This is a genomic window from Burkholderia sp. BCC0398 (genome assembly GCF_902833245.1).
Classification (GTDB): Bacteria; Pseudomonadota; Gammaproteobacteria; order Burkholderiales; family Burkholderiaceae; genus Burkholderia; species Burkholderia sola.
The window spans coordinates 168,004-283,346 of sequence record NZ_CADFEM010000002.1; the positions used below are offsets into that span (position 1 = coordinate 168,004).

96 protein-coding genes and 1 other RNA gene (1 of these 97 running past the window's edge) are annotated in these 115,343 nt (G+C 68.3%); 49 read left to right on the plus strand and 48 right to left on the minus strand.

Features of this window, described 5'->3' with window-relative positions:
• Together HWX76_RS04650 and recN are read left to right on the plus strand one after the other, a co-directional pair.
• A protein-coding gene (locus HWX76_RS04650) for an NAD kinase (RefSeq protein WP_050011770.1) crosses the window boundary here: on the plus strand, positions 1-284 show its end. Its footprint begins 619 nt before the window's first position; 284 of the gene's 903 nt are visible here — the last part of the coding sequence; its start codon lies off the left edge, out of view; its stop codon occupies positions 282-284.
• A gap of 19 nt (positions 285-303) precedes the next feature.
• The gene (recN, locus tag HWX76_RS04655) at positions 304-1,953 is read left to right on the plus strand and encodes a DNA repair protein RecN (protein WP_176015561.1); all 1,650 of its coding nucleotides are present in this window, start codon (positions 304-306) and stop codon (positions 1,951-1,953) included.
• Between the two features lie 163 nt (positions 1,954-2,116).
• Here the strand turns inward: recN and HWX76_RS04660 are convergent, their stop codons facing one another.
• Entirely contained in the window at positions 2,117-4,360 is a 2,244-nt protein-coding gene (locus HWX76_RS04660; RefSeq protein ID WP_235356143.1) for a carbohydrate-binding protein, read from the minus strand.
• Between the two features lie 180 nt (positions 4,361-4,540).
• Entirely contained in the window at positions 4,541-7,330 is a 2,790-nt protein-coding gene (gene glnE, locus HWX76_RS04665; protein ID WP_050011773.1) for a bifunctional [glutamate--ammonia ligase]-adenylyl-L-tyrosine phosphorylase/[glutamate--ammonia-ligase] adenylyltransferase, read from the minus strand.
• Between the two features lie 230 nt (positions 7,331-7,560).
• Between glnE and HWX76_RS04670 the strand changes: the two genes are divergently transcribed.
• From HWX76_RS04670 to HWX76_RS04690, 5 genes are all read left to right on the plus strand, one after another.
• Complete coding sequence (locus HWX76_RS04670; protein ID WP_050011774.1) at positions 7,561-11,760, plus strand: AsmA-like C-terminal region-containing protein; 4,200 nt, start codon at positions 7,561-7,563, stop codon at positions 11,758-11,760.
• A 60-nt stretch (positions 11,761-11,820) separates the two neighbouring features.
• Positions 11,821-12,648: a carbon-nitrogen hydrolase family protein gene (locus tag HWX76_RS04675; protein ID WP_050011775.1), complete on the plus strand. Its 828-nt coding sequence runs from the start codon at positions 11,821-11,823 to the stop codon at positions 12,646-12,648.
• 83 nt (positions 12,649-12,731) lie between these two features.
• Complete coding sequence (tldD, locus tag HWX76_RS04680; RefSeq protein WP_050011776.1) at positions 12,732-14,198, plus strand: metalloprotease TldD; 1,467 nt, start codon at positions 12,732-12,734, stop codon at positions 14,196-14,198.
• A gap of 398 nt (positions 14,199-14,596) precedes the next feature.
• Entirely contained in the window at positions 14,597-15,670 is a 1,074-nt protein-coding gene (gene aroG / locus HWX76_RS04685) for a 3-deoxy-7-phosphoheptulonate synthase AroG (protein ID WP_050011777.1), read from the plus strand.
• A 123-nt stretch (positions 15,671-15,793) separates the two neighbouring features.
• Positions 15,794-16,063 carry a type II toxin-antitoxin system Phd/YefM family antitoxin gene (locus HWX76_RS04690; RefSeq protein ID WP_050011778.1) on the plus strand — a complete coding sequence of 90 codons (270 nt, stop codon included), beginning with the start codon at positions 15,794-15,796 and terminating at the stop codon, positions 16,061-16,063.
• Positions 16,064-16,204: 141 nt separating this feature from the next.
• On the opposite strand, the gene hmpA is transcribed toward HWX76_RS04690, so the two are convergent.
• On the minus strand, positions 16,205-17,413 hold the full coding sequence (gene hmpA, locus HWX76_RS04695; RefSeq protein ID WP_089488178.1) for an NO-inducible flavohemoprotein: 1,209 nt from the start codon (positions 17,411-17,413) through the stop codon (positions 16,205-16,207).
• Between the two features lie 95 nt (positions 17,414-17,508).
• A complete protein-coding gene (locus tag HWX76_RS04700) occupies positions 17,509-18,060 on the minus strand; it encodes a cob(I)yrinic acid a,c-diamide adenosyltransferase (protein WP_050011780.1) in 552 nt (183 codons plus the stop codon).
• Positions 18,061-18,196: 136 nt separating this feature from the next.
• Here HWX76_RS04700 and HWX76_RS04705 point away from each other — a divergent pair, with 136 nt between their 5' ends.
• The 6 genes from HWX76_RS04705 (at position 18,197) to proC (ending at position 25,359) form a co-directional block, all read left to right on the plus strand.
• Positions 18,197-19,606, plus strand: coding sequence for an FAD-linked oxidase C-terminal domain-containing protein (locus tag HWX76_RS04705; RefSeq protein WP_050011781.1), 1,410 nt, complete (start codon positions 18,197-18,199; stop codon positions 19,604-19,606).
• A 38-nt stretch (positions 19,607-19,644) separates the two neighbouring features.
• A complete protein-coding gene (locus HWX76_RS04710) occupies positions 19,645-21,138 on the plus strand; it encodes an FAD-linked oxidase C-terminal domain-containing protein (RefSeq protein ID WP_050011782.1) in 1,494 nt (497 codons plus the stop codon).
• Positions 21,139-21,341: 203 nt separating this feature from the next.
• On the plus strand, positions 21,342-22,430 hold the full coding sequence (gene glcE, locus HWX76_RS04715; protein WP_050011783.1) for a glycolate oxidase subunit GlcE: 1,089 nt from the start codon (positions 21,342-21,344) through the stop codon (positions 22,428-22,430).
• Between the two features lie 7 nt (positions 22,431-22,437).
• Positions 22,438-23,664, plus strand: coding sequence for a glycolate oxidase subunit GlcF (gene glcF / locus HWX76_RS04720; protein WP_124593874.1), 1,227 nt, complete (start codon positions 22,438-22,440; stop codon positions 23,662-23,664).
• A gap of 130 nt (positions 23,665-23,794) precedes the next feature.
• Entirely contained in the window at positions 23,795-24,493 is a 699-nt protein-coding gene (locus tag HWX76_RS04725) for a YggS family pyridoxal phosphate-dependent enzyme (RefSeq protein ID WP_176015563.1), read from the plus strand.
• A gap of 53 nt (positions 24,494-24,546) precedes the next feature.
• Positions 24,547-25,359 carry a pyrroline-5-carboxylate reductase gene (proC, locus tag HWX76_RS04730; protein ID WP_176015564.1) on the plus strand — a complete coding sequence of 271 codons (813 nt, stop codon included), beginning with the start codon at positions 24,547-24,549 and terminating at the stop codon, positions 25,357-25,359.
• A 101-nt stretch (positions 25,360-25,460) separates the two neighbouring features.
• On the opposite strand, the gene ubiA is transcribed toward proC, so the two are convergent.
• The 7 genes from ubiA to recG all read right to left on the minus strand — a co-directional run bounded on the left by ubiA (position 25,461) and on the right by recG (position 33,604).
• Entirely contained in the window at positions 25,461-26,324 is an 864-nt protein-coding gene (gene ubiA, locus HWX76_RS04735; RefSeq protein ID WP_176015565.1) for a 4-hydroxybenzoate octaprenyltransferase, read from the minus strand.
• A 206-nt stretch (positions 26,325-26,530) separates the two neighbouring features.
• A complete protein-coding gene (gene dpsA / locus HWX76_RS04740; protein ID WP_050011787.1) occupies positions 26,531-27,019 on the minus strand; it encodes a non-specific DNA-binding protein DpsA in 489 nt (162 codons plus the stop codon).
• Between the two features lie 119 nt (positions 27,020-27,138).
• Positions 27,139-27,285, minus strand: coding sequence for a hypothetical protein (locus tag HWX76_RS04745; protein WP_162838113.1), 147 nt, complete (start codon positions 27,283-27,285; stop codon positions 27,139-27,141).
• A gap of 110 nt (positions 27,286-27,395) precedes the next feature.
• Complete coding sequence (katG, locus tag HWX76_RS04750) at positions 27,396-29,582, minus strand: catalase/peroxidase HPI (protein WP_176015566.1); 2,187 nt, start codon at positions 29,580-29,582, stop codon at positions 27,396-27,398.
• Between the two features lie 100 nt (positions 29,583-29,682).
• Positions 29,683-29,811, minus strand: coding sequence for a hypothetical protein (locus tag HWX76_RS36920; RefSeq protein WP_260432681.1), 129 nt, complete (start codon positions 29,809-29,811; stop codon positions 29,683-29,685).
• 393 nt (positions 29,812-30,204) lie between these two features.
• The gene (locus tag HWX76_RS04755; protein WP_006476864.1) at positions 30,205-31,164 is read right to left on the minus strand and encodes a LysR substrate-binding domain-containing protein; all 960 of its coding nucleotides are present in this window, start codon (positions 31,162-31,164) and stop codon (positions 30,205-30,207) included.
• A 127-nt stretch (positions 31,165-31,291) separates the two neighbouring features.
• Positions 31,292-33,604 carry an ATP-dependent DNA helicase RecG gene (recG, locus tag HWX76_RS04760; protein WP_050011789.1) on the minus strand — a complete coding sequence of 771 codons (2,313 nt, stop codon included), beginning with the start codon at positions 33,602-33,604 and terminating at the stop codon, positions 31,292-31,294.
• A gap of 167 nt (positions 33,605-33,771) precedes the next feature.
• Between recG and queA the strand changes: the two genes are divergently transcribed.
• The 6 genes from queA to HWX76_RS04790 all read left to right on the plus strand — a co-directional run bounded on the left by queA (position 33,772) and on the right by HWX76_RS04790 (position 41,684).
• Positions 33,772-34,839 carry a tRNA preQ1(34) S-adenosylmethionine ribosyltransferase-isomerase QueA gene (gene queA / locus HWX76_RS04765; RefSeq protein ID WP_089488177.1) on the plus strand — a complete coding sequence of 356 codons (1,068 nt, stop codon included), beginning with the start codon at positions 33,772-33,774 and terminating at the stop codon, positions 34,837-34,839.
• 227 nt (positions 34,840-35,066) lie between these two features.
• Positions 35,067-36,254, plus strand: a complete 1,188-nt coding sequence (gene tgt, locus HWX76_RS04770) for a tRNA guanosine(34) transglycosylase Tgt (protein ID WP_124630595.1) — start codon at positions 35,067-35,069, stop codon at positions 36,252-36,254.
• A gap of 245 nt (positions 36,255-36,499) precedes the next feature.
• Positions 36,500-36,823 carry a preprotein translocase subunit YajC gene (gene yajC, locus HWX76_RS04775; RefSeq protein WP_006476868.1) on the plus strand — a complete coding sequence of 108 codons (324 nt, stop codon included), beginning with the start codon at positions 36,500-36,502 and terminating at the stop codon, positions 36,821-36,823.
• A 106-nt stretch (positions 36,824-36,929) separates the two neighbouring features.
• Positions 36,930-38,951, plus strand: coding sequence for a protein translocase subunit SecD (gene secD, locus HWX76_RS04780; protein ID WP_050011792.1), 2,022 nt, complete (start codon positions 36,930-36,932; stop codon positions 38,949-38,951).
• An 18-nt stretch (positions 38,952-38,969) separates the two neighbouring features.
• Positions 38,970-39,920, plus strand: a complete 951-nt coding sequence (gene secF / locus HWX76_RS04785; protein WP_050011793.1) for a protein translocase subunit SecF — start codon at positions 38,970-38,972, stop codon at positions 39,918-39,920.
• A gap of 219 nt (positions 39,921-40,139) precedes the next feature.
• The gene (locus HWX76_RS04790; RefSeq protein ID WP_244137944.1) at positions 40,140-41,684 is read left to right on the plus strand and encodes a S41 family peptidase; all 1,545 of its coding nucleotides are present in this window, start codon (positions 40,140-40,142) and stop codon (positions 41,682-41,684) included.
• Between the two features lie 18 nt (positions 41,685-41,702).
• Here the strand turns inward: HWX76_RS04790 and HWX76_RS04795 are convergent, their stop codons facing one another.
• From HWX76_RS04795 to HWX76_RS04810, 4 genes are all read right to left on the minus strand, one after another.
• Positions 41,703-42,980 carry an MFS transporter gene (locus HWX76_RS04795; protein ID WP_176015567.1) on the minus strand — a complete coding sequence of 426 codons (1,278 nt, stop codon included), beginning with the start codon at positions 42,978-42,980 and terminating at the stop codon, positions 41,703-41,705.
• A 202-nt stretch (positions 42,981-43,182) separates the two neighbouring features.
• A complete protein-coding gene (locus tag HWX76_RS04800; RefSeq protein WP_006476873.1) occupies positions 43,183-43,764 on the minus strand; it encodes a YceI family protein in 582 nt (193 codons plus the stop codon).
• Positions 43,765-43,829: 65 nt separating this feature from the next.
• Complete coding sequence (locus HWX76_RS04805; RefSeq protein ID WP_006482463.1) at positions 43,830-44,390, minus strand: YceI family protein; 561 nt, start codon at positions 44,388-44,390, stop codon at positions 43,830-43,832.
• An 8-nt stretch (positions 44,391-44,398) separates the two neighbouring features.
• Positions 44,399-44,959, minus strand: a complete 561-nt coding sequence (locus HWX76_RS04810) for a cytochrome b (protein ID WP_124630593.1) — start codon at positions 44,957-44,959, stop codon at positions 44,399-44,401.
• A 259-nt stretch (positions 44,960-45,218) separates the two neighbouring features.
• On the opposite strand from HWX76_RS04810, the gene HWX76_RS04815 reads away from it, so the two are divergent.
• The 8 genes from HWX76_RS04815 (at position 45,219) to HWX76_RS04850 (ending at position 54,347) form a co-directional block, all read left to right on the plus strand.
• A complete protein-coding gene (locus tag HWX76_RS04815) occupies positions 45,219-45,884 on the plus strand; it encodes a paraquat-inducible protein A (protein ID WP_050011797.1) in 666 nt (221 codons plus the stop codon).
• Positions 45,881-46,516 carry a paraquat-inducible protein A gene (locus HWX76_RS04820; RefSeq protein WP_050011798.1) on the plus strand — a complete coding sequence of 212 codons (636 nt, stop codon included), beginning with the start codon at positions 45,881-45,883 and terminating at the stop codon, positions 46,514-46,516. Before HWX76_RS04815 ends, HWX76_RS04820 begins: the two co-directional genes overlap by 4 nt.
• Positions 46,509-48,128, plus strand: coding sequence for an MlaD family protein (locus HWX76_RS04825; protein WP_050011799.1), 1,620 nt, complete (start codon positions 46,509-46,511; stop codon positions 48,126-48,128). Before HWX76_RS04820 ends, HWX76_RS04825 begins: the two co-directional genes overlap by 8 nt.
• The gene (locus HWX76_RS04830) at positions 48,125-48,838 is read left to right on the plus strand and encodes a PqiC family protein (protein WP_050011800.1); all 714 of its coding nucleotides are present in this window, start codon (positions 48,125-48,127) and stop codon (positions 48,836-48,838) included. The genes HWX76_RS04825 and HWX76_RS04830 overlap by 4 nt, the downstream gene beginning before the upstream one ends.
• 483 nt (positions 48,839-49,321) lie before the next feature.
• On the plus strand, positions 49,322-51,451 hold the full coding sequence (locus HWX76_RS04835; protein WP_089488174.1) for a site-specific recombinase: 2,130 nt from the start codon (positions 49,322-49,324) through the stop codon (positions 51,449-51,451).
• A gap of 163 nt (positions 51,452-51,614) precedes the next feature.
• On the plus strand, positions 51,615-52,916 hold the full coding sequence (locus tag HWX76_RS04840; protein ID WP_050013791.1) for a class I SAM-dependent RNA methyltransferase: 1,302 nt from the start codon (positions 51,615-51,617) through the stop codon (positions 52,914-52,916).
• A 266-nt stretch (positions 52,917-53,182) separates the two neighbouring features.
• A complete protein-coding gene (locus HWX76_RS04845) occupies positions 53,183-53,587 on the plus strand; it encodes a hypothetical protein (RefSeq protein ID WP_006476880.1) in 405 nt (134 codons plus the stop codon).
• A gap of 73 nt (positions 53,588-53,660) precedes the next feature.
• Complete coding sequence (locus HWX76_RS04850) at positions 53,661-54,347, plus strand: YafY family protein (RefSeq protein ID WP_006497518.1); 687 nt, start codon at positions 53,661-53,663, stop codon at positions 54,345-54,347.
• 74 nt (positions 54,348-54,421) lie between these two features.
• Here HWX76_RS04850 and HWX76_RS04855 read toward each other — a convergent pair whose 3' ends face one another.
• Entirely contained in the window at positions 54,422-55,345 is a 924-nt protein-coding gene (locus HWX76_RS04855; RefSeq protein ID WP_176015568.1) for a carbon-nitrogen hydrolase family protein, read from the minus strand.
• Between the two features lie 80 nt (positions 55,346-55,425).
• On the opposite strand from HWX76_RS04855, the gene HWX76_RS04860 reads away from it, so the two are divergent.
• The gene (locus HWX76_RS04860; RefSeq protein WP_050013793.1) at positions 55,426-56,346 is read left to right on the plus strand and encodes a LysR family transcriptional regulator; all 921 of its coding nucleotides are present in this window, start codon (positions 55,426-55,428) and stop codon (positions 56,344-56,346) included.
• 87 nt (positions 56,347-56,433) lie between these two features.
• On the opposite strand, the gene HWX76_RS04865 is transcribed toward HWX76_RS04860, so the two are convergent.
• Genes HWX76_RS04865 through HWX76_RS04875 form a run of 3 tightly spaced genes read right to left on the minus strand, consistent with a single transcriptional unit; the run spans position 56,434 to position 59,362 of the window.
• A complete protein-coding gene (locus tag HWX76_RS04865; RefSeq protein WP_050013794.1) occupies positions 56,434-57,888 on the minus strand; it encodes an NAD(P)(+) transhydrogenase (Re/Si-specific) subunit beta in 1,455 nt (484 codons plus the stop codon).
• Positions 57,885-58,211: an NAD(P) transhydrogenase subunit alpha gene (locus HWX76_RS04870; protein WP_006476884.1), complete on the minus strand. Its 327-nt coding sequence runs from the start codon at positions 58,209-58,211 to the stop codon at positions 57,885-57,887. The genes HWX76_RS04865 and HWX76_RS04870 overlap by 4 nt, the downstream gene beginning before the upstream one ends.
• 11 nt (positions 58,212-58,222) lie before the next feature.
• Complete coding sequence (locus HWX76_RS04875) at positions 58,223-59,362, minus strand: Re/Si-specific NAD(P)(+) transhydrogenase subunit alpha (protein ID WP_124555638.1); 1,140 nt, start codon at positions 59,360-59,362, stop codon at positions 58,223-58,225.
• Between the two features lie 306 nt (positions 59,363-59,668).
• Here HWX76_RS04875 and HWX76_RS04880 point away from each other — a divergent pair, with 306 nt between their 5' ends.
• The 3 genes from HWX76_RS04880 to HWX76_RS04890 all read left to right on the plus strand — a co-directional run bounded on the left by HWX76_RS04880 (position 59,669) and on the right by HWX76_RS04890 (position 63,074).
• A complete protein-coding gene (locus HWX76_RS04880) occupies positions 59,669-60,178 on the plus strand; it encodes an NUDIX hydrolase (protein WP_050013796.1) in 510 nt (169 codons plus the stop codon).
• Positions 60,175-61,335, plus strand: coding sequence for a tRNA 2-thiouridine(34) synthase MnmA (gene mnmA / locus HWX76_RS04885; RefSeq protein ID WP_124630590.1), 1,161 nt, complete (start codon positions 60,175-60,177; stop codon positions 61,333-61,335). Before HWX76_RS04880 ends, mnmA begins: the two co-directional genes overlap by 4 nt.
• A 119-nt stretch (positions 61,336-61,454) precedes the next feature.
• Positions 61,455-63,074, plus strand: a complete 1,620-nt coding sequence (locus HWX76_RS04890; protein ID WP_050013798.1) for an FMN-binding glutamate synthase family protein — start codon at positions 61,455-61,457, stop codon at positions 63,072-63,074.
• Between the two features lie 110 nt (positions 63,075-63,184).
• Here the strand turns inward: HWX76_RS04890 and HWX76_RS04895 are convergent, their stop codons facing one another.
• Positions 63,185-63,796, minus strand: a complete 612-nt coding sequence (locus HWX76_RS04895; RefSeq protein ID WP_050013917.1) for a glutathione S-transferase N-terminal domain-containing protein — start codon at positions 63,794-63,796, stop codon at positions 63,185-63,187.
• A gap of 187 nt (positions 63,797-63,983) precedes the next feature.
• Here HWX76_RS04895 and HWX76_RS04900 point away from each other — a divergent pair, with 187 nt between their 5' ends.
• The 10 genes from HWX76_RS04900 (at position 63,984) to HWX76_RS04945 (ending at position 74,543) form a co-directional block, all read left to right on the plus strand.
• The gene (locus tag HWX76_RS04900; protein WP_124594287.1) at positions 63,984-65,369 is read left to right on the plus strand and encodes an aminopeptidase P N-terminal domain-containing protein; all 1,386 of its coding nucleotides are present in this window, start codon (positions 63,984-63,986) and stop codon (positions 65,367-65,369) included.
• 37 nt (positions 65,370-65,406) lie between these two features.
• Complete coding sequence (locus HWX76_RS04905; protein ID WP_089488170.1) at positions 65,407-66,594, plus strand: UbiH/UbiF/VisC/COQ6 family ubiquinone biosynthesis hydroxylase; 1,188 nt, start codon at positions 65,407-65,409, stop codon at positions 66,592-66,594.
• A 137-nt stretch (positions 66,595-66,731) separates the two neighbouring features.
• A complete protein-coding gene (gene dusB, locus HWX76_RS04910; RefSeq protein WP_069616741.1) occupies positions 66,732-67,799 on the plus strand; it encodes a tRNA dihydrouridine synthase DusB in 1,068 nt (355 codons plus the stop codon).
• The gene (locus tag HWX76_RS04915) at positions 67,796-68,029 is read left to right on the plus strand and encodes a Fis family transcriptional regulator (RefSeq protein WP_017333386.1); all 234 of its coding nucleotides are present in this window, start codon (positions 67,796-67,798) and stop codon (positions 68,027-68,029) included. Before dusB ends, HWX76_RS04915 begins: the two co-directional genes overlap by 4 nt.
• A gap of 44 nt (positions 68,030-68,073) precedes the next feature.
• Positions 68,074-69,639, plus strand: coding sequence for a bifunctional phosphoribosylaminoimidazolecarboxamide formyltransferase/IMP cyclohydrolase (gene purH, locus HWX76_RS04920; protein WP_050013802.1), 1,566 nt, complete (start codon positions 68,074-68,076; stop codon positions 69,637-69,639).
• Between the two features lie 154 nt (positions 69,640-69,793).
• The gene (gene ruvC / locus HWX76_RS04925) at positions 69,794-70,336 is read left to right on the plus strand and encodes a crossover junction endodeoxyribonuclease RuvC (RefSeq protein WP_069616742.1); all 543 of its coding nucleotides are present in this window, start codon (positions 69,794-69,796) and stop codon (positions 70,334-70,336) included.
• A gap of 183 nt (positions 70,337-70,519) precedes the next feature.
• The gene (gene ruvA, locus HWX76_RS04930) at positions 70,520-71,101 is read left to right on the plus strand and encodes a Holliday junction branch migration protein RuvA (RefSeq protein WP_031402135.1); all 582 of its coding nucleotides are present in this window, start codon (positions 70,520-70,522) and stop codon (positions 71,099-71,101) included.
• A gap of 108 nt (positions 71,102-71,209) precedes the next feature.
• Complete coding sequence (ruvB, locus tag HWX76_RS04935; protein WP_124651604.1) at positions 71,210-72,280, plus strand: Holliday junction branch migration DNA helicase RuvB; 1,071 nt, start codon at positions 71,210-71,212, stop codon at positions 72,278-72,280.
• A gap of 24 nt (positions 72,281-72,304) precedes the next feature.
• Positions 72,305-73,255, plus strand: a complete 951-nt coding sequence (locus HWX76_RS04940; protein ID WP_176015569.1) for an oxygenase MpaB family protein — start codon at positions 72,305-72,307, stop codon at positions 73,253-73,255.
• Positions 73,256-73,415: 160 nt separating this feature from the next.
• Positions 73,416-74,543 carry a ParB/Srx family N-terminal domain-containing protein gene (locus HWX76_RS04945; RefSeq protein WP_176015570.1) on the plus strand — a complete coding sequence of 376 codons (1,128 nt, stop codon included), beginning with the start codon at positions 73,416-73,418 and terminating at the stop codon, positions 74,541-74,543.
• Positions 74,544-74,606: 63 nt separating this feature from the next.
• Here the strand turns inward: HWX76_RS04945 and HWX76_RS04950 are convergent, their stop codons facing one another.
• From HWX76_RS04950 to tyrS, 3 genes are read right to left on the minus strand one after another with little or no spacing between them, the layout of a single operon-like run.
• On the minus strand, positions 74,607-75,272 hold the full coding sequence (locus HWX76_RS04950) for a histidine phosphatase family protein (protein ID WP_050013806.1): 666 nt from the start codon (positions 75,270-75,272) through the stop codon (positions 74,607-74,609).
• Between the two features lie 23 nt (positions 75,273-75,295).
• Positions 75,296-75,754: a D-aminoacyl-tRNA deacylase gene (dtd, locus tag HWX76_RS04955; RefSeq protein ID WP_006483442.1), complete on the minus strand. Its 459-nt coding sequence runs from the start codon at positions 75,752-75,754 to the stop codon at positions 75,296-75,298.
• Positions 75,751-76,992 carry a tyrosine--tRNA ligase gene (tyrS, locus tag HWX76_RS04960; RefSeq protein WP_176015571.1) on the minus strand — a complete coding sequence of 414 codons (1,242 nt, stop codon included), beginning with the start codon at positions 76,990-76,992 and terminating at the stop codon, positions 75,751-75,753. The genes dtd and tyrS overlap by 4 nt, the downstream gene beginning before the upstream one ends.
• 142 nt (positions 76,993-77,134) lie before the next feature.
• On the opposite strand from tyrS, the gene HWX76_RS04965 reads away from it, so the two are divergent.
• A complete protein-coding gene (locus HWX76_RS04965; protein WP_050013808.1) occupies positions 77,135-78,283 on the plus strand; it encodes an anhydro-N-acetylmuramic acid kinase in 1,149 nt (382 codons plus the stop codon).
• A 108-nt stretch (positions 78,284-78,391) separates the two neighbouring features.
• Here HWX76_RS04965 and erpA read toward each other — a convergent pair whose 3' ends face one another.
• The 3 genes from erpA to rplM all read right to left on the minus strand — a co-directional run bounded on the left by erpA (position 78,392) and on the right by rplM (position 79,811).
• Complete coding sequence (gene erpA, locus HWX76_RS04970) at positions 78,392-78,763, minus strand: iron-sulfur cluster insertion protein ErpA (protein ID WP_006759918.1); 372 nt, start codon at positions 78,761-78,763, stop codon at positions 78,392-78,394.
• A gap of 216 nt (positions 78,764-78,979) precedes the next feature.
• A complete protein-coding gene (gene rpsI / locus HWX76_RS04975; protein ID WP_006476904.1) occupies positions 78,980-79,372 on the minus strand; it encodes a 30S ribosomal protein S9 in 393 nt (130 codons plus the stop codon).
• Positions 79,373-79,382: 10 nt separating this feature from the next.
• Positions 79,383-79,811: a 50S ribosomal protein L13 gene (gene rplM, locus HWX76_RS04980; RefSeq protein ID WP_009687896.1), complete on the minus strand. Its 429-nt coding sequence runs from the start codon at positions 79,809-79,811 to the stop codon at positions 79,383-79,385.
• Between the two features lie 311 nt (positions 79,812-80,122).
• Here rplM and HWX76_RS04985 point away from each other — a divergent pair, with 311 nt between their 5' ends.
• Together HWX76_RS04985 and HWX76_RS04990 are read left to right on the plus strand one after the other, a co-directional pair.
• On the plus strand, positions 80,123-80,419 hold the full coding sequence (locus HWX76_RS04985; RefSeq protein ID WP_050013809.1) for a DUF1090 family protein: 297 nt from the start codon (positions 80,123-80,125) through the stop codon (positions 80,417-80,419).
• A gap of 410 nt (positions 80,420-80,829) precedes the next feature.
• Positions 80,830-81,294: an OsmC family protein gene (locus HWX76_RS04990; protein WP_074801272.1), complete on the plus strand. Its 465-nt coding sequence runs from the start codon at positions 80,830-80,832 to the stop codon at positions 81,292-81,294.
• A gap of 67 nt (positions 81,295-81,361) precedes the next feature.
• On the opposite strand, the gene rnpB is transcribed toward HWX76_RS04990, so the two are convergent.
• Both rnpB and pyrC read right to left on the minus strand, forming a co-directional pair.
• Positions 81,362-81,773: RNase P RNA component class A (gene rnpB / locus HWX76_RS04995), an RNA gene on the minus strand.
• Between the two features lie 107 nt (positions 81,774-81,880).
• Complete coding sequence (gene pyrC / locus HWX76_RS05000) at positions 81,881-82,945, minus strand: dihydroorotase (protein ID WP_176015572.1); 1,065 nt, start codon at positions 82,943-82,945, stop codon at positions 81,881-81,883.
• 204 nt (positions 82,946-83,149) lie between these two features.
• On the opposite strand from pyrC, the gene HWX76_RS05005 reads away from it, so the two are divergent.
• Together HWX76_RS05005 and HWX76_RS05010 are read left to right on the plus strand one after the other, a co-directional pair.
• Complete coding sequence (locus tag HWX76_RS05005; protein ID WP_176015573.1) at positions 83,150-84,064, plus strand: class II glutamine amidotransferase; 915 nt, start codon at positions 83,150-83,152, stop codon at positions 84,062-84,064.
• A gap of 606 nt (positions 84,065-84,670) precedes the next feature.
• Entirely contained in the window at positions 84,671-89,938 is a 5,268-nt protein-coding gene (locus HWX76_RS05010) for an autotransporter outer membrane beta-barrel domain-containing protein (RefSeq protein WP_176015574.1), read from the plus strand.
• Between the two features lie 82 nt (positions 89,939-90,020).
• Here HWX76_RS05010 and HWX76_RS05015 read toward each other — a convergent pair whose 3' ends face one another.
• The 6 genes from HWX76_RS05015 to HWX76_RS05040 all read right to left on the minus strand — a co-directional run bounded on the left by HWX76_RS05015 (position 90,021) and on the right by HWX76_RS05040 (position 95,928).
• A complete protein-coding gene (locus tag HWX76_RS05015; RefSeq protein ID WP_124594277.1) occupies positions 90,021-90,746 on the minus strand; it encodes an amino acid ABC transporter ATP-binding protein in 726 nt (241 codons plus the stop codon).
• Positions 90,743-91,420, minus strand: coding sequence for a glutamate/aspartate ABC transporter permease GltK (gene gltK / locus HWX76_RS05020; protein WP_050013813.1), 678 nt, complete (start codon positions 91,418-91,420; stop codon positions 90,743-90,745). Before gltK ends, HWX76_RS05015 begins: the two co-directional genes overlap by 4 nt.
• Positions 91,420-92,160, minus strand: a complete 741-nt coding sequence (locus tag HWX76_RS05025) for an amino acid ABC transporter permease (protein ID WP_050013814.1) — start codon at positions 92,158-92,160, stop codon at positions 91,420-91,422. The genes gltK and HWX76_RS05025 overlap by 1 nt, the downstream gene beginning before the upstream one ends.
• An 84-nt stretch (positions 92,161-92,244) precedes the next feature.
• Positions 92,245-93,138, minus strand: coding sequence for a glutamate/aspartate ABC transporter substrate-binding protein (locus HWX76_RS05030; RefSeq protein ID WP_050013815.1), 894 nt, complete (start codon positions 93,136-93,138; stop codon positions 92,245-92,247).
• Positions 93,139-93,399: 261 nt separating this feature from the next.
• Positions 93,400-94,686 (minus strand): Glu/Leu/Phe/Val dehydrogenase, encoded by a 1,287-nt coding sequence (locus tag HWX76_RS05035; RefSeq protein ID WP_050013816.1) that lies wholly within the window; start codon positions 94,684-94,686, stop codon positions 93,400-93,402.
• A gap of 276 nt (positions 94,687-94,962) precedes the next feature.
• On the minus strand, positions 94,963-95,928 hold the full coding sequence (locus tag HWX76_RS05040) for a LysR substrate-binding domain-containing protein (protein ID WP_050013817.1): 966 nt from the start codon (positions 95,926-95,928) through the stop codon (positions 94,963-94,965).
• A 255-nt stretch (positions 95,929-96,183) separates the two neighbouring features.
• Here HWX76_RS05040 and purB point away from each other — a divergent pair, with 255 nt between their 5' ends.
• Positions 96,184-97,572 (plus strand): adenylosuccinate lyase, encoded by a 1,389-nt coding sequence (gene purB, locus HWX76_RS05045; protein ID WP_050013818.1) that lies wholly within the window; start codon positions 96,184-96,186, stop codon positions 97,570-97,572.
• 77 nt (positions 97,573-97,649) lie between these two features.
• Here purB and HWX76_RS05050 read toward each other — a convergent pair whose 3' ends face one another.
• Entirely contained in the window at positions 97,650-99,071 is a 1,422-nt protein-coding gene (locus HWX76_RS05050; protein ID WP_124555625.1) for an FAD-dependent oxidoreductase, read from the minus strand.
• 283 nt (positions 99,072-99,354) lie between these two features.
• Here HWX76_RS05050 and HWX76_RS05055 point away from each other — a divergent pair, with 283 nt between their 5' ends.
• A complete protein-coding gene (locus HWX76_RS05055) occupies positions 99,355-100,002 on the plus strand; it encodes a TetR/AcrR family transcriptional regulator C-terminal domain-containing protein (RefSeq protein ID WP_050013820.1) in 648 nt (215 codons plus the stop codon).
• A 71-nt stretch (positions 100,003-100,073) separates the two neighbouring features.
• Here HWX76_RS05055 and HWX76_RS05060 read toward each other — a convergent pair whose 3' ends face one another.
• From HWX76_RS05060 to edd, 4 genes are all read right to left on the minus strand, one after another.
• On the minus strand, positions 100,074-100,577 hold the full coding sequence (locus HWX76_RS05060) for a gluconokinase (protein ID WP_050013821.1): 504 nt from the start codon (positions 100,575-100,577) through the stop codon (positions 100,074-100,076).
• Positions 100,578-100,590: 13 nt separating this feature from the next.
• On the minus strand, positions 100,591-101,952 hold the full coding sequence (locus HWX76_RS05065) for a GntP family permease (RefSeq protein WP_050013822.1): 1,362 nt from the start codon (positions 101,950-101,952) through the stop codon (positions 100,591-100,593).
• A 217-nt stretch (positions 101,953-102,169) separates the two neighbouring features.
• Positions 102,170-102,796 (minus strand): bifunctional 4-hydroxy-2-oxoglutarate aldolase/2-dehydro-3-deoxy-phosphogluconate aldolase, encoded by a 627-nt coding sequence (eda, locus tag HWX76_RS05070; protein WP_006483410.1) that lies wholly within the window; start codon positions 102,794-102,796, stop codon positions 102,170-102,172.
• Between the two features lie 19 nt (positions 102,797-102,815).
• Entirely contained in the window at positions 102,816-104,672 is a 1,857-nt protein-coding gene (gene edd, locus HWX76_RS05075) for a phosphogluconate dehydratase (RefSeq protein WP_050013823.1), read from the minus strand.
• A gap of 294 nt (positions 104,673-104,966) precedes the next feature.
• On the opposite strand from edd, the gene HWX76_RS05080 reads away from it, so the two are divergent.
• Positions 104,967-105,815, plus strand: a complete 849-nt coding sequence (locus tag HWX76_RS05080) for a MurR/RpiR family transcriptional regulator (protein WP_050013824.1) — start codon at positions 104,967-104,969, stop codon at positions 105,813-105,815.
• 93 nt (positions 105,816-105,908) lie between these two features.
• Here HWX76_RS05080 and HWX76_RS05085 read toward each other — a convergent pair whose 3' ends face one another.
• The 9 genes from HWX76_RS05085 to bamE form a co-directional block, all read right to left on the minus strand.
• Complete coding sequence (locus HWX76_RS05085) at positions 105,909-106,331, minus strand: CopD family protein (protein WP_089488167.1); 423 nt, start codon at positions 106,329-106,331, stop codon at positions 105,909-105,911.
• Positions 106,332-106,354: 23 nt separating this feature from the next.
• The gene (locus HWX76_RS05090; RefSeq protein WP_124555623.1) at positions 106,355-107,626 is read right to left on the minus strand and encodes a glutamate-5-semialdehyde dehydrogenase; all 1,272 of its coding nucleotides are present in this window, start codon (positions 107,624-107,626) and stop codon (positions 106,355-106,357) included.
• Between the two features lie 197 nt (positions 107,627-107,823).
• On the minus strand, positions 107,824-108,918 hold the full coding sequence (holA, locus tag HWX76_RS05095; protein ID WP_050013827.1) for a DNA polymerase III subunit delta: 1,095 nt from the start codon (positions 108,916-108,918) through the stop codon (positions 107,824-107,826).
• Between the two features lie 18 nt (positions 108,919-108,936).
• Positions 108,937-109,488, minus strand: a complete 552-nt coding sequence (gene lptE, locus HWX76_RS05100; protein WP_050013828.1) for an LPS assembly lipoprotein LptE — start codon at positions 109,486-109,488, stop codon at positions 108,937-108,939.
• Positions 109,489-109,526: 38 nt separating this feature from the next.
• Positions 109,527-112,121, minus strand: a complete 2,595-nt coding sequence (gene leuS, locus HWX76_RS05105) for a leucine--tRNA ligase (protein ID WP_089488166.1) — start codon at positions 112,119-112,121, stop codon at positions 109,527-109,529.
• Between the two features lie 254 nt (positions 112,122-112,375).
• Positions 112,376-112,834 (minus strand): biopolymer transporter ExbD, encoded by a 459-nt coding sequence (locus HWX76_RS05110; RefSeq protein WP_050013830.1) that lies wholly within the window; start codon positions 112,832-112,834, stop codon positions 112,376-112,378.
• A 24-nt stretch (positions 112,835-112,858) separates the two neighbouring features.
• The gene (locus HWX76_RS05115) at positions 112,859-113,527 is read right to left on the minus strand and encodes a MotA/TolQ/ExbB proton channel family protein (RefSeq protein WP_069616766.1); all 669 of its coding nucleotides are present in this window, start codon (positions 113,525-113,527) and stop codon (positions 112,859-112,861) included.
• Between the two features lie 17 nt (positions 113,528-113,544).
• Positions 113,545-114,342, minus strand: coding sequence for a 4-hydroxy-tetrahydrodipicolinate reductase (gene dapB, locus HWX76_RS05120; RefSeq protein WP_050013832.1), 798 nt, complete (start codon positions 114,340-114,342; stop codon positions 113,545-113,547).
• A gap of 64 nt (positions 114,343-114,406) precedes the next feature.
• Positions 114,407-115,204: an outer membrane protein assembly factor BamE gene (gene bamE / locus HWX76_RS05125; RefSeq protein ID WP_050013833.1), complete on the minus strand. Its 798-nt coding sequence runs from the start codon at positions 115,202-115,204 to the stop codon at positions 114,407-114,409.
• Between the last annotated feature and the right edge of the window lie 139 nt (positions 115,205-115,343).

Sequence of the window (115,343 nt, forward strand, 5' to 3'; positions counted from 1 at the left end):
GCATCGTGCTCGTGCCGATCGCGCCGCACGCGCTGTCGAACCGGCCGATCGTGCTGCCCGACGATTCGAAGATCGCGATCCAGATCGTCGGCGGCCGCGACGTCAACGTGAACTTCGACATGCAGTCGTTCACGTCGCTCGAACTGAACGACACGATCGAGGTGCGCCGCTCGAAGCACACGGTGCCGTTCCTGCACCCGATCGGCTATAGCTACTTCACGACGCTGCGCAAGAAGCTGCACTGGAACGAACACGCATCGAACGAAGACGACAAGGCGTCCTGACGCCGCTGCCCCCGACACCATGCTCCGCCACCTCTCGATCCGCGACTTCGTCATCGTCGCCGCGCTCGATCTCGAATTCGACAGCGGCTTTTCCGTCTTTTCCGGCGAAACCGGCGCCGGCAAATCGATCCTGATCGACGCGCTGGCCCTCGCGCTCGGCGAACGCGCCGACGCGAGCGTCGTGCGCACCGGCTGCGGCCGCGCCGACATCACCGCCGAATTCACGCCGCACGACCGCGTCGCGCGCTGGCTCGACGAACACGCGTTCGACGCCGAGGACACCGTGATGCTGCGCCGCGTGATCGACGCGAACGGCCGTTCGCGTGCCTTCATCAACGGCACCAGCGCGACGCTCGCGCAACTGCGCGAACTCGGCGAGATGCTCGTCGACATCCACGGCCAGCACGCGCACCAGCTGCTGATGCGGCCCGACGCGCAGCGCGAGCTGTTCGACACGCACGCGGGGCTCGTCGCCGATGCCGCGAACGTCGCGCGCGCGTGGCGCGTGTGGCGCGACGCGACGCAGGCGATCGACGCCGCGAAGGCGCACGAGCGCGAACTGCAGCTCGAACGCGAAAAGCTCGCGTGGCAGCTCGCCGAACTCGACAAGCTCGCGCCGCAAGCCGGCGAATGGGACGAAGTCAGCAACGAACACAAGCGCCTGTCGCATTCGGCGAACCTGATCGAAGGCGTGCGCGGCGCGCTCAACGCGCTGTCCGAATCCGACGACGCGATGCTCGCGCAGCTCGGCGCGATCGTGTCGAAACTGCGCAGCCTGGCCGACTACGACACCGCGCTCGGCGATGCGCTCGCGTCGCTGGAGCCGGCCGAGATCCAGTTGCAGGAAGCCGTCTATTCGCTGTCGCACTATGCGCAGCGCGTCGATCTCGACCCGGAGCGGCTCGCGCAGGTCGAAACCCGGCTCGACGCGCTGCACTCGACCGCCCGCAAGTTCCGGCTGCCGCCCGACACGCTTCATGAGGAGCATGCGGCCCGCCGCGCGCAGCTCGCCGCGCTCGACGCGGCCGCCGATCTCGGCGCGCTCGAAGCCGCGCAGGCGCAGGCGCGGGAAGCCTATCTCGCCGACGCCAAACGCCTGTCGAAGGCGCGCGCGCAGGCCGCCAAGGCGCTCGGCACGGCCGTCACGGCCGGCATGCAGGAACTGTCGATGGCGGGCGGCAGCTTCGAAGTCGCGCTCGTGCCGCTCGCCGACGGCGGCCCGCACGGGCTCGAGCAGGTCGAATTCCGCGTGGCCGGGCACCCGGGCGTGCCGCTGCGGCCGCTCGCGAAAGTCGCGTCGGGCGGCGAACTCGCACGGATCAGCCTCGCGCTCGCGGTGATCGCCAGCGCGGCGAGCCCGACGCCGACGCTGATCTTCGACGAAGTCGATACGGGGATCGGCGGCGGCGTCGCCGAAGTGGTCGGGCGCCTGCTGCACCAGCTCGGGCGCGAGCGGCAGGTGTTGTGCGTGACGCACCTGCCGCAGGTCGCCGCGCGCGGCGACCATCATTTCCAGGTGGCGAAGGGCGCCGACGAGCGCGGCGGCACCGTGTCGTCGGTCGTCCCGCTCGACAAGGCGAGCCGCGTCGAGGAAGTCGCGCGGATGCTCGGCGGGCTCGAAATCACGGCCACCACGCGCAAGCACGCGAAGGAAATGCTGGCGGCCTGACCGGCTCGCAAGCGTGCGGCCCGCCGAAGCGGCGCGCGGCGTCCGCGCGACGCCGCGCTGCTGCCCGTTGCCGCGGCAGGCGGCGCAGGGCGGCGTATGACAGCAAACCCCGCGGCTTCCACCGTCACGGCTACCCGCACCGCGGCCGCGGCCGCGGCCGCGCTTACGTGCTCTTGCACATCGCGTGCATGTTCGCGACACCCTTCTCGCGCCATGCCGCCCACTCGCCGCCCGTCCCCGGCACGTCGCCGAGCACCCACCAGCCGTTGAGCCAGGTCTTGCCCGCATGGCTGACCTCGTGGCACGGCGTCGCGTAAGTCTTCTTCGGATCCCACGCGGCTGCGCCCTCGCCCGCCGACGCGCGCACGGTCACGTCGTGCGCCGCGTTCGCGTGGCGGCCCTGTACATCGGTCACCACCAGCCTGAACGCGTAGCGACGCTCGTCGGCCGCCTTCGGCGCGGTAAACGTCGCGCTCGCGCCGTTCTGGACGATCGACACCCCGGCCGGCCCCGTCCACGCATACGTCAGCCCCTTGCCCGTCGACGACGCGCCGGACAGCGTGACGGTCGCGCCGCCGTCGACCGACGCCGGCCCGCTGATCGCCGCGCGCGGCGGCGCGACGATCTCCTGTGCCTTCACCTTGACGACGTGGGTGGCCCGCGCCGTATAGCCGTCTTTATTGCTCACGGTCAGCTCGAACGCGAACTCGCGGTCCTGTTCGAGCGTCGGCGCGACGAAGCGCAGTTCCGCGCCGTCCGGCCGTGCGTCGATGCCGGCCGGCACCGTCCACGCATGGCGCAACGACTCGCCGACCGACGCGGCGCCCGACAGCACGACCGCCGCGCCCGCGGCCGCGTGCTGCGGGCCGGTCACCACGGCCCGCGGCAACAGCAGGCCGTCGTTCGTCACGTCGACCACGGCGCCGTCGGGCCCGACCGATTTGACGGTGATGATCTTGCCCGACAGCGTGTCGTGCAACGCGTGGCCCGGCATCAGCGGCGCGTCCTTCATCCCCGACGGGCTGCCGGGCATCGCATCGACCAGCGTGTTCGTCACGACGTTGCCGCCATGCGCGACGGTCCGCACGATCACGCCGTTGACGAACGGATCGTCCGACTTCCAGTCGTCGAAGCCGCGCTGCGGCTGACGAAACTCGAGCCACAGCGTCGAACCGTCGGCGCGCGCGATGCGGTACGCCTTCGCACCCGGCACATCGCCCCACAGCGGCGCGAGCCGGTAGGTGCCGTCCGCGTGGATCTCCGGCACGTCGGCCGCGCCGAGCCAGCCGGCGAACAGCTGATAGCTCGCCGGATACAGGCGCCGGCCGCCGCCGCCCATCGTGTCGGCCGGGTCGTCGATCTTGCCGGCGCGGCATGCGCCGCCGACCTCGACCGTGCCGCCCGGCGTCGGGCAATCGACGAGCGAGCCCGGATGCTTGGCGCCGAGGTTGTGCCCGAATTCGTGCGACCACATCCAGTAGCCGTGGCCGCTCGCGTTCGACAGGATCCAGTTGCCCGGCGTCGCGGCGAGGCCGCCCCAGTTGCAACTGCTCATTCTCGGCAGGTCGACGAACAGGTAGTTGAACTTGTCCGGATTCACGCCGCGCGCGAGCGCTGCATTGCGCGCGGCCGTGCGGATCGCGCCCGAATCGCAGATGGCGGGCCGCTCGCCGAGATTCACGCTGTCGAGCGTCTGCCCATGCAGCGTCAGCTTGCCGCGCGACGCAACCTCGAGATAGCGCCGCAGCGACGAATGATCGTCGCCGTCGCCGAACACCGCCTTGCGCACGACCTCGCTATCGGCCGGCTTCGAGTCGTTGAAGTGCGTCACCATCAGCAGCACGGACTTGTCGCCGAGCAGCGGGCGCTGCGACGGCGCGATCGACACGGCCGACTTCCAGATCGACGACGGCTGGCCGCGCAGGTTCTGCGTCGCGACGCCGGCGCCGCCGTCGCGCGGGGCCAGCACCTCGGCCGTCCGGCCGGTATTGACCCGGTACCGGTTGCCGAACACCACTTGCCCGTCCAGGCCGCGGTCCGGCCGCCAGTCGCGCATCGTCTGGTCGCCCTCGCTGCAGACGCCAACCGCCACGCGCCCCATGCCGGTATCGCCGGCGGCCGCGTGCAGGCACATCTTCGTGCCGCGCGCGGCGCTCGCGCCGGTGTTGACGATGCGCTGGAAACCGTCGCGCGGCTCGAAGGTCCAGTCCTGCGCGGCGCCGCCGTCGCACGCGGCGAACACTGCCGCGTTGTCGGCCGGCCGCCATGCGAGGCACTGGCCGTCGCCGCGCGACAGGTTCGTGAGGGTCGTGGAAGCCGGCTCGGCGGCATGGGCGGAAGCGGAGAACAGTCCGGCGGCAGCCGCGGACAGCGCCGTCGTGGCGAAGGCAAGGCGAAACGGTTTCAAGATGGTACGGGCTCGTTGAGGGCGCGCGGCGCCGGTTGAACGGAAAGCCCGCATTCTTTCGATCCGGGCGCTGCCGCTCAAACAATCTCAAACGATTCTCAACACGGCCGGACCGGCCGCCCCGCACGGCAGCCGGCGCCGTGCCGGCCGCCCGTCTACACGACCGTCGCTACACAACCGTCAAGCGCCGCCGAACACGCGCGCCCACAGCGCCGTCACGGCCGCCCGCTCGTCCGCCACCACGGCCGGATCGACGCGCGCCTTCTCCATCCCGTCGAGCCGCAGCTTGTGCTGCAGCTTCCGGTACGTGCGGTACGCCGCGCCGACGCGCTCGGCCTCGTCCTCGCCCATCAGCCCGAAGCGCGCGACCTCGCGCAGCAGCGCGATGTTGCCGGTATTGCGGATCAGCTCGGCGTCGCTCGACGCATGCAGCAGCACCCAGTACTGGACGATGAACTCGATGTCGACCATCCCGCCGCGGTCGTGCTTCAGGTCGAACAGGTCGGTCTGGTTCGGATGGCCGGCGAACACCTTGCCGCGCATGTCGACGATCTCCTTCGCGAGTACGGCCCCGTCGCGCGGCGTCGTCAGCACCTGCTGGCGGATCGCCTCGAAATCCGCGCCGATCTGCGCGTCGCCCGCGCTGTAGCGGGCGCGCGTCAGCGCCTGGTGCTCCCACACCCACGCGGTGTTCGCCGCATCGCCCTCGCGCAGCTGATAGCGGCGGAACGCATCGAGATCGGTGACGAGCAGCCCGGCCTCGCCGTTCGGCCGCAGCCGCAGGTCGATGTCGAACAGCGCGCCCGCGCCGGTCGCGGTCGTGAGCCACGTGATCAGGCGCCGTGTAAACGTGGTGTAGACGTCCGCCGAACGCTCGTCCGGGTCGTCGTACAGGAAGATCAGGTCGAGATCCGACGCATAGCCGAGCTCCTTGCCGCCCAGCTTGCCGTATGCGATCACCGCGAACTTCGGCACGTCGCGATGGCGCTTCGCGAGTTGCGACCACACGACCTCGATCGTCACGTCGAGCACCGCGTCGGCCAGTTCGGACAACCGGTCGCTCACGTGCTCGACCGACAGTTGCCCGGCCAGGTCGATCAGCAGAATCCGGAACACCTCCGCGTGCTGCGCGTGGCGCAGCAGGTCCATCTGCTGCTCGGGGCCGTCGGCGGCCGCGAGCCGCGCGCGCAGCGCATCCTTGAACGCGGGCCAGTCGAACGGGCTCGCGATCGCCTCGTCGTCGAGCAGTTCGTCGAGCAGCTGCGGGTGGCGGATCAGGTAGCCGCCGCCCCAGCGCGTCGCGCCGAGCACCGACAGCACGCGGTCGAGCGCGGCCGGATATTCGGTCAGCAGCGCGAGATAGACGCCGCGCCGGCTGACCGTCTCGAGCAGGTCGAACAGGCGCACGATCGTGTCGTCGCGGCGCGCGGCGTCGATCTTCGGCGCGGCGTCGAGCGCGCGCTGCGCGACGCTGTCGAAGCGCTGCCGGCTCTTTTCCGGCAACCCGGTGTAGCGCGACGATTGCCAGATCGCGCGCAGCCGCGCGAGCACCGCGGCCGGATCGGCGAAGCCCAGGCCGTCGAGGCGCGCGACCAGCGCGTCGTCCTCGCCGTCGTCGGCCAGCGCGCCGCTCCAGATCCACGCGGCCGCCGTGTCGTCGCCGGCCGCGCAGGGCCCGCCATTCGCCTTGTCGGCAAAAATCTGGTCGAACTGGGCTTCGACGAACGTGCGGTGGCCGTCCAGCACCGTCATCAGCGCCGCGTAGTCGGCGAAACCGAGCGACGCGGCCAGCGCCGCGCGCTCGTCGGGCTCGACCGGCATCGCGTGCGTCTGCGCGTCGTTGCGGTACTGCAGCCGATGTTCGAGCGTGCGCAGGAAGTTATAAGCATCGGCCAGGCGCGCGCGCACGTCGTCGCCGATCAGCCCGCGCGCCTGCGCATGCCGCAGCACCGCGAGCGTCGGCCGCACGCGGAAGCCCGCATCCTGGCCGCCGCGGATCAACTGGAACACCTGCGCGCTGAACTCGATCTCGCGGATCCCGCCGCGCCCGAGCTTGATGTCGTCGGCCTTGTCGGGCCGCATCGACGCGCGGCGCGCGGCTTCGTGCCGGATCTGCTGATGCAGCGAACGGATCGCGCCGATCACGCCGAAATCGAGATAGCGACGGTAGACGAACGGCTTGACGATCGATTCGAGCTGCGCCGCGAGCCGCTGCGCCGCGTCGCTGTCGCCTTCCGACACGAGCCGCCCCTTGATCCACGCATAGCGCTCCCACTCGCGCCCCTGCACGTAGAAATATTCCTCGAGCATGCCGACGCTGCAGACGAGCGGCCCCGAATCGCCGTTCGGACGCAGCCGCATGTCGACGCGAAACACGTAGCCGTCGGCCGTGACCTCGGACAGCACGCCGATCAGGCGCCGGCCGAGCCGCGTGAAGTACTCCTGGGTGGATAGCGGCGAGCGCGCGCCGCCGGTGGTCTCGCCGTCGTCCTCGTACACGAAGATCAGGTCGATGTCCGACGACACGTTCAGCTCGCGGCCGCCGAGCTTGCCCATCCCGACCACGCCGAGCACGACGCGCTGGCCGTCGGCGCCGCGCGGCTCGCCGTACTGCGCCTCGAGTTCGGCCGACAGCAGCGCGAGCGAGCGCTGCACGGCCACTTCGGCGAGATCGGTCATCGCGCCCGTGACCTCGGCGACGTCCGCCAGCCCGCGCAGGTCGCGCTCCGCGACCGCGCCGAACGCCTCGGCGCGCAACTGCCGCAGCGCGCGCTTCAGTTGCTCGTCGCCCGCCGCGGCGGTGCCGGCGGGCGTCGCGAGCAGCGCGGTGAGGCGCGCGTCGAGCTGCGCGCGGCCGAGCGGCGCGGCCGCCCACGCGGCGATCTGCTCGGCCAGCGCGGGCCGCGCGGCCGCCGCGCGGGCAAGGTAGCGGGAATAGGACGTGCTGATCAGGGCGGAAGCGTCGGTCATCGAGAAGCGGGCCTGGCGAAAAGGCCGGCGGCAGCGGGCCGGCGCATGCGCGCCCCGCTGCCGCCGGCCCCATGGACTCGGCGCGGCGTCGCCGGACGCGCGGGCGCCCGTCGCGACACCGCGCGCCGGAAAGCCCGTGCCGTGCTGCCTCCAACGGCCGCCGGCACGAACCCGTGTGATACATTTCAACGTCAGTCTGCAAAACTACCATATCGCCGCCCGTCCGCCGCATGTCCGACCGTCAGGAATCCGCCGTAGCTGCGCCCGAAGCGGGACCTCCGAAGCACGATCATCCGGTCCTGCGTCGCGTGTTCAGGGTGACGCTGGCAGTCGGGATCGGCACCTACTTCGTCGCGTCCGGCGCGTTCCTCGGGCTGCGCTACGTGCTGCTGCCGCGCATCGACGAATACCGCCCGCGCATCGAGCGCGCGGTGTCCGACAAGCTCCACGCGCAGCTTTCGATCGGCAAGCTTTCTCCGAACTGGTCCGGCATGCAGCCGGGCGTCGAACTCACGAACCTGACGATCCGCGGCCGCGACGGCAAGGTCGCGCTGTCGGTGCCGCACGCGACGGCCGCGCTGTCGTGGATGTCGCTGCTGCGGCTGTCGCCCGCGCTGTCGAGCCTGATCGTCGACCAGCCCGACCTCGTCGTCGCGCGGGCGGCCGACGGCTCGCTGAGCGTCGCGGGGGTCGGCGTGGCCACCACCCACGGCGGCAACGACACGTTCGGCACCTGGCTGCTGAAGCAGGAGGCGATCGTGCTGCGCGGCGGCACGCTGCGCTGGCGCGACGCGCAGCACGACGCGCCGGAGCTCGTGCTGGCGGGCATTCGGCTCGCGGTGCTGAACGACGGCCGCGTGCACAAGGCCGCGCTGCAGGCGCCCGCGAACGGTACGCTGCTGCTCGGCCCGCTCGATTTCCGCGCACGCTTCAAGCACAAGCCGCTCGCGCCGATCGGCAAGCCGGCGAACTGGACCGGCGACGCGTACCTGTCGACCGGCCCCGTCGACCTGCAGACGCTCACGCGCTATCTCGACGTGCCGCTCACGATCCACGCGGGCCGGATCGACAACGCGATCTGGGCGACCTTCGGCGACGGCCATCTGCGCTCGGCGGGCGGCGACCTGCAAGGCGCCGACGTCGCGCTGCGCGTGCGCCCGACGCAGCCGCGGCTCGACGTGCCGACGGTCGGCTTCGGCTGGGACGTGGTGCTCGATGCGGGCCACGACTACACGCTGCACCTGACGCGCTTCAATGCAGAGCTCGGCCAGCCGCCGCTGCCGGACGGCACGCCGCTCGCCCGCTCGCTCGCGCTGTCGACGCTGACGGCGCGCTACCGCGTGCCGACCGCGAACCAGGGGCAACTGCTCAGCGTGGTCGGCGACCGCGTCGATCTCGGCATCCTCAGCGAATTCATCCGCGGGCTGCCGCTGCCGGCGCGCCTGCGCAACGAGCTGATCAAGATCGACCCGCGCGGGATGGTGTCGAACTATCACATCGAGGTGGAGCGCGCGAAACCCGCGCGCGCCGATCTCGCCGACGAGGAGCGGCGCATGGGTGCCGCGCCGATCGTCCGCTACCGCTTCCTCGGCGATCTGCAAGGCATCAGCTTCGCCGCGCAGGAGCCGCCGCCCGGGCTCTCGCCGCGCGGTCACCCGCGCGCCGGCTGGCCGGGCGTCGAGAACCTGTGGGGCCGCGTCGATGCGAACGAGACGGGCGGCGCCGCGCATTTCGACACGGTCCACGCGGCCGTCACCGTGCCCGGCGAGTTCGACGAGCCGCGCCTGACGTTCGACCGGCTGCGCGGCAACGCCAAATGGACGATCACGCCCGCGCCGGGCGACAAGCACGCGCGCGTCGACGTGTCGCTGCCCGACCTGTTCGTGTCGAACCCCGACGCCGAAATCGCGGTGTCGGGCTCGTACACGAATCCCGGCCACGGCCGCGGCTCGCTCGACCTGCGCGCCGATTTCGCGCGCGCATCGGTCGCGCGCATTCCGCGCTACCTGCCGACCGGGATGTCCGAGCACCTGCGCGACTATCTCGGCCACGCACTGCAGGACGGCAACGTGACCAAGGGCGCGTCGATCGTCGCGCGCGGCCCGCTCGAGAAATTCCCGTTCGAACACGAGCCGGACGCCGGCGTGTTCCACATCGTCGCGCCGTTCACCGGCGGCCGCTTCGAGCCGACGCCGTACCCGCCGCGCAAGCTCGCGAACGGCACGCCGAGCGTCTGGCCGGCGCTCGACGGGATCGACGGCGTGTTCGAGCTCGCGCAGAACAAGCTGCGCTTCGACATCGCGCGCGCGCGTTACAAGCGCGTCACGCTGACGAAGGTCGCGGGCCGCATCGACGATCTCGGCAATCCGTCGCACTCGCCGCTGATCATCGACGGCCATGCGCAAGGCCCGCTCGCCGACCTGATCGACTATGCGGACAACAGCTCGCTCGGCACGATGAGCAACCATATCGGCCAGCGGATCGACGCGCAGGGCCCCGCGTCGCTCGCGCTCAAGATCACGATTCCGCAGCACGTCCCCCATCCGCACACGCACGTCGAAGGCGCGCTCGCGTTCGGCGGCAACACGCTGTCGACCCGCGGCGTGCCGCCGCTGTCGGCCCTGCGCGGCAGCGTCCGCTTCACCGAAGCCGGCGCATCGCTGCACGACCTGTCGGGGCGCTTCCTCGGCGGCCCGGTGCGCGCGAACGGCACCTTCCGGTCGCACGGCCCGTACGCGGTGGACGTCGACGGCCGGCTCGCGCTCGACGCCGCGCGCGGCCTGAACCTGCACGGCGCGGCCGCCGCGCTGCTCGAACACGTGGTCGGCGACGCGCCGTACAAGGTCGCGGTGCGCGGCGCGCCGGGCCGCCTGCCCGACGTCAGCGCGCAATCCGACCTGACGGGCGTGGCGCTGAACTTCCCGGCGCCGTTCGCGAAACCGGCCGGCACGCCGATGCCGTTCCGCTTCACGCTGCAGCCGGCGCCGCAGGCGGACGGCAAACGCCTCGAACACGCCGACCTGACGCTCGGCCCCGTGACCGCGACCTACCTGCTCGACGCGACGCGCGGCCAGCCGCTGCGCGCGGTACGCGGCGCGATGGGCATCCACCGGATGCCCGACATGCCGCAGGACGGCGTGAGCGCGGCCGTCGACGTCAACGAGCTGGACGCCGACGCGTGGCTCGCCCTCGCCCACACGCTGAAGCCCGACACGCCGCGCGCGCCGGAACCGCAGGCGGCACCGCGCGTCGATTTCGCGAGCTTCGCGCCGAAGCGCTTCGCGTTCCATTTCGGCACGCTGAAGCTGCTCAAGCGCAACTGGGAAAACGTGATCGTCGGCGCGTCGCACGTCGACGACCTGTGGCAGGCGAACATCGCGTCGAACCAGGTGTCGGGCTACCTGTCGTGGGCGCCGGGCGGCGGTCACAACGGCGCGGGCGTGCTCAACGCGCGGCTCGCGAAGCTCGTCGTGCCGCAGCGTGCGGAGCACGACCTCGTCGGCCGTGCGATGAACCTGCCGACGCCGACCGACCGCCCGATGCCGTCGATCGACCTGATCGTCGACCAGGTCGTCGCGCGCGATCACGACATCGGCCGGCTCGTCGTCAACGCGCGCAACATCGACGAGGACGGCACGCCCGTGTGGCAGCTCGACAAGCTGGAGCTGTCGAACCCGGCCGCGAAGCTGACGGCCACCGGCAACTGGCGCACGTCGCGCCGCGCGCTCGCCCGCGGCGCCGACGAAATCGATGCGCCGCGCCGCACCGTGTTCGACTTCAAGCTCGACATCGACAACGCGGGCGCGCTGCTCGACCGCGTCGGCCTGCCGCGCACGCTCGCGGACGGTCACGGCTCGGTCACGGGCAAGGTCGGCTGGCGCGGCGGCCCGACCGCGCTCGACTTTCCGTCGCTCGGCGGCCAGGTCGCGGTCGACCTGGAGCACGGGAAGATCCTGAAGGTCGACCCGGGCGCGGCCAAACTGCTCGGCGTGCTGAGCCTGCAGAGCCTCGCGCGTTTCCTGACGCTGAACTTCCGCGACGTGGTCGGCAAGGGGCTGCCGTTCGACAAGATCGCCGGTACCGGCCGGATTTCGAACGGGATCGCGCGCACCGACGACTTCTCGATGATGACGGGCCCCGCGAACGTCACCGTGCGCGGCGCGGTCGATCTCGGCGCCGAGACGCAGGATCTGCATGCGCACGTCGCGCCGAAGATCAGCGCGGGCGCGGCCGCGATCGGGGCCGCCGTCATCAATCCGCTGCTCGGCATCGGCGTGCTGGCCGCGAACTACGCGCTGTCCGAGACGCTGTCGCACGCGTTCGCGCTCGACTACGCGATCACCGGCTCGTGGGCGCACCCGCACATCGAGCGGGTGCGGAGCGATCGGGGTAAGATGAATCACGGTCCGGCCGATGCATCGAGCCATTGAGCGCACATCGAACCGCAGGGGCCCGGGCCGCACCCCATTTATGACGCAACCGATTCCGCGATGACCGACCACGCCCGTTCCGCCACGCCCTTCCAGGTCGCCGCGCTGCAGATGGTGAGCGCGCCGGACGTCACCCGCAATCTCGCCGAAGCGCGCCGCCTGATCGCGGAAGCCGCCGGCGAAGGCGCGCAGCTCGTGCTGCTGCCCGAATATTTCTGCTTCATGGGCCACCGCGACACCGACAAGCTCACGCTCGCCGAACCGTACCGGGACGGCCCGATCCAGCAATTCCTCGCCGACGCCGCGCGCCGCCACGGCATCTGGGTGATCGGCGGCACGCTGCCGCTGAAGGCGCCGGAACCCGACCGCGTGCTGAACACGACGCTCGTGTTCGATCCGTCCGGCAACGAGGCCGCGCGCTACGACAAGATCCACCTGTTCAACTTCGAGAAAGGCGACGAATCGTTCGACGAGGCGCGCACGATCCGCGCGGGCGACACGGTCGTCGCGTTCGACGCCCCGTTCGGGCAGGTCGGCCTGTCGGTCTGTTACGATCTCCGCTTTCCGGAGCTGTATCGCCGCATGGGCGACTGCGCGCTGATGGTCGTGCCGTCGGCTTTTACGTATACGACGGGCCGCGCGCACTGGGAAACGCTGCTGCGCGCGCGGGCCGTCGAGAACCAGTGCTACGTGCTCGCGGCCGCGCAGGGCGGCAAGCACGAGAACGGCCGGCGCACGTGGGGCCACAGCATGCTGATCGACCCGTGGGGCGAGATCGTCGCGGTGCGCGACGAGGGCGCGAGCGTCGTGCTCGGCGCGATCGATCCGCAACGCATCGCCGACGTACGCCAGAGCCTGCCCGCGTGGCGGCACCGCGTGCTGAGCTGAATCCGCCGCACCGCTTGAAACGCCGCGCGGCCCATCATCTGCCCGGCAGCACCCGACAACTTTTTGAGAACCCCGATATCCGCATGAACATCATCGAACCCGGCATCCGCAACCTCGCGCTGGCGAAGGACATCCTGCTCACGCCGTACGGCCTCGACGAAAGCCTGCTCACGCGCACGATCGCCGACATCTTCACGCATCGCGTCGACTACGCGGACCTGTACTTCCAGGCGACCCGCAGCGAAGCGTGGAGCCTCGAGGAAGGCATCGTCAAATCGGGCAGCTTCAGCATCGACCAGGGCGTCGGCGTGCGCGCGGTCGCGGGCGACCGCACCGCGTTCGCGTACTCGGACGACCTGTCGCCCGAAGCGATCGCGCAAGCCGCCGCCGCGACCAAGGCGATCGCGGCGGCCGGCGGCGGCCGCCAGAAAATCAAGGCCGCGTCGTCGCTGACCGGCATCTCGGGCCGCGACCTGTACCTGCCGTCCGATCCGCTCGCGTCGCTCGACGCGACGGCCAAGGTCAAGCTGCTCGAGCGCATCGAGCAGATGGCGCGCGGCCGCGACCCGCGCGTCACGCAGGTGATGGCGGGCCTCGCCGGCGAATACGACGTCGTGCTGGTCGCGCGCAGCGACGGCGCGCTCGCGGCCGACATCCGGCCGCTCGTGCGCGTATCGGTCACGGTGATCGCCGAACAGAACGGCCGCCGCGAGATCGGCTCCGGCGGCGGCGGCGGCCGCTTCGACTACGGCTACTTCACCGATGAGATCCTGTCGCGCTACGTCGACGACGCCGTGCACGCGGCGCTCGTGAACCTCGACGCACGCCCCGCGCCGGCCGGCGCGATGACGGTCGTGCTCGGGCCGGGCTGGCCGGGCGTGCTGCTGCACGAGGCGATCGGCCACGGGCTCGAGGGCGACTTCAACCGCAAGGGCTCGTCCGCGTTCGCGGGCCGGATCGGCGAGCAGGTCGCCGCGAAGGGCGTGACCGTCGTCGACGACGGCACGCTGCCGAACCGCCGCGGCTCGCTGAACATCGACGACGAAGGCAATCCGACGCAGTGCACGACGCTGATCGAAGACGGCATCCTGAAGGGCTACATCCAGGACACGCTGAACGCGCGCCTGATGAAGATGCCGGTCACCGGCAACGCGCGGCGCGAGTCGTACGCGGCGCTGCCGATGCCGCGCATGACGAACACGTACATGCTGAACGGCGACAAGGATCCGCAGGAAATCATCGCGTCGGTGAAGAACGGCCTGTACGCGGTGAACTTCGGCGGCGGCCAGGTCGACATCACGAACGGCAAGTTCGTGTTCTCGGCGTCCGAGGCGTACATGATCGAGAACGGCAAGGTCACCTACCCGGTGAAGGGCGCGACGCTGATCGGCAGCGGCCCGGAATCGCTGAAGTACGTGAGCATGATCGGCAACGACATGTCGCTCGACACGGGCGTCGGCGTATGCGGCAAGGAAGGCCAGAGCGTGCCGGTCGGCGTCGGCCAGCCGACCCTGCGGATCGACAAGATGACGGTCGGCGGTACGGCATAACCGCATCGCGGCGCAGACAATCCGCGCATTTTGACGAAAACGCGCGGATTGTCCGCATTTTTGAACGACCCCGGTTGCCAGCCGCGCAGGGACCGGGTATAAATTCCGAATCAACTTTTTTGACGAGCCGAATTTCCGTCATGTCCGCCAAGTTTTACTTTTACTTTTTTTGGTATCTCAGACCGCTGGCGGATCGAGAGGGTTGATGGCGCGTAAAGCGCAACCGAAATTCCCGAAAAAACCGCCGGCGAACCCGGCGGTTTTTTTTCGCCCTTCGCCAGCCGGTCGCCGCCGCAGCGGTCCCGCGGCCCCGACCGAAACCACTGAATTGCCCGAATTGATGAATCTGCCGCACGCGCACTGACCGAACGGCGCCCCGGAAAATGAGGAGAAACAGCATGCCCCCGCACAACACCGACGACGTCCGCATTCGCGAACTCAAGGAACTGACGCCGCCCGCCCACCTGATCCGCGAATTCGCGTGCTCCGAAGCCGCGTCCGAGCTGATCTACCACTCGCGCCAGTCGATGCACCGCATCCTGCACGGGATGGACGACCGGCTGATCGTCGTGATCGGGCCGTGCTCGATCCACGACACGAAGGCGGCGATCGAATACGCGGGCCGGCTCGTGAAGGAACGCGAACGCTTCAACGGCGAGCTGGAAATCGTGATGCGCGTGTACTTCGAGAAGCCGCGCACGACGGTCGGCTGGAAGGGGCTCATCAACGATCCGCACCTCGACAACAGCTTCAAGATCAACGAAGGGCTGCGCACTGCGCGCGAGCTGCTGCTGCAGATCAACGAAATGGGGCTGCCGGCCGCGACCGAATACCTGGACATGATCAGCCCGCAGTACATCGCCGACCTGATCTCGTGGGGCGCGATCGGCGCGCGCACGACCGAGTCGCAGGTGCACCGCGAGCTGGCATCGGGGCTGTCGTGCCCGGTCGGCTTCAAGAACGGCACCGACGGCAACGTGAAGATCGCCGTCGACGCGATCAAGGCCGCGTCGCAGCCGCACCATTTCCTGTCGGTGACGAAGGGCGGCCATTCGGCGATCGTGTCGACGGCCGGCAACGAAGACTGCCACGTGATCCTGCGCGGCGGCAAGACGCCGAACTACGACGCGGACAGCGTGAACGCGGCTTGCGCGGACATCGGCAAGGCCGGCCTCGCCGCGCGCCTGATGATCGACGCGAGCCACGCGAACAGCTCGAAGAAGCACGAGAACCAGATCCCGGTGTGCGCGGACATCGGCCGCCAGATCGCGGCCGGCGACGAGCGCATCGTCGGCGTGATGATCGAGTCGCACCTCGTCGAGGGTCGCCAGGACCTGAAGGAAGGTTGCGCGCTGACCTACGGCCAGAGCATCACCGATGCGTGCATCGCGTGGGACGACAGCGTGAAGGTGCTCGAAGGCCTCGCGGAATCGGTGAAGGCGCGGCGCGTCGCGCGCGGCAGCGGCAACTGAAGGACGCCGACAGGCTGACCGTATGGCCCCGCCTGACGGCGAGTTGGCCATACGGCCAGCGTGCGGTCGGCGGGTTGCTCTGCCAGACTAGCTAACATTACCTAGCCAGCCAGAGGATCGACCATGTCGACCGTCAACCTGCGCGATGCGAAGTCGCGGCTTTCCAGCCTCGTGGAGGCGCTTGAATCGGGGCGCGAAGCCGAAGTCGTGATCGCCCGCAATCGTCATCCGGTCGCCCGGATCGTTCCGTACACCGCGCCGAAGCGGATCGGTGCAGCCCGTCAGTTGCTTGCCGGATTGAACATCCCGACAAGCGTCGACGCATTCAATACCGGCGATGAATCGATCGCCGCGGACTTCGATGCCAGCCCGGACCAAGGGCTCGCGCCGTGAACGTGCCGCTCGATACGCACGTCGCGCGCTGGGCGGCTGAAGGCGCGCCGCAATTTCGTACGGCGCCGCAAGTAAAAAGCCCGGCTCGCGCCGGGCTTTGTCATTTCGTCGTTGCCTCGGCCGCAACCGGCCGTCAGATCCTCATTCGAGCGCGCCCGACCCGAAGATCTCGGTGTTCACGCGTTCCGGCGCGACGCCGAGCGCGACGAGCGCATCGCGCTGCGCCTTCATGAACGCGATCGGCCCGCAGATGTAGTAGTCCGCGTCCGGCACCAGCGCGTACTGCTGCACACGCTCCGGCGTGAGGCGCCCTTCGAGGTCGTGATCGATGCCGGCGCGATCGTTCGGGCCGACCAGCTCATACAGCACCGTGCGCTTCACGTTCGCGTGCTCGCGCGCCGTGTCGTTCAGCCAGTCGCGGAACGCGTGCACCGCGCCCGAACGGCATGCATGGACGAACCGCACGTCGCGCGGGCTGCCTTCGGCGATCAGTGTCGACGCCATCGACATCATCGGCGTGATGCCGACGCCGCCCGAGATCAGCACGACCGGCGTATCCACGTCGCGCTTCAGCGAGAAGTCGCCCATCGGCGCGGTCACCTCGACGATCGCGCCCTCCTCCACGCCATCATGCATCAGCGTCGACACCTTGCCGGCCGGGATCGCGTCGGCCTTGCCGGCCTCGCGCTTCACCGAGATGCGCAGCCATTTGCCGTGCGGCGCGTCGGACAGGCTGTACTGGCGCGGCTGGTCGACGCCGAGATCGCCGACGAAGCGCTTCACCGTGATGTACTGGCCGGGCTCGAAGGTCGGCGCGCCGCCGCCATCGGCGGGCGTCAGGTAGAACGACGTGATTTCGTCGCTTTCACGCACCTTGCGCGCGACCTGGAACGGGCGGAAGCCGCTCCATGCGGCGCCTGCGTAAAGATCGGCCTCGGCGCCGATCAGGATCTGCGCGAGCTGGCCGTACGCGACGCGCCACGCTTCGAGCGTATCCGCATCGACTGCATCGCCGAGCACCTCGACGATGGACGCGAGCAGGTTCTCGCCGACGATCGGGTAATGCTCGGGGCGGATGTTCAGGCTCGCGTGCTTGTGCGAGATGCGCGACACCGCGCCGCCCAGCGCGCCGAGGTTGTCGATGTTCGCCGCATACGCATAGACGGCCTTCGCGAGCGTCTCCGGCTGGCTGCCGGTCTTCTGGTGCGTCTGGTTGAACAGGTTCTTCAGTTCCGGATGACGCGCGAACATGCGCTGATAGAAATGCTTCGTGATCGTCGCGCCGTGCTCGGCGAGGACGGGGGCGGTGGCCTTCACACGGGCCATCTGGTCAGCGGTGATGTGGGTCATGTTCGTTCTCCGTTAAACATGCACATACGATACATGTTTAAAAACAGGCGCCCCTCGGGCAAATTGTCGCAGTGCGCAAAAAGCGGGATGGCGCGTTAGCGGACGCGCTCGCGCTCCCACAGCACGTCGGCGCCGCCGCCGGCGCGGTTCAGCACGCGCGCCAGTACGAACAGCAGGTCGGACAGCCGGTTCACGTAACGCCGCGGCGCATCATTCAGCGTATCGGTGCGGCCGAGCGCGACGATCGAGCGCTCCGCGCGTCGGCACACGGTTCGGCACACGTGTGCGAGCGACGCCGCGCGCGAGCCGGCCGGCAGGATGAATTCCTTCAGCGGCGGCAGCGTCGCGTTGTAATCGGCGAGCCACTGGTCGAGGCGCGCGAGATGCGTGTCGTCGAGCACCGCGTGGCCGGGGATGCACAGCTCGCCGCCGAGATCGAACAGGTCGTGCTGGATCGTGACGAGCGCGGTGCGCACGTCGTCCGGCAGCGGCTCGGCCAGCAGCACGCCGAGATTCGAGTTCAGTTCGTCGACGTCGCCGATCGCGGCGATCCGCGCGTCGTCCTTGCCGATGCGCCGTCCGTCGCCGAGGCCGGTGGTGCCGTCGTCGCCCGTGCGCGTCGCGATCTTGCTCAAGCGGTTGCCCATGCGAATGTCCTCTCGTGCGCGGCCGCGACGCGGCCCGGTTGGCTGGAACGCGATTATCGCAGCCCGCGGCGGGAGGCGCAGCAGGCGTTACAGCGTAGAATGGGCCGACAGTATGACAAGCAGTCAGGAGACATTCGTGAACCACCCTGCCCCGCCGGCCGCCACGCGCCGCCCGCTGCCCCCCGCCATGCTCGATGCGCTGCGCGCCGCCTTCGGCGAGCGCGTGTCGACCGCCGACGCAGTCCGCGCCCATCACGGCTGCGACGAATCCCCGTTCGATCCGCAACTGCCCGACGCCGTCGTGTTCGCGCGCAGCACCGACGACGTGCGCGAAGTCGTGTCGCTGTGCTCGCTCTACAGCGTGCCGCTGATCCCGTACGGCGCCGGCTCGTCGCTCGAAGGCCACCTGCTCGCGGTGCGCGGCGGCGTGTCGCTCGACCTGTCGGAAATGAACCGCGTGCTGTCGATCAACGCCGAAGACCTGACCGTGACGGTCGAGCCGGGCATCACGCGCAAGGCGCTCAACGAAGCGCTGCGCGACACCGGCCTGTTCTTCCCGATCGACCCGGGCGCCGACGCCAGCATCGGCGGGATGACCGCGACCCGCGCATCCGGCACCAATGCCGTGCGCTACGGCACGATGCGCGAGAACGTGCTCGGCCTCACCGCGGTGCTCGCGGACGGCCGCATGGTCAAAACCGGTTCGCGCGCACGCAAGTCGTCGGCCGGCTACGACCTCACGCGCCTGTTCGTCGGGTCCGAAGGCACGCTCGGCGTGATCACCGAGATCACGCTGCGCCTGCACCCGCTGCCCGAAGCCGTATCGGCCGCGATCTGCACGTTCCCGACGATGGGCGACGCGGTGCGCACCGTGATCGAGACGATCCAGATCGGCGTGCCGATCGCGCGCGTCGAATTCGTCGACGCGCTGGCCGTGCGCTCGATCAACCGTCACTCGAACCTGACGCTGGCCGAAGCGCCGACGCTGTTCTTCGAATTCCACGGCACCGACGCCGGCGTGAAGGAACAGGCCGAACTCGTGCAGGCGCTCGCCGGCCAGAACGCCGGCCAGGGCTTCGAATGGGCGACGCGCCCCGAGGATCGCACGCGGCTCTGGTCCGCGCGCCACAACGCGTACTTCGCGATGCTGCAGTTGAAACCCGGCTGCCGTGCGGTAACGACCGACGTGTGCGTGCCGATCTCGCAGCTCGCCGCGTGCGTCGAGGAAACCGAGGTCGACCTGCGCGCGTCGTCGCTGCCCTGCCCGATCGTCGGCCACGTCGGCGACGGCAATTTCCACGTCGCGATCCTGATCGATCCCGACAAGCCCGAGGAGCTCGCCGAAGCCGAACGCATCAACGACCGGATCGTCGAGCGCGCGCTGCGGCTGGGAGGCACCTGCACGGGCGAGCACGGCGTCGGGCTGCACAAGATGCGCTTCCTGCCGCAGGAGCACGGCGACAACGCGATCGACACGATGCGCGCGATCAAGCTCGCGCTCGATCCGCGCAACCTGATGAATCCGGGCAAGATTTTCACGTGCTGACCCGGCGGCGCGACATCGCGCCCCACGCTGGAGACCTCATGAACGCTCCCGTCGAACTGTCGAGCGCCGCACGCGCGCAGCGCCAGCGCGAAGTCGTGCAGGCGCTGATGGCCGTGCTGCCGACGCACTGCCTGCTGTACCGCGACGAGGACACGGCGCCGTACGAATGCGACGGCCTGTCCGCCTACCGCCGGCTGCCGCTCGCGGTCGCGTTGCCCGAGACGGAATCGCAGGTGCAGCGGATCGTGCAGATCTGCCGCCGCATGGAAGTGCCGATCGTGCCGCGCGGCGCCGGTACGAGCCTGTCGGGCGGCGCGCTGCCGATCGCGCTCGGCGTCGTGCTGTCGCTCGCGCGCTTCACGCGCATCGTCGAAGTCGACCCGTACGCCCGCACCGCGACCGTGCAGCCCGGCGTGCGCAACCTCGCGATCTCGGAAGCGGCCGCGCCGTACGGCCTGTATTACGCGCCCGATCCGTCGTCGCAGATCGCGTGCACGATCGGCGGCAACGTCGCGGAAAACTCGGGCGGCGTCCACTGCCTGAAATACGGGCTGACCGTGCACAACGTGATGCGCGTGCGCGCGGTGACGATCGACGGCGAGGTCGTCGAATTCGGCTCGCTCGCGCTCGACATGCCAGGCCTCGACCTGCTCGCGGTGATGATCGGCAGCGAAGGGATGTTCGCGATCGTCACCGAGGTCACGGTGCGGCTGATCCCGAAGCCGCAGACCGCGCAGCTCGTGATGGCGAGCTTCGACGACGTCGTCAAGGGCGGCGAGGCGGTAGCGGCGATCATCGCGTCGGGCATCATCCCGGCCGGGCTCGAGATGATGGACAAGCCGGCCACGCAAGCCGTCGAGGCGTTCACGCACGCGGGCTACGACCTCGACGCGAAGGCGATCCTGCTGTGCGAATCGGACGGCACGCCGGAAGAAGTCGCCGAGGAGATCGTGCGGATGACCGCCGTGCTGCGCGAACACGGCGCGACGCGCATCCAGGTGTCGCGCAACGAACACGAGCGGCTGCGCTACTGGTCGGGCCGCAAGAACGCGTTCCCGGCCGCCGGCCGCATTTCCGCCGACTATTACTGCATGGACGGCACCGTGCCGCGCCGCGCGATCGGCCCGCTGCTCGCGCGCATCGAGCAACTCGAAACGCGCTACGGGCTGCGTTGCATCAACGTGTTCCATGCGGGCGACGGCAACATGCATCCGCTGATCCTGTACAACGCGAACGATCCGGACGAGCTGCACCGCGCCGAGCAGTTCGGCGCGGAAATCCTCGAATGCTGCGTGGAATTCGGCGGCAGCGTGACGGGCGAGCACGGCGTCGGCATCGAAAAACTCAATTCGATGTGCGTGCAGTTCTCGCCGCAGGAGCGCGATGCGTTCTTCGCGGTCAAGCGCGCATTCGATCCGGCCGGGCTGCTGAACCCGGACAAGGGCATCCCGACCCGCGCGCGCTGCGCCGAATACGGTCGCCAGCACGTGCGCGGCGGGCTGCTGCCGCACCCCGACCTGCCGCGTTTCTGAACGGCGCACGGGTCGCGGCTCCGCACCGGCGGCCGCGGTGCGGGGCTCTGCCGCGCCCGCGCGGCGCGGTCGCGCCCGCGCGGCGCGGTCGCGCGCCGGCGCCGGCATGCCGCACGCGAGACGGGGCTTAGGGATAGTCGCGATGTGGAATCGCGCCACCCCGGTACAATCGACCGAACAACAAGTCGAGGCAGCAACAGAACATGGAAGAGGACGACATCGTCGCCGGATGGGCCGAGCGCGTTCGCGCGGCCAGTGCCGACGGCCGGCCGCTGCGGATTCGCGGCGGCGGCACCAAGGACTGGTACGGCCAGGCGCTCGACGGCGAAATACTCGACACGCGCGCGTTTCAGGGCATCGTGTCGTACGACCCGGCCGAGCTCGTCGTCACGGTCCGCGCGGGCACGCCGCTCGCGCAGCTTGAAACCGTCCTCGCCGAGTGCGGCCAGATGCTGCCGTTCGAGCCGCCGCATTTCGGCCGCGCGGCCACCGTCGGCGGCTGCGTCGCGGCCGGCCTCGCGGGCCCGCGCCGCGCCACCTGCGGCGCACCGCGCGATTTCGTGCTCGGCGTCACGCTGATGAACGGCCGCGGCGACATGCTGCGCTTCGGCGGGCAGGTCGTGAAGAACGTCGCCGGCTACGACGTGTCGCGGCTGATGGCCGGCGCGCTCGGCACGCTCGGGCTGATGCTCGACCTGTCGATCAAGGTACTGCCGATGCCTGTCGCCGAGGTCACGCTGAAGTTCGAGATGACCGCGACCGACGCGGTGCGCAAGCTCAACGAATGGGGCGGTCATCCGTTGCCGGTCAGCGCGAGCGCGTGGCGCAACGGCACGCTCGTGCTGCGCCTGTCGGGCGCGGAAGCCGCCGTCAAATCCGCGAAAACGCTGCTCGGCGGCGAAGTCGTCGACGCGGTCGAGGCCGAGCGCTTCTGGGCCGGCCTGCGCGAGCACACCGACCCGTTCTTCAACGGCATCCCGCCCGGCTACGCGCTGTGGCGCCTGTCGCTGCCGTCGATCACCGAACCGATGCACCTGCCCGGCACCCAGTTGATGGAATGGGGCGGCGCGCAGCGCTGGTGGATCACCGACGCCGACGCGCAGACCGTGCGCATGAGCGCGAAGCAGGCCGGCGGCCATGCGACGCTGTTCCGCGCGGGCGATACCTACGACCGCAGCGCGGGCGTGTTCACGCCGCTGCCCGCGCCGATGATGAAGATCCACCGCGGGCTGAAAAGCGCGTTCGATCCCGCGCGCATCTTCAATCGCGGCCGGCTGTACCCTGATCTCTGAGGGATCGATGCAAACGAATCTCGCCGATTTCATCCGCAACACGCCCGACGGCGACGAGGCCGACGCGATCCTGCGCAAGTGCGTGCACTGCGGGTTCTGCACCGCGACCTGCCCGACCTATCAACTGCTCGGCGACGAACTCGACGGCCCGCGCGGCCGCATCTACCTGATCAAGCAGATGGTCGAAGGCGCGGCCGTCACGCGCAGCACGCAACAGCACCTCGACCGCTGCCTCACGTGCCGCAGCTGCGAGACGACCTGCCCGTCCGGCGTCCAGTACGGCCGGCTCGTCGAGATCGGCCGCAAGCACGTCGAGGCGCAGGTGGTGCGCCCGGCGCAGCAGCGGCTGATGCGCCGCGTACTCGCGAGCGTCGTGCCGAACGCCGCGCTGTTCTCGCCGGTGATGCGGCTCGGCCAGCACGTGCGGCCGCTGCTGCCGAAGCGGCTGCGCGACAAGGTGCCGCCGCGCACGCGGCTGCTCGAATGGCCGCATCGCACGCATACGCGCAAGATGCTGATGCTCGGCGGCTGCGTGCAGCCGTCGATGCTGCCGAACATCAACATCGCGACCGCGCGCGTGCTCGACGCGCTCGGCATCGAGACGGTCGTCGCGCCCGACGCGGGCTGCTGCGGCGCGATCCGCCTGCACCTGAACTATCACGACGAAGCGCTCGACGACGCACGCCGCAACATCGACGCGTGGTGGCCGCACGTCGAACAGGGCGTCGAGACGATCGTGATGAACGCGTCGGGCTGCGGCGCGACGGTGCTCGAATACGCGCACCTGCTGCGCGACGATCCGGCCTACGCGGAAAAGGCGCAGCGCATCGTGTCGCTGACGCGCGACATCTCCGACGTGCTGCTCGCGTTCGAGGCCGAACTCGCGACGATCGCGCGGCGCCGCGCGATCCATACGGTCGCGTACCACCCGCCGTGCACGCTGCAGCACGGCCAGCAGTCGCGCGGCAAGGTCGAGCGCCTGCTGGAGACGCTCGGCATCGACGTGCGGCTGCCGGCCGACAGCCACCTGTGCTGCGGCTCGGCCGGCACCTACTCGCTGACGCAGCCGTCGCTGTCGTACCGGTTGCGCAAGCAGAAGCTGCTGAAGCTGCAGGCGCTCGAACCGCAGATGATCGTGTCCGGCAACATCGGCTGCATCGCGCATCTGCAGAGCGGCACGCAGGTGCCGGTCGCTCATTGGGTCCAGCTCGTCGAGCATTTGCTGTACGGCTAGAGGCTGTTCACGCCGATAACGGGCGGGCGCGCGGCGTCCGTATAATGAGCGGATCGATGCGCCGCGTGTCGCGGCGCATCAGCTTCATGTCCGCTTCCGTGCCGCCTCCGTGCCTGCTTCCGTGCCCGTCATGTCCGATCTCGCCGCCCGTCTCGACTCCGTTCACCGCCGCATCGCCGACGCCGCCCGCACGGCCGGCCGCGATCCCGCCACCGTCTCGCTGCTCGCCGTGTCGAAGACGTTTCCGGCCGACGACGTGCGCGCCGCGCATGCGGCCGGGCAGCGTGCGTTCGGCGAAAACTACGTGCAGGAATCGATCGACAAGATCGACGCGCTCGCCGACTTGCGCGCGAGCCTCGAATGGCATTTCATCGGGCCGCTGCAATCGAACAAGACGCGCGCCGTCGCCGAGCGCTTCGACTGGGTCCATTCGGTCGACCGGCTGAAGATCGCGCAGCGCCTGTCGGAACAGCGCCCCGCGCATCTGCCGCCGCTGAACGTGTGCGTGCAGGTGAACATCAGCGGCGAGGCGTCGAAGAGCGGCGTCGCGCCGGCCGACGTGGCCGAGGTCGCACGTGCGGTCGCCGCGCTGCCGTCGCTGCGGCTGCGCGGCCTGATGGCGATTCCCGAACCGGCCGGCGACACCGACGCGCAACGCGCGCCGCATCGCGCGCTGCGCGCGTTGTTCGACGCGTTGCGCGCCGACGGCCTGCCGCTCGACACGCTGTCGATGGGCATGTCCGCCGATCTCGACGCTGCGGTGCTCGAAGGCGCGACGATCGTGCGCGTCGGCACCGCGATCTTCGGCGCGCGCGATTACGCGCACTGAGCGCCGCGCTCTTTTCCGCCTTTCCGTCCACTCACTCGCTCATTCCCGACATCATGAAAATCGCATTCATCGGCGGCGGCAACATGGCCGCGGCCCTGATCGGCGGCCTGATCAAGCGCGGCGTCGCCGCGGACGGCCTGTACGCCATCGACGTCAACGAGGACGTCCGCGCGCGCGCCGCGCAGCAGTTCGGCATCCGTACCGGCGCGGCCGTCGACGCGACGCTCGCCGACTACGACGCGATCGTGCTCGCGGTGAAGCCGCAGGTGCTGCACGACGTCGCGCAGGCGCTCGCGCCGCACCTGAAGTCGCAGCTCGTGATCAGCATCGCGGCCGGCATCCGCGGCGCGGATCTCGCCCGCTGGCTCGGCGGCTACGCGCGCGTCGTGCGCACGATGCCGAACACGCCCGCGCTGGTCGGCATGGGCGTGACGGGCCTGGCCGCGCTGCCGGGCGTCGACGCGGCCGGCCGCGAACTCGCGTCGAACGTGCTCGGCGCGGTCGGCGAGATCGTGTGGTTCGACGACGAAGCGCGGCTCGACGCGGTCACCGCGATTTCGGGCAGCGGCCCCGCGTACGTGTTCTATTTCATCGAAGCGCTGCAGGAAGCCGCGCGCCGTCTCGGCATGAACGACGAGCAGGGCCGCGCGCTCGCGGTCGCGACGTTCACGGGCGCCGCGCAGCTCGCCGCGCAATCGGGCGAACCGGCGAGCGTGCTGCGCGAACGCGTGACGTCGAAGGGCGGCACGACCGCCGCCGCGCTCGCGGCGTTCGACGCGCAGGGCGTGAAGGAAGCGATCGTGCGCGGCGCGCTCGCGGCCGAAGCGCGGGCGAAGGAAATGGGCGACGAGCTCGGCCGCGCGTAAGCGCGACAGCGGCACCGGTTTGGCCGGCGCCGGACGTAAAAAAAGCGACCGTCGGGTCGCTTTTTCGTTGGCACCGCGCGAAAAGACGCGCGCAGTGTCGGTCAGTTGCCGGCCAGCAGGTAATGCACGGCGATGCCGGCGAACAGCACGCCGCCGAGCCAGTTGTTGTGGCGGAACGCCGCGAAGCACGGCATCCGTTCGCGATCCTTGATCAGCGTGTAGTGATACAGCGCGCAACCGACCGCCGCCGCCCAGCCCGCCCAGTACGCGAGGCCGAAGCCGAGCGTCACGCCGATCCACACGTAGATGCCGAGCGTCGCCGCGTAGCACGCCATCACGGCCGCGACGTCGAAACGGCCGAACGTCAGCGCGGACGTGCGGATGCCGATCTTGATGTCGTCGTCGCGATCGACCATCGCATATTCAGTGTCGTACGCGACCGACCAGAAGATGTTCGCGACCAGCATCACCCACGCCAGCATCGGCACCGTGTCCTGCACGGCCGCGAACGCCATCGGGATGCCGAAGCCGAACGCGATGCCGAGATACGCCTGCGGAATCGCGAAGAAGCGCTTCATGAACGGGTAGGAGCCGGCGACGAACAACGCGACGACCGACAATTCCTTGGTCAGCGTATTGAGCGGCAGGATCAGCAGGAACGCGATGAACGACAGCCCGACCGCGATCGCGACGGCTTCCCATGCGCGGATCTTGCCCGACGTCAGCGGCCGGTCGGCCGTGCGCTTCACGTGGCGATCGAAATCGCGGTCGGCGTAGTCGTTCATCGCGCAGCCGGCCGAGCGCATCAGCAGCGTGCCGAGCGTGAAGATCACGAGCAGCGACCAGCGCGGGTGGCCGTCCGACGCGATCCACAGCGCGTTGAGCGTCGGCCACAGCAGCAGCAGGCTGCCGATCGGCTTGTCCATCCGGACGAGCCGCAGATACAGGGGAAAGCGGGCAAGCATGGCGAAGCACCGGGAAGAGAATCCCGGCATTTTAGAGCCGACCGGTGCTCCGCGTCATGTCGGCGCGACCCGCGGCCGGCGGTCGTGGCGGGCCGGCTGGCCGCCGCGGCCCGCTGCGCGCGGCCGTGCCGCTGTGCGCATCATTCAGGGGCCAGATTCCAGGCCGCCCCGGATTGGGCCAGCCTGCCGCCCCGGCCGCGCCGGGCTTATGCAAGCAGCGACCGCAGCATCCATGCGGTCTTTTCATGCGTCTGCAGGCGCTGCGTGAGCAGATCGGCGGTCGGCTCGTCGCTCGCCGCGTCGGCGATCGGGAAGATGTCGCGCGCGGTGCGCACGACCGCCTCGTGCCCTTCGACGAGCTGGCGAATCATGTCCTCGGCGGCCGGCACGCCCTTCGCTTCCGGCACCGACGACAGTTTCGCGAATTCGCCGAACGTGCCGGGCGCGACGACGCCCAGCGTGCGAATGCGCTCGGCGACGGAATCGACCGCGAGCCACAGTTCGTTGTACTGCTCCTCGAACATCAGGTGCAGCGTGTTGAACATCGGTCCGGTCACGTTCCAGTGGAAATTGTGGGTCTTCAGGTACAGCGAAAACGTATCGGCGAGCAGGCGCGACAGGCCGTCCGCGATGTTCTTGCGGTCCTTGTCGCTGATACCGATGTTGATCTGCGTGGCGTTGCCTTTCTTGGCCATCTTCGGGACTCCTCATTCGACATGTTGAACCGGCGAAAATGCGTCGAGCAATCCGCATGCCGTGTCGCGCGGCATGCGTTCGCGACTCGCCATTCTAGCGTCGCGAATCGGGCGTCGCACTACGCGAGCGCATGCAGCGCCTGCGCGGCCAGCTCCGCCGCCCCGCCGACGACGATCGCGAAGCCGACCCCGTAGCGCGCCAGCTCCGCCGGCGAGCGCAGAATGGGCGACGCGGCCGCGCGCACGTTGAGCATCATTTGCGTCATGGTCGTCACTCCTTTGACAAGACATCGTTCAGAGAAGAAACGGCCGGTCGCTGGACCGGCCGTTTCACGTTGCTGCATGACTGCGTGACTGCATCAGCACGCGGCCGGGTTCATGCGAGGTCGAAGCGGTCGAGGTTCATCACCTTGTTCCAGGCCGCCACGAAATCCCGCGCGAACTTCTCCTTCGCATCCGCGCTGCCGTACACCTCGGCCAGCGCGCGCAACTGCGAGTGCGAGCCGAAGATCAGGTCGACGCGCGTGCCCGTCCACTTGACCGCACCCGTCGCGCGGTCGCGCCCTTCGAACACGTCGTTCGCTGCCGATACCGGCTTCCATTCCGTGCCCATGTCGAGCAGGTTCACGAAGAAGTCGTTCGTCAGCGTTTCCGGACGATCGGTGAACACGCCATGCTTCGCGCCGCCGGCATTCGCGCCGAGCACGCGCAGGCCGCCGACGAGCACCGTCATCTCCGGCGCGCTCAGCGTCAGCAACTGGGCCTTGTCGACCAGCAGCGCCTCGGCCGGCGTCTTGTACGCATGCTTCAGGTAGTTGCGGAACCCGTCCGCCACCGGCTCGAGCACGGCCATCGCTTCGACGTCGGTTTCTTCCTGCGACGCATCCGTGCGGCCCGGTGCGAACGGCACCGTAATCGCGACACCGGCGTGCTTCGCCGCCTGCTCGACGCCGGCCGCACCGGCCAGCACGATCAGGTCGGCCAGCGACACCTTCTTGCCGCCCGTCTGCGCATCGTTGAACGCCTTCTGCACGCCTTCGAGCGTTTCGAGCACCGCCGCGAGCGCCGCCGGCTGGTTCACTTCCCAGTCCTTCTGCGGCGCGAGGCGGATGCGCGCACCGTTCGCGCCGCCGCGCTTGTCCGAGCCGCGGAACGTCGCCGCCGACGCCCATGCGGTCGACACGAGCTGCGACACGGACAGGCCCGTGGCCAGCACCTTCGCCTTCAGCGCGGCGACGTCGGCGGCGTCGATCAGCGGGTGATCGACGGCCGGGACCGGGTCCTGCCACAGCAGGTGTTCCGCCGGCACGTCCGGGCCGAGGTAACGGGAACGCGGGCCCATGTCGCGGTGCGTGAGCTTGAACCACGCGCGTGCGAACGCGTCGGCGAATTCGGCCGGATTCTCGTAGAAGCGGCGCGAGATCTTTTCGTAGGCCGGGTCGAAACGCAGCGACAGGTCGGTCGTCAGCATCGTCGGACGATGCTTCTTCGACGCGTCGTACGCATCGGGAATCACTTCGCCGGCATCCTTCGCGACCCACTGGTGCGCGCCGGCCGGGCTCTTCGTGAGCTCCCACTCGTAGCTGAACAGGTGCTTGAAGAAGTCGTTGCTCCACTGCGTCGGCGTCGACGTCCACGTGACTTCGAGGCCGCTCGTGATCGTGTCCTTACCCTTGCCCGTGCCGAACGTGCTCTTCCAGCCGAGGCCCTGCTGCTCGATGCCCGCGGCTTCCGGCTCGGGGCCGACGTTCGACGCCGGGCCGGCGCCGTGCGTCTTGCCGAACGTGTGGCCGCCCGCGATCAGCGCGACCGTTTCCTCGTCGTTCATCGCCATCCGCGCGAACGTCTCGCGGATGTCGTGCGCGGCGGCGACCGGGTCCGGGTTGCCGTCCGGGCCTTCCGGGTTCACGTAGATCAGGCCCATCTGCACCGCGGCGAGCGGGTTTTCGAGCTCGCGCTTGCCCGTGTAGCGGCTGTTCGGGCCGCCGCTCAGTTCCAGCCAGATCTTTTCCGAACCCCAGTAGACGTCGTCCGGTTCCCACGTGTCGGCGCGGCCGCCCGCATAGCCGAACGTCTTGAAGCCCATCGATTCGAGCGCGACGTTGCCGGTCAGGATCAGCAGGTCGGCCCACGAGATGTTGCGGCCGTACTTCTGCTTGATCGGCCACAGCAGGCGGCGCGCCTTGTCGAGGCTCACGTTGTCCGGCCAGCTGTTGAGCGGCGCGAAGCGCTGCTGCCCGCCGCCCGCGCCGCCGCGGCCGTCGGCCGTGCGGTACGTGCCGGCGCTATGCCATGCCATGCGCACGAACAGGCCGCCGTAGTGGCCGAAGTCGGCCGGCCACCAGTCCTGCGACGTCGTCATCAGCGCGTGCAGGTCCTGCTTCACCGCGGCGAGATCGAGCGTCTTGAACGCTTCCGCGTAGTCGAAATCGGGGTCCATCGGATCGGATAGCGCCGAATGCCGATGCAGGACGTTGAGGTTCAGCTGATTCGGCCACCAGTCCTTGTTCGTCGTGCCGCTGCCTGCGGTGTGGTTGAACGGGCACTTCGTTTCGTTCGACATGCTTTTTCTCCTTGTCTTGCTCGTAGGCCCCCACGTGCCGGGCGCGGTTCGTGGAGCATTGCGGGGGGATGAAACGGAACAGGCGGTTCCTCCTGTCGTACTACGGGATGTCGCGCGCGGCCTGCGACACGCATTCCCGTTGCCACGCGCCGCAGGCGGGGCGCGCGCGGAAGGGGCTGCCGGCACGCGTCGTGCCGGCGAGGCGGCCGGCTTGTCGGGTATCGGACATGCAATGCTTCCTCATGGCTCGACGGCGGGTGAATCGGGGGAACACAGGACCGGCGTGCGGCGGCACTCATCCGCCATACACACGGTCCGCCAGGTATGCGAACGCAATCGGGCGCAGGCTGCGAACCGCCGCCCTGGCGCGATGTACGACCGTGTCGCGCGACGGGGTGTTCCGCTGCGCGTGCTGCAATACCGACCGCATCATGACATCCTCCTTTGACGCTTGCATTCAACCTGCATCCCGAACGTCGGCGCGACGCCGATCCATGGAGAGGATTCTATCTATATCTATCAATTATTTGAATTTGATAAATTTCATCTATGCGATAGGGAAAAATAAACGGGGTCGCACGACCCCGTTCATCACGCTGCCACACACGCCTGCGCCAACGCGTCAGTTCATCGTGGCCGGCATGTCGAGCTTCGCGACACCCGGCAACTCGCACGCGGCGATCGCGTCGCTGATCGCGTCGATCGCGGGCATCCGTGTGAAGCTCTTGCGCCACACGAGCACCACGCGGCGGTCGGGCACCGGTTCGTTGAACGGCACGTACGACAACAGCTCGGCGTCGGGCCCGTTCGCGCGCGGGCCGACCTCGGCGACCGACATCCGCGGCAGCACGGTGATGCCGACGCCGCTCGCGACCATGTGGCGAATGGTTTCGAGCGACGAGCCCTCGAAGGTCTTCTGGATGCCGTCGGCCGTCTGCGAGAAGCGCATCAGTTCCGGGCACACGCCGAGCACGTGATCGCGGAAGCAGTGGCCGTTGCCGAGCAGCAGCATGGTTTCCTGCTTCAGGTCCTCGGCGTCGATTTCGTCGCGCTTCTCCCACGGATGGCCGGCCGGCAGCGCGACGACGAACGGCTCGTCGTACAACGGCCGCACCATCAGGCCGGTTTCGGGGAACGGCAGCGCCATGATCGCGGCGTCGATCTCGCCCTGCTTCAGCAGTTCGAGCAGCTTCAGCGTGTAGTTCTCCTGCAGCATCAGCGGCATCTGCGGAACACGCTGGATCATCTGCTTGACGAGCGTCGGCAGCAGGTACGGCCCGATCGTGTAGATCACGCCGAGGCGGAACGGGCCGACGAGCGGGTCCTTGCCCTGCTTCGCGATCTCCTTGATCGCGAAGGTCTGCTCGAGCACGCGCTGCGCCTGGGTGACGATCTGGTCGCCGATCGGCGTCACGCTCACTTCGCTCGCGCCGCGCTCGAAAATCTGCACGTTGAGCTCGTCTTCGAGCTTCTTGATCGCCACCGACAGCGTCGGCTGGCTCACGAAGCACGCTTCGGCCGCGCGACCGAAATGCCGCTCGCGCGCGACCGCGACGATGTACTTCAATTCAGTCAGGGTCATTGTGGGTCAATCAGGGATATACAGGCGATAGGTTTAATTTATACACCGGTTGGCACCGGTTCGCCAAGTTTCTCTGCATCGCGATGCGTCGAGTGGCGGCTTTCGATCCGGCCCCAGGGCCGGTCGATCAGGCTTTCAGGTACTGCTCGCGCGCGCCGAGCCAGCGCGCGAGATGCTGGGTGACGACCTCCGGATACGCGGCAATCAGCCGCGCGGCGGCCTCGCGGGCCGGATCGATCAGCCAGCCGTCGGTCTCGAGGTTCGCGAAGCGCAGCATCGCCGCGCCCGACTGGCGCGCGCCGAGGAATTCGCCGGGGCCGCGGATTTCGAGGTCGCGCCGCGCGATCTCGAAGCCGTCGGTCGTCTCGCGCATCGTCTTCAACCGCTCGCGGCCCGCGATCGACAGCGGCCCGGTGTACAGCAGCACGCACACCGACGCCGCGGTGCCGCGCCCGACGCGGCCGCGCAACTGGTGCAGCTGCGCGAGGCCGAAACGCTCGGCGTGCTCGATGACCATCAGCGACGCGTTCGGCACGTCGACGCCGACCTCGATCACGGTCGTCGCGACCAGCAGCTGCACTTCGTTGCGCGTGAACGCGTCCATCACGGCCGCCTTGTCGGCCGGCGACAGCCGGCCATGCACGAGGCCGACCTTCAACTCGGGCAGCGCCGCGGCCAGCGTCTCGTAGGTTTCGACGGCCGTCTGCAGTTGCAGCGTCTCGCTCTCCTCGATCAGCGGGCACACCCAGTACACCTGGCGCCCGGTCAGCGCGGCCTCGCGCACGCGGGCGATCACCTCGTCGCGCCGCGCGTCGCCCACCAGCCGCGTCAGCACCGGCGTGCGACCCGGCGGCAGCTCGTCGATCGTCGACACCTCGAGATCCGCGTAGTACGTCATCGCGAGCGTGCGCGGAATCGGCGTGGCCGACATCATCAGCTGGTGCGGCTGGAAGTCGCGCGCGCCGTTGGCCGCATTCGCGGCCTTCGCGCGCAGCGCGAGACGCTGCTCGACGCCGAAGCGGTGCTGCTCGTCGACGATCACGAGGCCGAGCCGCGCGAATTCGACCGTGTCCTGGATGATCGCGTGCGTGCCGATCACGAGCTGCGCGGTGCCGAGCGCGGCCGCCTCGATCGCCGCGCGTTTCTCCTTCGCTTTCAGGCTGCCCGCGAGCCACGCCACCGTGACGCCGAGCGGCTCGAGCCATGCGCGCAGCTTGCGCGCGTGCTGTTCCGCGAGGATTTCGGTCGGGGCCATCAGCGCGGCCTGGTAGCCGGCGTCGATCGCCTGCGTGGCGGCCAGCGCCGCGACGACCGTCTTGCCGCTGCCGACGTCGCCCTGCAGCAGCCGCTGCATCGGGTGCGCGAGCGTGAGGTCGTGCGCGATCTCGTCGACGACGCGCGCCTGCGCGCCCGTCAGCGTGAACGGCAGCGCCGCGTAAAAGCGCGTGGTCAGTGCGTCGGCATCGGTCGCGGTGCGGCGCGGCATCGCGGGCGCGGCGCGCGTGCGGCGCTCCTCGTGCGCCCGCTTCAGCGACAGCTGCTGCGCGAGCAGCTCCTCGAACTTGATGCGCGTCCACGCAGGATGCGAGCCGTCCATCAGCGCGGCTTCGTCCGAATCGACGCGCGGGTGGTGCAGGATGCGCACGGCCTGCTCGAGCGACGGCACGTCGAGCGGCTTCAGGTAATCGCGCTGGATCTCGGGCGGCAGCAGTTCGGGCAGCGGCGTGCGTTCGACCGCGTTCTCGATCGCCTTGCGCAGATACGCCTGCGACACGCCGGCCGTACTCGGATAGACGGGCGTGAGCACCTGCGGCAGCGGTGCGTCGGCTTCGACGACGCGCACGGCCGGATGCACCATTTCCATCCCGAAGAAGCCGCCGCGCACGTCGCCGCGCACGCGCAGCCGCTGGCCGACGGCCATCTGCTTGACCTGCGACCCGTAGAAATTCAGGAAGCGCAGCACGAGCTGCTCGCCGTCGTCGTCCTGGATCTTCACGACGAGCTGGCGGCGCGGCCGATACGCGACCTCGTTGTCGAACACGACACCTTCGGTCTGCGCGATGCCGCCCGGCAGCAACTCGCCGATCGGCGTGAGCGTGGTCTCGTCCTCGTAGCGCATCGGCAGGTGCAGCACGAGATCGATCGAACGCGTGAGGCCGAGCTTCGCGAGCTTGTCGGCGGTTTTCACGGGCTTGTCGGCGACTGCCTTTTTCTTGCGCTTCGCACCGGCCGCGCCGGCTTCGTCGCTCGCGGCGGCGCCGTCGGCGTCGGGCGCGGCGGCCGCGGGCTGCGCGAGCCGGCCGTCGGCGCCGCGCTTCGGGCCGGTGCGGCGCGCGCCGGGGCCCGATGCGGCCGGCGCGGGCGTGGCGGCATCGTCCGCGTCGAACGGATCGGCGGAATCGGCAACGGCAGCGGGGGAACGGCGTGGTGACACAGGCATCGGATCGTCTGGGTGCTTCGCAAGGCAAGTACAATAGCGGCTTTCACGTCGTCCGAACGAACGACGCCGGCCAGGCCGCGCATCCCGTCATCATAGCGGCTCGCGCGCCCCAATTACGCGTTTCCGCCCTGCCGGCGACGCCCGCCGGCCGCTTCGAACCAGCCCGCATGTTCACGCTTTCCGATTTCGATTTCAATCTGCCGCCCGAGCTGATTGCACAAACCGCGCTGCCCGATCGCACCGCGAGCCGCCTGCTCGAGGTGGATCGCACCGTCGAGCCCGCACGCCTCGTCGACCGCCATTTCGCCGAGCTGCCGGCGTGCATCGCGCCCGGCGACCTGCTCGTGTTCAACGATACCAAGGTGCTGAAGGCGCGTTTCTTCGGCCAGAAGGCCAGCGGCGGCAAGATCGAGGTACTGATCGAGCGCGTGACCGGCACGCACACGGCGCTCGCGCAGATCCGCGCGAGCAAGTCGCCGGGCGCCGGCACGACGCTGCGTCTGGCCGACGCGTTCGACGTGACGGTCGGCGAGCGCGTCGAGCCGTTCTTCACGCTGCACTTCCCCGCGCCGTGCCTGGACCTGATCGAACAGTACGGCCGCCTGCCGCTGCCGCCGTATATCGAGCACGATCCCGACGCGACCGACGAAACGCGCTACCAGACTGTCTACGCGAGCAATCCGGGCGCGGTCGCAGCGCCTACGGCCGGGCTGCATTTCGATCAGCCGCTGCTGGAGAAGCTCGACGCGATGGGCGTCGAGCGCGCGACGCTGACGCTGCACGTCGGCGCCGGCACGTTCCAGCCGGTGCGCGTCGACAACATCGCCGAGCACAAGATGCACAGCGAGTGGTACGACCTGCCGCAGTCGCTCGTCGACAGGATCGCCGCGACCCGCGCACGCGGCGGCAACGTGATCGCGGTCGGCACGACGTCGATGCGCGCGCTCGAAGCCGCGGCGCGCAGTGCCGACGAAGCGGGCCGCGCGCTCGCGGCGACGCAGGCCGAAACCGACATCTTCATCACGCCCGGCTACCGTTTCCGCGTGGTCGACCGGCTCGTCACGAATTTCCACCTGCCGAAATCGACGCTGCTGATGCTGGTGTCCGCGTTCGCGGGCGTCGAGACGATCCGCGCCGCGTACCGGCACGCGATCGCCGAACGCTACCGGTTCTTCAGCTACGGCGACGCGATGCTGCTCACGCGGCGCGACACGCCGGAGACGTCGGGCGCGTAAGCGCAGTCCGCAGCATGGGCTTGATGCGCACGACGGCCAGCGCGTCGCACGGCCACCGCGCCCTTTTTTGCGTTGCGTGCGCTACTCTGGCGCGCACCCGCTTTTTCCCGCCACCGGATTCCCGGCGGCGTTTCCAACATGCGCCGGGCTTGCGATCCGGAGTCAGCGCTTCAGCGCATACTCCGGTCCCATGCAGAGCTTTTTCCGGTAGCGAGGAGAACAACACGATGACCGAAGGTTCATCCCACGATACGCACGCCCCCGTGCAGGACCGCCCGGCCAACGGGCTCGAATTCGAATTGCTGACGACCGACGGCCACGCGCGCCGCGGCCGCGTGAAGCTCAATCACGGCACGGTCGAGACGCCCATCTTCATGCCGGTCGGCACGTACGGCACCGTGAAGGCGATCCAGCCGCGCGAGCTGCACGAGATCAAGGCCCAGATCATCCTCGGCAACACGTTCCACCTGTGGCTGCGCCCGGGCCTCGACACGATCGACGCGCACGGCGGCCTGCACGGCTTCATGGGCTGGAACAAGCCGATCCTGACCGACTCGGGCGGCTTCCAGGTGTTCTCGCTCGGCGACCTGCGCAAGATCACCGAGGACGGCGTCACGTTCGCGTCGCCGATCAACGGCGACAAGCTGTTCCTGTCGCCGGAAGTGTCGATGCAGATCCAGAAGGTGCTGAACTCGGACATCGTGATGCAGTTCGACGAATGCACGCCGTACGCGACCAACGGCGTGCCGACCACGCACAAGGAAGCGGCCGACTCGATGCGCATGTCGCTGCGCTGGGCGAAGCGCTCGCTCGACGAATTCGACCGGCTCGGCAACCCGAACGCGCTGTTCGGGATCGTCCAGGGCGGGATGTTCGAGGACCTGCGCGACGAATCGCTCGCGGGCCTCGCCGAACTCGGTTTCCACGGCCTCGCGATCGGCGGGCTGTCGGTGGGCGAGCCGAAGGAAGACATGATGCGCGTGCTGCGCCACGTGGGCCCGAAGCTGCCGGCCAACAAGCCGCACTACCTGATGGGCGTCGGCACGCCGGAGGACCTGGTCGAGGGCGTCGCGAACGGCATCGACATGTTCGACTGCGTGATGCCGACCCGCAACGCGCGCAACGGCTGGCTCTTCACGCGCTTCGGCGACGTGAAGATCCGCAACGCAACGCACAAGAATTCGCTGAAGCCGCTCGATTCGACCTGCTCGTGCTACACCTGCCAGAATTTCTCGCGCGGCTACCTGCATCACCTGCACCGGGTCGGCGAGATCCTCGGCGCACAGCTGAACACGATCCACAACCTGCACTACTACCTGCAGCTGATGAGCGAGATCCGCGACGCGATCGAGACGCATACGTTCGACGCATTCCGGCAGCGTTTCGCGGAGGATCGGGCCAGAGGGGTCGACTGACGGGCCGCCCCATAGGACACGACCTAAAATAAAGCCATATCCGATGGGACACGCACCAAAAAACCCGATCCAACCGCCGGACGGGGCCGCCAAACATTACAATTGCCTTTCCAGACAAGTCGCAACGGTATCGGATCATGCTTTAACAGCTTGATCCGCAAGCGCATTTGCTGCGCCGTTTGCGCATGGGGCCGGTGGTAGAATAACCGGCTTATTTTTCGATCTTCCCCTACGGAGAGACCAACGTGCCGTTCATTTCCAATGCCTTCGCGCAAGGTGCCGGTGGCGCCGAATCGAGCCTGATGAGCTTCCTGCCGCTCATCCTGATGTTCGCGGTGCTGTACTTCATCATGATTCGTCCGCAGATGAAGCGCCAGAAGGAACACCGCAACATGCTCGCGGCCATGGCGAAGGGCGACGAAGTCGTCACGAGCGGCGGCCTCGTCGGCAAGGTGACGAAGGTCACCGAAGGCTACATCGGCGTCGAAATCGCCGAAGGCACCGAAATCACCGTGCAGAAGGCTGCCGTCACGACCATTCTGCCGAAGGGCACGATCAAGTCGCTGTAAGGCTTACACCGAGCGTCCGGCTCCCCGCGACGTGCCCGCCTGAGAGAGCGGGCCGCCGCGGCGCCGGACGCGACGCTTTCACGCCAACCACCCGTTCGGCCCCCTCATGAATCGTTACCCACTCTGGAAATATGTCGTGATGGTCGTGGCGCTCGCCATCGGCCTTCTGTACACATTGCCCAACTTCTTCGGCGAAGCGCCGGCGGTGCAGGTGTCGAGCGGCAAGGCCACGGTCAAGCTCGACTCGACCACGCTGACCCAGGTCGAATCGGCGCTCGCGTCCGCGCAGATCAAGCCGGACGACATCACCTTCGAGAACACGGCGACCGGCGCGAACATCCGCGTGCGCCTGAAGGACACCGATACGCAGCTGCGCGTCAAGGACCTGCTGCAGAAATCGCTGAACACCGACCCGAACGATCCGCAGTACGTCGTCGCACTGAACCTGCAGAGCGCGTCGCCGCGCTGGCTGACCGCGCTACACGCGCTGCCGATGTATCTCGGCCTCGACCTGCGCGGCGGTGTGCACTTCCTGCTCCAGGTCGACATGACGGGCGCGCTCACGAAGAAGCTCGACTCCGACGCGTCCGACGCACGCACGCTGCTGCGCGACAAGAACATCCGCGACGGCGGCGTGAGCCGCGTCGAGCAGTCCGTGGTCGTCAACTTCAGCGACGCGCAGACGGCGGAAGACGCCCGCAAGGTGCTCGCCGCGTCGATCACCGAGCTGCAATGGGCGACCCAGCCCGGCGGCGGCGGCACGCAAGTCGTCGGCACGTTCACGCCGGCCGTGCAGAAGGCCGTCGAGGACGCCGCGCTCAAGCAGAACCTGACGACGCTCCACAACCGCGTGAACGAGCTCGGCGTGTCCGAGCCGATCCTGCAGCAGCAAGGCAGCGACCGCATCGTCGTCGAACTGCCGGGCGTGCAGGACACCGCGAAGGCGAAGGACATCATCGGCCGCACCGCGACGCTCGAGGCGCGCCTCGCCGACCCGATCAACACGCACCCGAACCCGAACGACCCCGTGCCGCCGGGCGAGGAGCTGTTCACGCAAGGCAACCAGGCGCCCGTGCTGCTGAAGAAGGACGTGATCTTCACCGGCGACCGCATCATCGACGCATCGGCCGGCTTCGACGAACACCAGCGTCCGTCGGTCAACATCCGCCTCGATTCCGCGGGTGGCCGCGCGGTGCGCACGGTGTCGCGCGAGAACATCGGCAAGCCGATGGCGATGGTGCTGTTCGAGAAGGGCAAGGGCGAAGTGCTGACGGTCGCGACGATCCAGTCCGAACTCGGCGACCGCTTCCAGATCACGGGCCAACCGACGCCGCAGGCCGCGGCCGACCTCGCGCTGCTACTGCGCGCCGGTTCGCTCGCCGCGCCGATGGACATCATCGAGGAACGCACGATCGGCCCGAGCCTCGGCGCGGACAACATCAAGATGGGCATCCACTCGGTGATCTGGGGCTTCTGCGCGATCGCCGTGTTCATGATCGCGTACTACATGCTGTTCGGCGTGGTGTCGGTGATCGGCCTGTCGGTGAACCTGCTGCTGCTCGTCGCCGTGCTGTCGCTGATGCAGGCGACGCTGACGCTGCCCGGTATCGCGGCCATCGCGCTCGCGCTCGGTATGGCGATCGACTCGAACGTGCTGATCAACGAGCGCGTGCGTGAAGAACTGCGCGCCGGCCAGCCGCCGCAGCTCGCGATCCAGGCCGGCTACGCGCATGCATGGGCGACGATTCTCGACTCGAACGTCACGACGCTGATCGCCGGCCTCGCGCTGCTCGCGTTCGGCTCGGGCCCGGTTCGCGCGTTCGCGATCGTGCACTGCCTCGGCATCCTGACGTCGATGTTCTCCGCGGTGTTCTTCTCGCGCGGGATCGTCAACCTCTGGTACGGCGGCCGCAAGAAACTGAAGTCGCTCGCGATCGGCCAGGTGTGGAAGCCGGAAGGCGCGGCGGCCGCCGCGTCGTTCACCGACGCGGACGAATCGACCGACACCGCGCGCGCCGCGAAGCTCGCCGCCCCGGCGAAGGGCAACGTGCCGCGCGCCGGCAAGCCGCAGTTGCGCAACCGCGCGCAGCAACGCGTGTCGCCGAAGAAACCGGGCTCGACCCAATAAGGCCCCGGAGACGAAGCCATGGAATTTTTCCGCATCCGTAAAGACATTCCGTTCATGCGGCACGCGCTGGTGTTCAACGTGATCTCGCTGGTCACGTTCCTCGCCGCCGTGTTCTTCCTGTTCCACCGCGGGCTGCACCTGTCCGTCGAATTCACTGGCGGGACGGTGATCGAGGTGCAGTACCAGCAGGCCGCGGAGCTCGAGCCCGTGCGCGCGACGCTCGGCAAGCTCGGCTACGCCGACGCGCAGGTGCAGAACTTCGGCACGTCGCGCAACGTGCTGATCCGCCTGCAGCTGAAGGAAGGCCTCACGTCCGCGCAGCAGAGCGACCAGGTGATGGGCGCGCTGAAGGCGCAGAGCCCGGACGTCACGCTGCAGCGCGTCGAGTTCGTCGGCCCGCAGGTCGGCCGCGAGCTCGCGACCGACGGGCTGCTCGCGCTCGCGTGCGTCGTGATCGGCATCGTGATCTACCTGTCGTTCCGCTTCGAATGGAAGTACGCGGTGGCGGGCATCATCGCCAACCTGCACGACGTCGTGATCATTCTCGGCTTCTTCGCGTTCTTCCAGTGGGAGTTCTCGCTGGCGGTGCTCGCGGCGATCCTCGCGGTGCTCGGCTACTCGGTCAACGAGTCGGTCGTCATCTTCGACCGGATCCGGGAAACGTTCCGCCGCGAACGCAAGATGAGCGTGCAGGAAGTGATCAACCACGCGATCACGACCACGATGTCGCGCACGATCATCACGCACACGTCGACGGAAATGATGGTGCTGTCGATGTTCTTCTTCGGCGGCCCGACGCTGCACTACTTCGCGCTCGCGCTGACGGTCGGCATCATGTTCGGCATCTACTCGTCGGTGTTCGTCGCGGGCTCGCTCGCGATGTGGCTCGGCATCAAGCGCGAAGACCTGATCAAGGACAAGAAGACCGCGCACGATCCGGACGATCCGAACGCGGGCGCGCAGGTTTGAGCGCCACGCCGTTTCGGCATCGAAGCAAAACCGGCCCGTTTGGGCCGGTTTTTTTATGGGCGGGCCGCCGCCATGCGGCACGCAAACGGCTCGATCGGCGCCGTCGCGAGCGTCGGCTACAATCGTCACCGCCCTGCCCCGCCGCATGCCGGCCGCGCGCGTGAACCGGGCAAGCCCCCTCGTCACCCGTCCGAACGTGCGGTTCCGATGATGCTTCCCATGCCTGTCGTTCGTCGCCTCATCGTCTGCGCAGCCGCCGCGGCCACGTTCCCGTATGCGCCGCTCGTCGGTGCGCAACCGGCATCCGCGCCGCCCGCCGCTTCGCTGCCTGCCGCTTCACCCGCCGCCGCTTCGGTGCCCGCCACCCAACCGCCGTCGCCCTGCCCGCCCGACTGGGAGCGGCAACTCTGCGAACTGAAGGCGGCCGTCGAAGTGCTGAAGCGGCAACACCTGACCGACGTCGACATCGGCGCGCTACTCGACGCCGCCACCCACGAAGGCATCAAGACGCTGCCGTACGCGCGCTTCTTCAACGCGAAGGAAGAGCAGGAACGGCGCGACGACGAGCGGCGCGCGCGCGACGGCACGCCGGGCATCGGGATCGTGTTCGAGACGCGGCCCGACGGGCTGCACATCATCGACGTGATTCCCGATGCGCCGGCCGAAAAGGCCGGCGTGCGGCCCGACGATCTCGTCGTCGCGATGAACGACAAGAGCGTCGTCGGCCTCGACGGCAGCGCGCTGACGAAGCTCACGAAGGGCGACGCGGGCGTGCCGCTGAAGCTCACGGTGCAGCGCGGCCCGACGCATGCGGTGCTGAGCTTCGCGCCCGTGCGCGCGATCGTCAAACCGCATCCGGCGACCGCGAAGCGGCTCGACGGCGACGTCCTGTACACGCGGCTGTCGAGCTTCCCGGAGCCGGCGGTCGGCGACTATATCGACGCGGTGCAGGCCGCGCGCCGCGCGGGCCCGCCGGTGAAACAGCTGATCCTCGACCTGCGCATCAACGGCGGCGGCGCGCTCAATGCGGCGATCGGCATCACCGCGCTGTTCGCGGGACGCGACCGCACCGCGATGGTGACGGTCGAGCGCGACGGCACGCACCGCCGCCGCTACACGACCAACTGGCCCGACTACGAACTGCCCGTCATGCGCGGGCAGGATCCGCTCGCGCCGCTGCAGGCCGACGACTGGTGGCGCACCGTGCCGCTCGTCGTGCTCGTCGACGGGCAGAGCGCGTCGGCCGCCGAAGCAACCGCGGCGGCGCTGAAGGATCTCGGCCGCGCGCAACTGCTCGGCATGCCGACCTACGGGAAAGGGCTCGCGCAGACGGGCGTCGACCTGATCGACGGCACGCGCCTGAATTTCACGTTCGCGCGCAACCTGCGGCCGAACGGCTGCCCGATGGATGGTTACGGCGTCGTACCGAACTGGCTCGTGCCGCCGCGCCAAGATGCGGACGTCGACGGCGTGTTGCTGTGGTATCGCGAAGTCGATCTCTCGCGCGCGCCGTACGCGGACCGGCAAGCGCCCGATCCGTTCGCGCAGGTGCGCAAGGCGCGGCAGAGGCGGCGCGACGAGCGCGTGCGCGCGAAGGTCGATACGGCAAGGAGCGCGGCGCTGCCGCAGCGCGCCTTCGGCACGGCCGCCGACTGGCAGCTCCGGCAGGCGCTCAATGCGCTCGCCGGCCGCCCGGTGCGGACCATCGCCGCGCCCGCGCAATTGATGCCGGCGCAGCCGGTATGCGAGCGCGGCGACAACTGACGCGCCGCCCGCCCCGTTTCACCGAAACCCGAACCGCCGCCGCAGCACGACCAGCGCCGCGAGGCTCAGCACGGCCGCGAACATCAGGTAGAAGCTCGGCGCGGTCTTCATCCCCGTCTCGCGGATCAGCCACGCGATGATGAACGGCCCGAAGCCGCCGAAGATCGTCACCGCGACGTTGTACGCGAGCGACATCCCGGTCGTGCGCGTCTGCACCGGGAACACTTCGGACAACAGCCCCGGCAGCGCCGCGAAGTAGCCGGTCATCAGGAACGCGAGCAGCACCTGCAGCGCGATCAGCGTGCCGAAGCCCGGATGCGCGACGAGATACGCGAACGCCGGGTAGATCAGCATGAGAATGCCGACGGCCGGCGCGATCATCACGCGCACGCGGCCGTAACGATCCGACCAGTGGCCGACGAGCGGCGCGAACGCCATCTGGATCACGCCGACGACGAGAATCGCCGCAAATGCGGCGGACGGCGCGAGGCCGAGCTGCTTCACGCCGTAGGTCGGCATGAACAGCACGAGATAGGTCGCGACGGTGCCGAGCACGACCACGCCCATCGCGGCCACGAGACGCGCCTTGTGCGTCGCGAACGTATCGCGCAGCGGGTTCGCGGTGCCTTCGGCCGCGAGGAATTCGGGCGTCTCGTCGACCTTGGTGCGGATGTAGTACGCGACCGGCCCGAGCAACAGACCGAAGAAGAACGGCACGCGCCAGCCCCACGACGCCATCTGGTCGGCCGTGAGTTGCGCGTTCAGCACGGTGCCAAAGCCCGCGGCGAGCAGCGTCGTGAGCCCCTGGCTCGCGACCTGCCAACTCGCGAAGAAGCCGCGCCGGCCCGGCACGTGCTCGGCGAGGAACGCGGTCGCGCTGCCGAACTCGCCGCCGGCCGAGAAGCCCTGCATCAGCCGCGCGGCGACGAGGATCAGCGGCGCGGCGACGCCGATCGTCCCGTAGGTCGGCAGCACCGCGATGATCAGCGTGCCGGCCATCATCAGCAGGATCGACAGCGTGAGCGCGGCCTTGCGGCCCGCGCGGTCGGCATACGCGCCGAGCACGATCGCGCCGAGCGGGCGCATGAAGAACGACACGCCGAACGTGCCGAGCGTGAGCAGCAGCGACACGGTGTCGCTGCCGGCCGGGAAGAACAGCTTCGAGATCGTCACCGCGAAAAAGCCGTAGACGACGAGATCGAACCACTCGAGCGCGTTGCCGATCGATGCGGCGACCACCGCGCGCCACACGCGCGGCGACGAGGCAATGGAGCTGGACTGCGTGACGGCATGCATCGGCGATCTCCTTGTCGTTGTACGTTCTGTTCGGGGCGGCCGCCGTCGCGCCGTCGGCCTGCCCGGCGCTGCGCGATCCGCTTGGCCACATGCGGCGCTCGGGCGATTATAGGCGCGCAAAAAAAACCGCCGCGCCCCGGTAACGGGAGCGCGGCGGTTGGCCCGCGGCGGCCGGCGCGACGGCCGGCCTCGCCGGCAAATCTTACTGCTGCTTGACCGCTTCGGCCGTGATCAGCAGCTTCGTCTTCATCTTGAAGCCGTACTGCTTGCCGTAGTCGAGGCCGAAATCGTCGCGGCTGAATTCGCCGACCGCGTCGACGCCGCACACTTCACGCTTGAGCATCGGGTGCGGCATGCACTTGAACGAATCGATCTTCAGCGTCAGCGGCTTCGTGACGCCATGCAGCGTCAGGTTGCCGACCACCGACACCGGCTTGTCGCCGTCGAACTTGATCGTGCCCTTGTAGTTCGCCTGCGGGAACTTCGCCGCATCGAAGAATTCGGCCGTCTGCAGGTGCTCGTCGAGCTTCGCGCTGCCCGTGTGGATCGACGCGATGTCGGTCGTCACGTCGACCGTGCCGGTCTTCGCCGCGCGATCGAGCGTCACGGTGCCGCTCGACTTGTCGAACTTGCCGCGCCAGACCGACAGGCCGCCGAAGTGGTCAGCCTCGAAGCTCGGGTACGTGTGGCTCGGGTCGAACTGGTAGGTCGCGCTTTCGGCGAAGGCCGAGAACGACAGCGAAGCGGCCAGCGCGCCGGCGGCGATGATCAGATGCTTTTTCAAACTTTTTCTCCTGGGAACGGCGCCGCGCCCTCGCGCGGCATTCAGTTGACGCGGCAACCCGCCGCTTACTTCGTGGCAACGAGATGGAACTTGATCTGCACTTCGTCCGCGACGATCGACGTGTCCTTCCACTCGCCGGTGCCGACGTTGAAGGCCGAACGCTTGATCGGCAGTACGCCGTCGAACGTCTGCGTCGCGCCGTTCTGCGCGACCGTGACGGGCACCGTGACGGTCTCGGCCTTGCCCTTGATCGTCAGCTTGCCGGTCACGTTGTACTTGTTGCCGCCGGCCGGCGCGATCGCCGACGACACGAAGGTCGCCTGCGGATAGGTCTTCGCGTCGAACCAGTCCTTGCCGGCGACCTGGTCGTTGTACATCTTGTCGCCGAGGTCGAAGCTCGCGACGTCGATCGTCATTTGCGCGCTGCCCTGCGCCGCTTTCGCCGGGTCGAACTTCACCTGCGCGGAAAACTTCTTGAACGCGCCTTCGGTCGGCACGTTCATCTGCTTCGACACGGCGGACACCTTGCTCTTCGCGAGATCGACGTCGGCGTGCGCCGCGCCCGACGCGACAAGCGCCGCCGCGGCGAACGCGGTCAGCATGGAGCGGGAGAAAGACACTTTCATGGGATCCTTCATTTGGCAAAGGGAAGCATGCGCGACAACAGGCCGTCGCGGTCCAACAGCTGGTGCTTGAGCGCCGCGAGCACGTGCATCGCGACGAGCGCAAGCAGAATGTAATTCAAAGAGACGTGCAGCGTCTTGAAGGTTTCCTTGAGCACCGGATCGGGGTCGATCAGGCGCGGCAGCGGCACGATGCCGAGATAGACGACCGGGATGTTCGACGCCGAGCTATACAGGTAGCCGGTCACCGGGATCGCGATCATCAGCACGTACAACAGCATGTGCACGCCGTGCGACGCCGCGCGCTGCCACGCCGGCGTGTTGCCCGGCAGCGGCGGCGGCACGTGGGTCGCCCGCCACAGCATGCGCACGACGGCCAGCGCGAACACCGTCACGCCGATCCACTTGTGCCACGAGAAATACTTCAGCTTGGTCGGCGTGAAGCCGGGGATGTCCGTCATCACCCAGCCGAGCGCGAAGCCGCAGACGATCAGCAGCGCGATCAGCCAGTGCAGTGCGATCGCGGTGTGCGCGTAGCGTGCCGGCACGGCCGGCGGCGATTTCGATGCCATCTTGGGTTCCTCAGTTCAGCGAACGGCTGCGCCGGTCAATTCGTCCGACGCACGTCAAGGGCGCCATGCTACCGCAACCTTTTGACGCGCGCGGACTCTGAGGACAGGCGCGCCAGCCGGCTGACGGCTTCCCGCCATGTTACCGACCGGTCACGAAACTCACGATCCTTGACCCACCGAAAAAGCCCTTTTGGTAAGATTGGCGCGGGTTCCGGCCCCGTCGACGCGTTCCCCCGGCCGTCGCGACACCGCCTTTTCCATGCAACGATACGACCTGATTGCCTGCCACGAATGCGACGCACTGTTGCATAAACCGCGCCTCGCCGGCCGCGAGATCGCGCGCTGTCCGCGCTGCGACGCGCTGCTCTATCGCAACAGCACCACGCAGATCGAGCGCATCACCGCGCTGGCGGTCGCGGCGCTCGTCACGTTCATCATCGCGCAGACGTTCCCGATCCTCGAAATGGACCTGAACGGCACGCGCGTACAGACGACGCTGATCGGCGCGATCGACACGCTGTGGCATCAGGACATGGCGATCGTCGGCGTGATGGTGTTCTGCTCGACCGTGCTGTTCCCGCTCGTCGAGATGGCCGCGCTGCTTTACGTGCTGCTGCCGCTCCGCCGCGGCGTCGTGCCGCCCGGCCTCAACCTCGTGCTGCGCACGATCCAGTTCGTGCGGCCGTGGGGGATGATCGAGGTGTTCATGCTCGGCATCGTGGTCACGATCGTGAAGATGGTGAGCCTCGCGCGCGTCGTGCCCGACGCGGCGCTGTTCGCGTTCGGCGCGCTCACGCTGATGACCGCCGTCGTGCTGATGTTCGACCCGCGCACGGTGTGGGACATCGCCGACGACCTGCGCGCCGGCCGCACGCCCGGGCGGCCCGACCCCGCCGCGCCGCTGCCGGACGCGCCCCGCCGATGACGCGCCCCACGCCGACCGCCGCCCGCGAGGGCTATGCCAGCTGCCACGCGTGCGGGCTCGTGCAGACGATCGACCAGCCGCACGCGCATTGCGCGCGCTGCGGCAGCGCGCTGCACGTGCGCACACCGAACAGCATCATGCGCACGTGGGCGCTGCTGCTCGCAGCCGCGATCCTCTACATTCCGGCGAACCTGCTGCCGATCATGCGCACGTCGTCGATCGTCGGGTCGCAGCAGGACACGATCATGAGCGGCGTCATCTATTTCTGGACGTCCGGGGACTGGCCGCTCGCCGTCGTCGTGTTCGTCGCCAGCATCCTCGTGCCGATGCTCAAGCTCGGCGTGCTGACGATCCTCGTCACCAGCGCGCAGCGCCGCGCCGCGTGGCGGCCGCTGCAGCGCACGCGCCTCTACCGGATCGTCGAGCGCATCGGCCGCTGGTCGATGCTCGACATCTTCGTCGTGACGCTGACCGTCGCGCTCGTCCATTTCCGTTCGCTCGCCGTCATCACGGCCGGCCCCGGCGCGCTCGCGTTCGGCTCGGTCGTGATCCTGACGATGCTCGCGTCGATGCAGTTCGATCCCCGCCTGATCTGGGATCCAGTCGAAACCTCAGGGAATCACCATGAATAGTCCACAAGGCCCGCAGCACGACGCGCCCCGGCCGCCCGATCCGACGATCTCGACGAAAAGCGGCTGGCTGCCGTCGCTCGTCTGGCTCGTGCCGCTGATCGCCGCGCTGATCGGCATCGGCCTCGTGATCAAGTCCGTGCGCGAGCGCGGCCCGGAAATCACGATCAGCTTCCACAGCGCCGAAGGGCTCGAGCCGGGCAAGACCCAGGTCAAGTACAAGGACGTCGAGATCGGCACGGTCAAGACGATCAAGCTGTCGAAAGACCTGTCGCGCGTGCTGGTCCAGGTGCAGCTCAAGAAGGAGGCCGAGGATTTCGCGGTCAAGGGCTCGCGCTTCTGGATCGTGCGGCCGCGCGTCGGTGCGACCGGCGTGTCGGGGCTCGGCACGCTGCTGTCCGGCGCGTACATCGGCGTCGACGCGGGTCACGGCCAGGACACGCTGACCGACTTCACCGGCCTCGAGACGCCCCCCGCCGTCACGGGCGACCAGAAAGGCACGCAGTACGTGCTGCGCGGCGATTCGCTCGGCTCGGTCGACATCGGCTCGCCGGTCTACTACCGCCGCGTGCAGGTCGGCCAGGTGGTCGGCTTCTCGCTCGACAAGGACGGCACCGGCGTGACGTTCAACGTGTTCGTCAATGCGCCGTACGACCAGTACGTCGGGCTGAACACGCGCTGGTGGCAGGCGAGCGGCGTCGATCTGCGGCTCGATTCGAGCGGCCTGAAGCTGAACACGCAGTCGCTCGCGACCGTGATCCTCGGCGGCATCGCGTTCCAGACGCCGCCGAACCAGGGCACCGGCACGACCGCGCCGAACAACACGACGTTCCGTCTCGGCTCCGACGAGGGCGACGCGATGCGCGACCCGGACGGCCAGCCGCTGCAGGTCGTGATGAACTTCAACCAGTCGCTGCGCGGGCTCGCCGTCGGCGCGCCGGTCGATTTCCGCGGCATCGTGCTCGGCGAAGTGACGAACATCGGCATCGACTTCGATCCGAAGACGAAGAACTTCCTGATGCCGGTGACGATCAACGTGTATCCGGAACGCCTCGGCCGTCGCTTCCGCGAGACGATCGAGAGCAAGGGCGAACCGGCGCGGCGCGAGATCGTCGAGCGGCTCGTCCAGCACGGGCTGCGCGGCCAGCTGCGCACCGGCAACCTGCTGACGAGCCAGCTGTACGTCGCACTCGACTTCTTCCCGAAGGCGCCGGCCGTGAAGATCGACACGGCCCGCCAGCCGCTCGAGCTGCCGACCGTGCCGAACACGCTCGACGAGTTGCAGCTGCAGGTCGCCGACATCGCGAAGAAGCTCGACAAGGTGCCGTTCGACCAGATCGGCGCGAACCTGAACAGCGCGCTGTCGAACGCCGACAAGCTGTTCAAGCAGCTCGACACGCAGGTCGCGCCGGAAGCGCGCGACACGCTGTCGGCCGCGAAGCAGACCTTCTCGACCGCCGAAGCGACGCTGCAGCAGGATTCGCCGCTGCAGTCCGACGTGCGCGGCGCGCTGAAGGAGCTCACGCGCACGCTGCAATCGCTGAACGCGCTCGCCGATTATCTGGAGCGCCACCCCGAATCGCTGCTCAAGGGCAAGCCAGGAGATAAACAATGACGACACGCGTGAACGGTTTCGCGAGCGGCGCGGCGGCAGTCTTCGCCGCACTCGCGCTCGCCGCGTGCAGCTCGCCGCCCGCGCGGTTCTACACGCTCAGCCCGGCCGACGCCGCGGCGCCGCTGCGCACCGCACCGGCCAACCCGGCGTTCCTGATCGAGGTGCCGTCGGTCGGCGTGCCCGAGCAGGTCGCGAAGAGCCAGCTGGTCGTGCAGAAGAACGCCGCGCAGGTCGACGTGCTCGAGCAGGAACGCTGGGCGTCGCCGCCCGCCGACGAGATCCGCCGCGCGCTGTCGGACGATCTGGCCGCGCAGCTGGGCACGATCGACGTCGCGAATTCCGCGTATCCGGCCGGCGTGCCCGTGTACCGCATCAGCGTGAACGTGCAGCGCTTCGAGTCGTGGCCGGGCAAGCGCGCGGCGATCGACGCCGTCTGGAGCGTGCGCTCGCTGGCCTCGCAGGCCGTGATGACCTGCCGCACGAGCGTCGCGGAACCGGTCGCGGACGGCTACGACGCGCTCGTCGCCGGCCACCGGCGCGCGCTCGACGTGATTGCCGCGCAGGCCGCGGACGCCGTGCGCGCGATGGCCGCCCGCCGCGGCGCGGCGGCCGCGCCCGGCGGCAAGACGGCCGCCGCGCCGGTCGTGCCGTGCCCGGCCAACCCGACGGCCGGCGGCGACGCCGGCGCGACGGGCAAGTCCGGCGCATAAGCGAACGCGACGGCGCGCAGGCGGACGTTCGACACGGCGTTCGCGTGCGCGGTGTCGAATCGCGCGGCGCATCCAGTCGCACACGCGGAAAGCCGAACGCGGGCAGCACGCCGCCGCAGCCGGCCTCGCGCACCGCGCGCATCGGCCGGACGGCCATGACATTCTTTGTCAAAAGCCGCCGGAACCCGCGCCATGCAATGCGGTCGGCTTGCGTTTTCCGGCCCGATTGACGATCCTACGCACTTTCAGGCTCGCGCCGTTCGTCGTGCGCGCCAGTCAGCGGCGCCGGGCCGCGTTCGACCCGACCGCCGTGCCTCCCGGCGCCCGCACGCGAACCGCGTGCACCGCGGCGGGGCAGCCGCATCGCGGGTTGCCGCGCATCGTCCGGCCACCGGCCCCGTCTTACCCGTTCTCACCGGCGCCGCGCCGTTTCCCCGGCCGGCATCCCGAACCCGCCCGTCCCGGGCTTTCGCTATTCCGTTTATGTTTCGTTCCCTGACGACCCTGATCAAGAAGTGGCGCGCGTCGCGCAATGCCGGTCACCAGCTCGATGCGCTGCTCGCCAATGCCGATGCCGACGCGTCGTACGCCGAGCGCAGCGAATGGCTGATCGAGCTCGCGCACTGGCTGCGCCGCAACGGCACCGTGCAGGACGCGCCGGCCGAGCGCGACGCCGACACCCGCGCGTATCCGGCCCATGCGCGGCTGCGCTACCTGTTCCACGTACTCGATCGCAACCCCGCGTGGAAAGCCCACGCGGCGCGCATCCTGCGCGGCATCCTGCGCGAGTGCGACGGCATCTCGCTGCTGTGCGATGCCGGCATGCCCGTGCATTCGGGCTTCTTCGGCGCGCTGTTCGAGCGGATCGACTCGTCGCTGATCCCGCCCGCGCCGAACCGCCGCGAGCTGTCGGCGCTGTTCACGCTGATGTTCCCGACGCCCGAGGACGCGAAATGGATCGACGCGCTGCCCGACGACCTGCTCGCGCGCATCGCCGAGCTGATCTCGTTCGACGTCACCGACGAAGAGCGCCACGAGCCCGGCTCGTTCTCGCGCGACCTGCTGGCCGCGCTGCACAACCTGACCTGCCAGATCAGCTCGACCGGCCTGTCGCAGACGGTGCGCAGCCGGCTATCCGACGACGACGCGCGCAAGCCGCTGGAACGCCAGCCGCTCGAATCGCAGCCGTTCTACCGCCTCACGCGGGCGATGCTCGCGGTCGAGACCGCGCACGCGGCCGTCGAGGACGGCGGCGACCCGAGCAAGCTGCTGCACGAGGTGAACTACCTGCGCGTGCTGCTCGACGAATGCCGGATCGCCGTCGACGACGTGTTCGCGCACCTGTACCGCAACGGCGTGTCGGTCGACATCGTGTTCCAGGTCGAGCGGATGCGCATGCGCATCCTGCGCGCGGAAATGCTGCTCAACGCGTGGATGGCGCGCGACGACCTGCGCGGGATGGCGCACCTGACCGCCGAACTCGTCGACGCGAACCAGAGCAGCCAGAGCGTCGCGCATCTGGTGCGCAGCAACTTCTCGCTGTTCGCGCGCAAGCTCGTCGAGACCAACGCGGACACCGGCGAGCACTACATTTCGCGCGGCCGCGCCGAGTACCTGAAGATGCTGCGGATGGCCGCGGGCGGCGGCCTCGTCACCGTCGCGACCGTGTGCGTGAAGTTCGCGATCACGGGCGCGCACCTGCAGTCGATGCTCGAAGGGCTGCTCGCGGGCGTCAACTACGCGGCCAGCTTCATGCTGATGCACTTCCTGCACTTCACGCTCGCGACCAAGCAGCCCGCGATGACCGCGCCGACGCTCGCGCGCGAGCTCGACGACACCGGCCACGACGAAGGCGTGAAGGCGTTCGTCGGGTCGGTGATCGCGCTGATCCGCACGCAGGCGGCCGCGATTTCCGGCAACGTGCTCGTCGTGCTGCCGGTGTGCCTGCTCGTGCAGTTGTTCGCAAGCAACGTGCTGCACGCGAACCTGATCTCGCCGGAGAAGGCGCACGCGACGCTGCACTCGTTCTCGCTGCTGGGCCCGACGCCGTTCTATGCGGCGCTCACCGGCGTGCTGCTGTGGGCGTCGAGCCTGCTCGCGGGCTGGGCCGACAACTGGTTCGTGCTGCATCGGGTCGGCGACGCGCTCACGTACAACCGCCGGCTGCGCCTGACACTCGGCGCGGCCGGCGCCGCGAAGCTCGCGCACTTCTGCCGGTCGAACGTCGCGGGCGTGGTCGCGAACGTCGGCCTCGGCCTGATGCTCGGCCTCGTCCCGGCGATCGTCACCGTGTTCATGTTCCCGTTCGAGGTGCGGCACGTGACGCTGTCGGCCGGCTCGATCGGGGTCGCGCTCGGCGTGCTGGGCAAGGGTGCGCTCGGCACGCCCGAGCTGTGGTGGGCCGGCGCGGGCGTGCTGAGCATGGCGATCCTCAACGTGCTCGTGAGCTTCGCGCTCGCGTTCACGATGGCCGTGCGCTCGCGCAGCCTGCGCCCGACCAAGGTGCGCGCGCTCGTCGCCGCGATCGTCCGCACGGTGCTGTCGAATCCGCTCGCGCTGCTCTGGCCGGCGGCCCACCCCGCCGCGCGCGCCGGCCAGCCGGGCGCGCACTGAGCTGCGGCGGCGCGGCGGCGCGTGCCCGGCCGCCCCTCGCCGCCTTCCCGGCCCGCCCGGCACGCGCGAGCGGCGGCCGCGCCGGCGCCGCCGCGCCGAAACGCCGGCCCCGGTCGCCCGCGCCGCGTACAATAGTGGACTTTTGCACGTCCTCACCCGCCTTATGTCCTCGCCCACCCTGTTCGAATTCTTCGCCCCCTGCCCGCGCGGCCTCGAAGCGGCGCTTGCCGCCGAGCTGGCCGAAATCGCCGGCCGCCACCTGAACGGCGCGCCGTTCACCGCGGGCGCGCAGGTGCCGGGCGGCGTCCATTTCAGCGGCGGCTGGGCCGCCGGCATGGCCGCGAACCTCCATTCGCGGATCGCGAGCCGGATCCTGCTGAAGATCGCGCACGGCCCGTACCGCAACGAGCAGGACGTCTACGCGCTCGCGCTCGAGCAGCCGTGGGAACGCTGGTTCGCGTCGACGCAGACGCTGCGCATCGACATCACCGCGATCAAGTCGCCGCTGAAAAGCCTCGAATTCACGACGCTGCGCGTGAAGGATGCGATCTGCGACCGGATGCGCGAGAAAACCGGCTCGCGCCCGAGCATCGACACCGGGGCGCCGGACGTGCGCGTGTTCGCGTTCCTGACCGTCAACGAATGCACGCTGTACCTCGACACGTCGGGCGAGCCGCTGTTCAAGCGCGGCTGGCGTCTCGACAAGGGTGCGGCGCCGCTGCGCGAGAACCTCGCGGCCGGCATCCTGCGCCTGACGGGCTGGACGCCCGGCACCGCGCTGTACGACCCGATGTGCGGCAGCGGCACGTTCCTCGCGGAAGCCGCGCAGATCGCGCTCGGCGTGGCGCCCGGCGTCGAACGCCGGTTCGGCTTCGAAAAGCTCAAGCAGTACGACATCACCGCGTGGCAGGGGCTGAAGGTTCCGGCGCTCGACGCGAAGCGCGCGGCACGGGCCAAGCGCGGCGACGCGCTCGGCGTGTACGGCAGCGACATTTCCGGCGACATGCTCGAGAAGGCGCGCGCGAACCTCGAGCGCGCCGGCGTGCCGTCGGTGTGGCTCAAGCAGGTCGACGCGCGCGGGATGACGCCGCCGTGCGACGGGCCGGGCATCCTCCTCGCGAACCCGCCGTACGGCGAGCGGATCGAAGTGCGCGGCCGCAGTGCGCGCGGCGAGGTGCGCGAAACCGGCCGCAACCGCGGCAACGACGACGCATTCCGGCGCACGCACACCGACGCGCCGGACAGCGAGTTCTTCAACGCGCTCGGCGATGCGCTGAAGCAGCGCTTCACCGGCTGGCAGGCGTTCCTGCTGACGTCCGACCGTTCGCTGCCGGGCCAGTTGCGGCTGCGCGAATCGGCGAAGACGCCGCTGTTCAACGGCGCGCTCGAATGCCGACTGTTCCGCTTCGACCTGATCGCCGGCAGCGTGAAGGCACGCCCGGCCGCGCCGGAAGGCGACGCCTGACACGCGAACCGGCCGCTGCGGCCGCCTGCTGACACCCAGACGACGCCCGGCACCCGCCGGGCGTTTTTCTTTACGCCGCCGTCCTGCACGTCCCTGCCGCCTCCCATCCGCGCGGGCGCTCCCGCACGACCGGACGCCACCGCCGCCTTTTGTCAGCACCGCCATGACTACTGACAGCACGCTGTCAGCAGCCCCCCGCCACACTGCAATCCCGGCGCAATGCAAGGCTGGTTTCCATCAAGAACCCGAACAACAAGGAGCTCGTCATGACGTCTGCAACTGCCACTGCCACCCCGGAACGCGCGATCGCGTGGTTCGACATTCCGTCCCTCGATTTCGATCGCGCGATCCGCTTCTACGAAACCGTGCTGCAAACCACGTTGCAGCGCGCGGTCATCGGCGGCGTGCCGATGGCGACGTTCGATCGCGACGCGTCGAGCACCGGCGGCAGCATCGTGTTCGATCCGCAGCAGATCAAGCCGAGCGCGAACGGCGTGCTCGTCTACCTGAACGCCGGCGAATCGGTCGTCGCGGCGCTCGAACGCGCGAAGCGCGCGGGCGGCGTCGTGCAGGGCTCCGTCGTCGAGCTGCCGAACAACTACGGCTACGTCGGCTATCTGATCGACACGGAAGGCAACCGCGTCGGCCTGCACGCGCCGAAATGCCACTGAACGCAGCGGTCAGCGGGCCGGCGCGGCGCTATCATCGCGAAGTCCCCGTCGCCCGAGGAATCGAGGTGCTGTCATGACCCGCCGTGCCGACCGCCTGTTCCAGATCGCCGAGCTGTTGCGCGGGCGTCGTCTCACGACCGCGCAGCAACTGGCCGACTGGCTGTCGGTGTCGCCGCGCACGGTCTATCGCGACGTGCGCGACCTGCAACTGTCAGGGGTACCGATCGAAGGCGAAGCCGGCATTGGCTACCGGCTGAACCGCAACGCGAGCCTGCCGCCGCTCACGTTCACGGCCGAGGAGCTGGCGGCGCTCGCCACCGGCGCGCGCATGCTCGAGACCTGGGGCGGCGCGCGCTTCGCGAGCGGCGCGCGCTCGGCGCTCGCGAAGATCGCGTCGGCGATGCCGGCCGACAAGCGCACGGCGCTCGACCGGCTGCCCGTATTCGCGCCGTCGTTCCATATCGACGAGACGTTTTGCGCGAAGGTCGACGCGATCCACCAGGCGATCGACACGCGCCACATCGTCAGCTTCGACTATCGCGACCGGCTCGGCGCGCATTCGCAGCGCCGCGTGTGGCCGCTCGGGCTCGTCTACTGGGGCGGGCGCTGGACGATCGGCGCGTGGTGCGAGCTGCGCGACGATTTCCGCACCTTCGACATCGCGCGGATGGGCGACATCACCGTGCACGAGCAGTTTCCGGACATGGAAGGCCGGCGGATCGCCGACTACATGCGGATCGCGGAAGCACCGATGCGCTGACGCGGCAAGGCGGCGGGCGCACGCCGCCGCCCCTTCGTTTGCCGGGCGCCAGGTGGCGCCCGGCCCCGCTTGCGTTACCCGCCGAACACCACCGGCCGCTTCGGCCGCTCGTCGACGTGCAGCGAAAACACGTCCGCACGCGCGTAGTGGCCGACGACGTCGAAGTCGTAGCGCGCCTTCACGAGCTCGTCGGTGTCGACGTGCGCGGTCACGAGCCCGGCCTCGCCGATCAGCGGCTCGGTCAGCAGGTCCCCAAGCGGCCCGACGATCACGCTGCCGCCGCGGATCAGCGCCCGCTCCGGGTCCCAGCCCGGCACGTCGATGCCGAGCGCGCGCGGCGACGGCTGCACCTGGCACGCGCTCACGACGAAGCAGCGCCCCTCGTGCGCGATGTGCCGCATCGAGCTCTGCCATACGTCGCGCTCGTCGACGGTCGGCGCGCACCAGATCTGCACGCCTTTCGCGTACATCGCGCAGCGCAGCAGCGGCATGTGGTTCTCCCAGCAGATCGCGGCGCCCGCGCGGCCGGCGGCGGTGTCGACGACCGGCAGTGTCGAGCCGTCGCCCTGCCCCCAGATCAGCCGCTCGGTGCCGGTCGGCATCAGCTTGCGGTGCTTCGCGACGAGCCCGTCGCGCGGATCGAAGAACAGCGCCGTGCAGTACAGCGTGCTCCCGCTGCGCTCGATCACGCCGACCACGAGGCTCGCGCCCGTGCGCTGCGACAGCGCGGCCAGCTCGTCGGTTTCCGGTCCCGGCACGTCGATCGCCTGCGCGGCGTAGCGCGCATACGCGTCGCGCCCTTCGGGCAGCCGGTAGCCGAGCCGCGTGCCGAAGATCTCGCCTTTCGGATAGCCGCCGAGCACGGCCTCGGGCAGCACGACCAGCGACGCGCCGCTGTCGCGGATCGCGCTTTCGTAGCCGAGAATCGTGTCGAGCGTGGCGCGCGTGCCGGCGGGCGATGCGCCGATCTGCAGCGCGGCGATGACTGAGGTGGACATATAGGCGTCTCCGATGAGTGGGATGGCGCCATCTTTATCGATAAGATGTCATCGATCAAATCGATAGAACGATATGTGTCATGAATGCAGATGATATCGCCGACCTCGACCTGAACCTGCTGAAGGTGTTCGAGGCGCTGTACGAGGAAGGCGGCGCGAGCCGCGCGGCGCTGCGGCTCGATCTCACGCAGTCGGCGGTCAGCGCGGCGCTTGGCCGGCTGCGCGTGATCTATGCCGATCCGCTGTTCGTGCGCACCGGCCGCGGGCTCGCGCCGACGCCGCGCGCGGATGAACTGAAGCCGATCCTGTCCGATGCGCTCGACCGCTGCCGCGAAAGCCTCGCGATCGCGGCCGACGGCGGCGACCGCGTCGGCCGCACGATCTCGGTCGGTCTGTCCGACGATTTCGAGATCGCGCTCGGGCGCGCGCTGATCGATGCGGTCGCGCGCGAAGCGGCCGGCATCCGGCTGATCTTCCGGCAGACACACAGCGGCATCGCCGGCGACGCGTTGCTGCGGCACGGCGTCGACGTCGCGATCGCGTCGGGCGGATTCTCGGCGAACGGGCTCAGCCGGCGCGCGGTCGCCACCGGCGGCTATGCGTGCCTGATCGATCCGGCCGGCCGCGCGCGGGCGCCGCGCACACTGACGCTCGCCGAGTTCCTGCGGCGCGACCACCTGCTCGTGTCGTCGGGCGGCGTGATCGGGATCGTCGACGAGGTGCTGGCCGCGCTCGGTCACAAGCGGCGCGTCGCGGCGTCGACCACGCATTTCGCCGCGCTGCCGTACCTGCTCGCCGGCTCCGACGCGGTCGCGACGATCCCCGCGCATGCGGCGCATGCGATCGCGCAAGCGACGTCGCTGCGTGCGCTCGCGTGCCCGGTCGACCTGCCGCGCTATCCGGTCGAGATCGGCTGGCGCACGAGCACGCAGCGCGACCCGGCGATCGTGCGCGTGCGCGACGCGATCGCCGCCTGCGTCGCACGTCTGGTCGCACCATGAAAAAAGCCCGGCCGGCGTGCGCCGGCCGGGCCTGTCCGCTGCGCGGCGCCCGCGCATCGAAGCAGGCGACGCGTGTCGGGGCGAGCGTTACTCGACGGCCTTCACCATGTCCTCGATGACCTTCTTCGCATCGCCGAACACCATCATCGTCTTGTCCATGTAGAACAGGTCGTTGTCGAGGCCCGCGTAGCCGGCCGCCATCGAGCGCTTGTTGACGATCACCGTGCGCGCCTTGTACGCCTCGATGATCGGCATCCCCGCGATCGGCGATTTCGGATCGGTCTTCGCGGCCGGGTTCACGACGTCGTTCGCGCCGAGCACGAGCACCACGTCCACCTGGCCGAATTCGCCGTTGATGTCCTCCATCTCGTGCACGATCTCGTACGGCACTTCCGCTTCCGCGAGCAGCACGTTCATGTGGCCCGGCATTCGCCCGGCGACCGGGTGGATCGCGTACTTCACGTCGATCCCCTTCTCGATCAGCTTGTCGGTCAGCTCCTTCAGCGCGTGCTGCGCGCGGGCGACGGCGAGCCCGTAGCCCGGCACGATCACGACCGTTTCCGCGTTGCCGAGCATGAACGACGCATCGTCGGCCGAACCCGACTTCACCGGCCGCTGCTCCTGCGCGCCCGCCGCGCCGCCGGCCGCCGCTTCGCCGCCGAACCCGCCGAGGATCACGTTGAAGAACGAGCGGTTCATCGCGTGGCACATGATGTACGACAGGATCGCGCCCGACGAGCCGACCAGCGAACCGGCGATGATCAGCATCGCGTTGTTCAGCGAGAAGCCGATGCCGGCCGCGGCCCAGCCCGAGTACGAGTTCAGCATCGACACGACCACCGGCATGTCCGCGCCGCCGATCGGGATGATGATCAGCACGCCGAGCACGAACGCGATCGCCGTCATGATGATGAACGGCAGCCACGCCTGCGTGATGAAGAACAGGATGCCGAAGCCGAGCATCGCGATCGCGAGCATCAGGTTGATCAGGTGCTGGCCCGCGTACACGACCGGCGCGCCCTGGAACAGCCGGAACTTGTACTTGCCCGACAGCTTGCCGAACGCGATCACCGAACCGGAGAACGTGATCGCGCCGACGAACGTGCCGATGAACAGCTCGACGCGGTTGCCGTACGGGATGAAGCTCGACGACACCGCGTCCTGCGGCACGAGCCCGAACGCTTCCGGCTCCGACACCACCGCATACGCGATGCACACGGCCGCGAGACCGATCAGCGAGTGCATCGCCGCGACGAGTTCCGGCATCTTCGTCATCTCGACGCGCGCGGCGACGAATGCGCCGACGCCCCCGCCGACGATCAGCGCGCCGAGCACGAGCGCGAGGCCGAGCGGCAGGTTCGCGCCGAGCCACGCGGCCTGCTTGACGATCAGCGCAATCGTCGTGAGGATCGCAATGGCCATCCCGACCATCCCGAACAGGTTGCCGCGCCGCGCGCTCTTCGGGTTCGACAGCCCCTTCAGCGCCTGGATGAAGCACACCGACGCGACGAGGTACAGCAGCGTAACGACGTTCATGCTCATCGCGCGCCCTCCTTGCCGCCCTCGACACGCTTGGGCTCCTTCTTGCGGAACATCTCGAGCATGCGCCTCGTCACGAGGAAGCCGCCGAACACGTTGACGGCCGCGAGCGCGACCGCGAGCGTGCCGAAGAACTTGCCGGTCGCGCCGACGGTGAGCGCCGCCGCGAGCATCGCGCCGACGATCACGATCGCCGAGATCGCGTTGGTCACGGCCATCAGCGGCGTATGCAGCGCCGGCGTGACGTTCCAGACGACGTGATAGCCGACGTACACCGCCAGCACGAAGATGATCACGTTGATCACCGTGTGATTGATGACTTCCATGGTCTCCTCCGTTATTTGCGGGTGACTTCGCCGTCGCGGCACAGCAGCGTCGCGGCGACGATGTCGTCGGTCAGGTCGATGTTCAGCGTGCCTTCCTTCGTGACGATCAGCTTCATGAAGTCGAGCAGGTTGCGCGCGTACAGCGCCGATGCGTCCGACGCGACCATCGACGCGAGGTTCGTGTAGCCGGCGATCGTCACGCCGTGGTGCACGATCACCTGGTCGGCGACGGTCAGCGGGCAGTTGCCGCCCTTACGGCCGTCGATGTCCGGACCGCGGCCGGCCGCGAGATCGACGAGCACCGAGCCGGGCTTCATCGATTGCGCGGTGTCGACCGAGATCAGCGTCGGCGCCGGGCGGCCGGGAATCAGCGCGGTCGTGATCACGATGTCGGCCTGCTTCGCGCGCTCGTGCACGAGCGCGGCCTGGCGGGCGAGCCACGACGGCGGCATCGGGCGCGCATAGCCGCCGACACCCTGCGCGGCTTCGCGCTCTTCGTCGGTTTCGAACGGGACGTCGAGGAATTTCGCGCCGAGCGACTCGATCTGCTCCTTCACGGCCGGCCGCACGTCGGACGCCTCGATCACCGCGCCCAGCCGCTTCGCGGTCGCGATCGCCTGCAGGCCCGCGACGCCCGCGCCGAGAATCAGCACGCGCGCCGCTTTCACGGTGCCCGCGGCCGTCATCAGCATCGGCATGAAGCGCGGATACAGCGACGCGGCCACCAGCACGGCCTTGTAGCCGGCGATGTTCGCCTGCGACGACAGCACGTCGAGACTCTGCGCGCGCGTCGTGCGCGGCGCGGCCTCGAGCGCGAAGCCGGTCACGCCGGCCGCGGCGAGCTGCGCCGCCTGCTCGCCGTTGAACGGATCGAGCATCCCGACCAGCACGGCGCCGCGCTTGAGCAACGGCAGCTCGGTGTCGGTCGGCGCCTGGACCTTCAGCACGAGATCGGCGGCAAAAGCGGCCGACTGGTCGGTCAATTCGGCGCCGGCGGCCACATAGGCTTCGTCGGGATAGCTGGCGGCGCTGCCGGCCCCTTTCGCGATACTGACCCGATGGCCGGCCGCCGCGTATTTCTTCACGGTTTCCGGCGTCGCGGCCACGCGCGCCTCGTTGGCCCGCGTTTCAGCAGGCACTCCAATATGCATCGTCAGTTCCTCCAGTCATTGTCAGTATTTCTTTTCTTGCGATCTTTACTGCACAACGAGCCGGACAGGCTGACTTACCGGCTCACGAGCAACGGCGTTCACGCTGCACTTTAACCGAAAGCGATGGCCCCGCCAGCACTTTGCGCACGACCGTGCTCGAATGCGACATGAGTCTGGTCGCTGCCGTCATGCATCGCCGGGACGGACGATCTGCGAGGGTCGGATCGACTAACGCGCGACCGGCCGCGGGCGGCCCGGCCGGAAACGGCCGGCAGCGTTCGGGCGCAACCGGTAAAATGCCGAACCATGAAACCCGAAATCTGGACCCCGCATGTGACGGTCGCCGCGCTGGTCGAGCGCGCCGGCCGCTTTCTCGTGATCGAGGAAGAAACCTCGACGGGCCTGCGCATCAACCAGCCGGCCGGTCACCTCGAAGCCGGCGAGACGCTGGCCGACGCCGTGATCCGCGAAACGCTCGAGGAAACCGCGCACCCGTTCACGCCCGACGCGCTCGTCGGCGTCTATCTCGCGCACTACGATCGCCCCGGCAGCGCCGGCGCGACCTACCTGCGCTTCACGTTCTGCGGCACGGCCGGCGAACCGGTCGCGGGCCATGCGCTCGACGACGGCATCGTCCGCACGCTGTGGATGACGTCCGATGAACTGCGCGCCTGCAGCGAGCGCCATCGTTCGCCCGCGGTGATGCGCTGCGTCGACGACTACCTCGCCGGGCGGCGCATTCCGCTCGATTTCGTGCACACGCATTCGGTCGCGCCGCGCCCCGAGGCATTCGAACGTCAGGCGGTCAGCAAATGAGCAAGCGTCGTGTAGTGGTGGGCATGTCGGGCGGCGTCGACTCGTCGGTGACCGCGTGGCTGCTGAAGGAACAGGGCTACGACGTGGTCGGCCTGTTCATGAAGAACTGGGAAGACGACGACGACGGCGAATACTGCTCGACGCGCCAGGACTGGATCGACGTCGTGTCGGTGGCCGACCTGATCGGCATCGACGTGGAAGCCGTCAACTTCGCCGCGGAATACAAGGACCGCGTGTTCGCGGAGTTCCTGCGCGAATACTCGGCCGGCCGCACGCCGAACCCCGACGTGCTGTGTAACGCCGAGATCAAGTTCAAGGCGTTCCTCGACCACGCGATGTCGCTCGATGCGGAAATGATCGCGACCGGTCACTACGCGCGCGTGCGCGAGCGCGACGGGCGTTTCGAACTGCTGAAGGCATTCGATCATACGAAGGACCAGTCGTACTTCCTGCACCGGCTGAACCAGGCGCAACTGTCGAAGACGATGTTCCCGCTCGGCGAGATCCCGAAGACGAAGGTGCGCGAGATCGCCGCGCAGATCGGGCTGCCAAACGCGAAGAAGAAGGATTCGACCGGCATCTGCTTCATCGGCGAGCGGCCGTTCCGCGATTTCCTGAACCGCTATCTGCCGACGAAACCCGGCCCGATGAAGACGCCCGACGGCAAGGTGGTCGGCGAGCACATCGGCCTCGCGTTCTACACGTTCGGCCAGCGCAAGGGCATCGGCCTCGGCGGCAGCAAGAGCGGCAACGGCGAGCCGTGGTTCGTCGCCGCGAAGGACATCGCGTCGAACGCGCTGTACGTCGTGCAGGGCCACGACCATCCGTGGCTGCTGTCGCGCGAACTGGTCGCAGGCAACGTGAGCTGGGTCGCCGGCGAGCCGCCGGCCGACGGCTTTTCGTGCGGCGCGAAGACGCGCTACCGGCAGGCCGATGCGGCGTGCGCATTCGGCACTGCGGCCGCCGGCCCGGCAGGCGAAGCGCGCTTCTCGCTCGCGTTCGACGACGCGCAGTGGGCGGTCACGCCCGGCCAGTCGGCCGTGCTGTATGACGGCGAGATCTGCCTCGGCGGCGGCATCATCGAATCCGCGGGCACCGGCCAGCCCGGTCAGGCTGCGGCGGGCGGCCAGGCCCCGGCGCTCGCCGATGCACGCTGACACCCATTCGGTTTAGACTTGCGGCACGCCGCGCCCGGCGGAACACGATTCCGCCGCGGCCGGCGCGCCGCCTTCGCAGCGTACGCATGGCGGCATTCCAGAATTCTTACGGAGTCCCCATGCTTTCAAGACGCTACCTCGCGATGTGGTGTGCCGTGCTGCTGCTCGTCGCGGCGGCCGTCCTCGCGTCGGTCCACGCACTCTCCTGGCTGTGGATCGCCATCCCCATCGCCCTCGTCGCGCTCGGCCTGTACGACCTGAACCAGGACCGCCACGCGATCCTGCGGAACTACCCGCTCTGGGGCCACTTCCGCTTCCTGTTCGAGTTCATCCGACCTGAAATCCGCCAGTACTTCGTCGAGGACGACACCGACGAAAAACCGTTCTCGCGCGCGCAGCGCAGCCTCGTCTACCAGCGCGCGAAGAACGTCGCCGACAACCGTCCGTACGGCACCGAGCTGAACGTGAAGGCCGTCGCGCACGAATGGATCAGCCATTCGCTCGCGCCGACGAAGCTGCCGAACCACGATTTCCGCATCCGCGTCGGCGCGAATCGCGCGCAACCGTACGACATTTCGATCTTCAACATCTCGGCGATGAGCTTCGGCTCGCTGTCCGCGAACGCGATCCGCTCGCTGAACCTCGGCGCGAAGAAAGGCGGCTTCGCGCACGACACCGGCGAAGGCTCGCTGTCGAAGTACCACCGCGAGCACGGCGGCGACATCATCTGGGAAATCGCGTCCGGCTACTTCGGCTGCCGCAACGACGACGGCACGTTCAACCCCGACAAGTTCGCGAAGCAGGCCGCCGATCCGCAGGTCAGGATGATCGAGGTGAAGCTGTCGCAGGGCGCGAAGCCGGGCCACGGCGGCGTGCTGCCGGCCGCGAAGATCACGCCGGAAATCGCCGAGACGCGCGGCGTGCCGATGGGCAAGGACTGCATCTCGCCCGCGACGCACTCGGAATTCTCGACGCCGCGCGGGCTGCTCGAATTCGTCGAGCGGCTGCGCACGCTGTCCGGCGGCAAGCCGACCGGCTTCAAGCTGTGCATCGGCCATCCGTGGGAATTCTTCGGGATCGCGAAAGCGATGCTCGAGACCGGCATCGTGCCCGACTTCATCGTCGTCGACGGCGCGGAAGGCGGCACGGGCGCGGCGCCGCTCGAATTCACCGACCACGTCGGCGTGCCGCTGCAGGAAGGGCTGCTGCTCGTGCACAACACGCTCGTCGGGATCGGCGTGCGCGACCGCGTGAAGCTCGGCGCGAGCGGCAAGATCATCACCGCGTTCGACATCGCGCGCACGCTCGCGATCGGCGCGGACTGGGTGAACTCGGCGCGCGGCTTCATGTTCGCGGTCGGCTGCATCCAGGCGCAGCACTGCCACACCGACCGCTGCCCGACCGGCGTCGCGACGCAGGACCCGGTGCGCCAGCGCGCGCTCGTCGTGCCCGACAAGGCCGAGCGCGTGTACAACTTCCACCGCAATACGCTGCATGCGCTGCAGGAACTCGTGCAGGCGGCCGGCCTCGCGCATCCGTCCGAGCTGCGCGCGCACCACATCGTGCAGCGGGTCGCGCCGCACGAGGTGCGGCTGATGTCGCAACTGCTGAAGTACCTGAAACCCGGTGCGCTGCTCGACGGCCACACCTGCGGCTTCTCGCTGTACGACAAGTGGTGGCCGATCGCGCGCAGCGATTCGTTCACGCTCGGCGAAGCCGTGTACGCGTCGATCGAGTGATGCAAGCGGCCAGCCCGCTGCGGCGGCGGGCGGCCTGCGCCGCAAAAAGAAAAGCGCCCCGCGGGGCGCTTTTCTTTCGTCTGCCGAATGCGTGAAGACCGGGCCGCGGCTCAGCTCTGCGGCAGCGTATCGGCGAACGACTGTCGCTGCTGCAGCTTCACGAAGTGCTTGTCGAGGTTCGGGTGGCGATCGCGCCAGTTGAGCTCGGGCATCCGGAAGTCGAGATAGCCGAGCGCGCAGCCGAGCGCGATGTCGGCGAGCGTGTAATGATTGCCGACGCACCACGTCTTGCCGCCGAGACCCTGCGACATCGCGACGAGCGCGTCGTCGATCTTGCGTTGCTGGCGCGCGATCCAACTCGCGCTGCGCTGCGCTTCGTCGCGCATCGTGTGTTCGAGACGGATCGCGACGGCTGCGTCGAGCACGCCGTCGCCCAGCGCTTCCCAGCAGCGCACTTCGACGCGCTCGCGGCCCGACGGCGGAATCAGCTTGCCGACCGGCGACAGCGTATCGACGTATTCGCAGATCACACGGGAATCGAACACCGCGGCGCCATCCTCCATCACCAGGCACGGGACCTTGCCGAGCGGGTTCGATGCATGGATGTTCGTGTCCGGCGCCCACACGTTCTCGAGCTCCAGCTTGTAGTCGATCTTCTTTTCAGCAAGCACGATCCGCGCCTTTCGGACGTACGGGCTGCTGAGCGAACCGATTAATTTCATCATCTGCCTTTTTAAGGGAACCGCCGAGAGTATACGTTGTCGTCGATCATAACCGGCTCGCGCGGCCGGGCAGAAAATCGCCGGTCCGGCCTGTGGAAGGTTTGCAACAGCCGCCGCCGAGCCCCGCCGGGCGGGCCTTGCAGCCGCGGCCCTGACGCGCGGCGCCCGGCGGCGCTACAATCCAACGATGAATGCGCCCCTCGATACCGCCATCGCCGTCGACGTCTACCGCCAGCGCCGTGAACGCGTGCTTGCCGCACTGCGTGCCGCGGGCGGCGGCGTCGCCATCGTCCCCACCGCGCCGGAAATGCTGCGCAACCGCGATACGGCCTACCCGTACCGGTTCGACAGCTACTTCCATTACCTGACGGGCTTCACCGAGCCGGATGCCGTCCTCGTGCTGAACGCGGCCGCGCCGCACGGTGCGCCGGAATCGATCCTGTTCTGCCGCGCCAAGAACGTCGACCGCGAGACCTGGGAAGGCTTTCACTACGGTCCCGACGCCGCGCGCGACGCGTTCGGCTTCGATGCGGCGTTCGCGACCGACGTGATCGACACCGAAATGCCGCGCCTGCTCGCCGACGCGGGCACCGTGCACTACCGGTTCGGCGCGTCGGCCGAGTTCGAGCGTCAGCTCGCCGGCTGGATCGACGCGGTGCGTGCGCAGGCGCGCACGGGCGTCGCCGCGCCGGACGCGCTGCTCGACCTCACGCCGCTGCTCGACGACATGCGGCTCGTGAAGGACGAACACGAACTCGCGATCATGACGCGCGCCGCGCACATCTCCGCGCTCGCGCACCGCCGCGCGATGCAGGTGTGCCGCCCGGGCATCCGCGAATACGAGCTCGAAGCCGAGCTGCTGTACCTGTTCCGCAAGCACGGCGCGCAGGCGCCCGCGTACGGGTCGATCGTCGCGGCCGGCGCGAATGCGTGCGTGCTGCACTACCCGGCCGGCAACACGGCAGCGCGGGACGGCGACCTGATCCTGATCGACGCCGCGTGCGAACTCGACGGCTATGCATCGGACATCACGCGCACGTTCCCGGCCAACGGCCGCTTCTCGCCCGCGCAGCGCACGCTGTACGACATCGTGCTCGCCGCGCAGCAGGCGGCGATCGACGCGACGCGCGCGGGCGTGCCGTTCGAGGCGCCGCACGACGCGGCCGTACGCGTGCTTGCGCAAGGGCTGCTCGACACCGGCATCATCCCGAAAACACGCTTCTCGAGCGTCGACGACGTGATCGCCGAGCGCGCATACACGCGCTTCTACATGCATCGCACCGGCCACTGGCTCGGCATGGACGTGCACGACTGCGGCGACTACCGCGAGCGGCTCGCCGAACGCGACGCGAACGGCGCGCTGCCGTGGCGCACGCTGAGGCCGGGCATGACGCTGACCGTCGAGCCCGGCCTGTACGTGCGCGCGGCCGACGACGTGCCGCCCGAGTACTGGAACATCGGCATCCGCATCGAGGACGACGCGATCGTGCGCGAGCACGGCTGCGAACTGATCACGCGCGGCGTGCCGGTCGCGGCCGACGAGATCGAGGCGCTGATGCGCGCGGGCGCATGACCGGCCGCCGACCGTTCCCTCCGTTTCACGAATCAAGATGACGACCGCTTCCTCGCCGGCCACGCCGGATTACGACCTCGCCATCGTCGGCGCGGGCCCCGTCGGGCTCGCGCTCGCCGGCTGGCTCGCGCGCCGCAGCGCGACGCAGCATGCATCGATCGCGCTGATCGATGCGCGCGAACCGGCCGCGAGCGCAAACGACCCGCGCGCGATCGCCGTGTCGCACGGCAGCCGCGTGCTGCTCGACACGCTCGCGTGGCCGGCCGACGCCACGCCGATCGAACATATCCACGTATCGCAGCGCGGCCATTTCGGCCGCACGCTGATCGACCGCGACGAACACGCGCTCGCCGCGCTCGGCTACGTCGTGCGCTACGGCTCGATCGTGCAGGCGCTCGCGGGCGCCGTGCGCGGCACGCGCGTCGACTGGCTCACGTCGACCACCGCACGCGCGCCGCAGCAGGACGCCGACGGCGTCACGCTGACGCTCGACGGCCCGCAAGGCCAGCGCTCGCTGCGCGCGCGCCTCGTCATCAATGCCGAAGGCGGGCTGTTCCACGAACAGCAGGCCGACGCAGGCAAGCATCGCCGCGACTACGGACAGACCGCGCTCGTCGGCACGGTCACGGTCTCGGCGCCGCGCCCGAACGTCGCGTGGGAACGCTTCACGCACGAAGGCCCGCTCGCGCTGCTGCCGCTCGGCGGGCCGCGCCAGGCCGAGTATTCGCTCGTGTGGTGCTGCACGCCCGACGAAGCCGCACGACGTGCCGCGCTGCCCGACGACGCGTTCCTGCACGAGCTCGGCAGCGTGTTCGGCGAACGCATGGGCGAATTCGTCGCGATCGCCGGGCGCGCGTCGTTCCCGCTCGGCCTGAACGCCGCGCAGACGCTCGTCAGCGGCCGCGTCGCGGTCGTCGGCAATGCCGCGCAGACGCTGCACCCGGTGGCGGGCCAGGGGCTCAACCTCGGGCTGCGCGATGCGCACACGCTCGTCGACACGCTGTCCGCGCAAGGCTTCGAAGCGACCGCGCTCGCGGCCTTCAACGCGCGCCGCGCGCTCGACCGGCGCTTCACGATCGGCGCGACCGACACGCTGGCGCGGCTGTTTACGATCGACTCGGGCCCGCTTCCGCTGCTGCGCGGCGCGGCGCTCACCGCGCTCGAATTCGTGCCGCCGCTCAAGAAGGCGATCGCACGCCAGATGATGTTCGGCCAGCGCAACTGACGCGCGGCGCGCCGCACAGCCTCTCCGGGCAATCCAGGCAAACCGGGTCAAATCGGCGGGGCATGGGAATACGGTAAAATGCCCGTTTTCCGTCTTCCCTTCCCCTGCCCGCGCGTGTCGCGGGCGGCGCCATTGCGATGCCCGTTATCGGCCCTCACGTATTGCGTAACAACCTGTTCGTCGCCCCGATGGCCGGGGTGACGGATCGTCCGTTCCGCCAGCTGTGCAAACGGCTGGGGGCCGGTTACGCCGTGTCCGAGATGGTCGCGTCCAACGCGCAGCTGTGGAAAAGCGCGAAGACGATGCGGCGCGCGAACCACGAAGGCGAAGTCGAGCCGATCGCGGTGCAGATCGCCGGCGCCGATCCGGCGATGATGGCCGAAGCGGCCCGCTACAACGTCGACAACGGCGCACAGATCATCGACATCAACATGGGCTGCCCGGCGAAGAAGGTCTGCAACGTCGCGGCCGGCTCCGCGCTGCTGCAGAACGAGCCGCTCGTGCAGCGGATCGTCGAGGCCGTCGTCGCGGCGGTCGGCACCGGGCCCGACGCGGTGCCCGTCACGCTGAAGATCCGCACCGGCTGGGACCGCGAGCACAAGAACGCGATCACGGTCGCGCGCCTGGCCGAGGCGGCCGGCATCTCGATGCTCACCGTGCACGGCCGCACGCGCGCCGACCTGTACCGCGGCGACGCCGAATACGACACCATCGCGGCCGTGAAGGCGGCCGTACGCATTCCGGTCGTCGCGAACGGCGATATCACGTCGCCCGCCAAGGCGAAGGCCGTGCTCGATGCAACCGGCGCCGACGCGCTGATGATCGGTCGCGCCGCGCAAGGCCGGCCGTGGCTGTTCCGCGAAATCGATCATTTCCTGCAAACCGGCGAGCTGCTGCCCCCGCCGCGGATCGACGAGATCCAGCACGTGATGAACGAACACCTGGAAGACCACTACGCTTTCTATGGCGAATTCACCGGGGTCCGTACTGCGCGCAAGCACATCGGCTGGTACACTCGCGGCCTTTCCGGTGCCAACGGGTTCCGGCACCGAATGAACACGCTCGATTCCACCCGCGAGCAGCTCGCCGCCGTCAATGCATTCTTCGAGGCGCAAAAGGCGCTGTCGGACCACCTCGTCTACGTCGATGACGATGCGGAAAACAGCCAGGGCGAGTCGGACGACCATAACCAGTTAGCAGCATGAGCAAGCACAACATCGAACAATGTGTCCGCGAGAGCCTGGACGTGTATTTCCGGGATCTAGACGGCTCCAATCCGCACGACGTCTATGAAATGGTGATGTCCTGCGTCGAAAAGCCGATGCTCGAGGTCGTGCTCGACCAGGCCGGCGGCAACCAGTCGCTCGCCGCCGAGTACCTCGGCATCAATCGCAATACGCTGCGCAAGAAGCTGCAGCAGCACGGCCTGCTGTAGGCGGCCGTCCCGTCCCCGTTTCCCTGGCTATTGGTGGTTCCATCATGATCAAGCAAGCGCTCATTTCCGTTTCCGACAAGACCGGCATCGTCGACTTCGCGAAGTCGCTGTCCGACCTCGGCGTCAAGCTGCTGTCGACGGGCGGCACCGCGAAACTCCTCGCCGACGCCGGCCTGCCCGTGACCGAAGTGGCCGATTACACCGGCTTCCCGGAAATGCTCGATGGGCGCGTGAAGACGCTGCACCCGAAGGTGCACGGCGGCATCCTCGCCCGCCGCGACCTGCCCGAGCACATGCAGGCGCTGGAACAGCACGGCATCCCGACGATCGACCTGCTGGTCGTGAACCTGTATCCGTTCGTCGCGACGATCGCGAAGGACGACTGCACGCTCGCCGACGCGATCGAGAACATCGACATCGGCGGCCCGACGATGCTGCGCTCGGCCGCGAAGAACCACCGCGACGTGACGGTCGTCGTCGACCCGGCCGACTACGCGGTCGTGCTCGATGAAATGAAGGCGAACGGCAACACCATCGGCTACCCGACCAACTTCCGTCTCGCGACGAAGGTGTTCGCGCATACCGCGCAATACGACGGCGCGATCACGAACTACCTGACGAGCCTGACCGACGAGCTGCAGCACGCATCGCGCAGCGCGTATCCGGCCACGCTCAACATGGCGTTCGACAAGGTGCAGGACCTGCGCTACGGCGAGAACCCGCACCAGAGCGCGGCGTTCTACCGCGACCTCGCGACGCCGGCCGGTGCGCTGGCGAACTACCGCCAGCTGCAGGGCAAGGAACTGTCGTACAACAACATCGCGGATTCGGACGCGGCGTGGGAATGCGTGAAGACGTTCGACGCGCCGGCCTGCGTGATCATCAAGCATGCGAACCCGTGCGGCGTCGCGGTCGGCAACGACTCGGCCGACGCGTATGCGAAGGCGTTCCAGACCGATCCGACCTCCGCGTTCGGCGGCATCATCGCGTTCAACCGCGAAGTCGACGAAGCGGCCGCGCAAGCGGTGGCGAAGCAGTTCGTCGAAGTGCTGATCGCGCCGTCGTTCACGGACGCCGCGAAGCAGGTGTTCGCCGCGAAGCAGAACGTCCGCCTGCTCGAGATCGCACTGGGCGACGGCCATAACGCATTCGACCTGAAGCGCGTGGGCGGCGGCCTGCTCGTGCAGTCGCTCGATTCGCGCAACGTGCAGCCGAGCGAGTTGCGCGTCGTCACGAAGCGCCAGCCGACCGCGAAGGAAATGGACGACCTGCTGTTCGCCTGGCGCGTCGCGAAGTACGTGAAGTCGAACGCGATCGTGTTCTGCGGCAACGGCATGACGCTCGGCGTCGGCGCCGGTCAGATGAGCCGCGTCGATTCCGCGCGCATCGCGAGCATCAAGGCGCAGAACGCGGGCCTCACGCTCGCCGGTTCGGCCGTCGCGTCGGATGCGTTCTTCCCGTTCCGTGACGGCCTCGACGTCGTCGTGGCGGCCGGCGCGACCTGCGTGATCCAGCCGGGCGGCTCGATGCGCGACGACGAAGTGATCGCGGCGGCCGACGAGCACGGCATCGCGATGGTCCTGACGGGCGTGCGCCACTTCCGTCACTGATCGCCGCATGCGGCCCGCGCGGCCGCTGCACGGGAACCCGGCGGCATCACTCCCGCCGGGTTTTTTATTGCGCGGCGCCGTCGCGCACGACCGGGCGATCGGCTTGCCGCACCATTCGTTGTAGTATCGCTGCATCACGCCACTCTCCTCACTCATGCGAATTCTCGGCATCGACCCCGGCCTGCGCGTCACCGGCTTCGGCGTCATCGACGTCAGCGGCCACCGGCTCGCCTATGTCACGAGCGGCGTGATCCGCACGCCGACGGCCGACCTGGCCACCCGGCTCGGCACGATCTTCCAGGGCGTCTCGACGATCGTGCGCGAACACGCGCCCGACCAGGCCGCGATCGAAAAGGTGTTCGTCAACGTGAACCCGCAGTCGACGCTGCTGCTCGGCCAGGCGCGCGGCGCCGCGATCTGCGGGCTCGTCGCGGGCGGGCTGCCGGTCGCCGAATACACGGCGCTGCAGCTCAAGCAGGCGGTGGTCGGCTACGGCCGCGCGACCAAGACGCAGATGCAGGAAATGGTCACGCGGCTGCTCAACCTGTCCGGCCAGCCGGGCTCCGACGCCGCCGACGCGCTCGGCATGGCGATCTGCCACGCGCACGGCGGCGACACGCTCAGCACGCTGGGCGGCCTCGCGCCGGCGCTCGCGCAGAAAGGGCTGCGCGTGCGGCGCGGCCGGCTGGTCGGCTGACGCCGGTCGTGCGCCGCGGCACGTACGTCGGCTCGACTGCGTTGGCCGCGTTGACCACCTTCACCGTTCTACCCACGCCCGACACACCCGCGACACGCGCCGCTTCGGCCTGACGGCCGCGCCCATCGGCATTGCGCCGCGCGTGCGCTACACTCGCGCTTTCTTCCTCGCATCCCGTCCTCCATGATCGGTCGCATCGCCGGCATCCTGCTCGAAAAGAACCCGCCTCATCTGCTCGTCGACTGCAACGGCGTCGGCTACGAAATCGACGTGCCGATGAGCACCTTCTACAACCTGCCGCAAACGGGCGAGCGCATCGTGCTGCTCACGCAGCAGATCGTCCGCGAGGACGCGCACCTGCTGTACGGCTTCCTGACGCCGCAGGAGCGCACGACCTTCCGCGAGCTGCTGAAGATCACCGGCATCGGCGCGCGCATGGCGCTCGCCGTGCTGTCCGGCATGAGCGTACAGGAGCTCGCGCAGGCCGTGACGATGCAGGACGCCGCCCGCCTCACGCGGCTGCCCGGCATCGGCAAGAAGACGGCCGAGCGCCTGCTGCTCGAACTGAAGGGCAAGCTCGGCGCCGACCTCGGCGCGCTCGCTGGCGCCGCGTCGCCGTCCGACCATGCGACCGACATCCTCAACGCGCTGCTCGCGCTCGGCTACTCCGAAAAGGAAGGCCTGGCCGCGATCAAGAACGTGCCGGCCGGCACCGGCGTGTCCGAAGGCATCAAGCTCGCGCTGAAGGCGCTGTCGAAGGCGTAACGCGCGGTCGATCCGGCCGTCGAAGTCAGTGTCGCGCCGCCGCGCGGCACGCGCCAGTCGGCCGTTCGGCCAGGTGGTCCGGGCGCCGTCGCGCGGTACAATGGCCGCATGATTGAAACCGACAAACTCGCCACCGAGCAGCGGATCATCGCGGCCACGCCCACCTCGTCGCACGAGGAGGTGTTCGAACGTGCGCTGCGGCCGCGCCAGCTCGACGACTACGTCGGCCAGGAAAAGGTGCGCGGCCAGCTCGAGATCTTCATCGAAGCCGCGAAGCGCCGCGCCGAGCCGCTCGACCACGTGCTGCTGTTCGGGCCGCCGGGTCTCGGCAAGACGACGCTCGCCCACATCATCGCGCGCGAGATGGGCGTGAACCTGCGCCAGACGTCGGGCCCCGTGCTCGAGCGCGCGGGTGATCTCGCCGCGCTGCTGACGAACCTCGAAGCGAACGACGTGCTGTTCATCGACGAAATCCACCGGCTGTCGCCGGTCGTCGAGGAAATCCTGTATCCGGCGCTCGAGGATTACCAGATCGACATCATGATCGGCGAAGGCCCGGCCGCGCGCAGCGTGAAGCTCGACCTGCAGCCGTTCACGCTGGTCGGCGCGACCACCCGTGCCGGGATGCTCACCAACCCGCTGCGCGATCGTTTCGGGATCGTCGCGCGCCTCGAGTTCTACGACGCCGGTCAACTGTCGCGCATCGTGCAGCGCTCGGCATCACTGCTGAATGCGCAGATCGATCCGAACGGCGCGCTGGAAATCGCGAAGCGCGCGCGCGGCACGCCGCGGATCGCGAACCGGCTGCTGCGCCGCGTGCGCGACTTCGCGGAAGTGAAGGCCGACGGCCAGATCACCGCGGCGGTGGCCGACGCCGCGCTCGCGATGCTCGACGTCGATCCGGTCGGCTTCGACCTGATGGACCGCAAGCTGCTCGAGGCGATCCTGTACAAGTTCGACGGCGGCCCGGTCGGCATCGACAACCTCGCGGCAGCGATCGGCGAGGAGCGCGACACGATCGAGGACGTGCTCGAACCGTACCTGATCCAGCAGGGCTTCCTGCAGCGCACGCCACGCGGGCGCGTCGCGACGCTGCTCACGTATCGCCACTTCGGGCTGTCGGTGCCCGATGCCCGCCGCACCGAACGCGACGAGTGGGATACCCCGGACGGGAAGTAATCCGTCGCCCGAGCCGCACCCGCCATGACGACGCCGCCCAGCCGCCACCCCACCACCGTGCCGGGCCCGCGCTGGGCGGAACCGATCCGCAAGCGGCTCGTGGCCGGCATCACGCACCTGACGGCCGGCGGCGGCGGTCCGTCGATCGATCTCTCTTCGCCGCCGGGCGATCCCGGGCTATTCGGCCCCGACGCCGTGTGCTGGCGCGTGCATGCCGATTTCACGTCGATGATGACGGGCGGCATCGCCGCGCTGCTGCTGCAGGCGCTCCACCCGCTCGCACTCGCGGGCGTCTGGGATCATTCGTCGTTCCGCACCGACATCTTCGGCCGCTTGCGGCGCACCGCCACGTTCATCACGGGGACGACGTTCGGCAGCCGCGCGGACGCGCTCGCGCTGATCGAGCGCGTGAAAACGATCCATGCGCGCGTCTCGGGCAGCGCGCCGGACGGCCGGCCGTACCGCGCCGACGATCCCGCGTTGCTGACCTGGGTGCATGTCGCGGAAGTGTCGAGCTTCCTCGCCGCGCATCTGCGTTACGTGAATCCGGCGCTGTCGGGCGAACTGCAGGACCGCTATTACGCGGAGACGGCGCTGATCGCCGAGTTGCTCGGCGCCCGCGAGGTGCCGCGTTCGCGCGCCGAGGTCGCCGCCTATCTCGCGCGCATGCTGCCCGAACTCGAAGCCGGGTCGCGTACGTTCGACGTGATGTCCATCCTGCTGAACGTGCCGGTCGCGAAGCCCGCGCTGCGGCCTGCCGCGTCGCTGGTGATGCATGCCGGGATCGACCTGCTGCCGCCGTGGGCGCAGCGCATGCTCGGCGTGTCGACGTTCGCGCCGTTGCGCAGTGCGCTGGTCCGGCCCGGCATACGCGCGGTTGCGCCCGTGCTGCGCTGGGCGCTCGTGAACGGCGCGTCGAAGCGTGCGCGCCGCCGCGCGACGGCCTCCCCGTCCGACGGCACCCCGTCTGTCTGACGGTCCGCTTGTTCCGATCATTTCAATTGGCTGTCAAATAGCTGTGGCAAGCCGACGGGCTTGCACCCGCGCACGGTCGCACGTCTGCTCGTCGTCGACGCCCACTGACCCGCGCGAAGTCCCGCCCGCCCGCCCACCCGACCGACGCCCGATGCCCGCGATGCCACGCCTGCCGATCCGTTTCGCCGTTGCCGCCAGCCTGTCCACCGTCTTCGCCCTCGCCGCGTGCGGAGGCGACGATGTCGCCGCCGTCGCGCGCATGGACGCACAACCGCCGTCCGGTGGCACGACGACCGCACGGGCCCCCACGCCGCCCGCGACCACCCGGCCGCAACCGGGCAAGTGGAAAGCCGCCCGCGCCGGCGACCTGATCGACGTGACGCTCGGCGATCTCCATCCGACGCAGGGAGCGATCGGCTACGACCAGATCTACTACAAGCTCGGCCGCTACGAACGGCAGCCCGACAAGAAGTTCGACGACTTCTGCGCGGACGAAGGCCTCGGCGGCGTCGCATCGAGCGGCTACACGGCCCGATCGTCGCTGCGCGAGCCGGCCAGCTACAGGTGCGCGACGACCGACGCGAACGCTCGAGACCGCTCGGTGCTGAACCCCGTCGTGATCGGCCCGAACGGCGATGCGCTGTACCTGACGGACGGCCACCACGGCCTGTCGACTTACTACGAGACGCCCGACGGCGGCCCGGCGCTGCACGTGCACGTCGTCGTCAAGGACAACCTCGGCGACTACTCGGGCGACGTGTTCTGGCAGCAGATGCAAAGCCGCGGCTATCTGCGCCTGAAGAACGGCGAAGGCAAGCCGATCACGACCGCGCAACTGCCGACCGGCCTCGGCCTGACACTCGGGATGACGAACGACCGCTATCGATCACTCGTCTATTTCACGCGCGACATCGGTTACGGCAAACCCGCACAAGCGACCGACTACCTCGAGTTCTACTGGGCCGACTGGCTGCGCGCGCAACCGGACACGTTCGCGCTGGCCGGCTACGACCTGACGCGGCCCGGCGCGACCGATCCCGATCCGGCAAAGGCCGACACGGGCTATCTGAATGCGGTCTGGAATGCGTCGACGCGGATGGTCGCGGCCACGGACCCCGTGATCGACGGCAAGACGGGCGCCGACCTCGGGCGCGCCGATGCGATCAACGGCGGGAAGAAATACAGCAAGGGGGAATTCGACAAGCTGCGCCAGCCGATCACGGCCGACAAGCCCGGCAAGATCGCGTACGCGCTCGACTACAAGACGCGCCACGGGCTGCCGCAGTAAGCGTCACGCCGGAAGGAAGGGAGCCCCGGCCCGGCCATGCCATGCCGGACGGGCCCCGCGTGCTCAAAGCACCTTGCGGTACCCGTCGTCATCGTCGCTCGCGGCTTCGAGATGCGACACGTCGGCCCACTGCACGACCTGCGCGCGGCCATCCACGTAATCGACGACGTTGATGCTGGTATTGAGCAACTGATAGTTGCGCGGCGCCGACAGCTCGATCCCGTTCGCGAAGCGATACACGCAATCGAGCACGCCGCCGTGCGCGACGCATGCGATCCGGCCGCCCGGATGCGCGGCGACGATCGGTTCGAGCGCATGCAGCACGCGGTGATAAAACTCGCGCTGCGACTCGCCGCCCTCCGGCGCGAAGCCGGGATCGCGCGTCTGCCACGCCGCATACGCGTCCGGAAACAGCGCCTCGATCTCGGTGCTGTCGTGCCCCTGGAATGCGCCGTACGAGCGTTCGCGCAACCCTTCGCGCAGCAGCAGCGGCAGCCCGAGCACATCGGCAAACGGTTGGGCGGTCTGTTGCGCGCGCATCAGGTCGCTCGAATACACCGCGTCGATCCGCGCGCCGTCGCGCGCGTCCCGCCCGAGCCGCGCCGCCAGCCGCTGCGCCTGCGCGAGCCCCGTATCGGCCAACGGGATGTCGATATGCCCCTGGATGCGCTTGATGCGGTTCCAGGCCGTCTCGCCATGGCGGATGAAAAGAATCTGCGTGGTGGCCATCGCGGCGCGCCTCCGGGGAAGAATCACGGCCGCACTTGCAGCCAGAACGTCACGGGGCCGTCGTTGACCAGCGACACCTGCATGTCGGCGCCGAACTCGCCCGTCTCGACGACGGGATGGCGCGCCCGCGCGGCCGCGACGAAATAGTCGAACAGCCGCGCGCCTTCGTCGGGCGGCGCGGCGGGCGTGAAGCTCGGACGCAGCCCGCTGTTCGTATCGGCCGCGAGCGTGAACTGCGACACGAGCAGCAGGCCGCCCGCGCGGCCTTCGCCGTCGATGTTCGATACCGGCAGGTTCATCTTGCCGGCTGCGTCGCTGAACACGCGGTAGCCGAGCAGCTTCGCGAGCAGCTTGTCGGCCGCGGCCTCGGTATCGCCGCGCTCCGCGCAGACCAGCGCGAGCAGCCCCGCGCCGATCTCGCCGGTCGTGCGGCCGCCGACGCGCACGTCGGCGCGCGTCACGCGCTGGATCAGCGCGATCATGGGGTCAGCGTGACGCGTGCGAAGCGGCGCTTGCCGACCTGCACGACGAATTCGCCGGCCTCGACCTTCAGGCCCTTGTCGGACACGGTCGCGCCGTCGATCTTCACGCCGCCCTGATCGATGTTGCGCAGCGCTTCGCTCGTCGACGGCACGAGGCCGGCCTGTTTCAGCAACTGACCGATCGCGAGCGGCGCGCCGGCCAGCGTGACGGACGGAATGTCGTCCGGCACGCCGCCCTTCGCGCGGTGGTTGAAGTCCTCGAGCGCGCGCTCTGCGTCGGCCCGCGAATGGAATCGCGCGACGATTTCCTGCGCGAGCAGCACCTTGAAGTCGCGCGGGTTGCGGCCGCCTTCGGCGTCGCGCTTGAAGCCGGCGATTTCATCGAGGCTGCGGAACGACAGCAGCTCGAAGTAACGCCACATCAGCGTGTCCGAGATGCTCATCAGCTTGCCGAACATGTCGGTCGGCTTCTCGCTGATGCCGACGTAGTTGCCCTTCGACTTCGACATCTTCTCGACGCCGTCGAGGCCTTCGAGCAGCGGCATCGTGAGAATGCACTGCTGTTCCTGGCCGTACTGCTTCTGCAGTTCGCGGCCGACCAGCAGGTTGAACTTCTGGTCGGTGCCGCCGAGTTCGAGATCGGCGTTCAGCGCGACCGAATCGTAGCCCTGCATCAGCGGGTACAGGAATTCGTGGATCGAGATCGGCACGCCGCCCTGGAAGCGCTTCGTGAAATCCTCGCGCTCGAGGATCCGCGCGACCGTGTAGCGCGACGCGAGCTTGATCATCCCGTCCGCGCCGAGCGGCATCGACCATTCGCTGTTGTAGCGGATCTCGGTCTTGTCGCGATCGAGCACGAGCGCGGCCTGCTCGAAGTAGGTCTTCGCGTTCGATTCGATCTGCTCGCGCGTGAGTGGCGGGCGCGTCGCGTTGCGGCCCGACGGATCGCCGATCAGCGACGTGAAATCGCCGATCAGGAAGATCACCGTATGGCCGAGGTCCTGCAGCTGGCGCATCTTGTTCAGCACGACCGTATGGCCGATGTGGATGTCCGGTGCGGTCGGATCGAGCCCGAGCTTGATGCGAAGCGGCGTGCCGGTGGCTGCGCTGCGCGCGAGCTTCTGCGCGAACTCTTCCTCGATCAGCAGCTCGTCGACGCCGCGCTTCGTGACGGCGAGCGCATGCCGGACTTCGTCGGTGATCGGGAAAACGGGCTTGGAACTGGGTTCGGTGCTCATCGGTGCCAGGAAGAATGTCGCAAAAACAGGGATTTTCCCATAACTTGCGCGCGCATCGCTTAACGACGCGTCACGTTGCGCGGATAATCGGGCGCAAGGCGCGCGGGACCGGCCCGCGCCGCACGATCCAGGAGAACCCAACGTGCCGCAACGACCGCCGCAGCATGCCGATCCGGCAGACGGCATCTACTTCGGGCTGATGTCTGGAACCAGCATGGACGGCGTCGACGGCGTCGCCGTGCGTTTCGAGGCCGGCCGCGCGCCGGTCGTGCTCGCGGAAGCGTTCGTCGGCTTCGCGCAATCGCTGCGCGACGCGCTGTTCGCGCTGCAGCAGCCCGGCGACAACGAGATCGACCGCGAATCGCTCGCGGCGAATGCGCTCGTCACGCGCTATGCGGTGTGCTGCCACGAATTGCAGCGCACGGCCGGGCTGTCGCGCGACGAGATCCGCGCGATCGGCGTGCACGGCCAGACAGTGCGCCATCGCCCCGAGCGCGGCTATACGCGCCAGCTCAACAATCCGGCGCTGCTCGCCGAGCTGACCCAGGTCGACGTGATCGCCGATTTCCGCAGCCGCGACGTGGCCGCCGGCGGCCACGGCGCGCCGCTCGCGCCGGCGTTCCATGCGACGGTGTTCGGCGCGCCGGGCGAAACGCGGGTCGTCTGCAATCTCGGCGGAATCAGCAACATCACGATCCTGCCCAACGCGGGCGGCGACGTGCGCGGCTTCGACTGTGGCCCGGCGAATGCGCTGATCGATGCGTGGGCGACCCGCCATCTGGGCAAGCCGTACGACGACGGCGGCAAGTTCGCCGCACGCGGCACCGTCCACGCGCCGCTGCTCGACACGTTGCTCGACGAACCGTATTTCACCGCGCCGCCGCCGAAAAGCACCGGACGCGACCTGTTCAATCCCGCGTGGCTCGATACGAAGCTCGCCGCATTCGCGCAGGTTGCGCCGGAGGACGTGCAAGCCACGCTCACCGCGCTCACCGCCGTGTCGGTGGCGCGCGACATCGCGCAGCACGCACCGGGCTGCAAGGCCGTGTTCGTATGCGGCGGCGGCGCACGCAACCCGGTGTTGCTCGATGGGCTCCGGCACGCGCTGCGGGAGGCCGGCGTGCCGGCCACCGTCGATACGACGGCCGCGCTCGGCGTGCCGCCGCAGCAGGTCGAAGCGCTCGCGTTCGCGTGGCTCGCGTACCGCTTCACCGCGCGCCAGCCCGGCAATCTCGCGACGGTCACCGGCGCAGCCGGCAACCGCGTGCTCGGCGCGCTCTATCCGCGCTGATGCGATACTCGCCGCGCGGCGAGCGCTACAAGGCGGGCGCGTATAAAAAAACGGGGCATGAAGCCCCGTTTTTCATTCCGGCAGAACCGGCGCGGATCTGCCGTGTGCTCAGACCGAGAACGACGAACCGCACCCGCAGGTGGTGGTCGCGTTCGGGTTCTTGATCACGAACTGGGCGCCGTTGAGGTCGTCCTTGTAGTCGATCTCGGCGCCGACCAGGTACTGGTAGCTCATCGAGTCGATCAGGAGCTGGACGCCGTTCTTGTTCATCACGGTGTCGTCCTCGTTGACTTCCTCGTCGAACGTGAAGCCATACTGGAAGCCCGAGCAGCCGCCACCCTGCACGAACACGCGCAGCTTGAGGTCGGGATTGCCCTCTTCGTCGATCAGTTGCTTGACCTTGTCGGCCGCGGCGTCGGTGAAGACGAACGGCAGCGGCATATCGGTCGTCGTTGCTGCGGATTCGGTAACAGCGTTCATTCGAACTCTCCAAAAAGCTTTAGCCGCTATTGTAGGGCCGATCAGAAGATCGTGCTGAAGTCCATGAAATCAATAGGTTCTTGTCGATTTCATCAAACGCGCCCGCGCGGGGGCCGCCGCAGCGGCCCGGTAGCGGACATAAAAAAACCGCCAGCGTGAAAGCTGGCGGTTTTTCCGGCGGACGCCGCCCGAAGGCGGCGAGGCCATGAAGCGGAATTAACGCTTCGAGAACTGCTTTGCGCGGCGTGCCTTGCGCAGACCGACCTTCTTACGCTCGACTTCACGCGCATCGCGCGTGACGAAGCCTGCGCTCGACAGCGACGGCTTGAGCGTCGCATCGTAGTCGATCAGTGCACGGGTGATGCCGTGGCGCACTGCGCCTGCCTGACCCGTTTCGCCGCCGCCGTTGACGTTCACCTTGATGTCGAACGTCTGGCCGTGGTTCGTGAGTTCCAGCGGCTGACGCACGATCATCAGCGACGTTTCGCGCGAGAAGTAGTCAGCGATGGGCTTGCCGTTGACGATGATGTCGCCCTTGCCAGCCTTGATGAAGACACGTGCGACTGCGCTCTTGCGGCGGCCCGTACCGTAGTTCCAGTTACCGATCATGTGGGTCCCCTTAGATCTCGAGCGCCTTCGGCTGTTGAGCCGAGTGCGGATGCGTCGCTTCTGCGTAGACCTTCAGCTTCTTGATCATCGCGTAGCCGAGCGGGCCCTTCGGCAGCATGCCCTTGACCGCCTTCTCGAGCGCGCGGCCCGGGAAGCGCTCTTGCATCTTGCCGAACGTCGTTTCATAGATACCGCCCGGGTAGCCCGAGTGACGGTAGTACTTCTTGTCCAGCGTCTTGTTGCCCGTGACCTTCAACTTGCTCGCGTTGATGATGATGATGAAATCACCAGTGTCGACGTGCGGGGTGAACTCAGGCTTGTGCTTGCCGCGCAGACGGCGTGCCACTTCGCTGGCAACACGGCCGAGAACCTTATCCGTCGCGTCAATCACGTACCATTCGCGCGTCACCTCATGGGCTTTTGCGGAAAACGTCTTCATGATCGATCCAAAAAAAATGCTTTGCCCGATGTGTTCTTCCTGCTTGTCTGTGTGCGCTTCGAGGCGCGGTGCAGGCTCTCCCTGTTCTTTTTCCGTGGGCATGAATGCGGAAAAGCCCTGAATTATAAAGGAAATACGGCTGCGTGGTCAAAGAGAATCCACGCCCCGTGTTCGCGGCGGCCGAAATGGGCCAAAATCCGGTCGTGCCCCGACAAGCCAGGCGAACCGAGCGCCTGCGGCGGCACCCATCGACGTGCGGCACATGACCTTGCCGCGCCAGACCGGCCAAACCCGAAAAACAACAAACCAGCATGATGAAACAACGACTTACGCCCTTCCTCGCGGCCGCGCTGCTGGCCGCCGCGGCGCCCGCCGTCGCCGCGTCCGGCTGCGAAGCCAAGCTCGACGCGCTCGATGCACGCATCGCCGAAGCCCGAACCGCCCATGCCGAAGACCGCATCGTGCGCCTGCGCGCGGTGCGCGAACGCGTCCGCCACTTCTGCGCACGCGGCCACGCGTCGGCCGCCCCTGCACCGGCGCCGGAGGCCGACTCGCGCGGCACGCCGCCGGACGCGACGTCGCAGCCGGCCGCGCGGCAGCCCGCGTGACGGTGCCGACGCGCGCAAGCCGCGCGCCGATGTTTGCATGGGACGAAAAAAAGCCCGAACGGCTGGTTCGGGCTTAATCCACCTCAGGAGGAGGGTGGAGGAGACATTCGGAGGTTGCCGCAGCGCGACAACCAATGAGAGTCATTATACGAATGCCCGACCGAGTCCACAAGAAAATTTGCATTGCGAAATCAACTCCCACGATATGGGATGCAAATCGAAAAGCTTACGCAAATGAATTTCCATTCAAAATCAAGCATATAAGTGCGTCACGCACGACTTCAAACCGCCCGCATCTAGAGCAAAACCCCTAAATTCAGCCGGGAAATCGCCGCTCGCCGCGCCGCTCGCTCGGCGCCGGCATTGCTCGTCTTGCAGCGCATCAGCCGACCGTTGCGCCGCGGGCTACAATGCCGGATCGAATCCGAATCAGGCAACGCTGGAGCGCAAGCATGGAATGCAAAGTAAGCTGGATGGGCCAGGACGGCATGGCGTTTTCCGCCGAGACCGGCAGCGGGCATCTCGTCACGATGGACGGCGCGCCCGAAGGCGGCGGCCACAACCTCGCGCCGCGTCCGATGGAGATGGTGCTGCTCGGCACCGGCGGCTGCACGGCTTATGACGTCGTGCTGATCCTGAAGAAGAGCCGCCAGGAAGTGAGCGGCTGCTCGGTCACGCTGAAGGCCGAGCGCGCGAGCGAAGATCCGAAGGTGTTCACGAAGGTGCACTTCCACTTCACGGTCACCGGCCGCAACCTGAACCCGGCCACGGTCGAACGCGCGATCAACCTGTCGCACGACAAGTATTGCTCCGCGTCGATCATGATCGCGAAAACGGCCGAACTCACGCATTCGTTCGACATCGTCGCCGCCTGATCGCGCGGCGCGCGCATGAAAAAAGGGCCGGCGCTCCGCAGGGAGCGCCGGCCCTTTCGCATTCGAGCGGCAAAGCAGGCCGATAAGCCGGATTCTGTGCACGCCGCGCGCCGAAGCGCGCAACGCGTGGCAGCCATTCCTCTAGGCGCGCCATTGCTGACGCGCTCAAGCTTCCTACCCGCAGACGAGACGGGGGCCCCGTCCTGCATCCGAAAATGCGCGCCTGCCTACTTGGAATTGCTCCGGGTGGAGGTTACCGTGCCGGCGAACGTCGCCGTCGCCGCGGTGCGCTCTTACCGCACCGTTTCACCCTTACCTGATCCCGGCTTGCGCCGGGCCATCGGCGGTTTGCTTTCTGTTGCCCTGTTCCGCGTGTCGCCACGGATGGCCGTTAGCCATCACCCTGCCCTGTGGAGTCCGGACTTTCCTCGCCCCCGCGCGCCCGAAGGCGGCGAGGCCGCGACTGCCTGGCCTGCTTTGCGACGCGCATTCTAGCACTGCGCGCCGCGGTCGGCAGCGCGCGAGCCACCGCCACGGCGAAACACGGCCGGATCGACGCGACCGGGTTCGCGCGGCGGCGCGCCGCTCACGCGAGTTTCCAGCCGATCGCCTCGCCACCGCGCAGCGGCACGACCGGCGTATCGCCCGCGAAGATCTCGCGCGGCAACTCCCACGCCTCGCGGCGCAGCGTGACCGTCTCGGCGCTGCGCGGCAGCCCGTAGAAATCGGCGCCGAAGAAGCTCGCGAACCCTTCCAGCTTGTCGAGCGCGCCGGCGGTGTCGAATGCTTCCGCGTACAGTTCGAGCGCGTGCAGCGCCGTGTAGCAGCCCGCGCAGCCGCACGCGGTTTCCTTCGCGCCGCGCGCATGCGGCGCGCTGTCGGTGCCGAGGAAGAAGCGCGGGTTGCCCGACGTCGCGGCCTCGACCAGCGCCACGCGATGCGTCTCGCGCTTGAGCACCGGCAGGCAGTAGTAATGCGGGCGAATCCCGCCGACGAACAGCGCGTTGCGGTTGTACAGCAGGTGATGCGCGGTGATCGTCGCGCCGAGCAGACCGGGCGCCGCCTCCGCATCGCGCACGTAGTCGGCCGCGTCCTTCGTCGTGATGTGTTCGAACACGACCTTCAGACCCGGGAAATCGCGGCGCAGCGGCGTCATCACGCGGTCGATGAACACCTTTTCGCGGTCGAACAGGTCGATCGACGCATCGGTCACCTCGCCGTGCACGAGCAGCGGCATGCCGGTTTCCTGCATCGCCTCGAGCGTCTTCGCGCATTTCGCGAGATCGGTGACGCCATGGTCGGAATTCGTCGTCGCGCCTGCCGGATACAGCTTCACGCCGTGCACGAAGCCGCTTTCGCGGGCGCGGCGGATTTCGTCGGGCGGCGTGTTGTCGGTCAGGTACAGCGTCATCAGCGGTTCGAACGTCATCCCGGCCGGCAGTGCGCCGAAGATGCGCGCGCGATAGGCCTGCGCCTGCGCGGTGGTCGTGACCGGCGGCTTCAGGTTCGGCATGACGATGGCGCGGCCGAACTGGCGGGCGGTGTGCGGCAGCACGGCGGCGAGCATGTCGCCGTCGCGAAGGTGCAGGTGCCAGTCGTCGGGACGGGCGAGCGAAAGCGTCGCCGGGGAGGAAGCGTTCGAGGCAGTCATAGGAGGCGTCGTGAGGAACGGGCTTGCGATCGGCGGGGCCGGAACGCGCGTGCACGGGCCGATTGACGGCAAACCGCAACACGGGGCCTTTGGCCAGCGGAATCCGCTTTTTACCGCTCAGGGCTCGGTGATATGCTAGAAGCCGCATTGTACCGGGGTTCGCCCGGTTCGTTACCCCCGCTTCAGCCTGCCGCCCCACGTAAAATGTGCCAACTCCTTGGAATGAACTGCGCCGCGCCGACGGACGTCACATTCTCCTTCACAGGTTTCGCGGCCCGGGGTGGGCTCACCGATCACCATGCCGACGGCTGGGGCATCGCGTTCTTCGAAGACAAGGCCTGCCGCCTCTTCATCGATCACCAGGCCTCGGCCACGTCGCCGATCGCCGAAATGGTGAAGCGCTACCCGATCAAGTCCAAGAACACGATCGCGCACATCCGCAAGGCGACGCAAGGGCACATCCTGCTCGAGAACAGCCATCCGTTCATGCGCGAGCTGTGGGGCCGGCACTGGATCTTCGCGCATAACGGCGACCTGCAGGACTACGCACCGGACATGGACGGCAGCGTCTACCATCCGGTCGGCACGACCGACAGCGAACAGGCGTTCTGCGTGCTGATGCAGGGGCTGCGCGAAGCCTTTCCCGGCGCGCAGCCGCCGCTGCCCGAGCTGTTCGAGCGGGTCGGCGAACTGACGCGCGGCATCACCGATCACGGCGTGTTCAATTTCCTGATGTCGAACGGCCAGGCGCTCTTCGCGCACTGCTCGACGCGGCTGCACTACCTCGTGCGGCGCTGGCCGTTCTCGACCGCGCATCTCGTCGACGAAGACCTGTCGATCGACTTCGCGAAATACACGACGCCCGAGGATCGCGTCGCGGTGATCGCGACGCAGCCGCTCACCGACAACGAAGTCTGGACCGCATTCGAGCCGGGCGAGTTGATCATGTTCCAGTGCGGCGACGTCGCCGCGCGGATGCAGATTCCGGTGCCCGCGCGCGTGCTCGAGAAGCTGCGCAACCCGTCGCTCGACGCGTCGGCGTCCGCACCGCGCACGGTGGTGCGCGAAGCGCTCGCCACCGCGGCCGACGGCGATGCCGACGACGCGATCGATTTCTGAAGTGCGGCATCGGCCGCGTCCGCTTTCTGCTCGCTTCCTGCTTGCCGCGTGCGTCGTACGATGCGTCCGACGACGCCCGTCATCGACGCAAATCGCCCGGCTCCGGCCAATACGGTTTCATTTCGGCCACCACCCGGCGCAACGAATCGACGTCACGCAACATTCGCTTGATTTTATTAATTTACAAGTGAAAATAAGTAAAAGATGAAGCGGATAAAATAACCGCCAATTAAAACAAAAATTCCGGGCCCGCATTTTATCGCGCGTCATCCGCCGAAACCGTGCGCTATCCCACCGACTCCAGCAGTCCTGCCAGCCTTTAACAAAACCCCTCAAGCCCGCCACCACCACGGCTTTCGGTTCGATCAACCACACAAATCAAAAATACCACGCATTACGGTTCGAATCATTACAGTTTCCCCTTTCTCGATAATCGGCGACTGCCCGAATCAGTAGACTCGCCCCATCCTCGGTGTAACGAAACACGATTGGCGCGACACGCAGCCACAGCCGCCGCACGCCCCTTCGGATCATTTCCCCACCGCGGAATGCGAATTCGCCGAATCGCGGCGAATGCCACGTCAAAAGAAGAAAGAGGGGTATGTCGTGAATCACTCATTTCGATCGATATGGAGCGACGCCGCCGGCTGCTGGGTCGCGGTGGCGGAAACGGCTCGGGCGCGCGGCAAGCGTTCGGGCAGCGAATCGGGTTCGAGCCGCCGCACCGCGCACAAGGTGGCGCACCACCCGGCAGGCCGCTCGCCGCTGCGCGTCGCGGCGCTCGGGGCCGCGCTGGCCGCGCTGTCGGCCGGCGTGGCGCACGCGTCGACGTGCGGCGACGGCGCGACCGTCGCGAGCGGCGGCACCTGCGCACTCGGCAGTTTCAGCCCGACCGTCAACGACAACCTGGCCGGCGCCACGACGGTGTCGGGCGGCGAAACGATCGGCGTGGCAGGCGCATGGACGGGCGTCCCCGGCGACCCGGGCTATACGCTGACGCCGCTCGGCAGCGCGACCCTCGTGTCGGGCAACCCGAACCAGCCGCTGGTCTCGCTCGGCGGCAAGACGCAAAGCGTCAGCACGCCCGACTCGATCACGGCCACCCACACGTCGGTCGCCACCTACAACTCCGCCGAATTCACCGCATCCGCGGCCGGCTCGACCACCGTGCCCGTTTACCACGACGTGAACGGCGGCCAGTACGTGAATACGCGGATCGGCACCGTCGACAGCACCGGCGGCACGCTGAACGTGTCGATCGGCAATGCCGCGGATGCGCCAGACGCGACCGGCAATGGAATCTCGATCGCACCGAAGCAGACCGACCTGACCTTTGCGGACGGCACCGGTGCGGCAAAAAGCGTCGTCAACTGGAATTCCCGCAACCAGATCTGGCTCGGCACCGGCGACTATCTCGCCAGCGGCGGCCCGGTCGGCCAGCTCCAGCTCGACGTGCCGGCCTACGCGGGCACCTTCACCGCGTTCGACGGCAGTCGCTGGACCGTCACCGACGCCGCATCGCTCGCTGCGTACAACGACTTTCTGGTGCGCTCGGTCCAGAGCGGCGCGCTCGGCTCGCAGGCCGCCTACGACACCGCGTTCGGCCAGGCCGTCACGTTCTCGCAGCAAACCTTCCAGTACGCGAACAACGTGTCCGCCGGCGACAAGAACACGCTGCCGATCGATCACCTGTCGGTGATGCACGGCACGGGCGCGAACGCGACGCTGCACATCGGCAAGGACGGCCAGATCGACTTCCGCGGCACCAACACGATCGAATCGAGCTCGGCCGTGCTCGCGGAAAACGGCGCGCACTTCGTCAACGACGGGCGCTTGTCGGGCGATTTCACGCTGGTGCGCCTCCTGAGCGGCGCGAGCGGCGTCAACAACGGCGCGATCTCGTCCGGCTACGCGTCCGGCAACAACGTCGACACGAGCGGCAGCACGCCACCCGACAATTTCGGCTTCCACGCGTACACCGAGGGCAACGGCGTGTACGCGAGCGGCGCGGGCACCACGTTCGCGAACAACGGCGTGATGAACGTCGGCGCATGGACGCTCGACGGCAACCGCCCCGACCTGCAGAACTACGCGGTGGCCGCGACGGACGGCGCGCGCGCGACGAACGCCGGCACGATCAACGTCGGCGTCAACGCGACGACGCTCGACAGCCAGGTGATCGGCGGCCTCGTCGCCGGCGGCAGCTTCACGAACGAAGCAGGCGGCACGATCTATCTGGGCCGCGCCGCGCAGTACGCGCCCGGCCAGGCGGCAAACGACGTCGCGCTGTCCGCGCACGCGTACGGCATCCTGCTCGGCGCGTCGGGCAGCGCGAGCAACCTCGGCACGATCGTGATCGGCTCGCAGACGCAGAACGGCGCCGCGCTGGCGAGCATCGGCTCGAGCGCCGGCACGCTAACGAACGCGGGTGCGATCGTCGTCAACGGCGCCGCGCCCGGCACGCCGCTCGCGAACGTCGGCATGCTCGCGGCCGACACCGCCGCGACCGTGACCAATACGGGCACGATCACGCTGAATGGCGTGAACGGCATCGGCATCATGGTCGTCGGCACCGGCACGCACGCGACGACTGCGACGTCGACCGGCACGATCGACGTGGCCGGCGGCCTCGACCCCGCGTCGGACACGCGCAACTACGGCGTCTGGGCCGAAGGGCCGCTCGCGATGGCCACGCTCGACGGTGCGCTGAACCTGACCGGCACCGGCGCGATCGGCGTGCACGCACGCTCGGGCGCGACGATCGACGTCGGCGCGAACGCGGTGCCGGCCTTCATGTCCGGCACGAACCAGATCGGCTTCTACGCATACGGCGCGGGCTCGAAAATCAACGTCGCCGCGCAGCACCTGAGCGTCGACACCGACGACTCGACGCTGTTCCGCGTCGCGGGCGGCGCGGCCTACACGGGCGCGTCGGCGGCCGGCACGCTGACGACCGACGTCAACGGCCAGCGCTCGCGCGGCGTACTCGCGACCGACGCCGGCACCACGCTGTCGACCGGCAACGCGGTCTACCACGTCAACGGCGCGAACGGCGTCGCGATCGCCGTGGAAGGCGGCGCGAAGGGCACGATCGACGCGGGTGCGACGATCGACCTGAACGCGGCCGGCGCGACCGCGGGCATCGTCGACGGCCAGGCGCACGACCTCGCCGGCGCGAACGCCGGCGCGCCGGTCGCGACGACGCTGACCAACGACGCCGCCGTCACGTCGTCGACCGCCGGCGTGACCGGTTTCATCGCGCAGAACCTCGGCACGCTCGAGAACCGCAGCACGGTGCTGCTGACCGGCGCGGGCTCGACAGGCGTCGTGGCCGGCACGCTGGGCACGGTGAACAACGCGTCGACGATCCGCGTCGCCAACGGCACCGGCGCGCTCGTGCAGGGTGCGTCGGCCACGCTCGCGAACGCGGGTTCCATCGAAGCCGACGACGGCGTCGCGGGCATACGCCTGACGGGCGCCGGCGCATCGGTCGCGCTGTCGGGCGCCGGCACCGTCATCGCGAACGGCAGCGCCGACGGCGTGCTGATCGACGCGACGGTCACCGGCGGCGGCATCGCGGCCAGCGCGACGTCGATCGCGGTCGGCGGCTCGGGCAGCGGGATCCGCAACCTCGGTGCGAATGCAACGATCGCGCTGTCCGGCACGCAGATCGCGACGACCGGCAACGGCGCCGCCGGCGTCACGTCGACCGGCGCCGGCGCGCACATCGCGGCCGATGCGGCCGCGGTCGTCCGCACGAGCGGCGCCGACGCGCGCGGCCTGTTCGTGTCGGGGGCCGATTCCACGCTCGCGGCCAACGGAACGACCGTCGCGACGACCGGCACGAACGCCCATGCAATCGTCATGGACGGCGGCGCGACGGCCCTGCTGTCGGGCGCGAAGATTTCCGCATCGGGTGCTGCGGCCGACGGCGTCGTCGCGCAAAACGGCGGCCGCATCGCCGATACGGGGTCGGCGCTCGCCAGCGCCGCCGGCAACGGCGCAACCGCGAACAGCGGCGGCGTGCTCGCATTGACGGGCACGGCGCTCACGGGCGCGACGGCCGGCGTACTGACGTCGGACACGCTCGCGAACGGCGCGACCAGCTCGGTGCTCGTCGACGGCGGCAGCGTGACGTCCGCCACCGGGCCGGCCTTCGCCGCGCGCGGCGGCATGGCCGACATCGCGGTGCGCAACGGTACGGTCGTGACGGCCGGCAACGGCACGCTGCTGAACCTCGCGAACGGCAGCAACGTGACGTTCAATGCATCGGCGGTGAACCTCGCGGGCGACATCGTTTCCGACGCGTCGAGCACCGGCAACGTGTTCCTCGCGAACGGCACGACGCTGACCGGGAAGATCGACCCGGTCGCGCTGACGGTCGACGGCACGAGCACGTGGCGCATGACGGGCAGCTCGGTGCTGAGCAGCCTGAACAACGCGGGCCTCGTCGCATTCGCCGCGCCGACCGGCTCGCCGACGCTGACCGGCAGCTACAAGACGCTGACAACGGGCGGCTACGTCGGCAACGGCGGCATGATCGCGCTGAATACGTATCTCGGCGCCGACGCGTCGCCGACCGACCGGCTGATCGTGAACGGCGGCGCGGCGAGCGGCACGACCGGCCTGAAGATCGCCAACACGGCCGGCACCGGCGCGCAGACGACCGGCGACGGGATTCCGGTGGTCGTCACGGCCAACGGCGGTACGACCGCCGCGTCGGCGTTCCATCTCGCGGGCCCGGTGCAAGCGGGCGCGTACGAGTACCGGCTCTATCGCGGCGGGCAAGGCGATGCGAACGGCTGGTACCTGCGTTCGCAGCTCGACCCGACCGACCCCGGCGACCCGATCCACCCGTCCGGCGGCGGCGACGGCGGCATCAACGGCAACGGCGGTACGCTCGCGTATCGTCCGGGCGTTTCCGGCTACGCGATGACGCCGCTGCTGAACGCCGACTACGGCTTCTCGACGCTCGGCAAGCTGCACGAACGCGTCGGCGACATCTACAACGTCGAGCAGCAGCAGCCCGGCAATCGCGACGGCGTGTGGGGGCGCATCGGCGGCCAGAGCCTCGATGCGAACGCGGGCCGTTTCTCGGCCGACGAACGCACGTTCTTCGCGCAGTTCGGCAAGGACTGGACTGTCGACCAGGCGCCGAACGGCGCCGGCAGCACGCATGCGGGCGTGACGGCCAGCATCGGCGTGTCGAACGCGAGCTTCAGCGACATGGCGCGCGCGGGCTCGCCCAACCTGTCGACGTCGACCGGCTCGGTCGAGATGCACGCGCAGAGCGTCGGCGGCTACTGGACGCGCTACCTGCCGGACGGCACCTACTTCGACAGCGTCGGGCAGGTCACGCACTACGGCAACCGCTATCGCGACAGCTACGGCAACGAAGCGTCGCAGAACGGCTTCGGCGTCGCGCTGTCGCAGGAAGTCGGCAAGCCGTTCGCGATCGGCGCGTTGCCGGTCGCGGTCGAGCCGCAGGCGCAACTGATGTACCAGTACCTGAAGCTGAACGGGTTCAACGACAACGTGTCGGCCGTGTCGGGTACGACGACGAATGCGCTGCGCGGTCGCGTCGGCGTGCGCATCTTCCGGCCGAACCTCCAGTCGAGCGCGGGCGGCAGCGCCGCGACGCCGTACTTCACGGCCGACGTGCTGCACGACTTCCTGTCGCCGGGGCAGACCGTCGTCGGCGGCACGCCGTTCGCGACGCATCTCGGACGCACCTGGTACGAGCTCGGCGTCGGCGTGACCGCCGGCTTCGGCAAGTCGGGCGAGCTGTACGCGAACGCGAAGATCGCGCGCAACATCGGCGGCGATTACCGGCGCGGGATCGTCGGGCAGGTCGGCTACCGGTACAGCTGGTAACGCCCGGCGGCGGACGAAAAAAAACCGCCCGGCGGCCTGCCGGGCGGTTTTCGCATGGGTGCGCGCGAAAACGCGCGAACGCTCAGTGCAGGATCTTCGCGAGGAAGTCCTTCGCGCGTTCCGATTTCGGATTCGAGAAGAAATCGTCCTTGCGGTCGTCCTCGACGATCGCGCCCTTGTCCATGAAGATCACGCGGTGCGCGACCTTCTTCGCGAAGCCCATCTCGTGCGTGACGACCATCATCGTCATCCCTTCCTGCGCGAGTTCGACCATCACGTCGAGCACTTCGTTGATCATCTCCGGATCGAGCGCGGACGTCGGCTCGTCGAACAGCATCGCGATCGGGTCCATCGACAGCGCGCGCGCGATCGCGACACGCTGTTGCTGGCCGCCCGACAGCTGGCCGGGAAACTTGTGCGCATGCGCCTTCAGGCCGACGCGATCGAGCAGCTTCATGCCCTTCTCGTTCGCTTCGTCCTTGCCGCGGCCGAGCACCTTGATCTGCGCGAGCGTCAGGTTCTCGGTGATCGACAGGTGCGGGAACAGTTCGAAATGCTGGAACACCATCCCGACCTTCGAGCGCAGCTTCGACAGGTTCGTCTTCTTGTCGCCGACCGACTGGCCGTTCACGAGGATCTCGCCCTGCTGGAACGGCTCGAGGCCGTTCACGGTCTTGATCAGCGTCGACTTGCCGGAGCCCGACGGGCCGCACACGACGACCACTTCGCCTTTCTTGACCTCGGTCGTGCATTCGGAGAGGACCTGAAACTGGCCGTACCACTTCGAAACGTTCTTGATGGAAATCATCTTGTGACCTTTTTCTGGAGACCCTTGACGAGAGCAGACGCCAACGAGCAAATCACGAAATAGCATGCGCCGGCGAACAGGACCATCTCGACGGTCGTGCCGTCGCGATCGCCGATGTTGGCGGCCGTGCGGAAGAAGTCCGCGAGACTGATCACGTACACGAGCGACGTATCCTGGAACAGGACGATCGCCTGCGTGAGCAGCAGCGGCACCATTGCGCGGAACGCCTGCGGCAGGATCACGAGGCGCATCGCCTGCGCGTAGTTCATGCCGAGCGCGAACGCGGCGTTCACCTGCCCGCGCGGCACCGCCTGGATGCCGGCGCGGATGATCTCGGAATAATACGCGGCTTCGAACAGCGAGAACGCGACCATCGCCGACGCAAGGCGGATGTCGATCGTCGGCGACAGCCCGAGCACGCCCTGCAGCAACTGCGGGACGATCAGGAAGAACCACAGCAGCACCATCACGAGCGGGATCGAGCGGAACACCGTCACGTACGCTTTCGCGAACCACGCGAGCGGCTTCACGCCGGACAGCCGCAGCAGCGCCAGCAGCGTGCCCCAGACGATGCCGACCACGATCGCGATCAGCGTGATCTTGAACGTGACGATCGCACCGGACCACAGCGTCGGCAGCGCGCCGGGAATACTACTCCAGTCGAACTGATGCATCACTTGCCTCCGATGTAGCCGGGCAGCCGCGTACGGCCTTCGATCCAGCGCATGAACGCCATCACGACGAGGTTGATGACCACGTACGCGAGCGTCACGGCGATGAACGACTCGTAGGTCTGCGCGGTGTAGTCGACGAGCTGGCGCGCCTGCGCGGACAGGTCGAGCAGGCCGATCGTCGACGCGACGGCGGAGTTCTTGAAGATGTTCAGGAATTCCGACGTGAGCGGCGGCACGATGATCCGGTATGCCACGGGCAGCAGCACGTAGCGGTACGTCTGCCATTGCGTGAAGCCCATCGCGAGGCCGGCCGCGCGCTGGCCCTTCGGCAGCGCGTTGATCCCCGAGCGCACCTGTTCGCACACGCGCGCGCCGGTGAACAGGCCGAGACAGACGATCGACGCGGTAAAGAACTGCGTGGTCGGCGGCAACTGCTTGATCCAGGTGCCGATCGATGCGGGCAGCAACTCGGGTATCACGAGATACCAGACGAAGAACTGCACGATCAGCGGGATGTTCCGGAAAATCGACACGTACACGGTGCCGATCGCGGCGAGCCACTTGTTCGGCACGGTGCGCAGCACGCCGAACAGCGACCCGACGATCAGCGCGATGACCCAGGCGACGAGCGACACTTCGATCGTCACCCAGAAGCCGGACATCAGCCATCCGAAATAAGTCGTCGGCTCGCCGGTCGACACGGGGCTCAGAAAGATGCCCCAGTTCCAGTGGTAAGACATGGGCAAGACTCCAGCAAAAAGAAACGGAAGAAGCGTGGCCTCTTCCGTTTCAGTAGCGTCATTTCTGCATCAACGGCCGTGTGGTCAGTCGAGCGCCTTGTCGTTCGGGTTCGCGTACAGCTTCTTCATCGACTCGGACAGCGGGAAGTTCAGGTTCAGCCCCTTCGGCGGGATCGGATTCTCGAACCACTTCGCGTAGATCTTCGCGGCTTCGCCCGACTTCTCGACTTGCGAGATCGCGTCGTCGACGACCTTCTTGAAGTCGGCGTCGCCCTTGCGCATCATGCAGCCGTAAGCCTCTTCCGATTGCGGCGTGCCGACGATCACCCACTCGCCCGGCTGCTTCGCCTTCGCGCGTTCGCCCGCGAGCAGCGCGTCATCCATCATGAATGCGACCGCGCGGCCCGATTCCAGCGTGTTGAACGAATCGCCGTGATCCTTCGCGCTGATGATGTTCATGCCGAGCTGCTTGTCGTTGTTCATCTTGCGCAGCAGGCGCTCCGACGTCGTGCCGGCGGTCGTCACGACCGTCTTGCCCTTCAGGTCGGCGAAATCCTTGACGCCCGAATCCTTCTTCGTCATCAGGCGCGTGCCGATCACGAAAATCGTGTCGGAGAACGCGGCTTGCTGCTGACGCTCGAGGTTGTTGGTCGTCGAGCCGCACTCGATGTCGACCGTGCCGTTCTGCACGAGCGGGATGCGGTTCTGCGACGTGACGGGGATGTTCTTCACCTGCAGGTTCGGCAGGCTCAGCTTCTTCTTCACCGCGTCCACGATCTTCAGCTGGAACTCGCGCGAATAGCCGACCACCTGCTGGTTCTGGTCGTAGTAGGAGAACGGAATCGACGATTCGCGGTGGCCCAGCGCGATCACGCCCGTGTCCTTGATCTTCTTCAGCGTGCCAGTCTCCTGAGCATGCGCGCCGCTTGCGAACGCGCACAGCGCCGCGGCCATCAGGACTGCCTTGTGGTATTTCATTTTGGTCATCTCCTTGGCTAAAACCCGCGCCAGTGTATCAAAGTAATATTTTTGAAAGTACTGGTTGTTTACCGCACTACGAATCGCCCTGTGCGAAGCCGTCCTCCCGGCTCCGGGCGCGCCAGATGCGCGCGCGGGCGGTGCCGGATTCGGCACCGCCCGCGAGGGTTCACATCCGCAATCGGGTGGATTGCGTCATGAATCTTTCATGGTCGATGATCAGGGACGCCCGGTCAGGGACGCCCGGTCAGGGACGCCCGGTCAGGGGTAGAGGCCGCGCATTTCGCGCGCCATCAGGATGCGCTTGCACGCGACGATGAACGCCGCCGTACGCACCGTCACCTTGTGCTCTTCCGCGACCGCCCACACGCCGGCGAACGCTTCGCGCATCACGCGCTCGAGACGATGGTTGATCTCGTCTTCCGTCCAGAAGAAGCTCGAGAAATCCTGCACCCACTCGAAGTACGACACGGTCACGCCACCGGCGTTCGCGATCACGTCGGGGATCACGAGCACGCCGTTCGCGCTCAGGATGTCGTCCGCCGCGGTCGTCGTCGGGCCGTTCGCGCCTTCGACGATGATCTTCGTGCGGATCTTCGCCGCGTTCTTCTCGGTGATCTGGTTTTCCAGCGCCGCCGGGATCAGGATGTCGGTCTCGACCGTCCAGAACTCGTCGTTCGGCATCGGCTCGGCGCCTTCGAAGCCCGCGACGCCGCCCGTGCGTGCGACGTGGTCGAGCAGCTTGTTCGAATCGAGGCCGGCCGGCTGGTAGATCGTGCCCGTGTGATCCTGCACCGCGATCACCTTCGAGCCCGCTTCCTGGAACAGCTTCGCCGCGATGCCGCCGACGTTGCCGAAGCCCTGCACCGCGATGCGCGCGCCTTCGATCTCGAGGCCCTTCTTCTTCGCCGCTTCGCAGCCGACGACGAACACGCCGCGGCCCGTCGCTTCCTTGCGGCCGAGCGAACCGCCGAGCGCGATCGGCTTGCCGGTCACGACGCCGGTCGACGTCTGGCCCTGGTTCATCGAGTACGTGTCCATCATCCACGCCATCACCTGTTCGTTGGTGTTGACGTCCGGCGCCGGAATGTCGGTGTTCGGCCCGATGATGATGCCGATTTCGCTGGTGTAGCGGCGCGTCACGCGCTCGAGCTCGCCACGCGACAGCTTGCGCGGGTCGACGCGGATGCCGCCCTTCGCACCGCCGTACGGCACGTTCACGGCCGCGTTCTTCACCGACATCCATGCGGACAGCGCCATCACTTCCGACAGCGTCACGTCCTGGTGGTAGCGCACGCCGCCCTTGCCCGGGCCGCGCGACACGTTGTGCTGCACGCGATAGCCTTCGAAGTGCGCGACGGTGCCGTTGTCGAGCTCGATCGGGCAGTCGACGATCAGGATGCGCTTCGGACGCTTCAGCGTTTCGAGCCAGCGCGACAGCGAACCGAGGTACGGCGCGACGCGATCGACCTGCTGAAGGTAGTTGCCCCACGGGCCGAGATCGTCGGCGTGCAGGTAGGACGGGATGGACTGCTGTTGCGAAGACATGGAAGCTCCAACGTTCAACGGATTGCGCACATTGTCGAAAAAGCCGTTTTTTTTATCCAATGCCGTTTGTTTATTCGATTATGCGTTTCTTGCATGATCGCGATTTTTTGCAAATCGGCGGTCGATTTGCGCAAGAACGCCCGCGATCGGCCGTGCATCGCGTTCGTGGAAAAACGGATTGGACAGGCGCGAGCCGGCCGCGGGACAGCCGTCCGACAGGCGGTGCAAGGCCGCCGTCAGCCGACCGGGCCAATCGGCCGGGTTAACCGCCGGCGGTTAACCGGCAGTATCGCCGGTGGTCTCGCGCAGTTCGTCGCGCACGACGTCCCACAGCGCGCGCACGAGCTTCTGCCGCGGATCGTCGCCCTGCAGCGCGAGCTTGTCGCAGTACAGCCGGATCTCCATCGTCAGCGTGAACGGATGCGCGCCGCCGCGCGCCGACCGGTCGAGGCGGATCAGCCGGCCGCCCGCGACCGCATCGTCGACCGCGCTGTGCGGCAGGAACGCGACGCCGTGGCCCGCGAGCGCCATCGCCTTCAGCCCTTCGGCCATGTCGGTTTCGTACACGCGATCGAGGAACAGCCGCGTCGGCGCGTTCGCGATGATGACTTCGGTCATCCGGCCGAGATACGCGTTCGGCGTATACGACAGGTACGGCACGCGCGCGTCGGCCGTGCCCGGCAGCGTATGGCGCGGCCGGCCCGCGCGGCCGGGCGCGGAGAACGGGCTGATCGGCTCGCTGCCGAGGACGAGCATGTCGTAGCGCGCCGGGTCGAGCGCGACCGGGTGGCTCGGGTGGTGGTAGCCCATCACGAGGTCGCAGCCGCCTTCGACGAGCGACAGCACCGCGTCGTGCACGTTCAGCGCGCGCAGCCGCGTGTGGACCTGGCCCATCTTCGCCTCGATCCGCTCGAGCCAGCGCGGGAAATACGTGAGCGACAGCGTGTGCGGCACCGCGAATTCGATCGTCGGCACCGGCGCGCCGACGTGGCCGCGCAGCAGCGTGCGCGCCTCGTGCGCCTGCGACAGCATCGTCAGCGCCTGCTCGTAGAAGATCTGCCCGGCCTGCGTGAGCCGCGTCGGATAGACCGAACGATCGATCAGCTCGGTCGCGAGCCATGCCTCGAGCGCCTGGATGCGCCGCGAGAACGCCGGCTGCGACACGTGCCGCAGCTCGGCGGACCGGCTAAAGCTGCGCGTCTCCGCGAGCGAGACGAAGTCTTCGAGCCATTTCAGTTCCATGCAGGCGGGCGCGGCGGGCGGCGGTCGGGAAGAAGCCTGCATTCTACCGGCGGGCGGGCCCGGCCGGCGGCTTGGCGGACAGCCCGGCGAGCCCGCGGGGGCGCCTGCCGACACGCCATTCGCGTGCCGCCCGGGCATCGCTCGCCGGCGGCGCGCGCGGCCGGACCGGTTCGGCCGGAATCGACGCGCGCCGATGGTAAAATGCCGGATTCTCCTCCCCTCGTTCGCCCCGGCCCCAAAAGGCCCTGCCCGATCATGTCCGACACTCGTCCCGATACGCTTTTCGCCCTCACCGCGCTCTCGCCCATCGACGGCCGCTACGCCAGCAAGACCGAAGCGCTGCGCGACTGGCTCTCCGAAGCCGCCTTCATGCGCCACCGCGTCACCGTCGAGGTGCACTGGCTGATCGCGCTGTCGCGCGCCGGCTTCGCGGAAGTCCCGCGCTTCTCGGAAGCCTCCGAGCAGTTCCTGCTGCAGCTCGCCGAGCGCTTCACCGCGCACGACGCCGCACGCATCAAGGAAATCGAGCGCGTGACGAACCACGACGTGAAGGCCGTCGAATACTGGCTGAAGGAATCGGTGAAGGGCCAGGCCGAACTCGAGAAGGCGAGCGAATTCATTCACTTCGCGTGCACCTCCGAGGACATCAACAACACGTCGCACGGGATGATGCTCGCCGGCGCGCGCGAACACGTGATCCTGCCGGCGCTGCGCACGGTCTACCAGCGCCTCGTCGCGCTCGCGCACGCGCACGCGGAACAGCCGATGCTGTCGCGCACGCACGGCCAGCCGGCCAGCCCGACGACGCTCGGCAAGGAACTCGCGAACGTCGCCGCGCGCCTCGCCCGCGCGATCGCGCGCATCGAGAAGGTCGAGATCCTCGGCAAGATGAACGGCGCGGTCGGCAACTTCAACGCGCACCTGTCCGCGTATCCGGAATTCGACTGGGAAGCGTTCTCGCGCGACGTGATCGAAAACCGCCTGAAGCTCACGTTCAACCCGTACACGATCCAGATCGAGCCGCACGACTACATGGCCGAACTGTTCGACGCCGTGGCGCGCGCGAACACGATCCTGCTCGACCTCGACCGCGACGTGTGGGGCTACATCTCGGTCGGCTACTTCAAGCAGAAGACGAAGGCCGGCGAGATCGGCTCGTCGACGATGCCGCACAAGGTCAACCCGATCGACTTCGAGAACTCGGAAGGCAACCTCGGCCTCGCGAACGCGACGCTGCGCCACCTCGCCGACAAGCTGCCGGTGTCGCGCTGGCAGCGCGACCTGACCGACTCGACGGTGCTGCGCAACATGGGCGTCGCGCTCGGCTACTCGCTGCTCGCGTACGACTCGCTGATCCGCGGCCTCGACAAGCTCGAAGTGAACCCGCAGCGCCTGAACGAAGATCTCGACAACTGCTGGGAAGTGCTCGCGGAGCCGGTGCAGACGGTGATGCGCCGCTACGGCATCGAGAACCCGTACGAGCAGTTGAAGGAACTGACGCGCGGCAAGGGCATCACGCGCGAAGCGCTGCAGGAATTCGTCGGCACGCTGGCGATCCCGCAGGACGCGAAGGATCGCCTGCTCGCGATGACGCCCGCGTCGTACATCGGCAAGGCCGTCGAACTCGCGAAGCGGATCGCGTAAGCGCCGCCGTCGCCTGACGCAAAAAAGCCCGATGCGAAGCGATTCGCATCGGGCTTTTTATTGCCTGCAGCAGCCGGTCAGAACGAGATCATCCGCCCCGGGTTCAGCGCGCTCATCACGCTCATCGCGGCCTTCGCGGCGGGAATCGCGATCGGCGACAGCTGCCGGCCGAGCGGAATCGCACGATGGTCGATGCCCGTGAGCATCGAGAAGTCGTCGTTGCGGCCGACGAAATCGTCGCAGATCGCCTTGCCGATCCGCACCGTCTGGGCGACGCCGTGCCCGCTCCAGCCCTGCACCATGTACATCGGCACGCGGCCGTCGGTCTTGCGGCTGTCGGTCGCGCCGTTCAGCGTGAAGTCGCTGACGCCGCTCCAGCAGTAGTCGAGCGCGAAGCGGCCGTCGTGCTGCGGAAACACCGTGTTCAGCCGTGTCAGCAGATACGCGTTGACGTCGGGCTGCGCCCAGCAGCTGCCGGTGCCTTGCCCGCCGAACAGCAGGCGGTTGCCGCGCACCGGCCGGTAGTAGTCGATCTGGAACTGCGTGTCGTACACCGGCATGCCGGCCGGCATCAGCGTCGCGACGTCGACGTCGAGCGGCGCCGTCACGCTCACGTACGTGAAGAACGGCACGGTGGTCGCCGCGCCGTCGTCGAGCAAACGGAACGTCGTGTTGTGCAGCGCGAGCACGACGCCGCGGCGCGCGGTAATCGTGCCGCCCGGCGTCGTCGCGACGACGCCCGCGGGCGTCTCGTCGAGTTCGAGCACCTCGGTGCCCTCGTACAGCGCTCCGCCGTTCAGCCGGAAGCCGTGCACGAGGCCGCGCACCAGCGCGAGCGGATGAATCTGCCCGCCGACCGCGTCGATCGCCGCGCCGTGATACAGCCCCGAGCGCACGTATTCGTCGTGCAGCTGATGGCGGCCGACGAGCGTCACGCCCGCGTCGCCGAGATGGCGTCGCGCATCCGCGCCGTCGAGCAGCGCGCTCATGTGGCCGGGGTGAACCGCCGCCGTGACGTGGCCGCGCTTGCGATCGAGATCGAGCGCGTAACGCGCGCCGATTTCGTCGATCAGGTCCATCGACTCGGCCGACGCGAAGCGCCACAGCCGTTTCGCATCGTCGTGCGATAGGTAGTCGATCATGTCGGCGGCTTCCCAGCGCGCAAGGCCGGGCGTCAGTTGCCCGCCGTTGCGGCCCGACGCGGCCGAGCCGACGTGATGCTTGTCGACGAGGATCGTGTCGACGCCCGCTTCCGCGAGATGCAGGGCGGCCGATGCGCCGAGCAAGCCGGCGCCGATCACGAGCACGTCGCAGACGGCGTCGCGCGCCAGCGGCGCGCTGTTTTCATGGCGCGACAACGACGCCTCGTACCAGTTGGCCGGCCGTTCGCCGTCGTGGCGGGCCGGATCGCACCAGTTCCAGTTGTCTTTTTCGATATTCAGTTGCGTTTGCTCGAAACGCGATTCGCCCTGGATCAAGGGCCTGTTGTTGGACGTCATGATTGCACTTGCATGGTCTTGGGCCGCCTGTCGAAGGGCCTCGTTGCTTCGAGGCTTCGCGGGTGGGGCAGCCGGTTCCACATGGGTGTCAACGAGAAAAGGGGCGCGATGGCCCGTGTTGACGGCGGCACGCTCGTGCCGCCTGGATCCCGGACTGTGCGAAAGCACGTATTGAAAGGTGCCGGGACACCCAATTTCTACACCGCAGAAATAATTCTACAGTGTAGAATAAGCTTTCGTCAAGTTTACAGCCGGTGCCGTGCCGGCGTGCCAGCCTGCGTCGATGAAAGACAAACCCGCCCAGGGGCCGCGCGGCCTCGACAAGGACGCGCTCGTCGCGGCCGCGCTCGCGCTGCTCGAAGACGTCGGCGAAGCCGCGTTCAGCGTGCGCAAGCTCGCGCAATCGGTCGGCTGCGACCCGATGAGCGTGCTGTATCACTTCAAGTCGAAGGACGGCCTGAGCCGCGCGATCGCGAATGCGCTGTCGCGCTCGCTCGTGCCGGTCGATCCGTCACTGCCGTGGCGCGAACGGCTGCGCGACCTCGCGCGCCAGTACCGCGCGCTCGCGCTGCGCTACCCGGCCGCATTCGCGCTGCTGCAGCGGCACATGAGCACCGGCCCGGCCGACCTCGCGCACATCGAGGCCGTGCATCGCGCGCTGACCGACGCCGGCATCCCGCGCGCGGCGCTGCCGTCGGTATGCGTCGGCTGGTACGCGAGCGTGATCGGGCTGGCCGCTGCCGAAGCGGGCGGCCTCACACGGCCCGCGAACGACGTCGAGCTCGCGGAAATGCACGCGCTGTCCGACGCCGCGCATCCGCTCGTCAAGTCGGCCGCGCCGCTCTATGCGCAGCTCGATCCGGCGGCCGTCCATGACACGATGCTCGACGTGCTGCTTGACGGCATAGCCCAACGCTCGCGCACGGCCTGACCGGCGTCCACCCCGCCAACGAAAAAAGCGCCCGAAGGCGCCTTTTCGATGACGATGGCCGCGAACCGCGCTCAGTGCTGATGCGCGAGGCCGATCTTCAGCATGACCTGATCGACGATCTGCTCGGGCGTCAGCTCGATGCTGACCTCGATCGCCTCGTCCGGGCCCGGCTCCTCGAGCGTGTCGAGCTGGCTCTTCAGCAGCGACGGATCGAAGAAATGGCCGGTGCGGCTCTTCAGGCGTTCCTGCAGCACCTCGAACGACCCCTTCAGATACACGAACCGCACGTCGGTGTCGGTGCCGCGCAGCACGTCGCGGTACGACCGCTTCAGCGACGAGCACGTGAACACGGCGGTTTCGCCCGCGTGCTGCTTTTCCTCGATGGCCGCGCGGATCGTGCGCAGCCACGGCCAGCGGTCTTCATCGGTCAGCGGAATGCCGTGGTGCATCTTTTCCTTGTTGGCCGCGCTGTGAAACGCGTCGCCATCGGTATAGCTGCACGACAGGCGTTCCGCCAGCATTTCGCCGATTCGCGACTTGCCCGCGCCCGACACGCCCATTGCGATCAGAATCATTGACTACCCCTTGTTACAGAACCACGCTCAGCAACAGCGTAAAGCTCAGACCGAGCACCGAGATGATGGTTTCAAGCAGCGACCAGGTCTTGAACGTCTGGCCGACCGTCATCCCGAAATATTCCTTGATCAGCCAGAAGCCGCCGTCGTTCACGTGCGAGAAGATCAGCGAGCCCGAGCCCGTCGCGAGCACCAGCAGCTCAGGCCGGACCGCCGCGCCCGACGCCGCCGCGATCGGTGCGACGATGCCGCAGGCCGTCGTCATCGCGACCGTCGCCGAACCCGTCGCGAGACGCATCAGCGCCGCGACGAACCACCCGAGCAGCAGCGGCGACAGATGCGCGTGCTTCGCGGTCTCGACGATCTGTTGCGAGATCCCGCTGTCGCGCAGGACGCCGCCGAAGCCGCCGCCCGCGCCGACGATCAGCGTGATGCCGGCGATCGGCGCCAGGCACTCGCCGCAGAATTTCTGGATCTGGTCGCGGTTGAAGCCCTGCTTCGCGCCGAAGGTCCAGAAGCTCACGAGCACGGCGATCAGCAGCGCGACGTCCGAGTTGCCGGCAAAACGCAGCAGGTTGTTCGGCAGCGACTTCGGCGTGAACACGAGGTCGGCCCAGCTGCCGACGAGCATCAGCACGACGGGCAGCAGGATCGTGAACAGCGTGATGCCGAAGCTCGGCAGTTCGCGCTTGCCGCCGTCCGTGCGCGAATCGACGAATTGCGATGCGAGCGGGTTGTTTTCCGGCAGCTTCACGAACTTCGAGATCATCAGCGCGAACAGCGGGCCCGCGATGATCGCGGTCGGCACGCCGACGACGAGGCCGAACGCGATCGTCTTGCCGATATCGGCGCCGTATTGCTGGACGGCCAGCAGCGCGGCCGGATGCGGCGGGATCAGCCCGTGCACCACCGACAGGCCGGCCACCATCGGCAGGCCGACGACGAGCAGCGACTTGCCGGTGCGCTTCGCGACGTTGAACGCGATCGGGATCAGCAGCACGAAGCCGACTTCGAAGAACACCGGCAGGCCGACGATGATCGCGACGAACATCATCGCCCAGTGGATGTTCTTTTCACCGAACCAGTCGATCAGCGTGGTCGCGATCCGCTCGGCGCCGCCCGATTCGGCCATCATCTTGCCGAGCATCGTGCCGAGGCCGACGACGATCGCGATGTGGCCGAGCGTGCCGCCGGTACCGGTTTCGAACGACTTGACGATCTTGTCCATCGGCATGCCGACGACGAGGCCGAGGCCGAGCGAAACGATGATCAGCACCAGGAACGGGTAGATCTTGTAGCGCGCGATCATCAGGATCAGCGCGGCAATCGCGATCAGCGTGAATACGAGCAGCATGCTGCCTTGGACGGCCCCCATGTGGCACTCCTCCTAGAATTGTTCGAACCGGGCGAGTCGTTGCGAGTATGCCCGGCTATGCAGGTCTCCGAAACACGGGGGTACCCCCCCGTCAGGACGCTGAATTTTACTTATCTTTGCGATCCGCGAATAGAACCGGTTCCATCAGCAAAAACCCTCGGTAAAACAAGCACTAACGCTTGCTTTCCGAGGGCCAAACCGTCATTTGGCACAAGTCTTAACGGGGAAGCTGGCTCGCCGCTTGCGCGAGGCGCGTGACTTCGGCCCAATCCTGCGCGGCGAGCGCGGCCTTCGGCGTGAGCCACGAGCCGCCGACGCACACGACGTTCGGCAGTTTCAGGAAGTTCGGCGCGGTATCGACCGTGATGCCGCCCGTCGGGCAGAACTTCAGCGCCGGGAACGGGCCGTGGAACGCCTGCAGCATCGGCACGCCGCCCGCCTGCTGCGCGGGGAAGAACTTCACGATGTCGTAGCCGAATTCGAGTGCCTGGATGATGTCGCTCGGCGTCATCACGCCCGGCAGCAGCGGCAGGCCCGCGTCGAGCGACGCGAGGTGCAGCTCCTTCGTCAGGCCCGGCGACACGCCGAACGTCGCGCCCGCGCGCTTCGCCTGCGCGCAGTGCTCGGGCTTCGTGATCGTGCCCACGCCGACGACGATGTCGTCCGCGAGCTGGCTCGCGCGCTGGATCGCCTCGAGGCCCGCCGGCGTGCGCAGCGTGATCTCGAGCACCTTCACGCCGCCCGCGTGCAATGCGCGCGACACGTTTTCGCCCTGCTCGACCGAGTCGAATGCGAGCACCGGAATGACCGGGCCCAGCTTCACGATTTCAGCAATCGTCTTCATTGAATTGGCTCCTAGAAATTCATGCGGCGACGCTGGCGGCCGTTTCGCCGACCAGCGTCCCGAAAACCGATGCGCCCTGCTCGGCCGGCGCGGCCGCCGCGCGAAACACGCCGAACAGTTCGCGGCCGAAGCCGACTTCGTTCTCGGCCTGGTGCTGCGGCTGCGCGACCGGGCGCGCGTGCCATTCGGCGTCGTCGACCTCGATGTCGAGCACGCCGGCTTCCGCGTCGATCACGAGCATGTCGCCCGTCTTCACCTTGCCGATCGGGCCGGCCAGCAGCGCCTCCGGCGACACGTGGATCACGGCCGGCACCTTGCCCGACGCGCCCGACATGCGGCCGTCGGTGACCAGCGCGACGTGGAAGCCCTGATCCTGCAGCACGCCGAGCAGCGGCGTCAAACGGTGCAGTTCGGGCATGCCGTTCGCGCGCGCGCCCTGGAAGCGCACCACCGCGACGAAGTCGCGCTTCAGCTCGCCGCGATCGAACGCGGCCTGCACGGCTTCCTGCGAGTCGAACACGATCGCCGGCGCCTTCACCTTGCGGTGCTCGGGCGCGACCGCCGAGATCTTGATCACGCCGCGGCCGAGCCGGCCCTGCATCAGGCGCAGGCCGCCGTCCGGCTGGAACGGGTCGCGAATGCCGCGCAGCACCTTCGTGTCGTGGCTCTCGGCCGCGCCGTCGACCCACGTCAGCTTGCCGTCGATCAGCTTCGGCTCCTTCGTGTAGTGCGCAAGCCCCTTGCCGGCGACCGTCGTCACGTCCTCGTGCAGCAGCCCGCCTTCGAGCAGGTTGCGCACCAGGAACGCGACACCGCCCGCCGCGTGGAAATGGTTCACGTCGGCCTTGCCGTTCGGGTAGATCTTCGCGAGCAGCGGCACGACTGCCGACAGCTCGTCGAAATCGTTCCAGTCGATCAGGATGCCGGCCGCGCGCGCGATCGCGACGAGGTGCAGCGTGTGGTTGGTCGAGCCGCCCGTCGCGAGCAGCGCGACGATCCCGTTGACGATCGCCTTTTCGTCGATCACATGGCCGATCGGCGTGTACTGGCCGCGCTCGACGGTCAGGTCGAGCACGCGGCGCGCGGCCTCGGCCGTCAGCGCGGTGCGCAGCGGCGTGTGCGGATGAACGAATGCCGAGCCCGGCAGGTGCAGCCCCATCAGCTCCATCAGCATCTGGTTGCTGTTCGCGGTGCCGTAGAACGTGCAGGTGCCGTGGCCGTGATACGCGGCCGATTCGGCTTCGAGCAGCGCGTCGCGGCCGACCTGGCCGGTCGCGAACTGCTGGCGGATCTTCGCCTTGTCGTCGTTCGACAGGCCGCTCGTCATCGGGCCGGCCGGCACGAAGATCGTCGGCAGATGGCCGAACTGCAGCGCGCCGATCAAGAGGCCCGGCACGATCTTGTCGCAGATGCCGAGGCAGAGCGCGGCATCGAACATGTTGTGCGTGAGCGCGATCGCCGTGCCCATCGCGATCGCCTCGCGCGAGAACAGCGACAGCTCCATCCCCGGGTTGCCCTGCGTGACGCCGTCGCACATCGCCGGCACGCCGCCCGCGAACTGCGCGACCCCGCCGTTCTCGCGCGCGGCCGCCTTGATGATCTCGGGGAAATCCTTGTACGGCGCGTGCGCGGACAGCATCTCGTTGTACGAGGACACGATGCCGATGTTCGGCTCGCGAATCGCCTTGATCGAGAACTTGTCGTTACCCTCGAGGCCCGCGAAGCCGTGCGCGAGGTTCGCGCACGACAGCGCGCCGCGTGCCGGGAACTTGCCTTGCGCGCCGTCGATGCGCTGCAGATAGGCGGAACGGGTCGATTGGCTGCGGGCGATCACGCGTTCGGTGACCTTCGCCAGAGTGGGGTGCAGCGACGTCATGCTGGGCGCTCCTGTATGCCGGCCGACACCGGCGGTTGGAATCGTGGGGACGGTCGAGCTTCGTCGATCGAACGAAGCAAGTCTAGTAGAAAAACTACAAGCACGCAATGCGGATCGGTTGGCTCGCAACCCTTATTCCCGCCACCAGCAAGGCGTTAATCAGTGAAAACCCTAATTCCCCTTGCTGGACTAGCATCCGAACCATTGCAATTGCGCTAGTATTTTCATGTAGATTTTCTACAATTGGAGTGCGATACACTCGCTCATCCGAACCCGATTTCCACGTGCCGTCCCATGCTGCCTCGCATTGAAGCGATCCGCGCCGAGTTGCGCCCGTCCGAGCGCAAGCTCGCCGACTACATCCTCGCCGCGCCGCGCGAGGTGCTCGACCTCGCGATGACCGAGCTGTCGACCCGCGCGGGCGTCAGCCAGCCGACCATCGCGCGCTTCTGCCAGGCGCTCGGCTGCAGCGGCTTCCGCGAATTCAAGATCCGGCTCGCGCAGAGCGTCGCGCCGGGCGTGTCGTCGGTGTACCGCGACGTCGAGCCCGACGAGCCGGCGCCCGGCATCATCGGCAAGGTGTTCGACCGCACGATCGGCGCGCTGATCGAGGTGCGCAACAGCCTGTCGGCGGGCAGCGTCGCCGACGCGATCGCGCTGCTGTCGAACGCGTCGCGCATCGAGTTCTACGGCGCCGGCGGCTCGGGCATCGCCGCGCAGGACATCCAGCACAAGTTCTTCCGGCTCGGCGTGCCGAGCGTCGCGTATTCGGACCCGCACACGTTCTCGATGTCGTCGGCGCTGCTCGGCCCGCACGACGTCGTCGTCGCGATCTCGAACACCGGCCGCACGCGCGACATCGTCGACGCCGCGCGCTCCGCGCTCGCATGCGGCGCGAAAGTCGTCGCGATCACGCAGAGCCATTCGCCGCTCGCGAAGCTCGCGACGGTCAGCCTCGCGTCGAACGTCGCCGAGGAAACGGACGTGTTCTCGCCGATGACGTCGCGGATGTCGCATCTCGCGATCGGCGACATCCTCGCGGTCGGCGTCGCGCTGTCGCGCGGGCCGGCGCTGATGGAGCGCGTCGGCCGCGCGAAGGAAGCGATCACGCGACGCCGGATCGACGACCCGACGAAGGACTAGTCGTCGCGGAACGCCGAGCGTAAACGAACGACGGCGCCCCGAGGGGCGCCGTTGCGCATGATTCGGCGGCGACGGACTCGCCGGCCGCGCCGCTCAGAACGGTTTGATCACGACCAGCGCGACCGCCGCGAGCATGCCGAGCACCGGCAGCTCGTTGAATACGCGATACCACCTGTCGGTGCGGCGGTTCTCGCCTCGCTCGAACACTTTCAGCAGATGCCCGCAATACGCGTGATAGACGATCAGCAGCAACACGACCGTCACCTTCGCATGGATCCAGCCCTGCCCCTGGCCGATGCCGATCACGAGCCACAGCCACAGCCCGCACGCGAGCGCCGGCACCGCGATCATCGTCATGAAACGGAACAGCTTGCGCGCCATCAGCAGCAGGCGCCGCACCGCGGCCGGATCGGTCTCCATGGCCAGGTTCACGTAGATGCGCGGCAGGTAGAACAGCCCCGCGAACCACGCGGCGATCAGAACGATATGGAACGTCTTGACCCAGAGCATTGCCATCGATTGTGCGCCTCGCGGTTGACTTACTGACGACCTTCGCCGTGCCCGAGCACGACGTACTTCAGCGACGTCAGCCCTTCCAGGCCGACGGGGCCGCGTGCGTGCAGCTTGTCGTTCGAGATGCCGATTTCCGCGCCGAGGCCGAATTCGAAACCGTCCGCGAAGCGTGTCGACGCGTTGACCATCACGCTCGCCGAATCGACTTCGCGCAGGAAGCGCATCGCGCGGTCGTGATCCTCGGTGACGATCGCATCCGTGTGATGCGAGCCGTAATGGTTGATGTGCTCGATCGCGGCGTCGAGCCCGTCGACGACCTTGATCGCAAGCACCGGCGCCAGATATTCGGTGTGCCAGTCTTCTTCGGTCGCGTCGACGAGCGGGCCGACGCCCGCATCGGCGAGCACCGCGCGCGCGGCCGCGTCGACGCGCAGTTCGACCTGCTTGTCGCGATACAGCTTGCCGAGCGGCGGCAGCAGCTTCGCGGCGATGCCGCTCGACACGAGCAGCGTCTCCATCGTGTTGCAGGTGCCGTAGCGGTGCGTCTTCGCGTTGTCGCAGACGGTCAGCGCCTTGTCGAGATCGGCGCGATCGTCGACGTACACGTGGCAGATGCCGTCGAGGTGCTTGATCATCGGCACGCGTGCCTCGTTGATCAGCCGTTCGATCAGGCTCTTGCCGCCGCGCGGCACGATCACGTCGACGAATTCGGTCATCGTGATCAGCTTGCCGACCGCCGCGCGATCGGCCGTCGCGACGACCTGCACCGCGTCCTGAGGGAGGCCTGCCGCCTCGAGCCCTTCGCCGATCAGCTTCGCGAGCGCCGCGTTCGACTCGAGCGCTTCGGAGCCGCCGCGCAGGATCGTCGCGTTGCCCGACTTCAGGCACAGCGCGGCCGCGTCGATCGTCACGTTCGGGCGCGATTCGTAGATGATGCCGATCACGCCGAGCGGCACGCGCATCTGGCCGACCTGGATCCCGCTCGGGCGGAACTTCAGGTTGCCGATCTCGCCGATCGGATCGGCCAGCGACGCAACCTGACGCAGCCCTTCGACCATCGTGTTCAACGCCTTGTCCGACAGCGTCAGGCGGTCGACGAACGCCGCATCGAGCCCCTTTTCACGGGCGCGGGCGACGTCGCGTGCATTCGCGTCCTTCAGCGCCTGCGCGTCGCGTTCGATCGCGCGGGCCACGGCGTCGAGCGCCGCGTTCTTCGCGGCCGTGCTGGCGCGCGCCATCGCGCGGGAGGCGTGCCGGGCGCGACGGCCCAGGTCGGTCATGTACTGATCGATATCCATCGTGTGACTCGAGAAGCGAGCCGCGCGGAGCGGCATGAATTCGTGGGGGAAGCGGGGACGGCCATGCGGAGACGGCTATCCGGGACGACCATCCGGGCGGGGTAACGGCCGCAAGACCGCGCCGCGCAGGGCGGCGCCCCGGTCATCGAAGCATTGTAAGCGGGTTGCGCAGCGCGCGCTGAAGGCCCGAACGGGACTTAGCGTCGCACGCGACCCGCGGTCGGCGGTCGCTCGCCGCGGGCGCCCGCGACCGTCATCGCGAGCTGGAACAGCCCGTCCCACGGGTCGGGCGGCGGTTCGTCCTGCGTGCGGCGGCCCGGCGTGACAGCCGTGAGCCCCTTGACCTGCCGGTCGAGCTTCGCGGCGAACGCGAGCGCCTTTTCGAGCACCGCTTCCGACACGCGGTTCAGCGCGGGCGCGATCAGCCGCTCGCGCGGCCCCCACACGCGGTTCTCACGCAGCAGCGTCGCGAGCGGCTTGCCGGCCGTCGTGCCGCGCTTGATCCGCAGCAGCGTGCGCAGTTCCTCAACGACGGCCCACATCACGAGTACGATCGCCTCCCCCTCGCCCTTCAGCCCGTCGATCATCCGCGCGAGCCGCGCGGCGTCGCCGGCGAGCATCGCTTCGTTGAGCTTGAACACATCGTAGCGCGCGACGTTCAACACCGCGTCGTGCACCTGCTCGAACGACAGCGCGCCTTGCGGATACAGCAGCCCGAGCTTCTGGATTTCCTGGTGCGCGGCGAGCAGGTTGCCCTCGACGCGCTCCGCGATGAACTGCAGCGCGCGGCGCCCGTCGTCGCCGGACGCGACGCGCTGGCCCTGCATCGACAGGCGCTGGCCGATCCAGTTCGGCAGTTGCGCGCGGTCGACCGGATCGATCTTCAGCGCGACGCCGCCGTTCTGCAGCGCGGTAAACCACGCGGATTTCTGCGTGGCCGCGTCGAGGCGCGGCAACGTGACGAGCATCAGCGCATCGGGATTGGGCGTGGCCGCGAGCATCTTCAGCGCATCGGCGCCTTCCTTGCCGGGCTTGCCCGACGGAATGCGCAGCTCGATCAGCTGGCGCTCGCCGAACAGCGACATTGCCTGGGTCGCGCCGAGCAGCACGCTCCAGTCGAAGCCGCGCTCGACCGTATGCACCGAACGCTCGGTGAAGCCGGCCGCGCGCGCGGCCGCACGAATGCGGTCGCACGCTTCCTGCGCGAGCAGCGGCTCGTCGCCGTAGACGGTATAGAGCCCGGCCAACCCCTTCGCGAGGTGCGGCTCCAGCGCATCAAGTCGCAATTGCATCGCTGCGTGCGCCCGCGATCAGAGCGGCGGCGGCGGCAGCGGCGCGCGCGGCGCCACGCCCGGCACCACGTCCTCCGGCGCCGGCGTCAGCGAATGGACGATCGCGAGACGCCGCATCAACTGGTCGACCGCGTCGTTCTGCATGTCGCCGTACAGGATGTCGGCTTCCTGCGCCTTCGCGTTCGTGTACTGGTCGCTGTACGTCATCGCGCGGTTCAGCGCGATCGCGCTCGGCGGGATCAGCACGGTGCCGTCCTTGCTCGTCAGCGTGTAGTTCAGCGTGTAGAACAGCGCGTATTCCTGCGCGGAGCCGTACTTGTTGAGCGTCAGCGTGTTCTGGCCACGCGACTCCCACATGCGCAGCACGGCGTCGGCGTCGTCCGGCGACTTGACGATCTTCGTGTCGCTGCCGGCCTCGACGAGGCGCGTGAGCCGCGCCCCGACGGACGCCGGCGCACCGGCCACGAACAGGTGCTTGAACGCGTAGTCCTGCTGGCCGCGCAACTGGAAACCGCATGCCGACAGCACGACCGCGCTGCCGACGAGCATCAAAAACGATCTGCGGATCACCTTCGCTCCTTCTGGGTACGTCCGACGGCCGGCGGCCGTCAGACGACGATGTTCACGAGGCGGCCCGGCACGACGACGATCTTCTTCGCCGGCTTGCCGTCGCTGAATTTCGCGAATGCCTCGTCGGCCACCGCCGCTGCTTCGATCGCGTCGCGGCTCGCGTCCTTCGCGACCTTCAGCGCGCCGCGCACCTTGCCGTTCACCTGCAGCACGAGTTCGATCTCGGCCTGCTCGAGTGCGGCCTCGTCGACCTTCGGCCACGGTGCATCGAGCAGCGGGCCGAATTCGTCCGCGTAGCCGAGCGCCTTCCACAGCTCGAACGTGACGTGCGGCACGACCGGGTACAACACGCGCAGCAGCACGCCGTACGTCTCGCGCAGCACGGCGGGCGTCGCGCCCTTCGCGCCGTCGATCGCGTTCAGCATCTTCATCGCGGCCGACACGACCGTGTTGTACTGCAGGCGCTGGTAGTCGAAGTCGGCCTGCTTCAGCACGCTGTAGATCTCGCGGCGCAGCGCCTTGTCGGCGTCGCCGAGCGTCGCCGCGTCGAAACCGGCGCGGGCGGCAAGCGCTTCACGATTGCCGGCGCCGAAGCTCCATACGCGGCGCAGGAAGCGGCTCGCGCCTTCAACGCCCGCGCCCGACCACTCGAGCTGCTGCTCCGGCGGCGCGGCGAACATCGTGAACAGGCGCGCGGTATCGGCGCCGTACTGGTCGATCAGCAGCTGCGGATCGACGCCGTTGTTCTTCGACTTCGACATCTTCTCGATGCCGCCGAGCACGACCGGCTGACCGTCCGCATTCAGCGTCGCGCCGACCGGGCGACCCTTGTCGTCGTGCGTGACCGTCACGTCGAGCGGGTTGTACCAGGTCTTCTTGCCCGCCGCGTCCTCGCGGTAGTACGTCTCGTTCAGCACCATCCCCTGCGTGAGCAGGTTCTTCGCCGGCTCGCCGAACTTCACGAGGCCGAGATCGCGCATCACCTTGGTCCAGAAGCGCGAATACAGCAGGTGCAGGATCGCGTGCTCGATGCCGCCGATGTATTGATCCATCGGCATCCAGTAATCGGTGCGCGCGTCGACCATCGTCTCGGCGTCCGGCGCCGTGTAGCGCGAGAAGTACCACGACGAATCGACGAAGGTATCCATCGTGTCGGTTTCGCGCTTCGCGGCCGCGCCGCACTTCGGGCACGTGCAGTTCAGGAACGCTTCGGACTTCGCGAGCGGGTTGCCCGAGCCGTCCGGCACGAGGTCTTCCGGCAGCACGACGGGCAGGTCCTGCTCCGGCACCGGCACGTCGCCGCACGACGGGCAGTGGATGATCGGGATCGGCGTGCCCCAGTAGCGCTGGCGCGACACGCCCCAGTCGCGCAGGCGCCACGTGACCTGCTTGTCGCCGAAGCCGCCGGCGTTCAGGTCGGCCGCGACCGCGTCGACCGCGTCCGCGTAGCGCAGGCCGTCGTACTTGCCGCTGTTCACGCAGACCGCGGTGTCCTTGTCGCCGTACCACTCCTGCCATGCGTCGAGCGAGTACGTCTGCCCTTCGCTCGCGATCACCTGCTTGATCGGCAAATCGTATTTCTTCGCGAACGCGAAATCGCGCTCGTCGTGGCCCGGCACGCCCATCACCGCGCCTTCGCCATAGCTCATCAGCACGTAGTTGCCGATCCACACCTCGACCGGCTCGCCGGTCAGCGGGTGCTTGACCGAGAAGCCGGTCGCAACGCCCTTCTTCTCCATCGTCGCGACGTCGGCTTCGGCCACGCCGCCGCGCTTGCATTCCTCGATGAACGCGAGCAGTTCCGGCTTGTCCTGCGCGAGGCGCGTGGCGAGCGGGTGCTCGGCCGCGATCGCGCAGAACGTGACGCCCATGATCGTGTCGGCGCGCGTCGTGAACACGCGCAGCAGCTTCTGCTCGCCGTCGAGTTCGTACGGGAAACCGAAGTTCACGCCGAAGCTCTTGCCGATCCAGTTCTGCTGCATGATCTTCACGCGCTCGGGCCAGCCGAGGCCGTCGAGATCGTTCAGCAGCTCATCCGCGTACTGCGTGATGCGCAGGTAGTACATCGGGATCTCGCGCTTCTCGACGAGCGCGCCCGAGCGCCAGCCGCGGCCGTCGATCACCTGCTCGTTCGCGAGCACGGTCTGGTCGACCGGGTCCCAGTTCACGGTGCCCGTCTTCTTGTACGCGATGCCCTTCTCGAGCATCTTCAGGAACAGCCACTGGTTCCACTTGTAGTACTCGGGCTTGCACGTCGCGATTTCGCGCGACCAGTCGATCGCGAGGCCCATCGACTGCATCTGGCCCTTCATGTAGTCGATGTTGTCGTAGGTCCACTTCGCGGGCGGCACGCCGTTCGCCATCGCGGCGTTCTCGGCCGGCATCCCGAACGCATCCCAGCCCATCGGCATCAGCGTGTTGTAGCCGTTCATCCGCAGATAGCGGTACATCACGTCGTTGATCGTGTAGTTGCGCACGTGACCCATGTGCAGCTTGCCGGACGGGTACGGCAGCATCGACACGCAGTAGAACTTCGGCTTCTGCGAATCTTCCCTCGTCTTGTAGGCATCGGCTGCGCGCCAGTCGCCCTGGGCGGCGGCTTCGACGTCGGCGGGTACGTATCTCTCGTGCATGGTGTGGTTCGGGCTAGGCTTTAAGCGGCGCGACGGCTCGCGCGCAGGATTGGATCGAAAATCGTGCGTACCCGGCGCGGGAACGGGCTGACCGGTTCCGGGCCGGGAAAAACGTCGATTATACCGCCCGGGCGGGCCCGCACGGCCGGTCTCGCGGGCTAGGGCCTGTTCACGCTAATAACGGGCTTGCGCTGGCCCCGCGAATGAATTTTTCCAAACAGCGGAACGTGCCTTTGCGCCCGCAGGGCGGCGTATCAGGGTTTCGCGCCCGCGGCGGCCGGCGCGGCGGCGCTCCCGGCCGGCGGCACGTCGGTCACGAAGCCGATCCGCGTGAGGCCCGCGGCCTGCGCGGCGCCCATCACCTGCGCGATCACGTCGTAGCGCGTCGCGCGCGACGCGCGCAGCCGCAACTCGGGCGGCGCGGCGCCCGCGGCGGCGGCCCGGAACCGCGCGGGCAGCGCGTCGAGCGCCACGGGCGCGTCGTCCCAGTAGAGCTTGCCCGCGTCGTCGATCGACAGCGTGACGGATTGCGGCGTGTCGCGCGCGACGCTCGCCGCGACCTTCGGCAGGTCGAGCCGGATCGCGTGCGTCATCAGCGGCGCGGTGATGATGAAGATGACGAGCAGCACGAGCATCACGTCGATCAGCGGCGTCATGTTGATCTCCGCCATCGGCGCGGACGTCTTGTGGTGCTCGAGCCCGCCGAATGCCATGGTCGTTCCTCCGGAGCCGGCGCGTCAGGCGCCCTGCGCGCACACGAATACGTGCAGATCGCGTGCGAAGCCGTCGAGTTCCTCGGCGAGCTGCCGGACGAGCCGGCCGAGGATGTTGTACGCGAGCACCGCGGGAATCGCGACGACCAGCCCGAACGCGGTCATGATCAGCGCCTCGCCGACCGGCCCCGCGACGTTCTCGATCTGCGCCTGCCCGCTCGCGGCGATGCTGCCGAGCGCGTGATAGATGCCCCACACGGTGCCGAGCAGCCCGACGAACGGCGCGGTGCTGCCGATCGACGCGAGCAGCACCTGGCCGAATTCGAGGCGCCGCTGCGAGCGCAGCATCGCATGACGCAACGCGCGCAGCACGCGTTCGCCGCGCTCGACGCGCGCGGCCAGCGCGGCCGGGTCGTGGTCGTCGGCCGCGTCGCGCGCGGCTTCCGCGAGCGGCACGAACACGCGCTCGCGATCGGCGCCGGCCAGCGCGGCGATGCCGGCATCGAGCGATGGCGCGCGCCAGAACGCGGCGAGCGCGCGCGGCCCCTGCCGCTTCGCGCGGACCAGGAGCCAGGCTTTCATCAAGAGGAAGCACCAGCTGGCGACGGACATCGCCAGCAGCACATAGGAGACGGCGTGCGTGATCGCATCGCCGCTTTCGAGGTAGTGGACAACGCCGGTGGGAATCGCCATCGGAGTTTCCTCGCGGGTCAGCGCAGGCCGAGCACGTCCTGCATGTCGAACAGGCCGGCGTCGCGCGCCGACAGGAAGCGGACCGCACGCAACGCGCCCTGCGCGTACGACACGCGGCTCGACGACTTGTGCGTGATCTCGATGCGCTCGCCGATCCCGGCGAACAGCACGGTGTGGTCGCCGACGATGTCGCCGCCGCGCACCGCGGCAAAGCCGATCGACGACGGATCGCGTTCGCCGGTCACGCCGTGGCGGCCGTACACCGCACAGTCGTCGAGCGAGCGGCCGAGCGCGCCGGCAACGGCCTCGCCCATCATCAGCGCGGTGCCCGACGGCGCATCGACCTTGTGGCGGTGATGCGCTTCGATGATCTCGATGTCGTAGCCGTGCGAGAAATGCTGCGCCGCGAATTCGAGCAGCTTCAGCGTGACGTTCACGCCGACGCTCATGTTCGCCGCGAACACGATGCCGATCTTGCCCGCCGCGGCCTGCAACTCGGCCTTCTGCTCGGCGGTGAAGCCGGTCGTGCCGATCACGAGCTTCACGTCGTGGCGCAACGCGGCCTCGATGTGGGCCATCGTGCCTTCCGGACGCGTGAAATCGATCAGATAGTCGGCCTGTGCGAACACGGCGTCGAGGTCGTCGGTCAGCTTGACGCCGGTGTCCTTGCCGAGGAACGCACCGGCGTCCTGGCCGAGGAACGGCGAACCGGCGCGGTCGAGCGCGCCGACGAGCTGCGCGTCGGCATCGTTGAGAACGGCTTCGATCAGCATCCGGCCCATTCGGCCCGATGCGCCGGCAATCGCAATCTTCATGGCTTTCTACACGACAGTCTAAAGGCGGGCGGCGCATGCCGCCCCGTTTCCGCAGGCCGGCCGCTTACTGCGCCGGGGCGGTGAGCGGCTGGTTCTGCAGGTTGTCCGAGCCTTGCGGGCCGACCGGCGGCGCCGCTTCGTTCGTCGCGTTCGGCTGCGGCGGACGATGGAACTGGAACTGCGGCTGGATCGCCGGCGCGGCGCCCGGCGGCTGGCCGCCCGGCACCGGCGCGCCGCCCGAGGCCTGCGCGGCCGGCGTGAACCGGCGCGACCCCGAACCCTGCCCCGACACCTGGTTGGTCGCACGGTTCGCCGCGCGCGCCGCCTGGGCGTTCGCATCCTGGTCAACCACCGCGCCGGGCGCCGGCTCGGTAGCCGGGCTCGCGGCAGCGGCAGCCTGCGCGGCGCTCGCGGCCGCAGCGGCTTCGGACGCCTTCTTCGCCGCGGCAGCGGCCTTCGCCTTCTTGCCGCCGCGGTCGCCGTCGATGTCGGCCAGCAGGTCGAGCTCGGACGGCAGGTTGTCGGCGCCGGTCCAGCTGGCGACGCGATCGCCCGCGAAGGTCACCACGAGGTCGCGCTGCTGGACGATCGACGTCGAGCCGCGCTTGAAGTAGAAGAGGTAATCCCAGCGATCCGCGTGGAACATGTCCGCGAGCAGCGGCGTGCCGAGCAGCGCGCGGACTTGCTCGCGCGTCATGCCGACCTGCAACTGGGCGGCCTTCTCCTGCGACACGAAGTTGCCCTGCACGACGGTGATCCGATACGGCGTGATGCTCTGCGCGATGCGCTGCGTCACGCTGTCGTACGACGAACAACCCGCCAGCGCGACGACGGCGGCGGCAGCGATGATGGCACTCCGCATGCGACTCCTCTGAAAGTGCGAAAGCGATTCTGGGATCATTTCCTTCACCGTGCTGGCCCGCGTGCAGGCCGCGCGTATATCTGGAACGGCGAAAAGCCGGTAACATTGAAGCCCTGCATTGTACTCTAGGGATGCCTAG

Coding starts and splice junctions, on each gene's coding strand:
- eda (WP_006483410.1), bottom strand. CDS start 102,796: ATGAAGACGATTGCTGAAATCGTGAAGCTGGGCCCGGTCATTCCGGTG.
- HWX76_RS04900 (WP_124594287.1), top strand. CDS start 63,984: ATGAATGCGCCCCTCGATACCGCCATCGCCGTCGACGTCTACCGCCAG.
- HWX76_RS04915 (WP_017333386.1), top strand. CDS start 67,796: ATGAGCAAGCACAACATCGAACAATGTGTCCGCGAGAGCCTGGACGTG.
- ruvB (WP_124651604.1), top strand. CDS start 71,210: ATGATTGAAACCGACAAACTCGCCACCGAGCAGCGGATCATCGCGGCC.
- mnmA (WP_124630590.1), top strand. CDS start 60,175: ATGAGCAAGCGTCGTGTAGTGGTGGGCATGTCGGGCGGCGTCGACTCG.
- HWX76_RS04710 (WP_050011782.1), top strand. CDS start 19,645: ATGAACGCTCCCGTCGAACTGTCGAGCGCCGCACGCGCGCAGCGCCAG.
- dapB (WP_050013832.1), bottom strand. CDS start 114,342: ATGAAGATTGCGATTGCCGGCGCATCGGGCCGAATGGGCCGGATGCTG.
- HWX76_RS04725 (WP_176015563.1), top strand. CDS start 23,795: ATGTCCGATCTCGCCGCCCGTCTCGACTCCGTTCACCGCCGCATCGCC.
- HWX76_RS04890 (WP_050013798.1), top strand. CDS start 61,455: ATGCTTTCAAGACGCTACCTCGCGATGTGGTGTGCCGTGCTGCTGCTC.
- HWX76_RS04870 (WP_006476884.1), bottom strand. CDS start 58,211: ATGGAAGTCATCAATCACACGGTGATCAACGTGATCATCTTCGTGCTG.
- HWX76_RS04790 (WP_244137944.1), top strand. CDS start 40,140: ATGCCTGTCGTTCGTCGCCTCATCGTCTGCGCAGCCGCCGCGGCCACG.
- HWX76_RS04895 (WP_050013917.1), bottom strand. CDS start 63,796: ATGAAATTAATCGGTTCGCTCAGCAGCCCGTACGTCCGAAAGGCGCGG.
- HWX76_RS05050 (WP_124555625.1), bottom strand. CDS start 99,071: ATGACGTCCAACAACAGGCCCTTGATCCAGGGCGAATCGCGTTTCGAG.
- HWX76_RS05065 (WP_050013822.1), bottom strand. CDS start 101,952: ATGGGGGCCGTCCAAGGCAGCATGCTGCTCGTATTCACGCTGATCGCG.
- leuS (WP_089488166.1), bottom strand. CDS start 112,121: ATGCACGAGAGATACGTACCCGCCGACGTCGAAGCCGCCGCCCAGGGC.
- bamE (WP_050013833.1), bottom strand. CDS start 115,204: ATGCGGAGTGCCATCATCGCTGCCGCCGCCGTCGTCGCGCTGGCGGGT.
- ruvC (WP_069616742.1), top strand. CDS start 69,794: ATGCGAATTCTCGGCATCGACCCCGGCCTGCGCGTCACCGGCTTCGGC.
- HWX76_RS05055 (WP_050013820.1), top strand. CDS start 99,355: ATGAAAGACAAACCCGCCCAGGGGCCGCGCGGCCTCGACAAGGACGCG.
- HWX76_RS04880 (WP_050013796.1), top strand. CDS start 59,669: ATGAAACCCGAAATCTGGACCCCGCATGTGACGGTCGCCGCGCTGGTC.
- HWX76_RS05040 (WP_050013817.1), bottom strand. CDS start 95,928: ATGGAACTGAAATGGCTCGAAGACTTCGTCTCGCTCGCGGAGACGCGC.
- recG (WP_050011789.1), bottom strand. CDS start 33,604: ATGCCTGTGTCACCACGCCGTTCCCCCGCTGCCGTTGCCGATTCCGCC.
- ruvA (WP_031402135.1), top strand. CDS start 70,520: ATGATCGGTCGCATCGCCGGCATCCTGCTCGAAAAGAACCCGCCTCAT.
- pyrC (WP_176015572.1), bottom strand. CDS start 82,945: ATGACTGCCTCGAACGCTTCCTCCCCGGCGACGCTTTCGCTCGCCCGT.
- aroG (WP_050011777.1), top strand. CDS start 14,597: ATGCCCCCGCACAACACCGACGACGTCCGCATTCGCGAACTCAAGGAA.
- HWX76_RS04950 (WP_050013806.1), bottom strand. CDS start 75,272: ATGGCCACCACGCAGATTCTTTTCATCCGCCATGGCGAGACGGCCTGG.
- HWX76_RS04940 (WP_176015569.1), top strand. CDS start 72,305: ATGACGACGCCGCCCAGCCGCCACCCCACCACCGTGCCGGGCCCGCGC.
- HWX76_RS04865 (WP_050013794.1), bottom strand. CDS start 57,888: ATGAGCATGAACGTCGTTACGCTGCTGTACCTCGTCGCGTCGGTGTGC.
- erpA (WP_006759918.1), bottom strand. CDS start 78,763: ATGAACGCTGTTACCGAATCCGCAGCAACGACGACCGATATGCCGCTG.
- HWX76_RS04825 (WP_050011799.1), top strand. CDS start 46,509: ATGAATAGTCCACAAGGCCCGCAGCACGACGCGCCCCGGCCGCCCGAT.
- HWX76_RS04795 (WP_176015567.1), bottom strand. CDS start 42,980: ATGCATGCCGTCACGCAGTCCAGCTCCATTGCCTCGTCGCCGCGCGTG.
- HWX76_RS04690 (WP_050011778.1), top strand. CDS start 15,794: ATGTCGACCGTCAACCTGCGCGATGCGAAGTCGCGGCTTTCCAGCCTC.
- glcF (WP_124593874.1), top strand. CDS start 22,438: ATGCAAACGAATCTCGCCGATTTCATCCGCAACACGCCCGACGGCGAC.
- HWX76_RS04850 (WP_006497518.1), top strand. CDS start 53,661: ATGACCCGCCGTGCCGACCGCCTGTTCCAGATCGCCGAGCTGTTGCGC.
- HWX76_RS05080 (WP_050013824.1), top strand. CDS start 104,967: ATGCTGCCTCGCATTGAAGCGATCCGCGCCGAGTTGCGCCCGTCCGAG.
- HWX76_RS36920 (WP_260432681.1), bottom strand. CDS start 29,811: ATGTCCGATACCCGACAAGCCGGCCGCCTCGCCGGCACGACGCGTGCC.
- HWX76_RS04845 (WP_006476880.1), top strand. CDS start 53,183: ATGACGTCTGCAACTGCCACTGCCACCCCGGAACGCGCGATCGCGTGG.
- HWX76_RS04830 (WP_050011800.1), top strand. CDS start 48,125: ATGACGACACGCGTGAACGGTTTCGCGAGCGGCGCGGCGGCAGTCTTC.
- HWX76_RS05115 (WP_069616766.1), bottom strand. CDS start 113,527: ATGGCGATTCCCACCGGCGTTGTCCACTACCTCGAAAGCGGCGATGCG.
- hmpA (WP_089488178.1), bottom strand. CDS start 17,413: ATGACCCACATCACCGCTGACCAGATGGCCCGTGTGAAGGCCACCGCC.
- HWX76_RS05085 (WP_089488167.1), bottom strand. CDS start 106,331: ATGGCAATGCTCTGGGTCAAGACGTTCCATATCGTTCTGATCGCCGCG.
- purB (WP_050013818.1), top strand. CDS start 96,184: ATGTCCGACACTCGTCCCGATACGCTTTTCGCCCTCACCGCGCTCTCG.
- HWX76_RS05030 (WP_050013815.1), bottom strand. CDS start 93,138: ATGAAATACCACAAGGCAGTCCTGATGGCCGCGGCGCTGTGCGCGTTC.
- HWX76_RS04840 (WP_050013791.1), top strand. CDS start 51,615: ATGTCCTCGCCCACCCTGTTCGAATTCTTCGCCCCCTGCCCGCGCGGC.
- HWX76_RS04820 (WP_050011798.1), top strand. CDS start 45,881: ATGACGCGCCCCACGCCGACCGCCGCCCGCGAGGGCTATGCCAGCTGC.
- glcE (WP_050011783.1), top strand. CDS start 21,342: ATGGAAGAGGACGACATCGTCGCCGGATGGGCCGAGCGCGTTCGCGCG.
- HWX76_RS04810 (WP_124630593.1), bottom strand. CDS start 44,959: ATGGCATCGAAATCGCCGCCGGCCGTGCCGGCACGCTACGCGCACACC.
- secD (WP_050011792.1), top strand. CDS start 36,930: ATGAATCGTTACCCACTCTGGAAATATGTCGTGATGGTCGTGGCGCTC.
- purH (WP_050013802.1), top strand. CDS start 68,074: ATGATCAAGCAAGCGCTCATTTCCGTTTCCGACAAGACCGGCATCGTC.
- HWX76_RS04700 (WP_050011780.1), bottom strand. CDS start 18,060: ATGGGCAACCGCTTGAGCAAGATCGCGACGCGCACGGGCGACGACGGC.
- dpsA (WP_050011787.1), bottom strand. CDS start 27,019: ATGGCCAAGAAAGGCAACGCCACGCAGATCAACATCGGTATCAGCGAC.
- HWX76_RS04905 (WP_089488170.1), top strand. CDS start 65,407: ATGACGACCGCTTCCTCGCCGGCCACGCCGGATTACGACCTCGCCATC.
- ubiA (WP_176015565.1), bottom strand. CDS start 26,324: ATGCTTGCCCGCTTTCCCCTGTATCTGCGGCTCGTCCGGATGGACAAG.
- recN (WP_176015561.1), top strand. CDS start 304: ATGCTCCGCCACCTCTCGATCCGCGACTTCGTCATCGTCGCCGCGCTC.
- HWX76_RS05015 (WP_124594277.1), bottom strand. CDS start 90,746: ATGATTTCCATCAAGAACGTTTCGAAGTGGTACGGCCAGTTTCAGGTC.
- HWX76_RS05090 (WP_124555623.1), bottom strand. CDS start 107,626: ATGGATATCGATCAGTACATGACCGACCTGGGCCGTCGCGCCCGGCAC.
- HWX76_RS04670 (WP_050011774.1), top strand. CDS start 7,561: ATGTCCGACCGTCAGGAATCCGCCGTAGCTGCGCCCGAAGCGGGACCT.
- glnE (WP_050011773.1), bottom strand. CDS start 7,330: ATGACCGACGCTTCCGCCCTGATCAGCACGTCCTATTCCCGCTACCTT.
- HWX76_RS04860 (WP_050013793.1), top strand. CDS start 55,426: ATGAATGCAGATGATATCGCCGACCTCGACCTGAACCTGCTGAAGGTG.
- holA (WP_050013827.1), bottom strand. CDS start 108,918: ATGCAATTGCGACTTGATGCGCTGGAGCCGCACCTCGCGAAGGGGTTG.
- HWX76_RS04985 (WP_050013809.1), top strand. CDS start 80,123: ATGATGAAACAACGACTTACGCCCTTCCTCGCGGCCGCGCTGCTGGCC.
- HWX76_RS04755 (WP_006476864.1), bottom strand. CDS start 31,164: ATGACCCTGACTGAATTGAAGTACATCGTCGCGGTCGCGCGCGAGCGG.
- rpsI (WP_006476904.1), bottom strand. CDS start 79,372: ATGATCGGTAACTGGAACTACGGTACGGGCCGCCGCAAGAGCGCAGTC.
- rplM (WP_009687896.1), bottom strand. CDS start 79,811: ATGAAGACGTTTTCCGCAAAAGCCCATGAGGTGACGCGCGAATGGTAC.
- HWX76_RS05060 (WP_050013821.1), bottom strand. CDS start 100,577: ATGATTCTGATCGCAATGGGCGTGTCGGGCGCGGGCAAGTCGCGAATC.
- HWX76_RS05035 (WP_050013816.1), bottom strand. CDS start 94,686: ATGTCTTCGCAACAGCAGTCCATCCCGTCCTACCTGCACGCCGACGAT.
- HWX76_RS04745 (WP_162838113.1), bottom strand. CDS start 27,285: ATGACGCAAATGATGCTCAACGTGCGCGCGGCCGCGTCGCCCATTCTG.
- HWX76_RS04675 (WP_050011775.1), top strand. CDS start 11,821: ATGACCGACCACGCCCGTTCCGCCACGCCCTTCCAGGTCGCCGCGCTG.
- proC (WP_176015564.1), top strand. CDS start 24,547: ATGAAAATCGCATTCATCGGCGGCGGCAACATGGCCGCGGCCCTGATC.
- HWX76_RS04835 (WP_089488174.1), top strand. CDS start 49,322: ATGTTTCGTTCCCTGACGACCCTGATCAAGAAGTGGCGCGCGTCGCGC.
- queA (WP_089488177.1), top strand. CDS start 33,772: ATGTTCACGCTTTCCGATTTCGATTTCAATCTGCCGCCCGAGCTGATT.
- tldD (WP_050011776.1), top strand. CDS start 12,732: ATGAACATCATCGAACCCGGCATCCGCAACCTCGCGCTGGCGAAGGAC.
- katG (WP_176015566.1), bottom strand. CDS start 29,582: ATGTCGAACGAAACGAAGTGCCCGTTCAACCACACCGCAGGCAGCGGC.
- HWX76_RS04875 (WP_124555638.1), bottom strand. CDS start 59,362: ATGCATATTGGAGTGCCTGCTGAAACGCGGGCCAACGAGGCGCGCGTG.
- HWX76_RS04855 (WP_176015568.1), bottom strand. CDS start 55,345: ATGTCCACCTCAGTCATCGCCGCGCTGCAGATCGGCGCATCGCCCGCC.
- HWX76_RS04805 (WP_006482463.1), bottom strand. CDS start 44,390: ATGAAAGTGTCTTTCTCCCGCTCCATGCTGACCGCGTTCGCCGCGGCG.
- tgt (WP_124630595.1), top strand. CDS start 35,067: ATGACCGAAGGTTCATCCCACGATACGCACGCCCCCGTGCAGGACCGC.
- HWX76_RS04990 (WP_074801272.1), top strand. CDS start 80,830: ATGCCGGATCGAATCCGAATCAGGCAACGCTGGAGCGCAAGCATGGAA.
- HWX76_RS05110 (WP_050013830.1), bottom strand. CDS start 112,834: ATGGCATTCGGCGGGCTCGAGCACCACAAGACGTCCGCGCCGATGGCG.
- HWX76_RS05005 (WP_176015573.1), top strand. CDS start 83,150: ATGTGCCAACTCCTTGGAATGAACTGCGCCGCGCCGACGGACGTCACA.
- tyrS (WP_176015571.1), bottom strand. CDS start 76,992: ATGAGCACCGAACCCAGTTCCAAGCCCGTTTTCCCGATCACCGACGAA.
- dtd (WP_006483442.1), bottom strand. CDS start 75,754: ATGATCGCGCTGATCCAGCGCGTGACGCGCGCCGACGTGCGCGTCGGC.
- HWX76_RS05025 (WP_050013814.1), bottom strand. CDS start 92,160: ATGTCTTACCACTGGAACTGGGGCATCTTTCTGAGCCCCGTGTCGACC.
- HWX76_RS04945 (WP_176015570.1), top strand. CDS start 73,416: ATGCCACGCCTGCCGATCCGTTTCGCCGTTGCCGCCAGCCTGTCCACC.
- secF (WP_050011793.1), top strand. CDS start 38,970: ATGGAATTTTTCCGCATCCGTAAAGACATTCCGTTCATGCGGCACGCG.
- gltK (WP_050013813.1), bottom strand. CDS start 91,420: ATGCATCAGTTCGACTGGAGTAGTATTCCCGGCGCGCTGCCGACGCTG.
- dusB (WP_069616741.1), top strand. CDS start 66,732: ATGCCCGTTATCGGCCCTCACGTATTGCGTAACAACCTGTTCGTCGCC.
- HWX76_RS04815 (WP_050011797.1), top strand. CDS start 45,219: ATGCAACGATACGACCTGATTGCCTGCCACGAATGCGACGCACTGTTG.
- edd (WP_050013823.1), bottom strand. CDS start 104,672: ATGACGTCGCTGCACCCCACTCTGGCGAAGGTCACCGAACGCGTGATC.